The sequence below is a fragment of the Parabacteroides sp. AM17-47 genome (assembly GCF_003434625.1).
GTDB lineage: Bacteria > Bacteroidota > Bacteroidia > Bacteroidales > Tannerellaceae > Parabacteroides > Parabacteroides distasonis.
In genome coordinates this window covers 3,313-117,410 of the sequence record NZ_QTLI01000021.1, presented here as the reverse complement: position 1 = coordinate 117,410, position 114,098 = coordinate 3,313, and the positions used below count along the sequence as shown (strand labels likewise).

Sequence of the window (114,098 nt, the reverse complement as noted above, 5' to 3'; positions counted from 1 at the left end):
TTAGGTGAAAGGAGTCAGTCGAAAGATTGGCTCCTTTTTTTATATTAAATTTGATGTATTAAATCTATTATCTAATATCATGAAGAAAATCTATTTATTTCTATTTAGTCTGTTTATCTGTAATATCCTTGCGGCGCAAGATCAAGACTATAAAATAGTCAGAGATATCTCTTATACCCAATCGAAAAATCCATATGCGGTGGAACGTTGTAAATTGGATCTTTATTATCCCGAGAACGCAAAAGACTTCCCTACGGTAGTCTGGTTTCACGGAGGCGGCTTGTCGGGAGGTAGCAAATTCATCCCGGAGGAATTGAAGAACTGCGGATTAGCCGTTATCGCCGTAAATTACCGTCTGCTACCCAAAGCCACGTTGAGCGATTGTATCGATGACGCCGCCGCCGCTGTCGCTTGGACATTCAGCGAAATTGAGAAGTATGGTGGGGATAGGCGTAAAATCTTTGTCTCAGGTCATTCCGCTGGAGGTTATTTAACAAATATGGTCGGACTGGATAAGAAGTGGTTGACTAAGTACCGGATAGATGCTGATTCCATCGCTGCATTAATCCCTTTCAGCGGTCATGCGATCAGCCATTTCGCTTATCGGCAGGCGAAGGGGATGAAAGATACCCAACCGAGTATCGACGAGTTCGCCCCTTTGTTTTACGTACGTCCTGACGCTCCTCCATTGATTATCGTCTCGGGCGACCGGGAGATGGAGATGCTGGGCCGCTATGAGGAGAACGCCTATTTTTGGCGTATGATGAAAGTGGCCGGACATAAGAATACTTATATCTATGAGTTGGACGGATATGATCATGGATCGATGGCCGCTCCTGCCTTCCACATCTTAAAGAATCACGTGAATGCGATCTTGAAAGGTTCAGAAACCCGGTAATTCGATAAACTATTTAATTTAATACGTATGGTTCTCTTTTCTTTATTAATGGTCTTGATTTGCTTGAACGCATGTTCTGGAGCGAAGACCTCGGACAATGTAACGGTGTATGTCACGACAAACGATCGTGCGAAAGATTTCGTGAGAAGTGAGATCGCCTTGGGGGACAAACAAGCCGCCTCGCCTTCCGTGATAACGATAGACCCTTCGGTGCGCTATCAGACGATGGATGGCTTTGGCGCCGCCGTGACAGGCTCTACCTGCTATAACTTGATGCGGATGGCTCCCGAGGATCGGACAGCTTTCCTGAAAGAGACTTTCTCTGATACGGAGGGGATGGGGTATAGCTATATCCGTATCTCGATTGGCTGCTCGGACTTTTCTTTAAGTGAGTATACTTGTTGTGACACGAAGGGTGTCGAGAATTTCGCCTTGCAGAGCGAGGAGAAGGAGTATGTGATACCGATCTTGAAGGAGATCTTGGCGATCAGCCCTTCTATAAAAATCTTGGGATCGCCTTGGACTTGTCCAAGATGGATGAAGGTGGATAACTTAATGGATTTGCGCCCGTTCGAGTCATGGACTAGCGGACAGCTGAATCCCGCCTATTATCAAGATTACGCTACCTATTTCGTGAAATGGATACAGGCGATGGAGGCCGAGGGGATTCCTATCGAGGCGATAACTCCCCAAAACGAACCTTTGAACCGAGGAAATTCCGCTTCCTTATTTATGGGATGGGAGGAGCAACTCTCTTTCGTGCGTGACGCTCTAGGCCCTAAACTGAAAGAGACTGGCCTCAAGACGAAGATCTACGCTTTCGACCATAATTACAATTACGATAATATGTTGGAGCAGCAAGGCTATCCGATGAAAATCTACGAGGATGAGAATGCCGCTTCTTTCCTGACAGGTGCCGCTTACCATAATTACGGGGGCGACCGGGAGGAGTTGAATAACGTAAACGGCAAGTTCCCCGATAAAGAATTAATATTTACGGAAACTTCTATCGGCATGTGGAATGATGGACGTAACTTAGAGAAACGCTTGATGGAAGATATGGAGGAGACGGCCTTGGGTACGGTGAATAACTGGTGTAAGGCAGTTATCGTATGGAACTTGATGCTGGACAACGAGCGGGGACCGAACCGAGAGGGTGGTTGCCAGACTTGTTATGGTGCCGTGGATATCGATCGCTCGGATTATAAGACGATTACCCGGAATTCTCATTATTATATTATCGGTCATTTATCCTCTGTGGTGAAACCGGGGGCAGTACGGATCGGCTCTAAAGGGTATACGGCTGATGGGATTATGTATTCCGCCTTCGAGAATTTAGATGGAACGGAAGCGCTCGTATTACTAAATAATACGGACGGGACTAAAAATATAACGGTAAACAGTGGCGAACGTTCGTTTACCTACGAGGTTCCCGCTAAAGCAGTCGCTTCTTTTCGTTGGAATCTTTACTAATAAGGAGGGTGTGTTAAAAGTTGGTATTATGGCACGCAGATTTAGCAGATTTACGCAGATAATATATTGATTTTCATATCATAAATCTGCGGTCATCTGCTCAATCAGCGTTATCTGCGTGCCATGTTCACACTTTTGACACACCCCCGAATGTCCAATACTTTATCTATAGTGGCAACAAGCTGGTAGCTTATCATATACGGCTTTATCCGCCTTATCCATATCCGTGTCATGGCCTACTTTAGCGATCGCCTTGCTGATCGCTTTCGGGGAGGTCTTTTGGGGATCGTACTGGAGATGGATCATCTGGGTATCTTTGTCCCAATGAGCGGATAACACACCATTTACCCCTTTTGCCGCTTTCTCGATACGTTCCTTGCACATATCGCAAGAGCCTTTGACACCGAACATGGCATGCTCGGAGGCTACCCCCGTGGCGCTTTGCGCATGCATCATATGCCCCTCATGCCCAATCATAGGCTTGGCGGGCTCGTCGCCGTTATTCATCATGGAAGTTTTTCCCTCCAGCTGTGCGCTGGCGTCTATGGCGAAGACTCCGTTGGTTACGATTTCCTCACCTTCTCGCAAGCCATTCAAGATAACATAAGAGTTACCAAGGGAAGGGCCTAGCTCCACTTCACGCATCAAGAAAGCGGGGGTATTCGTATCCGGTTGCTTTACGTACACGATAGCACGTTTACCCGTCCAGAGCACAGCGGTTTGCGGTACGACGATCTCGTTCTTATAGTTGCGGAGCGGGGCGCTTACGTTTGCCGTGGCGTACATCTCGGGCTTGAGCTCCAAAGAGGCGTTCGGTACCTCTACACGGACCTTGGCGGTACGGGTCGTCGTGTTCAAGATCGGGTCGATGAAAGAGATCTTACCCGAGAACTTCTTGCCGGGTAGCGCTTGCAGGGTAAATTCCACCGGATCACCTTTGCTAAGGAAAGGGAGATCCACCTCGAAAGCGTCGAACAAGGCCCATACCTTCGTGAGGTTCGCCACGTCGAAAAGGATAGCTCCTTGGGATACATAATCACCTTGGCTTACCCGCTTGGACAGGACGATACCGCTCGTGTTCGACTTGATCTCTACAACCGGGGAGATAGAGCCGGACTTCTCGATAGCGGCGATCTGGGCATCTGTCATCTTCCATAAATATAGTTTTTCACGGGCGGCCTGTATCAATTGAGATTGTCCCATGCGGATCGCTTCCAACAATTCTTGCTGGGCGGTGAAAAGCTCTGGGGAGTAGAGGGTAGCGAGGGTCTGTCCGGCACGCACCGTCTCACCCGTGAAATCAACGTTCAAGCTCTCGATGCGTCCGCTTACATGGGCTGTTTGAGATTGCAGGCTACGCTCGTCCGGTACGATCTTGCCGTATAAACGGACTTGCTTGACCGGATTCTGGCGGGATACCTTGGAGGTTTGTACGTCCGCTAAGGCTGCTGCTTCTTCCGAAAGCTGAATGGCGTTGGGATCGATGGCCTTGTCGGAGAAGGAGCTCTTACGTACGGGGATCAAATCCATGGCGCAGATAGGGCATTTACCCGGCTTGTCTTGGCGAATTTGGGGATGCATGGAACAAGTCCACTCGCCGGCCTCGTTCTGTTGGAGGTCGTGGCCATGCGTAGGGTCGTGAACTTCCGTGCCGGTCTCGCTCGCTTGTGACGTATGGCTGTCGGTATCGGAGTTATGGAACAGAAGCCAGCCCAACAAGAGGCCGCCCGCTAGGAACAGGATATATATCAGGTACTTGGATTTTACGGTTTCATTTATATTTTTCATTTTCTTATTCGTTTACAGAGGTGGATATTAATTTCTCGATTCCGGCGATTTGGGTATTATATTCCGCTATCGCTTCGCTTTTCTTCAAGTGATAGTCCAACATTTGTCGCTCCACTTGGATCACGTCGGTCAAGGTCGTACTTCCTGTCGAGAATTCCCGGACGATCAGTTGGTAGGTGGCCAACGATAGATCGTATTGTTTCTGGTACAAATCGATTTTCCGTGCGGCATCTTCCAATTGCTGGGTAATACGGATATACTCGGCTTGCAGTTGGTTCATCGTGTTCTCGTACTTCAACTCGCTGGATTTCCAATAATGCTTGCTTTCCCGTTGCTGTGCGTTATATTTCTTACGGAAGATAGGAAGGCTGATCTTTAGCATGGGCATGAACATATCCTTTCCGTTCATACCGGACATAGAGCCCATAGACATATCTTCCGGTTTCTTCCCGATCAAGGAATACTGGAGGCCGATACCTAGCATGGGGTAACTCATTTTCTTGTCCATCTCCGCCTTGGCCCGGTAAGCGTTTCCTTCCGCCTCCAGCATGGTAAGCATGGGGTTGTTGGAGATGACGCTGTCAAGAGCCATCGACTCACCCCATGAGAGAGGAAGCCGTTCCAACGAGTCGGGGACGGAAATCGGGGTAGCTAGCGACTGATTGAGCAACGTATTAAAAGCAGCCTCGGCCGTTTTCCGTTGCGATAACAAGGAGGCTAGCGTATTCTCCAGTTCTACCTTCTCCATCTGGATTCGCAATACGTCCGACATTCCGCCCATGGAGTTGCCACTTCCCATAGAGCCTCCACCCATAGGGCTACCGCCGGACATTCCGGACATCGTACTACCGGATGCTCCCGTGCTTTGTACCGTAGGGCTTCCCATGCTACTGCCTCCCATACCCGACATACCTCCACCGGATACGGCGGGAGGAGTCGATGGAGCAGAAGATACGGGGGAGGGTAAGACGGAGGAACCGCCCGCCTTCGCCGACGGAGCGGAGAAGCGGTTCAATGCCAACTGTTCCAACTGGTCTAGCAGACGAAGGTTCGCCTGCGTATTTTTATATTGCTCGCTGATATTGCAAAGCTGGTACCATTGACTCTTCACCTCGTAATACAGGTTGTTGCGACTGTTACGGAATTGTTCGTAAGCCATCCGGGCCATCTCGGTCGCCTCGTTGCGGGCCGCCTTCCGGGTACCGAACCAAGGGAACATTTGCATCAAGGTGAAATCCGCTATTTGCTTTCCGGACAAGATCTCCATCGGTTTCAGGAAGAAACCGATCTCCAGTTCCGGGTCCGGATAGGCTCCGGCTTGCGGGACTTTCTCCAAAGATGCCTTATACAGGGAGAAGTCGGCGTTGATCTGCGGATTGTTACGTGCCGCCAGTTCCAGATAATAGCCTAAACTATCGGCCGGCTGGGAGTAAGCGAAAAGGACGTTTAGCATCCCCAGTACACCTGCCATGATGATTGATCTGATTCTTTTATATCTCATAAGTCGTTACCTCCTCTTGAATTTTATTCTTTTGTTCTTTCTTTATAGCGTTCTCCCGCCACCAGCATTGCAGGACGGGAACGACAAACATGGTCATACTCTGGATCAGCATTCCTCCGAACGTAGGGATAGCCATCGGTACCATGATATCCGCCCCCTTACCGGTAGAGGTAAGTACGGGGAGCAAAGCGATCAGGGTAGTGGCTGTAGTCATGGCCGCAGGGCGTACCCGTTTCAGTCCGGCGGCTACTACCGCTTCCCGGATATCGTGCTTGGTGCGGGGGTCTCGCTCGAGGAATACATGATGGATGTAGGTTCCCATCAATACCCCATCATCCGTAGCCACACCGAACAAGGCGATGAAACCGACCCAGACTGCCACGCTCAGATTGATCGTGTGCATCTGGAAAAGATCCCGCATATTCTCTCCGGCGATGGAGAAGTTCATGAACCAATCCTGTCCGTAAAGCCATAGCAAGATAAAACCTCCGGCGAAGGCCACGAACACCCCGGAGAAATGGATCAGTGAGGCAGTGACCGTCTTGAATTGAAAGTATAGAACCAGCAGGACGATCAACAAGGCGAGGGGAACGACGATCATCAGCCGGCTGGTGGCACGCTCCTGCTGCTCGTAATTGCCGGCGAACTTATAGGATACGCCGGGATCAAGGTTCAACCCTCCCTCCTTTATTTGTTGCTCAAGGATGCGGGAAGCCTCTTTCACGACATCCACTTCCGCCTTCCCCGCCAGTTTGTCGAAGATGACGTAGCCTACCAAGAAAGTGTTCTCGCTTTGGATCATCTGCGCTCCACGGGTATAGTTGATATCGGCAAGCTCTTTAAGCGGGACTTGCGCCCCAGTGGCGGTCGGTACGAGGATCATACCTAGCGCCTCTGGATTATCTCGAAGCTCACGAGCGTAGCGTAGGCGCACCGGGAAACGTTCCCTGCCTTCCACGGTGCGGGTCAGTACCATGCCACCGACAGCGGCACTTAATATCTCTTGCAAGTCCTCCACGTTTACGCCGTAACGGGCCATATTCTCACGGTTCAGTTCGATCTCCAGATAAGGGGCGCCTACCGCACGGTCGTAAAATACGGAAGAGGGGATAACGGAGGATACCTCTTTCAATGCCTTCTCGATCGCCTTTCCGGCTTTCTCGATCGTCTCCAGATCCGGGCCATACACCTTGATACCCATCGGGGCACGCATACCGGTGGATAACATGACGAGACGGGCCTCGATAGGCTGCAGCTTCGGGGCGGAAGTCAATCCCGGAAGATGGGTGACGTTCACGATCTGTTGCCAGATATCGTTCGTGTTCTTGATCTCCGGTCGCCATTGGCGGAAGTAATCGCCTTTAGCGTCTGGGATCAGGCTGTCTGAGGGAATCAGCCGGAAACCGTCTTTGGGGTTATATACGCCTCCATCTTTTAGGAGATACTCCCCTTGCCGGTTTACCTTGAAACGTTCCCTTTTCCCGTCCTCATTCAGGATATATTCCGGACGGTAGTTGATCGTATTCTCGAACATCTGTACCGGCGCTGGATCGAGGGCGGAGTTTACACGGCCCCATTTACCGATGGCGGTCTCCACCTCGGGGATAGAGGCCAGCCGTTTGTCGAGCGCCTCTATATAATCAAGGTTTTGCTCGATACCGGAATGCGGCATGCTAGTCGGCATCAGTAGGAAAGAACCTTCGTTCAGGCTAGGCATAAACTCCTGTCCGATGCCTCTCCATATCCAGAAACCGAATACGATGGTAGCTCCCGGAATCAACATGAATTTCCAGCGGTTATCCAAGCACCAGCGCAATATCCTCTCATAATACATAACGAGCAGCCACAGGATGCTTAGGATGATGGCTACGCAACCCGCCACGAACAGGATATTGGCGAGCATCCCTTTTTGCGGCCCCATCGGCAACCATTCCTCGGACAGGTAATAGATCGAGACAAAGAGGGTGATACCGATATTGATATAAGTGCTCATCTGAGGCTTCTTCCAATACCCGGACAATAGATTATTCAACCCGACTGCCGTTAGCCCGATAGCGGGAATACTGCCATAGATAATAAGTAAGGCGATTCCGGCCACGATCAACAGGTAATTCAGTATTTTCCGTATCTGCCTTGAATGGATCTTTATCGAGAACAACCAATACGATAGGGAAGGAAGCAAGATCAATCCCAGCACGAAGGCGGAAGCCAAAGCATACGTCTTGGTGTAGGCCAAGGGCGAGAACATCTTCCCTTCCTGCGCCTCCATGGTGAAGACGGGGAGGAAGCTGACGATCGTCGTGATCATCGCCGTGCTGATCGCCCCGGACACCTCGCTTACCGCCTTATAAATAAGGTTGACAAACGCCTTTCCCCCCTGTATATGCCTGTTCTCGGGCATCTCCCGGTAACGGATGATACTTTCCACGAAGACGACCCCTACATCCACCATCACGCCAATGGCGATCGCTATACCCGATAAAGCCACGATATTCGCCGCTATCCCCGTATAACGCATGATGATGAACGTGGCGAGCACCGCTATCGGTAACATGCTGGCGATAACGATAGAGGCCCTTAGGTTGAGCACCAGCACGATGATAACGATCACGCAGATCAATATCTCGTGGGAGAGGGCGGTCTCCAACGTCCCGATCGTCTCCTTGATAAGCCCCGTACGGTCGTAGAACGGCACGACGGTTACCTTGGAGACCGTCCCGTCCGCCAGTACCTTCTGGGGCAATCCCGGTTCCATCTCCTTGATCTTCGCCTTTACGTTATTGATAACCTCCAAGGGGTTGGAGCCATAGCGGGCTACGACCACTCCGCCCACGGCCTCCACACCCTCCTTGTCCAGCCCTCCCCGTCGGGTTCCGGGGCCGATATTCACGAACGCCACGTCCGATATGCGAACCGGCACGCCTTCCCGAACGGTGACGACGGCATTCTCTATATCTTTTACATTCTTGATATACCCCAAGCCCCGGATCAGGTACTCCACCTTGTTGATCTCCATCGTCTCGGCGCCGATATCGAGGTTGCTCTTCTTGATGGCGCTCATGATATCCATCACGGAGACGTTGAAGGCGTACATGGCATCTGGGTTCAACTCGATCTGGTACTCCTTCACGAAGCCGCCCGCCGAGGCAACCTCGGATACCCCCTCGGCGGAGGATAAGGTGTACTTGACGTAGAAATCCTGTATCGTACGCAACTCCTCGGCGTTCCAGCCTCCGGTAGGTTTACCGGTCTTGGGGTCCCGTCCTTCCAGCGTATACCAATAGATCTGCCCGAGGGCGGTAGCGTCCGGTCCCAAGGTAGGCTGCACGCCTTCCGGCAAGGTTCCCGGAGGCAGGGAGTTCAGCTTCTCCAATATACGGGAACGGCTCCAGTAGAACTCTATATCGTCATCGAAGATAATGTATATGAAGGACATCCCGAACATGGAGGAACTACGGATCGTCTTCACTCCCGGGATACCTAAAAGAGAGGTGGTCAGCGGATAAGTGATCTGGTCCTGTATATCCTTCGGCGAGCGGCCCATCCATTCCGTGGCCACGATCTGCTGGTTATCGCCGATATCGGGGATGGCGTCTACCGGAATCGGATTCCGGGGAATGATCCCCCCGTGCCAATTGAAGGGGGACGTGGAGATGCCCCATACGATAATCAGCACTAGTAAAAGTAAGGTTACCACCCTGTTCTCAAGGAAGTAACGAATGATTCTGTTTAACATTTGAATGAGCTTTTATGATTTGAAAACATATGAGAACGCTTATTTGTTCGTCTTTGAAGGCAAGCGATCACATGAGTACTCGTGATGCTTTACGCCAGTACTCGCAATGGATTACTCCAGTATTTGCAATGGATTACTCCAGTACTTGCGGTGGATTACTCCAGTACTCGCAATAGATTACGCCGGTACTCGTGCGTAAACAGACGTAAATCGCCTTTTAAAAAGGAAGCCTATACGCTAAATCAAAAAAGTACAATGATGGACGAATAACGGGATAGCGCTATTCTCCTTGGGTGGATTAATAAAGGGATTGGAACGTGTTGTCTCGTCTCGCCCGGCGATCTTATAGGAGTCGAGTAGATCGAACAACAAAACTACAGCGACAGGAGCGGACAATTGCACGAGCGTATTCGCCACATCCTGATCGACGGATAACTTAACATATTCCGTCTTGGTAGAGCAGCACTTATGGGACGTGCCCGCCTCACCGCAACTGGGGCAAGTGTCAAGATACTGCAAACTCACCTCCGCCAACTTACCCATACAATAATGGTAATTCAGCGCAAACCCGGAGGAAACCCCGAGGTAAAGAACAGCGAGTATGAACAATAAAAATCTTCTCATCCCAAGTAATATATTCCGCAAATATATGAATATTTTTTGAACGGGCAATAGGGTGGAAAAAGTGCTCGTAGGGTTGTTAAAATCAGAACCTTTTCTTTATAGCCTTGTTCAAGGTAGGTAATTAATCTAAACAAAACACATTTATGAGACTATTTGTACAAGGAGCAGTATTACTGCTAGGTATGGGATTCTTATCGGCTCCCGCTAAGGCTCAAAAGGTGGTCATCGAGGATGACGTGCCAAATTCGATAGTCCTTGTCAGCCAAGACAAGGCAGGTGATGAAATCGTGAGGATAATGAATGAGACGCAGAGCCCTCGTTTCCACGACCCGAAAGCCCCCCGCTTCGTATTGACCGATCGTAAGGGACGTTTCGCCTTGGGTATCGGCGGTTACGTGAAGGCTACGGCGGAGTATGATTTCGGCGGGATCTCGGATGATGTCGATTTCTATCCGTCCATGATCCCGAATGGTGGGCAGAACTACGTCCGTAACCAGTTCCAGATGGACGCTACTACCAGTACGATATTCTTGAAATTAGTGGGTCGTACCAAACACCTCGGGGATTTCGTCGTGTATACGGCGGGTAACTTCCGGGGAGGCAGCAAGGTCTTCGAGCTCCAGAACGCCTATGTGTCTTTCCTTGGTTTCACGATGGGTTACGATTATAGTACCTTCATGGATCTGGCCGCCCTTCCGCCCTCGATCGATTATGCGGGGCCTGCCGGACAGGTTTTCAGCCGTGCCACCCTGTTACGCTATGAGCGTGCTTTCGGTAAGGGATGGAAAGCGGGTGTAGGTATCGAGATGCCTGTGGTGGATGGCATCACGAACCAAAGCGTGAATATCAGTAACCAACGTATGCCGAACTTCCCTGCCTATATCCAATACGCTTGGAATAAGAGCAGCCATATCCGTGTAGCTGGTATCGTACGTAATATGACGTATGAGAACTTGGTGGCGCAACGGGCCGAGTCTAAGGCCGGATGGGGCGTGTTTGCCGCCTCTACGTTCAATGTGACGAGCAAGCTGAACTTCTACGGTCAGGCTACTTACGGCCGGGGGATCAGCCAGTTCTTGAATGATATCAGTAATCTGGACGTGGATCTGGTTCCGGACCCCGAGGCCAAAGGCAAGATGCAAGTGCTTCCGATGATGGGTTGGTACGCTGGCTTGCAGTATAATATCACGCCGAAGGTATTCGTCTCCAGCACCTATAGCCAGACTCGTTTATACAGCGAGAATGATTACCCGGTTACCCCGTCGGATCAATACCGCTACGGTCAATACTTGGTAGCCAACATTTTCTGGAACGTGAACGCTAATCTGCAAGTCGGCGCCGAGTATTTGAGAGGCTGGCGTACCGATTTCAACGATATGACCCGCCACGCCAACCGACTTAATGTTTCCGCTCAATATAACTTCTGATAATGTAGCGTTTTGTTGATGTGCCACACCGGGGGATTCTTGGTGTGGCATTTCTTTTCGAGGCGATTGGCAGGTCTGCGATTAATAGATGTTCGCCATGCTAATCAGCGGCTCATACAGCTTCTCGATATCCTGCGAATCGATCTCGATCTCAACTTGATCACCGGGGATAAGAGTCTGTCCGGCGGGAGCCAAGTCCTTGCGATCCCGGTGAATAGTCTTGATGATACAACGTTGGGGGAGGGTGAGGTGATCTACCTCCTTCCCGTCGAAATAGGCACCTGTCATGATCTCTACGAACAGGCTGGAACGCCCTTCGGTACGGAAGGCTGGAGTCGAGATCATCTCGTCGTAGAGAACCACGTTAAAGGGCTTTATCTGTAGCATTTCCGTGAAGTAATACGTAAGCCCGCCGACAATGATAGAGGGGTAGAATACATCCAGATGCCCGGTTATCTCCGTAATCAAGACGATACCCGTCAGCGGTGTCCGGACTACCGCCACCAAGAAACCTACCATGCTGATTAACATGATATAGCTGATGCTCTCCGTTTCAATGAAACCATACTTCACCAATAATAAGGCGATGATCTGCCCGAACAATCCCCCGGTAACTAGTGTAGGGATGAAATTCCCTCCCGGCAGTCCGGAGGAGAAAGAGAGAGACGTGAATATCAAGTGGATGAGCATCATCGCCGCTATCCATAAAACGGGGTGATATCCATGCATCGCTTGCATGATAAGGAATTGCTCGCCTCCTCCTGTCAAATCGATCTCCGTCAATGAGATCGTATACGCTATGATAAGCAGGTACAACATCTTCATATAAGGAGGATGCTTCAGTCTGGTAAAGAAATCCTTGCACCAAAGGGTAAACATCGAGTAAATTTTCCCGAAGACGGAAATAACCACGGCCAGAAATAAGAACAACTTCAGTTGATCTATAAAAGTAGCCTGCGGGGCAATAGCGCTAATCTGCGAGTAGGGGTTGAAGGGGAAAATCAAGCTCGCTACGCCTCCCGCCACGACCCCTGCCAGCAAGGTGGTAATGGCGGTCTTGGGAGCGTCGAACCGTTCGATGGACTCGATCACCAAAAGTGAGGAAGCGAGGGGAGCGGCGAAAGCGGCGGCCAATCCGGCACCTGCGCCGGCAGCCAAAAGTTGCTTGCGCTCTCCAGCCAATACGTGTCCCCATTTGGAAATGATATTCCCCACGTAAGATCCGATCTGTACGCACGGTCCCTCACGACCAAGGGACAGGCCGGCGCTGATCGCTAATATCCCTCCCGTGAACTTGGCGATTAATTGTGTCAACGGGTTTTTATAAGTGATCCTGCCATTGATAACCGCCCGTGTCTGGGGAATGCCCCCACCGGTAATCAGCGGCATCTTCTTGACCATCCAATTCACGCAAAGCAATATACCCCATAGCGTGAAGAAGAACAAGACATGGAAATACCAAGGGTAATGACCGTCGAAAAAAAGTTTCCGGCTATTGAATAACTGCTGGAGCAGATAGTGATAAGGTACCGCTACCAACCCGGTCAGCAATCCCACGAAAATGCTTACAAAATAAAGTCTGGCGTCAATAAGTTTCAATTTCCAGATCCGCCAGCGCCTCAATTTTGTTATATCTAAGAGATCATTATCCATCGGACTCACCTTGTTTTCGTTTCCTGTTACAACAACCGAGGTAAATAAGAGGTTTAAAATCTCATTCCATTGAACCTTTTTTAAAAAGCCTTGTTATTAAGATATAGTGTTTTTCATGGTATTAGAATTAAGTTAGATTAGGTTATCCGTCTTGTTCGTGAGAATAGGGCGGTTTTCCTGTTTATAGGGGTTTGTACTTTGAGGCGGTTAGGATTTCTTGGGCGTCGTTGTTTTGCATCAACGCCTCCGGGGTAGATCCCGTCTCCTTCATGTACTGGTTGATGATCTGCCAGCCTATCCAAGTCCCGATATTCCCGGGAGCGTCGTTCTCGGGGAAAATGGCCGGGGTATCCTCGAAATACTGGGAAGTTGTCAGTTGATCCGGGGTATAAAGATGCTTGCGCTCGATGATTGCTTTCCAGATTGTTCCTTCGTTGTCCTTGCACCAGTTGTAGGCCTGTTCGGTGTATCCCATTAGCTCGGCGGCATCGGGAACGCCTAGGGCTTGCGAGAGCAGGTATTTGATTTTTCCCTCGTAAATCATCCGGTCCAGCAATACGTTCTCTTTTCCCGCGAAAGGATATTCGGACATGAGCCACCCCGCCAGATAATCCGGGACCACGAGTCCACGTTGCATTTTCAATTTCTGGGAGTCATAGAAGAAATCTTGATACAAGGGATAGTCCTTTCCCATATACTTATCGATGGAAAGGGAAAGCAGGCTATCGCCTACCAATACGTTCTGGTTGAAACCGGATACATGCATATAGATAGCAGGGATCTGCATCGAGGGGAAATTCTCCTTTAGATAGGCGAATCCGTATCCCAAGGATTTCTCGATATCCTCCACGGAATCATATTGGGTGATAGCGTCACGATACAAGCCTTTCAAGGTAGGCTCCGAGTAATAATTCCGCATTTTCTCGAAGAAGCCGGGAGTCTCGATGGTTTGCAGGTTTAATATGCCTTTCCCGATGATATCCAGCATTTCCGGGTATTGTTTGATTAGTTCGGGTTGCAAGGTGGTATCTTCCGTATCGATCAGCCGGAATAAATCCTTGTCAAAACGATTGATATGCAGGGGTTCGACGGTAGCGTAGTTGATCGTATTTGTGTTTTGCCCGTTGCAGCTCAATAGCGTAGCGGACAAAATACAGGCCATGATGAGTTTTGTAACCATATCTCTTCGTATAATAATGTAATATGATAAGAAACGGATCGCATGGGGTAATATTGTGTGACTGGCATCTTATTACTACCTTTGCCTCCCTTTTATTTAAGATTCATCATGCGATATACGAACAAACAAATTCTAAAGATCACGTATCCGGTATTAATCAGCTTGCTCATGGAGCATATGATCGGATTGACGGATACCGCTTATCTGGGACGTGTCGGCGAGGTCGAGCTAGGTGCCTCCGCCTTGGCAGGAGTCTATTATCTTGTGATTTATATGCTGGGCTTTGGTTTCAGTGTAGGCGCTCAGGTGCTGATGGCACGTCGTAACGGTGAGGGGGAGTATGAACGGATCGGCGAGGTTTTCACGCAAGGCGGGCTATTCCTTTTTTTGCTGGCGGCGGTGTTGTTTACGGCCTCTAATCTGCTTACGCCCCATCTGCTCCACCGGATGATCGGTTCGGAAGAGGTGTATCGAGCGACGATGAGCTATCTGGACTGGCGGGTGTACGGGTTCTTCTTCTCTTTTATAGCGGTGATGTTCCGTGCGTTTTACGTGAGTACGACGAATACGAAGATCTTGACGGCCAATTCGGTGGTGATGGTGCTTACCAACGTGGTCTTGAACTATATCTTGATATTCGGTAAGTTCGGGTTCCCCGCTTTGGGGATAGCGGGTGCCGCTATCGCTTCCTCGATCTCGGAAGCTGTTTCCGTATTGTTCTTCGTGATTTATACTTGGAAGAAGATAGATTATAAAAAATATGGTCTGTTCCGTTTTACGAGAGTGGATTTTAGGATGCTGGGACAAATACTTAGTGTCTCTATCTGGGTGATGATCCAGCATGGGATCGCTTTTGGAGGATGGTTTATCTTCTTTATCGCTATGGAGCATCTGGGTGAGCGGCCGTTGGCGATTACGAATGTGGTACGTAGCATCTCCTCGTTCCTGTTTATGTTCGTGAATGCTTTCGCCTCCACGAACAGCTCGCTGGTAAGTAACTTGATCGGTGCCGGGGAGTCGGACCGGGTGCTTCCGCTTTGCCGGAGGATGATCGGGCTATGCTATGCGTTCGTGCTACCGATCGGTATCTTGATCGCTATGTTCCCGTCTACCGTATTGCGTATTTATACGGATAACCCGGACTTGATCGCTAGCTCGATCTCCTCGTTGTGGGTGATGCTGTCTTCTTATCTCTTCGCTGTTCCCGGTTTTATTTATTTCTTTAGCGTATCGGGGACAGGCAATACCCGCCGTGCGCTGGAAATCGATATGGCTAGCATATTCGTGTACGTATTATATATATTGTATGTCGCCGTATGGTTGCGTGCGGACGTGGCGGTTTGCTGGACTACGGAGTATGTATATAATATCATGATCCTTTCTTCTTTCTTCTATCTATGGAAAGGAAATTGGCGTAACAAGAAAATCTGAAGACTTATCTTTTGATTAGTACGGTAATTCGTAAGGATAAATCAAAAAAGACCATCTTGGCATTCACGTTCTGTGTGATATGGCGTTCCGCTTTCGCCAATTCTTCCATCAAATCGATCACGTTTCGCTCGTTGACGAAAGGGGAGAACTTAACGGAGAAGCTAGCCTCGTCCAGATTCATATAATTAAGTTCCGGCGATTGGAACCGGTACATGAAGTTCTCCCGGATCAAATGCTGACAATAGGAGAGGAAGTTTTTCTGTCGTTCCCGTCCGATCCCTGCCATGACGTCCGCCATCGCTTTCATGCCTTTTACGTTTCGTGCCCATGAGTTTCGCATCATGGCCTTGAATTGCTCCAGAAAGAATTTATTTTCCTCGCCCAAGCTAATCGCCTCCATCGCCTTGATAAAACTTCCGGAGGAGAGGTGAGCGACGTGTTTAGCGTCGTCGGGCGAAAGCCCGAAACGGGATACCATGGCATTCATGATCGCATCGGTCTCAATGGGACGGATGTGGATGTGTTGCGCACGGGATTGGATGGTCCCGAGGATAAGGTCCGGTGTCTCGGATACCATAAGAATAACCGTTCTCATAGGAGGCTCCTCTATGATTTTCAGAAGCTTATTGGCACAAGTAGGATGCAGTTTCTCCGGCAACCAAACTATCAAGATACGATATTCCGCCTCATAAATCTTTAGGCTCAGTTTATGGATAATCTCATCGCTTTCCTTGGAATAGATGATGGCTTGTGAGTTTCCGGCCTCGATATAATCCAGCCATTCATCCATATTGAAATAGGGATGTTCTTTGAGGAACCCACGCCATTCACTGAGATAATCATCGCAGACCTCTTTCTTTTTCTCTTTCTTGGCTACGATCGGGAATACAAAATGTAAATCGGGATGTGCCAATTCGTCATATTTGAGGCATGACGGGCAACGTCCACAAGCGTCCGTGTCCGTCCGGTTCGTACAATTCAGATAACGGGCGTAAGCCAAAGCCAGCGGAAACGCCCCGGCTCCCCCTTGCTCTGTGAATAACTGTGCATGGGGTACGATCCCCGTCCGAGCCGATTGTCTCAACCGTTCCTTCACTTCCTCTTGCCCGATGATATCTTTAAAATACATGAGATATTTCCTTTTCTATAGAATAATGAACGAAGTTACGGAAAAGTATTCAGATATCAAAAAGCGCGAGGTTTTGTAAATATCAATTGACATATGTAGAGTAAAACTAAGAACGGATACAATACCAAGTCAAGTCCAATAAAGAATATGTATTTCATTACCTTAGAATTTTAAAAATAACCATACTTAGTACATGATTGTTCAATCGTGTACTTCTATTAGACAACTCAGCGTATAAAAACCCCTATTGTATTTCAATAAATTTCTTTCGCTATTTTGTAAACGCTATCCGAGGCCATCATTGTGTAGAAATGTAAGCTCGGTACACCATGAACGATCAGATCCTTGCACTGCTGTATACACCATTCCACACCCACCTCTTTCGCTTCCGCATCATCTTTACATTTACGTAATTCTGTTGCGAAAGGCTCCGGGATATCCGCACGGAATATCTTCGGAAGAACCGTTAATTGGTTCTTGAAAACGATCGGTTTGATACCGGGGATGATGGGAACCGTGATGCCTTCCGCACGGCAACGGTCCACGAACGCATAATATTTTTTATTATCGAAGAACATTTGGGTTACCAGATATTCAGCGCCATTTTTTACTTTCTCCTTTAAATAATAGATATCAGATTCCATATTGGGCGCTTCCTCGTGCTTCTCCGGATAGCAAGCCATGCCGTACGAGAAGGGAGTCTCTATACCGTCTATCTTGGAACCGTCTAACGCGATACCTTCGTTGAAATGATTTACCTGCTGCTGTAAATCAGTCGCATGATCGTGGTATAACTCCGGGTTTTGCTGGGAGGCCTCTAAAGTCTTTATATCTCCCCTTAATATTAAGAGGTTGTTTACGCCAAGGAAGTTCAAATCGATCAAAGCGTATTCCGTCTCGTCTTTCGTAAAGCCTTTACATATAATATGGGGTACGGCAGGAATACCGTATTTATTCTGGATAGCCGAAGCGATCGCTACGGAGCCCGGACGTTTACGGATGTTTACTTTCTGGAAACTTCCGTCTGGTAAGGTTTTATAGACGAACTCGCTATGGTGGGAGGTGATATTTATGTATTTAGGGTCGAATTCCTTCAACTTGTCAATTACATTATACACCTTCTGGATACTGTTACCTTTCAGCGGCGGTAATATCTCGAAAGAAAAAGCGGTACTCTTACTATCCCTTATCAGATCAATGACTTTCATATTTTAATTATTTTTGACGCGAATGTAGCAAAAATCTTGGTAACATAGATTTTAATCCGCTATTTGTATATATCCATGCCACGGCTCTTTCATTTACCCATCCGTTTCGGCAGGCCGGAATGCATGAATCTCAAGTGAAATTCCGCACAATAAGTTTACGAGAGAAAATTGTGTATAAGAATCTGATAATCAGTAATTAAAAACAGGATAATCTTTCTGCGAAAACACGTACATGTTTTTGGAAAAAGTCGTACGTGTTTTCCGGAAAGGTCGTACGTGTTTTCCGGAATCCTTCCACCGAAAACAAAAGCGCATGTTAAAATTTACAAGAAACCCCACTTTAACGAAATGTTAAATGAAAAAGCCGTGGCCTTCCGTTTGCTTTTTTTAGTTTATAGGCCGAACTATATATAAATTAGCGTATATTTGCGGTACACAAAATCTCCCATAGCGACGGCTATGGGCGTTTTTGCTTTTGAGCGATATTATTAACAGTGTAATTTGTTAATTTTAAACTAATTACAGCAAATTGTATAGATATGGAAAATTTAAATTGGTCTGAGCTGGGATTTGGTTATATCAAGACAGACTACAATGTAAGATGCTACTATCGTGACGGCAAATGGGGTGAGTTGGAAGTTTCTTCATCCGAGATTATCAATATTCACATGGCCGCTACTTGCTTGCATTACGGACAAGAGTCTTTCGAGGGTTTGAAGGCCTTCCGTGGAAAAGACGGTAAGATCCGTGTATTCCGTATGGATGAGAACGCTAAACGTATGCAATCTTCCAGCCGGGGTATCAAGATGGCTGAGTTGCCTGTAGAGATGTTCGAGGAAGCTGTACGTAAGGTCGTGAAATTGAACGAGCGTTTTGTTCCTCCTTATGAGAGCGGTGCCGCTTTATATATTCGTCCGTTGATGATCGGCTTGGGCGCTCAGGTGGGTGTGAAGCCGGCTCCCGAATATATGTTTATGATATTTGTCACTCCGGTAGGTCCGTATTTCAAGGGTGGATTCCAGCCCTCGAAGGTGTGCGTGCTTCGTGAGTATGACCGTGCGGCTCCTAACGGGACAGGTACGATCAAGGTCGGTGGTAACTATGCCGCTAGCTTGGTAGCTGGCGAGATCGCTCATTCCAAGGGATACGCCGCCGTATTGTATCTGGATCCGAAAGAAAAGAAATATCTGGATGAGTGCGGTCCGGCTAACTTCTTCGGAATCCGTGGCAATAGCTATATCACTCCGCAATCCCACTCGATCTTGCCCTCGATCACGAACAAGAGCTTGCAGCAATTGGCCGAGGATATGGGCTTGACGGTAGAGCGTCGTCCGGTTCCTTTCGAGGAGATCGCTACGTTCGACGAGGCTGCCGAGTGTGGTACCGCCGCGGTTATCGCCCCGATCTCACAAATCGACGATTTGGATGAGAACAAATCTTTTGTTATCGCCAAAGACGGCAAACCGGGTCCTGTTTGCGAGAAACTATATCATAAGCTACGTGCCATCCAGTATGGTGACGAGCCGGATACTTACGGATGGATCTCGATCATTGAATAATATCTTTTGTTTCGTAAGGACTGGAGTGCGCTCCGTCTTTACGAGACAGAATACGTTGATAGGCAATTGTTAGTTTGAACTTTACTTTTTGCAATAAAATTGCAATCTCCGCATTGCAAATGAGAAAAGATGTTTATCTTTGCATCGGTAATTCCAAATTTTCAATTACCAATTATGTAGGTGGAAGCATTCTTTAAAACACATAAATATCTGGTAGAGCATCTGTATTCTCCGGTACGAAGGGGATTGATGGATGAGATCAATTGGGAGGATCGGTTGATCGGTGTTAAAGGTTCGCGAGGAGTCGGAAAGACCACTTTCTTGTTAGACTATGCCCGTGAATATTTTGGTGCCGATAATAAGGAATGCTTATACATTAATTTAAATCATTTCTATTTTACGGAGCGTACACTCGTTGATTTCGCCGCCGAGTTTCGGGCTAAAGGCGGAAAGGTGTTGTTGATAGACCAAGTATTTAAGTATTCCAACTGGTCGAGAGAGTTGCGGTATTGCTATGATAATTTCGAGGACTTGAAGATCGTTTTCTCCGGTTCGTCGGTGATGCGTCTGAAAGAGGAGAATCCGGACCTGTCCGGCAAGGTGGTATCGTATAACCTCAGGGGGTTCTCGTTCCGTGAGTTCTTGAACTTGATGTCGGGGAACCAGTTTCCTGCGTACACGTTCGATGAGGTATTAGAGAATCATCAGGAAATCGCCAAACGTATTTGCTCGGTCGTAAGGCCGATGGCTTATTTCCAAGATTATCTACATCATGGTTTTTATCCGTTCTTCTTGGAAAAGCGCAACTTCTCCGAGAACCTGCTGAAGACCATGAACATGATGCTAGAGGTGGACGTGTTATACATAAAACAAATCGAACAAAGCTACCTGCCAAAGCTACGCAAACTACTCTACTTATTGGCTACGAGCGCTCCTTGTACCCCAAACGTGAGTCAGTTGAGCAAGGATATCGAGACATCCCGGGCCACCGTGATGAACTATATCAAGTATTTGACAGATGCCCGTTTGATGAATATGCTGTATCCGGTGGGCGAATCCTTTCCGAAGAAACCCTCCAAGGTATATATGTATAACTCGAACCTGATGTACCCCATCCGTCCGATGGAGGTAAATGCCGGGGCGGTGCGTGAGTCGTTCTTTTATAACCAACTATTGAAAGACAATAAGCTGAATGAAGGAATCAAGAACGCCCACTTTCTGGTGAATACGATGTATAATTTCCGGATCGAGGAAAACATGAAAGTGAAGAACAATCCGGATATGTACTATGCTGTCGATAAGACCGAGATCGGGGAGGGGAACATGATCCCGCTTTGGTTGTTCGGTTTTCTATATTAAGTAAGAATCTTTTTTAATACTAATAGTTTTATAGGTCTATGACAAAACAGAAGAAATTTTTAACCTGTGATGGTAATCAGGCCGCTGCTCATATCTCGTATATGTTCAGCGAGGTAGCCGCGATTTACCCCATCACTCCGTCGTCTACAATGGCTGAATATGTAGATGAATGGGCTGCAGCCGGACGTAAGAATATTTTCGGCGAGACTGTAATGGTACAGGAAATGCAATCAGAGGGTGGTGCCGCAGGTGCTGTTCACGGTTCATTGCAAGCTGGTGCCTTGACAACAACCTACACTGCTTCTCAAGGTTTGTTGCTTATGATCCCTAATATGTACAAGATCGCCGGTGAATTGCTTCCTTGCGTTTTCCACGTATCCGCTCGTACATTGGCTTCTCATGCGTTGTGTATCTTCGGTGACCATCAAGACGTGATGTCTGCCCGTCAGACAGGTTTCGCCATGTTGGCCGAGGGTTCCGTACAGGAGGTTATGGACTTGGCCGGTGTCGCTCACTTGGCTACGATCAAGTCTCGTGTACCGTTCGTGAACTTCTTCGACGGTTTCCGTACCTCTCACGAGATCCAGAAGATCGAGGCTTTGGAGAATGAGGACTTGGCTCCGCTTATCGACCAGAAGGCCTTGGCTGAGTTCCGTGCCCGTGCCTTGAACCCGGAGAGACCGGTCGCTCGCGGTATGGCCGAGAACCCGGATCATTTCTTCCAACACAGAGAATCTTCCAACACGTACTACGAGGCAGTTCCCGCTATCGTAGAAGAATATATGAACGAGGTTTCCAAGATCACAGGCCGTAAATACGGTTTGTTCGATTATTACGGAGCTGAGGACGCTGAGCGTGTGATCATCGCCATGGGTTCTGTTACGGAGGCCGCTCGTGAGGCTATCGATCACTTGATCGCTAAGGGCGAGAAGGTAGGTTTGGTATCCGTTCACTTGTATCGTCCGTTCTCCGCTAAGCATTTCTTGGCTGCCGTGCCTAAGACCGCTAAGCGTATCGCCGTATTGGATCGCACGAAAGAGCCGGGTGCTAACGGTGAGCCGTTGTATCTGGACGTAAAAGACTGCTTCTATGGTCAGGAGGATGCTCCGGTGATCGTAGGTGGCCGTTATGGTCTGGGTTCTAAGGATACGACTCCGGCTCAGATCCTGTCCGTATTCGAGAACTTGGCGTTGCCGATGCCGAAGAACCAGTTCACGATCGGTATCGTGGATGACGTTACTTTCACTTCTCTGCCTCAGAAGGAAGAGATCGCCTTGGGCGGTGAGGGTATGTTCGAGGCTAAGTTCTACGGTTTGGGTGCCGACGGTACGGTAGGCGCTAACAAGAACTCGGTGAAGATTATCGGTGATAACACGGATAAATACTGTCAGGCTTATTTCTCTTACGACTCTAAGAAATCCGGTGGTTTCACTTGTTCTCACCTGCGTTTCGGTGATCATCCGATCCGTTCTACTTATTTGGTGAATACCCCGAACTTCGTGGCTTGCCACGTTCAGGCTTATTTGCGCATGTACGACGTGACTCGTGGTTTGCGTGAGAACGGTACCTTCTTGTTGAATACCGTTTGGGGCGCCGAGGAGTTGGCTAAGCACTTGCCTAATAAGGTAAAACGTTACTTCGCTCAGAAGAATATCACTGTATATTATATCAACGCTACACAGATCGCCTTGGAGATCGGTTTAGGTAACCGTACCAATACGATCCTTCAGTCCGCTTTCTTCCGTATCACAGGTGTTATCCCTGTAGACTTGGCTATCGAGCAGATGAAGAAATTCATCGTTAAGTCTTACGGTAAGAAGGGCGAGGACGTGGTTAACAAGAACTACGCGGCTGTAGACCGTGGTGGCGAGTACAACCAATTGACGGTTGATCCCGCTTGGGCTAACCTTCCGGATGATGAGGCTGTCGTAAACAACGATCCCGCTTTCATCAACGAGGTAGTTCGTCCGATCAACGCTCAGGATGGCGACTTATTGAAGGTTTCCGCATTCAAGGGCATCGAGGATGGTACTTGGGCGCAAGGAACCGCTAAATACGAGAAACGTGGCGTGGCCGCTTTCGTTCCGGTTTGGAATGAGGCGAACTGTATCCAGTGTAACCAATGCGCTTACGTTTGTCCTCACGCTTCTATCCGTCCGTTCGTATTGAACGACGAGGAGCAGAAGGGCGCCAGCTTCGCTATGTTGGACGTGAAGGCTCCGGCCGCTATGAAAGGTATGAAGTTCCGTATGCAGGTAGACGTTCTCGACTGTCTGGGTTGCGGTAACTGCGCCGATATCTGTCCGGGATTCAAGGGCAACAAGGCATTGTCTATGGTTCCGCTGGAAGGCCAGTTGGCTGAGGCCGATAATTGGAACTACTGCGTAGCTAACGTTTCTTCTAAGCAAAACTTGGTAGACGTGAAGTCTAACGTGAAGAACTCACAGTTCGCTACTCCGTTGTTTGAATTCTCAGGCGCTTGCTCCGGTTGTGGCGAGACTCCGTACGTGAAGTTGATCACCCAGTTGTTCGGCGACCGCGAGATGGTGGCTAACGCTACCGGATGTTCTTCTATCTACTCCGGTTCTGTTCCTTCCACTCCTTATACAACGAACGAGAAGGGTCAAGGTCCTGCTTGGGCAAACTCTTTGTTCGAGGACTTCTGCGAGTTCGGCTTGGGTATGGAATTGGCGAACGAGAAGATGCGTAAACGTCTGGAAGGCTTGTTGCAACAGATCACCGTGGGCGAGCATGCTCCGGCTGAGGCCAAGGAAATAGCCGCCGCTTGGATCGCTAACCAGAACGACGCCGAGAAGACGAAGGAATTGGCTCCGCAAATCATGGCATTCGTTGAGCAAGGCATCAAGGAGGGTTGTCCGGTTTGCGCTCAGATCAAGGAATTGTCTCACTTCTTGGTAAAACGTTCTCAATGGATTATCGGTGGTGACGGTGCTTCTTACGATATCGGTTACGGTGGTTTGGATCACGTGATCGCTTCCGGCAAGAACGTAAATATCATGGTATTGGATACCGAGGTTTACTCTAACACGGGTGGTCAGTCCTCGAAGGCTACTCCGGTGGGCGCTATCGCTAAGTTCGCCGCTTCCGGTAAGAGGGTACGTAAGAAAGACCTAGGCTTGATGGCTACTACTTACGGTTACGTATATGTGGCTCAGATCGCTATGGGTGCCGACCAAGCCCAGACATTGAAGGCGATCCGCGAGGCCGAGGCTTACGACGGTCCTTCCTTGATCATCGCTTACGCTCCTTGTATCAACCACGGTTTGAAGAAGGGTATGGGTAAGTCGCAAGCTGAGGAGAAAGAAGCCGTAGCATGCGGTTACTGGCACTTGTGGCGTTACAACCCGGCTTTGGAGGCAGAGGGCAAGAATCCGTTCACCTTGGATAGCAAGGAGCCGGATTGGAGCAAGTTCCAAGACTTCTTGAAGGGTGAGGTTCGTTTCGCTTCCGTAGCTAAACAATATCCGGCTGAGGCCGCTGAGTTGTTTGCCGCCGCCGAGGAGAACGCTAAATGGCGTCTGCGTAGCTACAAACGTATGGCTGCCGAGAATTGGGATGTAGAGGCTTAATATAACAGGTCTTTTATTATAGAATGAGGGCGGTGTCTCCGGAAACGGAAGGCACCGCTTTTTTTATGGGGTGGATGGGGTATGCGCGGTTTGTCAGAAGACCGGGATCGAATAGACCAGCCCCAGCGATATACGGTGTGTATCCGGCTCTATGGCTCCCATTCGCGTGGCGGCTTTCTCTAGGATAACGCCCCGGTAGGTGTATAGGACGAATACGAAAAGGTCGAGTTGCTTGAAGGGGAAGAATTCCACGCTACTCTGCGCGTTCCACGAACGGCGGTACATCCCTTTCCGGAAATCGCCGTTGCCCTTGTACACCCGGGCGGTCTCGTACGCCCCTTTCACGTAAACGTTCCATTGGGGGTGGACACGGTAATCCACGTCGCCGATAATCGATAGGTATTCGGTGTTCATGGCGGTATGAGGCGTTCCGGGCAGACGGCTGACGACCCCATGCTGGTCGATCCCTTGGCGGGTGTACATAACGTCGAGGTACGTTAGCAACGGGCCTTTCTCATAGGTATTGCCACAGGTGAAATAGTAGGAGTAGCGCTTGCGGGTCTGCTGTCCGACGGCGGTGGCATAACGCAGTTGCAAGGTCTTGTCCAGATAATAGCTATTCCAGTTGACCGTGTACATAAAGGGTATCTTGGCCTTGGCGGTGCCCTCGGGAAGTCCGGTAGGGTAGATGTCCTCGTCGTTACCGTTGCGGTTATTCACGATCTGGAAACAAAGCTCGTGGTCCGGGTTGACTTGCCAGTTGCCCGAGATACCGGCTTGGTAGGCGGTCAGTAAATTATTGAACTCGCTAAACTCTCGTACCCGGATGGAATTGACGTAATACTCGTATCCCCCGAAATTAACGAATTGCTTGCCGATCGTGAAATTGAGATTATGCCGTGCCTTTAGGTTCACGTAAGCCAGCTCGAGCGAGGAGGAGAGGTTGTCGAGCGAATAGGGATCGGAGTATTTGTTGAACGACTGCCGGTAATGATACCCCAGCCACTTGCCTACATCCCCCTTGATCTCCAGCCGGACACGGTTCAGCTTGAAGTTCATACCGTCTAGCTCGTTCCCGACAAACTCAGCGTTGGCCGAGGTGAAAAGCTGGAAGTTCATCTCGGCGCTATTGATCTTGATCTCTCCGTTCGATAATCGTTCCACGAGTGTAGGTTCCCCGTTATTCTCCCGAAGGGTCTCTTGGGCCGTCAGGCTGGCGTTCGTGGCTAGACAAAGCAAGAAAAGTAGAAAATGTTTCCTCATACGATAGATTTAGTTGGTAACAGACTACAAAAGTACAAATTGTTTTTGGATATCGATTTGAGTGCGGTTGGATTAATGAGAAAACCCGGCGAACCATGATGTCGGCCGGGTCTCTGCTCTCTGTAAATTTGTCAAGATCTTCAGAGTGTTTGCTCGATAACTTGAGCCGTACGTTCTATTTTTTTGCCAATATCGCGGAGCGCTTGTAATAACGTCTGCTTTTCTTCATACGTGAATTGCACCTCTTTGCCATGGATCATTAAGCCGTTTATACGTTGGCTCAACCATGCCCTGCTTTTGTTGAAATAAGTACGTGCGATATAAGACCAAGAGATCGATTCATATATACCGTCAAGTTTGTTTCTGAGAACGTTGTCGATTAACTTATCGGCTCTGGCGCAGGCATCATTTGCCCCTGCGATAAACGCTTCGTTGACCAACTGTTTTTCTTCGTCACTTTTAGAGTCGATAAACGCTGTTACTTCAGAGCGGAAAGCCTTGCGCTCTTCATCTGTATCCAGAAGCATGAATTTACTTTTTAATGTTTCCAGTTCTTGATTGAGTTGATCGTAATTTGCCATATGTTGTTCTGTTAAAAAGTTCCAGTGAAAAGATCTTTTAGAAAGTACTCCTTTAGGAGTACTTTCTGTTAACCTTTCAACTTGAGTAACAACAATAACCTGTCTAAATGCAGGTCTATTTGCTTTTCAAGTTCCCCTTCTGAGGTTTTTTGCGCTAAAATATCCCAGTAGAGAGAATAGAACAGAAGATTTTTCTTTTCATGTTCTATCAGAGCCTTTAGCTCTTTTTGGTTATCATCCATCTAAAAGATCTTGACCTTACAAAGGTAGGTAAACAAATGTTTATCAACAAGAGGTTGTCGATTTATTTTATGCTCCCGATAGTATGATCATAAATACTTTATGCCTAGGTTCCGCTTTTTTTACCTACTTTTGTACGAAAAGAAGAGTAGTATAAGTATGATTAAGGCAGTATTTTTTGACATTGACGGTACGTTGGTAAGTTTCAAGACGCATAAACTACCGGACTCCACGGTCCGGGCCTTGGACCTGTTGCGAGAAAAGGGAATCAAGGTTTTCATCGCTACCGGCCGCCAGTTGCAATCTATCAATAACCTCGGGACGCAAGAGTTCGATGGTTATGTTACCTTGAACGGAGGATATTGCTTGGCCGGAAAAGATAAGGTTATCTATAAACATAATATCCCGTCGGAGGATATAGAGGCGTTGATCCGCTATCAAGAGAATGAGGAGGCGTTCCCGTGCGCCTTGGTGGAGGAAGATGGGATTTACCAGAACTACGTGGATGATTCTGTGCGACAGCTTTACGACATGCTAGACTTCCCTCATCCTCCCTTGCGTCCTTTGCGTGGCAACGGGGGTAAGGAAGTATACCAGCTGATAGCCTTTTTCTCTCCCGGCCATGAAGAACGTATCATGTCCGTCTTGCCGCATTGCGAGGCTACTCGTTGGAACCCGCTATTTGCGGATGTCGTGCCGCGGGGGAGCAGTAAGGCGGTAGGGATCGATAAGATCATCGAGTATTACGGGATCTCGCTCCACGAGACGATGGCTTTTGGCGATGGAGGCAACGATATGGCCATGCTTCGCCACGCCGGGATCGGGGTAGCCATGGGTAACGCCGGCGACGAGGTGAAAGAGGCGGCGGATTACGTGACCGACTCCGTAGATGACGATGGTGTCATGAACGCTTTAAGACATTTCGATGTTATATAAATAAACAGTTTAATAACGCTAAATCACAAACGCTATGATTGATGAATTGGTAAGCTATAATCGTGAGTTCGTAAAGAACAAGGGGTATGAGAAGTATATCACGAATAAATATCCCGATAAGAAGATCGCCATCGTGTCTTGCATGGATACCCGGCTGACCGAGTTGCTACCCGCCTCCTTGGGCATCAAGAATGGAGACGTGAAAATTATAAAGAACGCGGGGGCGATCATATCCCACCCCTTCGGAAGCGTTATCCGGAGCTTGATGGTGGCGATTTACGAGCTTGGGGTTGTAGAGGTAATGATAATCGGGCATACCGATTGCGGAGCCAAGCACATGAATAGCTCCGAGATGATCGAAAAGATGAAAGAGCGGGGAATTCCGCAGGAACGAATAGATATGATCCGATATTGCGGTATAAACTTCGAGTCGTGGTTGCGGGGATTCGAGACCTCCGAGGCTTCCGTGCACGAGACCGTGGAGCAAATTCGGAATCATCCGCTGGTTCCGTCGGATATAACGGTAAGAGGGTTTGTAATAGACTCTGTTACAGGTGAATTAACGCCGGTGGAGTAATCCCCGGCGTATTTAGACTTATTTGCACAAGTCATAAATAATCGAAAAAATGAAATATTTTATTATGTTTTACAACATTGTTTCGGATAAAATGGTTATCTTTGTAACGAATTAAGAAAGAAAGATCGTTTTAGGATTATTTATTAACTGGCTTTCCAAGCGTGGGAAGCGTAAAACAAAAAGATTATGATGATGAGAGAAAATGAGAAAAGCCTTCGTGCTTTAGCGATGTTGCGTTATCAAGCAGATCGTTACCAGTCAGCTGGCAATGGTGCCATGAGTCAGCGATTAAACGCTGAGATCCGTCGCCTTATGAGCGAAATGAGTGTAGATGCGGATAAGAACTAAAAGACCGCGTCTTTTTTAAGTAAAGAATTAAAGTAAGAAATAAATTAGATGTCATCTCTTACCTCCGTTCAAAACGGAATGGTGAGAGATAGGAAATGAGGATTACCTTTGGCGATACGGCCGGGTGAGCCTTTTTTTTGTGCCCTTTCCTTTCCTTCTCCTTCGCATATCAGGGAAATTACTTATATTTGTGGATGAAAAAGCTAAAACAATAATCATTTGAACACAAAAACGATGAAAAAAGCAGGATTACTCTTAATGTCGCTGGCATTAAGTACGGCTCTTTGGGCGGAAAGTCCGGAGAAGAAAGGTTTGGAGGTGATAAATAGATCGACCGCCGAGGCGCATATCGGTTTCTTGGCCGATGATGATCTGGAGGGCCGTGAGGCCGGTTTCCGTGGAGGCCGTATAGCGGGCGATTATATCGTGGCGAACCTGAAATCATTGGGTATCGACCCTGTAGGAGACTCTTATTACCATCCGTTTGAGGCTTACCATATGGAACGCCAGAAGAGAGGGGCCCGCTGGCAGGTGCAGCCGGATTCCATAGCGGCTATCAAGCAAACCGGTGTTTTCCAGAAACTTTCCTTGAATAATATCTTGGGTAAGATAGAGGGCAAGAACCCGAGTGAGATCGTGATCGTCGGCGCTCACTATGACCATCTGGGTATCGACCCGATGCTGGATGGCGACCAGATCTATAACGGGGCGGACGATAACGCTTCCGGAGTCTCTGCCGTTTTGCAGATAGCGAGGGCTTTCCTTGCCACGGGCCAGCAACCGGAGCGAACCGTTATATTCGCTTTCTGGGACGGCGAGGAGAAAGGGCTTCTCGGATCGAAAGCCTTCGTTCAGTCTTTTCCAGAGATAAAGAACGTGAAAGGATATTTGAATTTCGATATGATCGGCCGTAACAATAACGAGGCGAAGCCTACCCATGTGGTTTATTTCTATACAGAGGCGCACCCTGCTTTCGGCGATTGGCTGAAGAACGATATCAAGAAATACAACTTGAATCTGGCACCGGATTATCGTCCGTGGGATAACCCGGTAGGAGGGAGTGATAACGGTTCCTTCGCAAAGATAGGTATCCCTATTATCTGGTATCATACCGACGGGCATCCGGATTACCATCAACCGAGCGACCATGCCGACCGGATTAATTGGGACAAGGTGGTGAATATCACGAAGGCCTCGTTCCTTAATATGTGGTATATGGCGAATGAGAAAGATTTTTAGAGATTATACGTCTTTTTCAATAGAAGATATCTAATAAAAGTAAGTTAACTTCATCGGCGAAGTAAGTTAACTTACTTTGGCATTTTAATTAACTTACTTTGCCGATGAAGCTGGCTTGCTTTTATATTCTGAAAAAACGCTTGAATTACTGTAATTTCATATCTTACTGCAGATACTTAGTTCTACATGAACTCAAGTCGATTTTAACTTAAAATCGTTTATATTTCTAATTTTATATTGTAAAACATAAAAAATAAGGGAGGATTTATTTAATTATAATAACACAATGTAATGAATATTTCATATCTTTGCCTCCGATATAAAATGTGCTAGGTATTTTGGCGCCAACTAAATAAAACAACTTCTACTTAAGAAAAGTTCATGTAGGACTCCGATAGTTAGCCCATTTTTTATTTGAACTTAATTACGCTAGAACTCAGGAGTGAGTGTATGTATGTGAATAATTTTAAAAGACAAATGTTTCGCCAAGACATTGTCTAATTATTTATTAATAAAACCATCAGTTATGTTGAAAAACTTTAAACCTGTCAGCTTAATTCTATGTGCGGGTGCGTTATGCTTCTCGGGAAGCATGTATGCCAACATCGCACCTGTTGAGCAAGGTACCTCTATCTCCCAGCAAAACGGGAAAGTAACAGGTACAGTGGAAGATGATTTCGGCCCAGTGACCGGAGCGTCAGTTGTCGTGAAAGGAACGTCTAATGGAACGATTACCGATATGGACGGTAATTTCACTTTGGATGGCGTCAAGAATGGTGATGTAATCCAAATCTCATTCATTGGTTACTCCACCATGGAGCTTACGTATACCGGTAAGCCGGTAGGCGTTATCAAATTAGCGGAAGACACCCAGAAATTGGATGAGGTCGTGGTTACGGCCTTGGGCATCAAGCGTGAGAAGAAAGCGTTGGGATATGCTACGCAAGAATTGAAAGGAGACGAACTTGTAAATGCACGGGAAAGTAATATTGCGAATGCGTTATCTGGTAAAGTATCGGGTTTGCAGGTAGTTCGTTCTAGTAGTGGCCCTGGCGGTTCTTCAAAAATTGTATTGCGTGGTAATAATTCATTAACTGGATCTAATCAGCCGTTGATTGTTGTCGATGGTATTCCAATGGATAACTTTACTGGAGGAGTTGATGATGCTTGGGGTAATAGCGGCGTGGATATGGGTAATGGTTTGTCAGATATCAACCCGGAAGATATCGAATCCATGAACGTGTTGAAAGGAGCTTCAGCCGCCGCGTTATATGGTTCTCGTGCAGGTAATGGCGTAATTTTGATTACGACGAAATCGGGTAAAAAGCAAAGTGGATTAGGTATTACTGTAAATGCCGGAGTTACAGTGGAAAGCATGTTTTTGAAACCAGAATTACAGAATACGTATGGTCAGGGTACAAATGGCATATATAATGTGAAAGACCGTTCAAGCTGGGGGCCTGTTGCCGATGGTTCCGTAACAATTGATCGCTGGGATGGGCAGAAAGTCCAGATGTATACTTATGATAATATAGATGCTTATTTCCAGAAAGGAACTTCATTCAATGAAGGTGTATCTTTTCAGCAGAGCTATGATGGGACGGCGGTATTCGCCTCAATTAATCGCTCTGATGATAAGGGCATCGTTCCGGGTGCATCATTAAATAAAACGTCTCTTACTTTGCGTGGAACAAGCGAGTTCGGTCCGGATAAAAGATGGAAATTAGATGCAAAAGCCAACTATTTAAATAATAACGCAAAGAATCGTCCAATCCAAGGTATTAACCAATCGAATGCCTTTAGTACGATCTATAATTTACCACGATCGCTGGATATTAGGGATCTGGAGAACTGTTTGGACGAAAATGGAAATATGATTTGGTGGGATACCGAGAGTACTCCCCAAGAAAATCCGTATTGGATTAAAGATTATAGAACAAATCAAGACTCTCGTAATCGTTTGTTAGGTACAATTTCTCTTTCTTATAAGATAACGGACTGGTGGAACCTCGAGCTAAAAGGCGGTACGGACTATTATACGACTACGACTACAAATAAGGTATATTCTGGTGGTAATGTGAATCCGAAAGGGCGTTACTCTGAGAAGTCGGAGACTTTTTATGAGAACAACTATAGTTTCTTGACTACCTTTAAGAAAGATAACCTTTTTAGCAAGTTTGGTGGTTTTGTGACCGTGGGTGGAAACTTGATGATGCAACGCCGTAAGAAATTAGAGGCTGGTACGGGTGATTTATTGATTCCGAATCTATTTGCGATGTCTAATGCCGCTGACAAGAATAATATGACGCATACATCTGAAGATGTACAGCGCAAGATGAATTCTATTTACGGTTCTTTGCAAATGAACTGGGATGGCTGGCTGTTTATGGATATTACGGCTCGTAATGACTGGTCTTCCACTATGAGTAAAGAAAACCAATCTTATTTTTATCCTTCGGTTAGCTTATCTGGTGTTATTTCAGATATGGTGGAAAAGGTTGGCGGTACAATGCCGGAATGGATGAGTTTCGCTAAGGTTCGTGCTTCTTATGCGGAAGTAGGTAATGACCTTGATCCATATCAATTGTATACTGTATTCAAGGTTGATAAAGATCCAAATGGTAACCCAACTGCAGCTCTAGGAACTACTTTATATGATTCTTCTGTACGTTCAGAGTTGATTAAATCTTGGGAAGCCGGTATTGATTTGAAGTTTTTCAATAATCGATTAGGTATTGATGCGGCTTGGTACAAATCTAATGCTACCCGCCAATTGCTAGATTTGGCAATGGATCCATTTTCTGGTTATTCCAAACGTAAGATCAATGCAGGTAATATTCAAAATTCAGGTGTGGAATTAATGCTTTATGGTACTATTTTGCAGAATCCTAGAGGCTTAAATTGGGAAACAACATTGAATGCTTCCTTCAATAAAAATAAAATCATAGATTTGTATGAAGGAGTAAATGAATATGGCATCAAGACTTTTGATGATTTAAAGATTGTAGCCCGTACGGGTAGTTATTATGGCGATATTTATGGTAAAAAATTCCAACGTGTTGAAAGTGGGGAACATGCTGGTAAAATTATTGTAGATGCTCAAGGTTTACCATTAGTTACTTCAGATGATTATTATCTGGGGAATCAACAGCCTGATTGTATGTTGGGATGGACTAACTCGTTCTCTTATAAAAATATTTCTTTGAGCTTTTTGATTGATGCTCGTATTGGTGGAAATATTTACTCAGCGACCACTGCTAATTTGTACAAGGCAGGTAATGCCGCAGGTACCGTTATAAATGGAACCCGTGAGGAATTTGTAGTTCCGAATTCAGTGACTTCTGATGGAAATGGTGGTTATACGGCAAATTCTAATGCTGTTACTCCTGAATTGTACTGGGGACGTGCTGCCGGAGGTAATATCGGTGTGGGTGAGGCATTTTTATATGATGCTACTAATATTCGTCTACGTAATATTACCGTTGGTTATGATTTTGAGAAAAAATGGTTAGAGAAAACCCCATTACAGAAAGTACGTGTATCATTCGTGGCGAATAACGTTTGGATGATTGTAAATCATTTGGAAGGTATTGATCCGGAATCTATTTCGGCTACAAATTCCAATGCTACTGGTTTTGAGAATGGGGCAGCTCCGACTTCTCGCTCTTTCACATTTAATGTAACAGTTGGTTTCTAATAAGAAAGATGATTTTAAGTATGAAAACATTAAAAAGAACAATAATAGGGTTAGCTTCATTAGCCGTTTTATTTACTGCATGTAACGACTTTGAGGAAATAAATAAAGACCCGAATGCCGTAGATGAAAGTGCGATCAAAGTATCTTATCTACTGAATAAATCAATCATGGGGGCACAGCAGAACCCGCATATCGCAGAGCGTGTGTTCGTGTATCAATGGAAAAGTGCGGCTCGTTTTGAACGTCGTAGTGGTTTAGCTACAGGTGCGAATTATAATGATTATAATACGGACTACTTTGGCGTTGATTATGGAGTGGGATGGCTGAACAATGTTAATATGGCCGTGAAAATTGGTACGGAACGTGCCGCCAATCCGGAGTATCCTTATGAGAACAATTTGCTACAGATGTCTCGTATTTGGCGGGCTTATGTCATCTCTGAATTGGCTGATAACTTTGGTCCTGTGCCTCCGGCAAACGCTTTTGATGGTATCGTAGAATATAAGAGTATAGAAGATATTTATGATTTTATTATTTCTGAATTGAAAGATGCCGCTGGCAAGATAGATGTAAATGCGGATATGAGCGCTATTACATCAGAGAAAACGGATGCTTTCTATGATGGTGATGCCTCTAAATGGATAAAGTATGCGAACTCATTACGCTTGCGCTACGCTATGCGTTTATCTGCTGTAGATCAAGCTAAAGCAAAGGCTGCTTTTGAGGATGCCGCTTCGACGAATAATTTTATTACTACGCAAGATGAAATTGCTCAGGTGCAAGAAAAAGGCGGTTGGACTGATCTTGATGGTGTGATGTCTCGTCCTTGGAATGCCCAACCCATTTCGGTCACCATTAATAATATGATGATTGGCCTAGGAGGAATCGATTTCCAAGTTCCTGCGGCGATAAAAGAGGATGTGGTATTGAAAGATGCTCGTAATTATCTAGGCCTTCGATTAGAAAAACACTTACCGGTTTCTACGAATGATCCGGCTGCAGGCTATTTCTTTGATGCTCTTCCTTCAAAGATTGATCCTCGTGCTACTAAGTTGTTTCATATTCCGGGATATGATGATGGTACTGTTTATTTCTCTAATATCGGTTTGGCTGATAAGGCTCGTTTAGCGGATCCTGCTACTGGAAATGTTGAGGATAACAATAAGACATATTTGGAGTTGAACGTGAAATATACTTGGAATACTTGGGTTGCTGGAAAATGGGATAAATACTCAGCGCTAACCAGCGAATTGACAGGAGCAAGTAAGACTTATCCTTCTTTATCCAAGATATATCGTGAAAGTACGAATAAGCGTGTATGGTTTGGGCCGTGGGAGACGGAGTTCTTATTGGCTGAAGCTGCGTTGTATGGTTGGAACGTGTCTGGTAGTGCGAAATCTCATTATGAGGCTGGTATAGCAGCTAGCTTTGAATATCACGGTGTATCTGAGTTCTTAAATGATTATTTGAGTTCTACGGAATATAACCGTGTAGGTACTTCTGTCGCTTTTGATCATACGGCGGAAGCAAAGTCTTATACGGCTGAATATGTAGATGGTTATACTGGTGAGAAAAAGACTACTACTTATACTTATCCGAAAAATTCTATTTATAAGAATGGTACGGTCAATAATGATAAGCTGACAAAGATAATCTCGCAAAAATACTTGGCACAGGTTCCTTGGTTACCTTTAGAGGCATGGTCTGATCATCGTCGTTTAGGTTTGCCTTTCTTTGAGAATCAAGCTGTTGAGATAGATTATAACGTTTCTAGTAACGAGTTGCCTCTTACTCGTGCTAACTGTAAGGAATGTAAGTGGGAATTCTATCAAGAACGTCTGCGCTATCCAGCGAATATGGAAATCAATAGTAAGGATAGTTATATGAAAGCTGTTGAGCTATTGGGTGGAGCTGATTTAATTTCTACTCCGCTATGGTGGGCTAAACATTGATTTATATGAAAGAGGGTGTGTCAAAAGCCCCTGTTTTTGTGTATTTGTGCCGACCGCTATTATAAGCATCTAACAATGCCCATCGTAAGCCCCTGCCGACTGCGGTCGAAAGGTGCTTATGATGGGCATTCTAATAAACGTAGTATATCTTACTTGACCAACGCAGTATATATTATTGGGGCAACGCAGTATATATATATTGTCCATTCCTAAAATCACTTGTCACTAAACTCACGACCTTCCTGGTTTACTGAGATACCGGAGTGATACTCATCTCTCTCCGGTTACTCTTGTATATGTTAAACTCAAAACATATCTGCCCTTTTTATGTTTATACAGGATAAATGACATTCGTTGACGCAAAAACTAAAACATTGTCTATCAAAATAAACAAAAAACAGTAGTTATGTTGAAAAGATTCAGACCAGTCAGCTTAATCCTGTTGGTAGGGGCGCTTGGGTTCTCGGGAAACTTATACGCCACGCCTATGCCCGGGATTCCGAAGGTTGACATTTCCCAGCAAAACGCAAAGGTGTCGGGAATAGTTGAGGATGCCTTAGGACCCGTTACCGGGGCGTCCGTAATCGTGAAAGGAACTACCAATGGTACTATGACCGACTTGGACGGGCATTTTACTTTGGATAACGTGAAGAAAGGGGATATCATACAGATATCGTTTATCGGTTATACCTCGCAAGACATCCCATATACCGGCCAGTCCGAGATTACGGTTAAACTCGTGGAAGATACCCAGAAACTCGATGAGGTGGTGGTGACTGCCTTGGGTATGAAACGAGATAAGAAAGCCTTGGGCTATGCCATGCAGGAGTTGAAAGGGGACGACCTCTTGGCCTCCCGTGAGCCGAATTTGGCGAACTCCCTTTCCGGTAAGGTTTCCGGTTTGCAGATCGTCCGTTCAAGCAATGGCGTAGGAGGGTCCTCTAAGATCGTACTTCGTGGTAATAACTCATTGACGGGTAGCAACCAGCCCTTGATCGTCGTAGACGGTACCCCGATGGATAACTTCACCGGTGGCGTGGATGATGTATGGGGTAACTCCGGAGCGGACATGGGTAACGGCCTTTCGGATATCAACCCGGAAGATATCGAGTCCATGACGGTATTGAAGGGTGCTTCCGCCGCCGCCCTTTATGGCTCACGTGCCGGTAACGGTGTGATCTTGATCACTACCAAGTCCGGACGTAAGAATGAGGGACTCGGTATTACGATCAACGCCGGTATCACCGCCGAGACGATTTTCCTGAAACCTGATTTACAGAACGACTTCGGACAAGGCTCCGTGGGCGTTTACGATAACCAATCCCGCCTTAGCTGGGGACCGAAAGCCACGGGACAAATGGTAACCGATTGGAGAGGCAATCAAATCCCCCTGCATACTTATGATAATATCGACGCTTTTTTCCGCACCGGAACCTCCTTTAACGAGGGTGTCAGCTTCCAGCAGAACATAAAGGGGACGGCGGTATTCGCCTCCGTAAACCGTTCCGACGATGCTAGCATCACCCCACGCTCAAAACTAAACAAGACGAATATTACCTTGCGTGCCACCACTTTCTTGGATGAGGCGGAAAAGTGGAAAGTAGATGCCAAGGTGAATTATATCAATCAAAACGCACATAACCGCCCGATTCAGGGCGTGAATCCCTCGAACGCTTTCAATACGATCTATAACCTGCCTCGTTCCTTGAATATCCGTGAGTTTGAGGATGACGTGGATGAGCAAGGCAATATGATTTGGTATGACGCCTCCAAGAATCCGCAGGAGAACCCTTATTGGGTGACCCGTTATCGCCAGAACGAGGATACCCGTAACCGTTTGTTAGGAAATATCTCCTTGAAATATGCCCCGACCGATTGGTTCGATATTGAGTTGAGAGGTGGTACGGATTATTATACCACGACGAAGAGCGAGAAAGTATATGCCGGTGGTAATACCAGTCCGAGAGGTCTGTATACCGAGGGATCGGAGACCTTCTATGAGAATAACTTCAGTTTCTTGGCTACGGCCCGGAAGGATAACTTGATCGATCGGCTGGGAGGCTTCGTTACTTTCGGTGGTAACTTGATGCTCCAGCAGCGTAATAAGATGAACGCTTCTGCCGGAGAGTTGTTGGTGCCGAACTTGTTCTCGCTGAATAATGGCGTGAATAAGCCAACAGTCACTTCCGAGTTGATCCGCCGTCGTATGAATTCCTTGTACGGGTCGTTGCAGTTGAACTGGGATGGTTATCTGTTCTTGGATGTTACGGCACGTAACGATTGGTCGTCTACGATGTCGAAAGCCAACCGCTCTTATTTCTATCCGTCTGTCAGCTTCTCCGCGGTGATCTCTGATATGTTGCCGAAGATTGGCGGAAGCATGCCGGATTGGTTCTCTTTCGCTAAGGTACGTGCCTCCTTCGCTGAGGTAGGTAACGACTTGGACCCGTATCAATTATATAACTTCTACTCTGTAGGCAAGGACCCCAACGGGAATACGACGGCGAAACCGGGTAAGGTACTTTACGACTCGGACGTACGTAGTGAGTTGATTAAATCATGGGAGGCCGGTTTCGATATCCGTTTCTTCAATAACCGATTGGGCTTGGATGCCGCTTGGTATAAGTCCAACGCTACCCGCCAGTTACTGGATTTACCGATGGACCCGTTCTCCGGCTATGCTTCCCGTAAGATTAATGCGGGTAACATTCAGAACGAGGGTTTGGAGATCTCCTTGAACGGTACGATTCTAGACAATCCCGCCGGATTGAGCTGGAGCTCTACGGCGCAGTTCTCCTTGAACCGGAATAAGATCAAAGAATTATACGAGGGCGTGAATCTATATGATATAAAGACGTTCGACGCTATCCAGATCGTAGCTCCGGTAGGTGGTTATTATGGTGAGATCTACGGGCAGACCTTTATGCGTGTGACCGATGAGAATAGTCCTCACTATGGAAAGATCGTCGTAGGTGATGACGGTTTGCCTTTGATCTCTACCGAGAAGTCGAAAGTAGGAAACCAGAGTCCGGATTGGATGATGGGTTGGACCAATAATTTCTCTTATAAAGGTTTTAACCTGAGCTTCTTAATAGACTTCCGTATCGGTGGTAGCATCTATTCGGCGACAGCCTCCAACCTGTATACCCGGGGTAACGCCGCCGGAACAGTGGTGAATGGTGATCGTGCCGAATTCGTGGTACCGAATACCGTGGTTCAACAGGGCAGTGGTTATGCGGAGAATACGGTCGCCGTCACTCCCCAGAACTATTGGGAACGTATTGGGTCTACCGGAAATTATGGTTTACCAGAGGTTTATACCTATAGCGCCACCAATGTCCGTTTGCGTAATATCACCTTTGGCTACGAGTTCAATCGACAGATGTTGAAGAAAACGCCTTTCCAGCGTGTACGTCTATCCGCTACTTGTAACAATGTTTGGATGATCCATTATAACTTGCCGGGTATCGACCCCGAGTCCGTTGCCGCCACGAATACCAACGCTACCGGATTCGAGAATGGAGCCGCGCCGACCAGCCGTTCCTATACGTTTAATGTAACCGTGGGATTCTAATGGAATACATGATAATTTGAATTACGATAAAAATGATGAAGATGAAAACAAGAAATATACTTTTTACCGGACTGGTATCGGTGGCCGCTCTTCTTTCTTCCTGTAATGACTTTCAGGAGATCAATGAGGACCCGAATCTTGTGGGAGAGGATAAGGTGAAGCCCCAATGGTTCCTGAATGCCTCTATCATGGGAGACCAGATGAACCCAGAGATAGCCGAGCGTATCTTTATCTTGTACTGGGACCGTGCTTCCCGTTTCAATAGGGGAAGTGGTTTTACGATCGGTACGGATAACAATGATTATAGTACGATCTACTTGAGTAATGATTACGCCGTAGGTTGGCTGAATCAAGTGACCAAAGCGATCCAGCTGGGAGAGCGGATGGTTGCCAATGGGGAGGCGGATACCTATCCCTATTATAAGAACGTAATCCAGATGTCCCGTATCTGGCGTGCTTACTTGAACTCGGAAGTCGCTGACGGTTTCGGGCCGATCCCAGCGTTAGCCGCTTTCTCCGGTGTACCGGCTGAGTACGATAGTGTAGAGGCTATCTATCAATTTATATTGAAAGAGTTACGGGAAGCTGAGTCTGCGTTGGACCCCTCCTTGGATATGTCCGCTATGGCTAACGAGGATGCTTTCTATGCGGGAAATGTTGCGAAATGGAAGAAGTACGCCAACTCCTTGCGTATGCGTTTGGCGATGCGTATCTCGGCTGTCGATCCTGTCTTAGCGAAAGCGGAATTTGAGGATGCCGCCTCTAAGACATTTATTTCCGAGCCAACCGATATCGCTTCCGTGCAGGAGAAAGAGGGTTGGGATGAGCTGACGAGCGTGATGTCTCGTCCTTGGAATGGGCAGGCGATGTCCGTGACGTTTAAGAACTTGGTAGTTGGTTTGGGTGGACAGGAATTTCCGTTGCCGGACTCCTTAAAAAGCCATTTGAAGAATCCGTACGAGTATCAAGGTTTGTATTTGAACCAGCACTTCCCGCTGACAACGAATGATCCGTGCGCCGGTTTTTATTTCGACGGTATACCTCAATACGTAGATCCCCGTGCCCCGAAGTTGTTTAGTGTAGTAGGCTGGGATGATGGCGTGGTTTATTCCGATTATATCGGTGCGGCCAGCGAGGTGAAGCCGGTTCACTTGAAGAATCCGGCGGATAATACCCAGAATATGTTGACGATCGATCCGAAATATACGTGGGGCACTTGGGTCGCCGGAGAATGGGACGTGAAAGCCGGTCTGGTAAGTGAGCTGACAGGTAAGAATTATAATTATCCCTCTATGTCGAAACAATATCGAATGAGCACCAATAAGCGTGTCTTTTTCGGCCCGTGGGAAAGTTACTTCTTATTGGCGGAGGCTGCGGTGAAAGGCTGGAAAGTTCCGGGAACGGCTAAATCCAATTATGAGTCTGGTGTTACGGCTAGTTTTGAGTATCATGGCTTATTGAGCCAAGTCGGCGATTATCTATCGTCTCAGAAATACAACCGTGTAGGTACTTCCGTCGCTTTCGACCATACGACAGAGGCGAAATCGTATACGATCCGTTATACGGACCCATATACGAAGGAGGTAAAAAGCCGTACGTATGAATATCCCCATAACTCGATCTACCGGAATGGCGCTTATAATAATGACGCTCTGACGAAGATTATCACCCAGAAATATATAGCGCAAGTTCCTTGGTTGCCGGAAGAGGTTTGGAGCGATCATCGTCGTTTAGGTCTTCCTTTCTTCGAGAACCAAGCGGTAGAGAAGGATTACAACCCATTGAATCAAGTTCCTTTGACGGTCGCTACCTCTAAGGAATGCCGTTGGGATTTCTACCCGAAACGTTATCGTTATCCGGCGAATATCCAAACGAATAATCAAGTGGGTTATGCGCAAGCTCTCCAGCTTTTGGGCGGCCCGGACTTGACGACTACTCCACTTTGGTGGAACGCTAAATAGCGAACCTGCTTGGTCTGTTTTATATATACTTTTTCGGTGTCACGCATTTACTTGTGTGGCACCGTTTTTTATGGATATATTTCACTATCTTTGGTACGAATATAATGTGAACCTATATCCCCATGAAAAGACGTAACTTCTTTCGATCTATCGCTTTAGGCGGTGTAGGGGCGGCGCTTACTCCCGTGGCGAAAGCGGCCTCTTCTTTGGCTTCGGAGAAAATGAAGCCCCAAACCAATGTGAAACAGGCATTGGCTATTCCTCGTAACGAATATTCCATGCCGGGTAAATATCCCGGAAAAGTAGTCAAGATGAATTCCGCCCATGGTGTCGTGGATGGTAAACCATCTGAGGCCGTAGCCTACGAGATGCTTAAATCCGGAATGTTATATCTGACCGGCGAGAGTGATCTGAAAGCGGCTTGGCTGCGCTTCGTCGGGCCGGAAGATGTCATTGGCTTGAAAGTAAATCCGATAGCGGGAAAGCTCTTGTCTACTTCACATGCGGTCACCCAATCCGTTATCAAGCAATTGGAGGAAGCAGGTATTCCCCGGAAGAATCTTATTATTTGGGACCGTCGTGAGGTCGATTTAAAAGAGTCCGGCTTTACGGAGGAGAATTATCCCGGTATCCGTATACTTGGAACGGAATATCAAGACGAGAACGGTAGTTATATCGATGCCGATGGAAAGTATTACGGAGAGAACCGTATCGACCGCAGTCAATATTTCCGGGCGGCTATAGTGGAGGAATACGATGCCTACACGATGCCCTATATGATTAACTCGGGAGAGGAGTCTTATTTCTCTAAGATCTGTACGGAAATGGTGACTAAGATCATCAATATCCCTGTATTGAAAAACGCCGGAGTCTCGATCACTTCCTGCATGAAGAACCTAGCGTTCGGATCTATCTCGAATACGAGCAGGCTTCATAAAGAATTATGGCATGAGACCTGCGCTTATGCTTGTGCTTTCCCGCCTCTTCGTGATAAGGTGGTATTGAACATCGTGGATGCGCTGAAAGGCTGTTTTGAGGGTGGCCCGGAGGCCAATCCCCAGTTCATTTGCCAATACAATGCGTTGCTGCTCGGCTCGGATGCGGTAGCCGTGGATAGTGTCGGTTTCGATATGGTACTCGCTAAGCGGATCGAGGAGGGGATACAAAAACAGGAAAAGCCCGGTAGCCGGCGTTTCTTGGAATTGGCGGAAGAGATAAAGCTCGGGATTGCCGACCGAAGTAAAGTGGATTTAAAGGAGATTGATTTATGAGAGGTTTGATACGTTGTTGTCTCTTTCTTTGCTTTCCGGTTCTGTTATGGGCACAGGATGGGGTACAGGTAAAGCGGGAGCGTGTATTTACCGGTTCCGGGCTTTATGGTTTCATGAATGGAGGGGCCGAGCAGTTTTTGGAGTATGGCGTTTCCCGGTTAACGGCAAGAGATGTCGTTTACAAAGGAGAGGATTATACCCTAGAGATTTACGAGATGCCTAGCCCCGAGGATGCGTTTGGTATTTACTCTTTGCATATATTTAAATGCGAACGGACTGATGCCTTGGGATGTATTGATTGTTTATCTCCCTATCAGTTACAAGCCGTGGTAGGGAATAAGTATGTATCGGTGGTTTTCTCTTCCGGTTCCTCGGCCGCTAAGGATGCGGTAGACGAATTGATCCGTCTTTATTTACCGATGGATGGTAAGGAGGCTCCTCAAATTCCGGAGATACTTGGGATTCGTTCCCCTTATTCGGGTGCGGTGAAATATTTGCGAGGTCCAATCTCTGTCTCAAGCGCCAGTACGTCTTTGGCTGAATTGCTGGAAGATTGCCCGTTCACGGGAGTCTGGTTCGTCGGAGATAGGAAGGCCGATGATTATCAAGCCTTGATTTACGTGAAAGATCAAGAAGCCTTGAAACGTTTAAGTGAGAAAATACCAGTCTCTTCTTGCATCCGTCAGGGAGATGACTTTATTTATATAAAAGGAACGGAGGAGGAAGCAGCGGACGAGGATCACGGAGACTTCGGGTTTTAACCCGAGTCTCTTATTCAATCGTGCTTAGCCATTTCTCCAGTTCGTCAGTCCATTGACGTTTGTATACGAAGTTGTCCCGGAACCCAAAACTATGGCCGCCCTTTGGGTAAATATGCAAGGAGGCGGACACCTTGTTCTTTAGTAAAGCAAGATAATAAAGCACGCTATTCTCCGGGCTAATCGCCTCGTCATCCGAAGCCAACGCTATAAAAGCGGGAGGTGTCAGTGAGTTTACGTGTAATTCCAGAGAGAAAGCTTCCTCTTCCTCATGCGTGGGATTCGCTCCTAATAGCCGTTCCCTCGATTTAAGGTGCGTTAAATGAGGTAGCATACTGATAACCGGATAAAGGAGTATTTGGAAATCCGGACGTGCGTCGTCTACCCCGAATATTGCGGTATGCCCGGCGATATAACCGCCAATGGAGGCACCCATGACACCGACCTTCGTAATCTTCCACTCTTCCGAGTAATTACGGAGGATGCGGAGACCTTGGCGAACATCGTCCAGAGGGACTTCCCTATGTCCGTTCGGCATCCGGTATTTCAATACGGCATAAGTAATACCTTGCGCGTTAAACCATGCGGCCATATCACGCCCCTCATGTCCGATCGAAATCTTGGAAAGTCCGCCACCCGGACACATCAAGATCGCCTTGCCATTCGGCTTCGTCGCCGGATAAACCAATAAGGAAGGATTCGATATATTGGATATGGCATTCGGGGCATCTTCCAATTCTACGCCGGCCAATCCATTACTAGTGGGCGCTCCATCCGGCCAAAGTAGGATAATCCTATTTTTCTGTTGTACTGTTTCCATTTTCTATATTCTGAATTGTGTTTATAGTATAAAACAACGTTGGCCTTTGATTAGTTTAGCATTCAAGATCTTTTCGAATCATCATCGTATATAAAAAAGTCCGGAAAAGACGAGGGAAATCACCCTCCATCCTTTTCGGACTTTTATCCTATTACATTGAAAGGTAAATTATTGCATACCTTCCGTAGTCATTTCCTTATTAATCTTTTTAACCAATCCCTGAAGAACGGCACCCGGGCCTAACTCGATGAAATGAGTGGCACCGTCGGCAATCATGTTTTGTACGCTTTGGGTCCAACGTACCGGGGCGGTTAACTGTGCGATCAAGTTAGCCTTAATTGTTTCCGGGCAAGTCTCGGCTTTCGTGCTTACGTTCTGGTAAACCGGGCAAGAAGGTTTATTGATCGTCGTAGCCTCGATAGCGGCAGCCAACTCCGTACGAGCCGGTTCCATCAATGGAGAATGGAATGCTCCACCTACTTTCAACTTCAAGGCACGCTTAGCGCCTGCGGCCAATAACTTCTCGCAAGCCTGATCGATACCGGGGATAGAACCGGAGATTACCAATTGGCCCGGGCAATTATAGTTAGCGCAAACCACTACCTCGTCCTTGATGCTTGCGCAAATTTCCTCAACCGTCGCGTCCGGCAAGGCTAATACGGCGGCCATTGTAGAGGGAGTTGCCTCGCAAGCCTTTTGCATAGCCATGGCACGTTTGGAAACTAATACCAAGCCGTCCTCGAAAGACAATGCTCCGGCAGCTACCAAGGCAGAGAATTCTCCTAATGAGTGACCTGCGGTCATATCCGGTTGGAATTGATCACCTAATGTTTTCGCGAGAATAACAGAGTGTAAGAAGATCGCTGGTTGAGTAACCTTGGTTTGTCTCAGATCCTCGTCTGTTCCGGCAAACATTAAATCCGTGATACGGAAACCAAGGATCTCGTTAGCCTTCTCAAACATCTCTTTAGCAAGAGGATTATTATCGTAGAGGTCTTTGCCCATACCTACGAACTGTGCCCCCTGACCGGGAAATACGTACGCTTTCATCTTTCTAATTTTTTTCTAATTTCAGTTTTTTAAGACGGTGCAAAGGTAATAAATTTGGAATAATGAGGCTACTATTCATTACAAATTGTATCTTTGCCCCCATAGAAACAAGAATATTAATGACTAATATTATAATATCATGAATGAATTACTATTTTTAGGAAACTTAGGTACTGGCGAGATCGTGATCATCGCCATTGTTGTGTTGTTACTTTTCGGTGGAAAGAAAATTCCTGAGCTGATGAAAGGTATCGGTAAGGGTGTGAAGAATTTCAAGGACGGTGTAAAAGGTTTGGAAGACGATATCAAATTAGACGATACGGAAAAGAAGTAAAGGAAGATGCAACAAGAAGAAATGTCATTCTGGGATCACCTAGAAGAACTTCGTTGGACTTTATTTCGTTCTGTTTTAGCGCTCTTTGTTTTTGCTATAGCCGGGTTCTCGGTAATGCCGTGGCTGTTCGATAATGTCGTGATGGCCCCGTGTAGCTCCGATTTCATCGTCTATCGGGAAATGTGTAAGATTAGTTCTCATTTTTCTTTTCTCCCGGACTTTTGTAATGATACGTTCCATGTGAACATTGTCAATATCAAACTGGCTTCCCAGTTCTTCACGCATATGACAAGTTCTTTCTGGCTGGCGTTATTATTGACTTTCCCCTATTTGATGTGGGAGATCTGGAAGTTCGTAAGTCCGGCTCTCTACGAGAATGAGAAGAAAAATGTACGTTGGGTATTCTTGTTCGGAACGATAATGTTCTTTATTGGATGCTCAGTGGGTTATTTCTTGGTGTTCCCGATGACACTACGTTTCTTGGCGACTTACGAGTTGAGTGCCGCCATTACGGAACAGGTATCCCTTGATTCTTACATGGATAACTTCTTGATGTTGATATTCGTGATGGGAATCGTATTTGAGATGCCATTGGTATCTTGGCTATTATCTCAGATAGGGTTGCTAAACCGCTCGTTCTTTCATAAATACAGACGGCATGCTGTTGTCGGCTTGTTAGTTGGTGCGGCGTTCATCACTCCAAGTAGTGATCCGTTTACGTTAAGTATCGTATTCTTACCGCTCTACGGTTTGTATGAGTTGAGTGCGTTCTTCGTGAAAAAAGCCCCAAAGGAAGAAGACGAGGAGAATGAGGAAGATAATAATGAGGAATAAATCCCGAAAGTTATAATAATGTAATATAAAAGAGGCGTGATCCATAACGGATTACGCCTCTTTTTGTGTAGGCCTTGTTTATCTGTTTTTCTCTAGGCTCAATATGAACCGTATCAATTCCGGATCATAATGTGAGAAAAACAGGCTTTGGGCTTTGTCTAACTTCGCGATTTCATTCATGTCCTGTTCCGAAAGTTCAAAACTGAATACGTCGAAGTTCTCTGCCATCCGTTCTTTATGCGTGGATTTGGGGATAACGACTATGTTGCGTTGGATGAGGAAGCGCAAGGCGACTTGCGCCACGGATTTATTATATTTCTGTCCGATTCCCGTCAATATCCCGTTCGTGAAAAAGTTATTGCGCCCTTCTGCGAAAGAGGCCCATGACATGATTTGTGTACCATATTCCCGCATGATTTCCTCTGCTTTCACTTGCTGATTGAAGACGTGTGTTTCCACTTGATTCACTGCGGGTTTTATTTTTACATGTTCCGCTAGGTCGATAAAACGGTCCGGGTAAAAGTTACTTACGCCGATGGCCCGGGCTTTTCCTGCACGGTAAGCCTCTTCCATGGCACGATATGTTCCATAATAGTCGCCAAAAGGCTGGTGAATGAGCAGAAGATCAACATATTCGGTCTGTAATTTGCGCAGAGACTCATCGATGGAGGCTTTCGCCTTCTCCTCTCCGGCGTTGGTCACCCATATTTTTGTGGTGATGAACAATTCATCGCGAGGTACGCCACATTTACTTATGGCTTTGCCTACACCTTCCTCGTTATAGTACGCTTGTGCCGTGTCGATGGAGCGATAGCCTACGCTGATAGCATCCAATACGCAACGTTCACATTCCTCGGGGGCTATTTGATATACACCATAACCCAAGATCGGCATTTCTACGCCGTTGTTCAATTTTACTGTTTTGTTCATCGTAATGTTGTTTTAAATTGTGGTCGCAAAGTTATGTCTGATAAGCGGATATGACGATAAATAAAAGTCGGTGCTATTTTCATTTTTTTCGGTTGTTGAGTCTCGATTTTATTTTTATATCGTGTTTTTCTGTATCTTTACTCTGTAAACAAGAGAGCTGATTATGAATACGGATATCCTATTTGCTGACAACCTCGATGATATGATTTCCGGGAGTTTTGACCGGTATTGTACACATGCGCTTTGTCGTGAGGGTGAAGCTTCATTCCTGATGACGGGCGAATGGTTTCGGATGAGGAAAGGGGATTGCGTTATATTTACTCATAATGAACTTATATCTAAGATAGAGATAAGCGACGATTTTCAGGTAACGGTACTTTATATCTCGAACAGTTTTTCATTCAAGAATATCCCTCGAAATGATTATGACGTGATAGGAAAGTTGACACTACTCCGTAACCCGATCATGTCGCTTACAGAGCGAGAACAGCGGATATTTATGGAAGATATTGAACTTATCCGCAGGCGGTTGACGGACCATACGCATCGTTTTCATGACGAACTAATCGGTTGTTTGGCTAAAACTTTCGTGCTCGACCTTTACGATTTCCATGCACGAATTTATGAATCTCCCTCTGTATCGGAACAAAATGCCGTGTTGATGGAGCGATTTATAAATCTGCTAAAAGCGGGGGATTATCGAAACCACAGGGAAGTATCCTATTACGCTTCACGGCTCTGCATTACGCCTAAATACCTTACGGAAGTTTGTAAGAAAGCAAGCGGATTTACAGCAAATTACTGGATAGACCGTTTCACCATCTCCCGGATTACCCACTTGCTTTCAGACAAGAACCTGACATTGAAAGAAATCTCAGACAATATGAATTTCTCTTCTTTGTCTTTTTTCAGCCGTTACGTGCAACGATTGCTGAAAGTCTCACCATCAGAATACCGGAACGGCAATCTGATTGCTTAAGCTTTTAACAGTGGTAATTGACTCAACATATTCCTAAGCTTAATCGCTATCCGTGGCATAGGTTCGGCGACGGTAAGTCCTACTAGATCGTATTCGGACGCAATGTCATTGATGGCACGTACTACCTCGTTTATTTTCATCCCGTTCGGTTCTATGCCGCCCCCGGCTATCATATCCGCTGGATCAATGACATCTATATCGAGATGGATGACAACCTTGGAAGCACCTGTCCCTTTCAACCATTCGAGGATAAGCGAGCTATCAGCCGCCACTTCTTCCGGAGATAAACCTTTTATACCTAATTCTTTCTGCCGTTCCTTCATACCCTCGTCCCACGAGCGTAAACCTACGATTAAACTATTCGAGATCTTGAACTTTCCCGGTAATAATTGAAGAATCTCCTCATCACCCATCCCTAGACAGGCCGTCAGGGCCATCGCATGATATCCCTTATACTCGTCATACGGCAAGTTTATATCCGGATGCGCGTCTATCCAGACAATTGCGATATCATCCGGGTATTTAGCGGCCAGATAGGTGAAGGGTACGACACTCACCGAACATTCGCCCCCTAAAGTGACGATCTTTTCCGGAGTGTTTTCATGTAATAATTCAAGGGCCGCTTTTGTTTGTTTCAGAATAATCTTACGGGCGCTGACCCCTAGATCCGTTTCCCTATCCTTTATATCTAGTGAGATGGGTACTTCCACGGTTTTCTGGGGACTTGGGGGAGCGAGGATATTGAGTAATTGAGCACCAAGGTAATACCCTCTGGAAGCGTCGTCCGCAGGAAGGTCGGGCATCCAATGATTCACGATCCCACCTTGCCATTGGGGATAGATCAAACGAAGTGTCGATGTTTTATCTTCCATGTTATCGTAGTTTTTGTACAAAGTTAAAGGATTCCACCGAATTCTCGTCTTGATGAAAAAAGATTTTCTCCTTGATGAAAAAAGATTCTCATCATAATGAAAAAAGATTTTCACCCCGATGAAAATAGAAAGTTTTCCCCGTAAACTGTTTCTCTTTCGAAATAATTTATGTATGTTTGCTCAAACTCAAAACGAATTGCATAACATGAAGCACATGTCTATATTGGCGGTCTCTTTGCTGGCACTCGTGGCCTGCACGCCTGAAAAGAAACAGGAGGCGGATTACTCGCAGTATGTGAACCCCATGATCGGTACGGATTTTACCGGCAATACCTACCCGGGAGCCCAAGTTCCTTTTGGTATGGTACAATTGAGCCCGGATAACGGTTTGCCGGGTTGGGATCGCATCTCGGGGTATTTCTATCCGGATACGACGATCGCCGGCTTTAGCCATACGCACCTTTCCGGTACGGGGGCAGGCGATTTATACGATATCTCTTTTATGCCCGTGACCCGTCCTTATAAAGAGGCCCCTGCGCCGTTAGGCATTTACTCCACGTTCTCGCATAATGACGAGGCGGCTTCCGCAGGATATTACCGGGTATTGCTGAAGGATTATAACATTAACGTGGAGCTTACGGCTACCGAGCGTTGCGGTATCCAGCGGTATACCTTCCCGGAGGCCGAGGCTTCGGTATTCTTGAACTTGAAGAAGGCGATGAATTGGGACTTTACCTTGGATTCCAAGATCGAGGTGGTAGACTCTACGACGATCCGTGGATACCGCCTATCCCAAGGCTGGTCTCCCTTGCAGCATGTTTATTTCGAGACCCGTTTCTCTAAGCCTTTCGTGGCTTGTCATATGGATACGACTTCTATCGTGACCAAGGAAAAAGGTTGGATCGGTACGGCCTATGTGGCCCGTTTCGATTTCAATACGAAGAAGGATGAGGAAATCCTTGTCACGACCGGAATCTCTGGCGTCAGCATGGAGGGAGCGGGAAAGAATTTGCGTGCGGAAGCCCCGAAGGATGATTTCGATTACTATCAAGCGCAGGCTAGCGCGAATTGGAACCGACAGCTTTCCAAGATTGAGGTGAAAAGCCGGAATACGGACGATATGGTGAAATTCTATACGGCCTTGTATCATTCCATGATCGCCCCGACGATCTATAGCGACGTGGATGGTTCTTATTACGGCCCGGATCAGCAAATCCATAAAGTGGACGGATGGACGAATTACTCTACTTTCTCTTTATGGGATACCTACCGTGCCTCCCATCCGTTGTTTACGTATACGGAGCCGGAACGGGCGAATGATATGATCAAGGGTTTCTTGAAGTTCTATGAGCAGAACGGGGCTTTGCCTTTATGGAACCTTTATGGCTGGGAAACGAATATGATGATCGGTTATCATGCGGTGCCCGTTATCGTAGACGCTTATCTGAAAGGTATCGGTGATTTCAATGCCGAGAAAGCGCTGGAGGCTTGTATAGCGACAGCCAACCGGGATGACTATCGGGGTATCGGCGATTATAAGAAGTTGGGCTACGTACCGGCTTATAGCGATCCGAAAAAATGGGAGAACTGGTCTTTATCGAAGACCTTGGAGTATGCCTACGATGATTATTGCATCGCTAAGATGGCCGAGAAGATGGGTAAGAAAGAGATTGCCGACGAATTCTTTAAACGTTCACAGAATTATCATAATGTGTACAATCCGGCAACTTCCTTTATGCAGCCTCGTGATGAGAAAGGAAACTTTGCCGCTAATTTCAGCCCCGATGATTATACGGAAGATATTTGCGAGAGCAATGGTTGGCAATATTTCTGGTCCGTGCCGCAAGATCTGGACGGTTTGATCGGATTGGTAGGAAGTAAGGAACGTTTCGCCGAGAAATTGGATAGTATGTTTACCTATGTCCCCAAATCGGATGAGGAATTGCCTATCTTTAGTACAGGCATGATCGGTCAATATGCGCATGGAAATGAGCCGAGCCATCATGTGATCTACTTATATAATAAGGTCGGCCAGCCTTGGAAGACTCAGAAATACGTGGCTCAGGTATTACATGATTTGTATCTGAATACCCCGGACGGTATTTGCGGTAATGAGGACTGTGGGCAGATGTCCGCTTGGTTTGTGTTTAGCGCCATGGGATTCTACCCGGTTGATCCGATCAGTGGCCAATATGAGATCGGCTCCCCGTTGTTCCCGGAAGTGAAGATGCATGTAGGTAATGGCAAGACCTTTACGGTTTTGGCTCCCGAGGTCTCTGCGGAGAATATTTATATCCAATCCGTGAAGCTGAACGGACAACCTTATGATAAGAGTTATATCACCCACGAGCAAATCATGAGCGGGGCGACATTGGAGTTCGTCATGGGCAGCCAGCCGGGACCGGTATGGTATACGAACGAATGAAATAGCTCTCTATGATATAATGAAGAGAAGTGCCGTGGTCATATCGCCATGGCACTTTTTTTAATCCGGCTCATGCGAATCTTTCCCATAAGCCTTGACAATATCCTTTACGATGTACCAGAGTACGAACACGACCATTATGCTTCCGATCAATATCTTTCCCACTCTTATGATAGAATCGATGTATTCTTCCATAATGTTATTATTTAAGAGATTACCGTTCGAAGTAAATGTACGGATAAAAATCGGGAAATAAGTCTATGTCTCTAAGATAATTCAGATATTTGTTCTATTTTTGAACATTGTATAAATGATTAAATATAATAGCATGTTAAAACAAATGATAGCCTTGACGGCTTTGATGGTGTCATCCATTGCTTTTGCGCAAGACCGGGAGTATGTAATCGTGGTACATGGTGGTGCGGGGGCGATGGCCGGATTGGAGGAAGATCCGGTTAAGTCGGCTCAATATTACGCCGCATTGGACTCTGCTTTAATGATTGGAGATAAAGTTTTGTCGGCGGGAGGCGAGGGACCGGAGGCGGTTATGGCCGTCATTAATTACTTCGAGGGAAATCCGTTGTTTAACGCCGGAATTGGTGCTACCTGTACGGCGGAGGGAACTTTTGAGTTGGACGCTTCCATCATGGAAGGCAAGGATTTAAGCGCAGGCGCTGTAGCTGGCCTAAAACACGTGAAGCATCCGATCAATGCAGCCTATGCCGTAAAGACAAAATCTCCGCATGTCATGCTGAGCGGAGCCGGTGCCGAGGAGTTCGCCAAGGAACAAGGCTTGGAAATGGTAGAAGACAATATGTATTTCGCTACGCCCAAGACGATGGAGTGGATCGAGAAGTTAAAGCAAGAAAGTAAGAAGAACGGTACGGTAGGCTGTGTCGTTCTGGATAAGCAAGGAAACTTAACGGCCGGGACCAGTACCGGCGGTATGTTCAAGAAACGTTGGGGGCGTATCGGTGATTCGCCCGTGATCGGGGCGGGAACGTATGCGGATAATAACAGTTGCGCTGTCTCCTGTACGGGGCATGGAGAGTATTTTATCCGTCATGCGGTAGCGTTCGATGTGTGTGCCCGCTATAAATACCTTAAGGAAAGCGTAGAGAAAGCGGCGGATTATATCATCCATACGGAATTGAATACGAACGCCGGCAACGGCGGCTTGATCGCCGTGGATAAACTAGGAAATATCGCCATGCCTTATAACAGTGGTGGCATGTTCCGCGGATTCTTGTATAAGGAGAAAGGTAGCCCGGAAATTAAGAAGGGCTGCGGTATCGGAAAGAAGATCGTTGTAGTAGGGGAAAAGTAGTTTTTTGTATCTTTACGCCAAATTCAAGATAGAATGGCGAAAACAAAAACCGTATATGTCTGCTCTAACTGTGGCGCTGATTCCCCGAAATGGCTGGGTAAATGCCCGAATTGTGGGGAGTGGAACACCTATGTAGAGGAGATCGTAACAAAGGAGCCTGCCGTGAAGCGGCCAGTTCCCGGTATTATGGAGGGCAATAAGATCCGTCCGGTGTTATTGCGTGATATAACGACGGAAGAGGAGGCCCGTATCGATTTAAAAGATGATGAATTAAACAGGGTCCTCGGCGGAGGCTTGGTGAAAGGCTCTTTGGTCTTGATCGGGGGAGAGCCGGGAATCGGAAAATCTACCTTGGTCTTGCAAACCGTGTTGGGCTTGACAGGCTTGAAAACCCTATATGTCTCGGGCGAGGAGAGCAGTCGCCAGTTGAAACTCCGGGCGGACCGATTATCGCATGATAATCCGAACTGTTTCATCTTATGCGAGACACATCTGGAACAGATTTTTACGCAAGCGGCCAATATCCAGCCGGACTTGATGATCATAGATTCCATACAAACCATCTTTACGGAAGTCGTGGAATCTTCCCCCGGCAGTGTTTCCCAAGTACGCGAGTGTAGCGCCGCTATCTTGAAATACGCCAAGGAAAGCGGTGTCCCGGTCTTATTGATCGGCCATATCAATAAGGAAGGTAGTATCGCCGGTCCGAAGGTATTGGAGCATATCGTGGATACGGTGTTGCAGTTTGAGGGCGATCAGCATTATATGTATCGTATCTTGCGGAGCATCAAGAACCGTTTCGGCAGTACGGCGGAACTAGGGATTTATGAGATGCGCCAGAACGGGCTTCGTGAGGTCAGCAATCCATCCGAGTTATTATTAACCCAGAATCATGAGGGACTGAGCGGTGTCGCCATCGCCGCCGCTATCGAGGGGGTACGTCCTTTCCTGATCGAGACGCAAGCCTTGGTCAGCTCGGCGGTTTACGGTACGCCGCAACGTAGCGCCACCGGATTCGATTTACGCCGAATGAATATGTTATTGGCGGTATTGGAGAAAAAGGCGGGTTTTAAGTTGATCCAGAAAGATGTTTTCCTGAATATCGCCGGAGGTTTGAAAGTGAATGATCCGGCTATCGATTTGGCGGTAATTAGCTCCATCCTTTCCTCTAGCTTGGATATCAGCATCGAGCCGGGTGTTTGTATGGCCGGAGAGGTAGGCTTGTCCGGAGAGATCCGTCCGGTCAACCGTATTGAGCAACGTATCTTGGAGGCGGAGAAGCTGGGTTTCTCCCGGATTATCATTCCGCATAATAATCTAAAAGGTTTCGATACGGCGAAGAGCAAGATTCAAATCGTACAGGTAAAGAAAGTGGAGGAAGCCTTTCGGCAACTATTCGGTTAATATATAATAAACAATGATAAAAGAATTACAACTCAGGATATTGCCGGAAGAGGCTGTTAATGAGCAATCGCTAAGGCAAGTAGTAGCCCGTGAGACGGGTGAGGCTCCGAAAAATATCCGGGCCGTACGTGTATTGAAACGTTCGATAGACGCACGCCAGCGAACGATATTTGTCAACGTGAAACTGCGTGTTTTCATGAACGAGATGCCTAGCGAGCCGGAATATCAATCGATAGAGTATAAAGATGTCTCGGCAGGGAAACCTGTGATCGTCGTAGGAGCCGGTCCGGGAGGTCTGTTCGCCGCCTTGCGCTTGATAGAGTTAGGTTTGCGCCCCATCATCGTCGAGCGAGGTAAGGACGTGCGGGAACGCAAGAAAGATATCGCCTTGATCAGTCGTGAGCATAAGGTGAACGGAGAATCAAATTATAGTTTTGGTGAGGGCGGTGCCGGCGCTTATTCTGATGGAAAGCTGTATACCCGTAGCAAGAAAAGAGGCTCGGTAGATAAGATACTGAATATCTTTTGCCAGTTTGGGGCAAGTCCCTCTATCTTGGCGGATGCCCATCCGCATATCGGAACCGATAAGCTCCCCCGTGTGATCGAGAATATCCGGGAGCAAATCAAGCGATGCGGAGGTGAGGTACATTTCGAGACCCGTATGGATGCTTTTATCATGAAAGAGAACGAGGTGATCGGCATCGAGACGAATACGGGAAAGAGCTTTTACGGGCCTGTTATCTTAGCTACCGGCCATTCGGCCCGTGATGTCTATAACTATTTATACGAACGCCAGATCCAGATCGAGGCGAAAGGGATCGCGGTCGGTGTTCGTCTGGAACATCCTCAGGAATTGATCGACCAAATCCAGTATCATCGGAAAGAAGGTCGTGGAAAATATCTTCCTGCGGCAGAGTATAGTTTTGTGACGCAAGCGAATAACCGGGGCGTCTATTCCTTCTGTATGTGTCCGGGAGGTTTCGTAGTTCCTGCGGCGAGCGGACCTAAGCAGGTCGTGGTAAATGGAATGTCGCCTTCTAACCGGGGTTCCTGCTGGTCTAACTCAGGGATGGTGGTAGAGATCCGTCCGGAAGATTATTCCGAACTGGTAGGGCAGGAGGAGCTTTATCTTCGGAATGGCGAGAAGGTGGATGCGGACTCCCCATTAGCGTTGATGGCCTTTCAGGAACGTCTGGAAGAGGTCTGTTGGTTGAATGGAGGCATGAAGCAAACGGCTCCCGCCCAGCGCATGGATGATTTCATGCGGAAGAAGAACTCTTTCGATTTACCGGTTTCCTCGTATACGCCGGGTCTGCTGGCCTCTCCGTTGCATTTTTGGATGCCGGAATTCGTGACCAGTCGCCTTCGTGAAGGTTTCCGTTATTTCGGTAAGGTCTCTAGAGGCTTCTTGACCAACGAGGCAACCATGATCGGTGTAGAGACCCGTACATCCGCTCCGGTCCGTATCCTCCGTGATCGGGATACCTATCAACACGTCACGGTAAAAGGTCTTTTCCCTTGCGGTGAGGGAGCGGGGTATGCGGGAGGAATCGTATCCGCTGCCATCGACGGGGAACGTTGTGCGGAAGGAGTGGTGCAAGTCTTAAATTTAATAAAATAGAAAATGAAGTTTATCAAGAGAAGTTGGATGTCTCTTTGTTTGGGCATCTTGGTGTTATTTAATGTTAGTTGTACGGGAAAGAAAGCTGCTTCGGAGGATAAGGATGAGGTATTGTCATACAGTAATCCTTTGTCGGTCCAGTTTGGTGATCCATACGTATTGTTGGCCTCGGACGGACGTTATTATATGTATGGTACCGGTGCCGGCGCTGTAGACGGTTTTTGCGCCTATTCTTCCGATGATTTGATCCATTGGAAACCGGAAGGGCAGGTTTATCGGGGCAATACGCCCGATTCTTGGGTAATCGCTAATTTCTGGGCGCCGGAAGTGTACGAGCGTGACGGGAAGTTCTATATGTTCTTCAGTGCGGATTGGCGGAACAATCCGACCAACGAGGAGGAAAATTTCCGTATCGGCGTAGCTGTGTCGGATAAGCCGACCGGACCATTTAAGGAATTGGCCGATGCTCCTTTGTTCGATCCGGGATATCCTGTAATCGACGGAAACTTGATCGAGGATGAGGATGGCCGTACCTATCTCTATTATTCCCGTTGTTGCTATAAGCATCCGGTAGAAAGCGAGATCGCCGATGAGGCAAAGAAGAAAGGCATGTTCGACTCCGTTGAGGAAAGCTGGATTTACGGGGTGGAGGTCGCTCAGGATCTTACGCACGTAATTGGGGAACCCGTACTTCTGCTGCGTCCACCCGTAAAATTGGATGATGCGCAAAGTGAATGGGAAAGTCGCTCGGTTACCAAAGGGGAGGTCGGACGTCGTTGGACGGAAGGCTCTTTCATGCTACGTCACAACGGCTTGTATTATATGATGTATTCCGCTAATTATTTTGGCGGGGCAAATTATGCGGTGGGATATGCCGTGTCCGAACATCCGTTAGGACCGTTTGAGAAGGCATCTAATAATCCGGTGCTGGAGAAGAACGTGGAAAAAGGCGGTATCGTCACGGGTACCGGACATAATAGCGTTACTTGGTCGAAGGACGGAAAACAAATGTATTGCGTTTATCACGGGCGTACCCAGAAGACAGGGGATGAGCGGGTCGTATTCATCGATAAAATGCGAATCGATGAGAAGGGCCTTCTAGTCGTGGAAGGCCCTACCACCGATCCGCAATCAATTCAATAGTTATTTATCTCTTCCAGCAACGCCACTCGTTCCAATGAGAACGTAGTGTCGTTGCGTTGGATATATTCCAATAGCTCTTTCGCTCTTGCCCGGAGTTTTTTACCTTGCGCCTCCGGCAAAAGGAAACTTTCTTCCAGCAAGGTCTTGGTCGCCAGTTCCATGCGTTGGAGGCCACACGAGTCATCACCGTCCAGATAAGTGCGGATGCCGTCGATAGGCGTGTTCAGCAAGAAATCGTTATCCAGTTTTAAGGATGTGTAGACGGATTGGATTAACTCGGGGTTCTTGCGTGCCCCATCGTTGGAATTACGATTGAAGATGATCTGGGCGATCACTTTGCCCAGTTCCTCGATCTGTACCATGATGAAATCTCTCTTTAACATAGGAGTGGTGAATTATTCGATCGTTATATTTTGGATGCGGATGTCTTTCTTCGGACGGTCATTCTGGTCTTTCGGCTGGGTGGCGATCTGATCCAGAACGTCGAACCCCTCCGTCAGCTCCCCGAAGATCGTATAAGTGCCGTCCAGATGATGGCAACCGCCTACGGTGGTATAAGCCTTCCGTTGCTCGTCCGTAAATAGCAAATGCCCGGGAGTTGCTTGAATAACGGAGTCTATCTGGGCGTTGATCATTCTCAATCGCTTCTGGTATTCCCGTTTGTTACTCATCTTTATCATATTCAACTCGGCACGGACCGGTGCGTAAAACTCCTTCAGGGCCTTTTGCCGGGCCGGATAGTTGGCGGTACGCTCTAACGTATCCAGTTCGGTTTCCCTATAGACCTTCCCCTGCACGATAAAGAATTGCGACATGTCCGATTTCTTTTGCGGGTTGACATCGTCCGGTTGGCGGGGAGCGGCCAAGGCTCCTTTCTTATGGAAATATTTCTCGTTGATCTCGGGCAGGATCTCGGCGGAAGGATCGCCAAAGCCGCATTTGGCACCGGCGGGAGCGTTCTTGGAATCCGGGGCTCCTCCTTGGATCATAAACTCCGGCAGGACACGGGTGAATAAGGTCCCGTTGAAATCCCCCCGTTTCGCCCGTTCGATAAAAGTACGGGTGTGATTAGGCACATCATCGTACAGGATGGCCTTCATAGTACCTACATTGGTTTTAATAACTACCGTTTTTCCAGCTTCTTGCGCCGAGGTGGCTACCACGCAAAGGAACAATGCTGATAAAATGTAATATATCTTTTTCATGAGATTTTAATTTAAAAGGTAAATATAGGTGTTATGTTGTAAAACACAAAGTAAATGCCTAACTTCGCGTCTTTATTAATAGGTAATAAGATTTTTAAAGATTTTAGCATGGATTGGATAAACGATTTATTATGGGGAGAAGGTATCGGGCATTCTATCCTTTTACTATCTTTCGTGATTGCCGCCGGCATTCAGTTGGGAAAGATAAAGGTGTTTGGGATTTCGCTTGGGATTACCTTGGTGTTGTTTGTAGGTATTATTTTAGGGCATTTTGGGTTTACGGTTAACCACAATGTGATTCATTTCTTTAAGGAATTTGGATTGATCTTATTTGTTTATTCGGTAGGTATGCAAGTCGGGCCGGGTTTCTTCTCGTCTTTTAGGCAGGGGGGAATCACGTTGAATATGCTAGCCTGTGGAATTGTCTTCCTTGGCGTGGCTACGGCTTTGGTATTGCATTTCGTGACAGGTATTCCGATGCCTACGATGGTGGGTATTTTATCGGGGGCGGTGACGAATACCCCCGGATTAGGTGCGGCTCAGCAGGCTTATTCCGATATGTACGGGGTTTCTGATAATACGATCGCCTTGGGTTACGCCGTGGCTTATCCGCTGGGCGTGATCGGTATTATTCTTTCGATCATTTTCGTACGTTACGTATTCCGTGTGAATTTCGATAAGGAGAATGACGATTTGAATAAGGAGGATGCCTCGCATACGAATGAGGCGAAACCGATCTCGCTGGTCGTAAAGAACCCTGCGGTTTTCGGTAAGACGGTAGGGGAGTTATCCGGTTTGATGGATCATCTGGATTTCGTGATTTCCCGTGTATGGCGTAATGATAACAAGCAGATCGAGATCGCTTCCGCCGGTACGATCTTGAATGAGGATGATAAGATTTTCGTGATCACGACAGATCAAGATGCCGAGTCCGTAAAGACATTCATCGGCGAGGAGATCGATATGGAGCGCAAGCAATGGATTCGTATGGAGAGCCAGTTTATCAACCGCCGTATCTTGATCACGAAACCAGAGTTGAACGGCAAGAAGCTGGGGCAGTTGAAACTGCGTAAATTATATGGCATCAATATCACCCGTATCAACCGTGCGGGCGTGGACTTGGTCGCTACGCCGGGCCTGACGTTGCAAGTGGGTGACCGTGTGAATGTGGTGGGTACCGAAACCGCTGTCTCGAATGTGGAGAAGGTATTGGGTAACTCCATGAAGCGCTTGAACGAGCCGAATTTGATCACGATCTTTATCGGCATTGCCCTCGGTATTGTTTTGGGTAGTATTCCTATTACGTTCCCGGGCATTCCGCAACCGGTTAAGTTAGGTTTGGCGGGAGGTCCGCTGATCGTGGCGATCTTGATTAGCCGTTTTGGTTACCGTTATAAGCTGGTTACCTATACGACCCAGAGCGCTAACTTGATGTTGCGTGAGATCGGTATCACCCTCTTCCTCGCTTGCGTGGGTATCAGCGCCGGCGATGGTTTTGTGGATACGATCGTGAACAACGGCGGATTCGCTTGGATCGGTTACGGTTTCATTATCACGACGGTTCCTTTACTGATCATCGGTTGTGTAGGCCGCTATTTCTATAAGATCAATTATTTCACCTTAATGGGCTTGATCGCCGGTAGTACGACGGATCCGCCCGCTTTGGCTTACTCGAACGCTACGGCTGGAAACGACGCTCCTTCCGTAGGTTACGCAACGGTATACCCATTGACCATGTTTTTGCGGGTGCTTACGGCGCAATTATTGATCTTGTTCTTCGCTTGATGCGGTAGTTATAATGGTGCCGTCTTACACGTATACCGGCATTGCCTCACACGTATATCGACGTAGGCCTATGCGAACGTAGGCGTGAGGCGATGTCGGTATACGTGCTGGATGGAGTTGACGCCGGGGAAAATAAAAAGCATAGATGTATTAAATTTACCAGTTTAAAAGGCAATGTTATTCGTAGCATTGCCTTTTTTGTTAGCTTTGTGGGAGTATAATCTAATTAATATCGTGAAAAGAATGAGTGTAGTCAAGAAAAACGCTTATATCGGAGTGGATTTAGGGGGGACGAATATGCGTGCCGGCCGTATCGCAGGGGATCGATTAGTGGCTCAGGGGAACGCCCCGACTCCCCAGGACGCCGCGGATTGTGGGGAGACATTGGAGGCTTTGATAGAGGTGATCCGTTCCGTGTGGGACGAGGGCGTGGTAGCTATCGGTATCGGTGTGCCGAGCGTGGTGGATCGTGAGAAGGGGATCGTATATAACGTAGTGAATATCCCGCATTGGGAAGAGGTACATTTGAAGGAGATCTTGGAGGCTCGCTTCTCCGTGCCGGTTTATGTGGATAACGACGCGAATTGCTTCGCTTTGGGTGAGCGTATCTTTGGCGACGGAAAGACGGTTGATAACTTCGTGGGCCTCACCTTGGGTACAGGCTTGGGGGGTGGAATTATCCAGAAAGGCAAGCTGCTGGCCGACGCTAATTGTGGCTCGGGAGAGTTTGGCATGATTCCCTACCAAGGACAGATCTTGGAATATTTCTGTAGCGGTTCCTATTTCATGAACGTATGGGGCGTGGATGGGAAGGAGATGTACACCCGTGCGATGCGGAAGGACGAGCAGGCGCTGGAGGCTTATCGGCAGTTGGGCGTACATGTGGCCGCCGCTATCAAGATCGTGGTATTGACGGTAGATCCGGAGATGATCGTCTTCGGAGGCTCGGTGACCTCCGCCCATGAGTTGTTTGAGGAGAGCATGTATGAGGACTTGAAGGATTTCGCTTATCCGAACTCTATCAAGAACTTGAAGATACGTTTCTCTAAGCTGGAGAATCCGGGGCTATTCGGTGCCGCTTCCCTTTGTTATTAAATAAAGACGGATAATTTATAGTTTACTTAAATCTTATTCATACCATGAGACATGTATTTTGTAGGAAGATCGTTTTCCTTTTGGCCGCTTTACTGGTTGTATGTGGCATGTCGGCCCGTAAGCCGATCAAGACGTTATTAATAACGGGGCAGAATAACCATAATTGGCAGGTGAGCCACGTGGTGCTTAAACAGATATTGGAGAACTCGGGACGCTTCTCCGTGGATTTCGCGGTCTCTCCGGAGGCGGGGAAGGATATGTCCGGCTTTGTCTTGGATTTTAGTCCTTACGAGCTGGTGGTGCTGGATTATAATGGGGATGCTTGGCCGGAAGAGACAAACCTTCGTTTCTTGGAATATGTGCAAGGAGGTGGTGGTGTCGTGATCTATCATGCCGCTGATAACGCCTTCGTGAACTGGCCGGAATACAATAAGATTTGTGCCTTGGGCGGTTGGGAGAACCGGGATGAGAAAGCGGGACCCTATGTATATTGGAGCGATGGTAAGTTGATAAAGGATAGCTCGGCGGGCGTGGGTGGCTCTCATGGCAAGCAACATGAGTATGTGCTGAATGCCCGGAACCATGAGCATCCGATCATGAAGGGGCTGCCGAATAAATGGAAACATGCGCAGGATGAGTTATATGATCGTATGCGTGGCCCGGGAAATATAAAGGATTGCTTGTATACCGCTTATTCGGACAAGGAGACCGGAGGCTCCGGCCGTGAGGAGCCGTTGATCTTTACGGTTGATTATGGGAATGCCCGTATATTCCATACGATGCTAGGGCACGCGGGGGAAACGGTAGAGAATTGTCCGGCTATGCAATGCGCCGGCTTCCAGATCACCTTGTTAAGAGGTGCGGAATGGGCCGCTACCGGCAAGGTAACCCAAAAGGTTCCCGCTGATTTCCCGACGGAAAAACAAGTATCTAATCGGAGTAATTATAAGCGGTGATACTTGGTTTATTAGAATGCCCATTGTAAGCTCCTTATGATGGGCATTCTAGCAAGCTAACAATGGGAATTCTAAGGAGCTTACGATGGGCATCGTGCTATTTTGCTGAATCCTCGTGCGATAGATAGCCGTCGCTTAATGTGAATCGGGGATCTTGATCCGCCAGAAAGCGGATGGCCGTGAGGCTTTTCTCTTGAGGGAAAGGTAATTTCTCAATAAGTTCTTTCACGGGGATAGGGGATTCCCCGGCCAATACCTTTACGAGACTTTCCCGGATAGCGCTGAATTCCCAATTCATAAGCTGTGATTCATGCTTCGATAGGCATATGTCGCAACAGCCACAAGGGGCGGAATCTTCCTCGCCGAAATAGGATAGGAGCATGCGGCTACGGCATACCCGTTCCTCGTTGATATATTCCAGCACCTTCTCGATCCGTTTCCCGAAACGCTCCTTCCGTTCCTCATACGCTGAGCGGGGTATGGAAAGATACCGCTGTTCCTCCCGGGTCTGGGTATAGATAATCAACGGGGTTTTCTTATGCGGGATGTAGTTTACGATCCGGTATCTGGATAAACCTACCAAGGTCTCATACACCTCGTGAGGCGTCACTCTCGCACGGGTAGCGATTACGCTCTCATCTATATAAACATAATCCGCGAATAACCCGGTGTAAGAACGCAAGATCGTCTGAATCACCTCATCCGTTCGCTTGTTCTCACTTAAATACCTGTAAAGCTCGTCACGGGTAGCCGTGAACATCAGGCGAGAAGCGTTGTCCACCTCCTCCGTATACTCGATATAGCCCGATAACCCAAGGATCTTCAAGGCATGATGTGCTTGCAATAAAGAGAACTTATAAGCGGAACAAAAATCCGTTAACGAGAAATCGTGTACCGTATCTAGCCCGTACCCTACGGCGATCTGGTAATAATTACCCAACGCTTCATAGACCCGGTAGATAAACTCCTTGTCCGGAAACTCATCCGCCAGCCGTTTCTTTAGCTTGGCGCTATCCGTGGAGGAACAAAGAGCCACGGCGAAGGCTTTCTTCTCATCACGCCCCCCGCGTCCGGCCTCTTGATAATATTCCTCCAACGATCCCGGCATATCCATATGCACGACCAATCGCACGTCCGGCTTATCGATGCCCATACCAAAAGCGTTGGTCGATACGATTACCCGGCACTCGTTGTTTTTCCAACGGGCCTGACGCAGTTCTTTCTCGTCACGGTTTAACCCGGCATGGAAGAAATCGGCGGAGATACCCGCCTGTTGCAGCATGACGGCGATCTCCTTGGTGCGTTTCCGATTGCGGACATATACGATGGCCGTACCCGGAACTTTTCCTAATATATAAACGAGTGTATTTAACTTATCTTCCGTCTTCCGGACAATATAAGCCAGATTTTTGCGGGCGAAGCTCTTTTGAAATACGTTCTTCTCCTTGAACCGCAGACGCTCTTGTATGTCATTCACCACTTCCGGGGTAGCCGTGGCGGTCAAGGCCAATACCGGAACACCCGGCAATAAGTCCCGGATCTCAGCGATATTGAGGTAAGAAGGACGGAAATCATATCCCCATTGCGAGATACAGTGACTCTCGTCGATCACTAGCAAACAAACTTGCATGGCCTCCATCTTGATCCGGAAAATATCCGTACTAAGCCGCTCCGGGGAGACATACAAAAACTTATACCCTCCGAAGATGCAATTCTCCAGTTGCGTGATAATCTCTTGCCGGCTCATGCCCGAATAAATAGCCGTAGCCTTGATGCCGACCCGGCGTAAGTTCTCCACTTGGTCTTTCATCAAGGCGATCAAGGGAGTGACGACGATGCAAATCCCTTCCATCGCCAAGGCCGGCACCTGAAAGGTGATGGATTTACCACCACCTGTAGGCATCAGCCCAAGCGTATCTTTTCCGGCACAGACGGAATGGATAATATCCTCCTGCAAGGGGCGAAAAGCAGGGTATCCCCAATACTTCTCTAATATCTTATGGTAGACGTCCACCTGTCCTCCTCATATATCGTCGGGTTTGATGTCTTTGATCATCAGCTGGATAGAGGTGTTGCCGTTGTAGGTGTTCTCCTCCACCGTGTAGCAGATGTTGAAAGGCTTCATACCCTTGATATGGTCGTTGTGCCTGTGCATGCCGAAAGCGATGGCGTGCATGGGGGTGCTTGAGTTTCCGTCGATCAATTCCAGCTTGAGATGCTCCAGTTCCTTACCCACGAGCTTACTGGTGCCGTAGTCCTTTACGCCAAGCGAGCAGAATACAGGCTTCTGGTTGTCCGGTCCGAACGGGCTCATCTTCTTTAGGTCGTTCACGAACTTCTGGTTGATCTCTTTCAAATCCAAGATAGCGTCGATATCGATCTGTGGGATCATCTGTTCCGGTATGATCTCCTCGGATGCGATCTTCAAGAAACGCTCGGTGAATGCCTCTAGGTTCTCCTCCCGAAGGGAAAGCCCGGCGGCGTAGGTATGTCCCCCGAAATTCTCCAATAAATCCCGGCAACTCTCTATCGCCTTGTAAATATCGAAACCCGTTACGGAACGTGCCGATCCGGTGATCAACTCGGACGATTTGGTAAGAACGACCGCCGGACGGTAATACTTCTCGGTCAAACGGGACGCTACGATACCGATCACGCCTTTGTGCCATCCCGGGTTATACACCACGATCGCCTTCCGGTCATCCATGTTCTCTACTTCGTCGATGACAGCGTTCGCCTCGTCGGTGATCTTCTTGTCCAATTCCCGGCGTTCCTCATTATATTGGTTGATGCTCTCGCTCTTCTCCCGGGCACTGGCGCTATCTTTGGACAGTAGCAGTTCCACCGCCTCCTTCCCGTTCATCATACGGCCGGAAGCGTTGATACGGGGACCGATCTTGAATACGATATCACTGATCGTGATCTCCTTTCCGGTCAATCCGCAGATATCGATGATCCCTTTCAGCCCGAGGCTGGGGTTGCTGTTCAATTGCTTCAGCCCGTAATAGGCGAGGATGCGGTTCTCTCCCGTAATCGGGACGATATCCGAGGCGATACTGACCGCCGTCAGTTCCAACAACTTCTCCAGATCCGAGAACGGGAAATTATTGCTCTTGGCGAACGCCTGCATGAATTTGAATCCCACTCCGCAACCCGATAAATGCTCATACGGATAGATAGAATCCGAGCGCTTGGCATCCAATACGGCGACAGCGTCCGGCAAAGTGGCGTCCGGCATATGGTGGTCGCAAATAATAAAGTCGATGCCTTTCTCCTTGGCGTACTCGATCTTCTCGATCGCTTTGATACCGCAATCCAGCGAGATAACCAGCGACACGCCGTTCTCGGCGGCATAATCGATACCCTTGTAAGAGATACCGTACCCCTCGTCGTATCGATCTGGGATATAGAAATCCAAGGTAGACGAGTAAGGTCTTAAATACTTGAAGACGAGCGATACCGCTGTCGTTCCATCCACGTCGTAATCGCCGTAGATCAAAATCTTTTCTTTATTCCCCAAGGCTTTGTTCAAGCGCCTCACCGCCTTATCCATATCCGGCATAAGGAACGGGTCGTGCAAATCGTTCAAGCTGGGTTTAAAGAATTTCTTCGCCTCTTCGATCGAAGTGATACCTCGTTGAACGAGCAAGAGACAGATCACCGGGCTGAATCCTAATTCAGCCACCAATTGGTCTCTCTTATGTAACTCTTCTTCTGATGGGGTTTGAAAGTTCCATTTGTTAATCATTATATATTGTTTTTTTCTTTTTTGCTTGCCTGATACTACGGATACCTTGTCATCCTTAATCTACCGTATGACAAAGGCGAGATTTCCGCAATATATTTCAACCTGTAAAGTTAGAAATTAAATATGGTATATCCGGTATGGCTTAAAGAAAATAGTTTTTTTGTTATTATTTTTTTGAAGTAGGAGAATGATTCGTACATTTGCCTAAATATTATAAAATACAATGACGGAAGATATTAAAAAAGCTTGCGAAGTAATGGCCGCAGGCGGCATAATACTTTATCCTACAGACACTATCTGGGGAATTGGTTGCGACGCTACCAATGAAAAAGCCGTACAAAGAGTGTACGAGCTAAAGCGAAGGGCAGACAATAAGGCTATGTTGGTCTTGATGGACAGCGAGGCTAAATTGGATAGGTACGTGTCGGATGTTCCCGATATCGCTTGGGATTTGATTAGCGTGTCTGATAAGCCGTTGACCATCATTTACTCAAGTGCCAAGAACTTGGCGACAAATCTATTGGGAGCCGATGGTAGCGTGGGTATCCGCATCACGAACGAGGAGTTCTCCAAGAAATTGTGCGAGCGCTTCCGCAAACCTTTGGTCTCTACTTCCGCCAACGTAAGCGGCGAGCCTTCTCCCGCTAATTTCAGCGAGGTATCGGAGGTGATCAAGGAGGGTGTGGATTATATCGTGAGTTATCGTCAGGACGATATGAGCAAGGCCGCTCCGTCCGGCATTATCAAGCTAGGAGCCGGTGGGCTTGTGCAGGTAATTAGATAAGGATGAAGAAAAGCGTACAAGCCGGAAAATATATTGTCTCGGATTTTATAGCGTCGTCGGTAGTCTGGTTATTATTTAATCTGATACGTTATGAGGAGGTGGCGGTGTATGAAGGGTTTGATACCGTCGGGGCCTTTTTGCTGCATATCCCCTCGTTGAAGGGGCAGCTATTGATCCCGTTTTTCTGGTTCGTATTATATTGGTTTTCCGGTTATTATAATAAACCGTTCGGTAAGTCGAGGCTTACTGAGTTGTTCTCTACCCTTGGGAGCGTGTCGATCGGTGTCGTGATCTTGTTTTTTGCCTTAGTGCTGAATGACTTGCCCCGTTCCTATCATGTGTATTATGATATGTTTTTCTCTTTATGGGGATTACAGTTTGTCTTGACGTATATTCCCCGGTTATTGATTACGCAGGCCGGGTTACGGAAGATAAAGTGCAGGGAATGGGCGTTGAACGTATTGATGATTGGGGCGGGGAAGAAGGCGGCGTGTATTGCCGACGACCTGTATGGGTTGGGTTATAATATCGTCGGTTTTGTCTCCGATGGTACGGAGAAAAAGGGCGGGGTCGCCGGAGATCGTGTGATCGGTAGGCTGGAATCTTTGCCGGTGATCGTAGAGGAGAAAAAGGTGGATGAGCTGGTTGTCGCCTTGGAGACAGTGGATAATAGCCGTTTGATGGATATTCTGTATTCGTTATATTGCTATAAACGGCCGATCAAGATATTGGCGGATAAATCCAGTTCATTATCGCAAGTAAAGATCAAGGCGATAAAGGGCGTTCCGCTGGTGGACGTGACGGATAACAACTTCTTGCCCATCGAGCAGAATGTAAAGCTCTTTATGGATAAGATGTTATCTCTGATTTTCTTGGTGCTCTTATCTCCCTTGTTCCTGTATATCGCTTGGCGGGTGAAGCGGGATTCCCCCGGCCCGGTGTTTTTCAGTCAGGAACGGATCGGATACATGGGCGAGCCTTTCATGATCTATAAGTTTCGTACGATGTATACGAACGCCGAGGAAGAAGGTCCGTTGCTCTCTTCCGAGGACGATTCCCGTATCACTCCCTTCGGACGGGTGATGCGGAAATACCGCTTGGACGAGTTACCGCAGTTTTGGAACGTGCTGAAAGGGGATATGTCGCTAGTTGGCCCCCGTCCGGAACGTAAATATTTCATCGAGCGGATCGTGAGGAAAGCCCCCTTCTACTATCTGCTGCATAATGTACGTCCGGGAATCACCTCGTTGGGTATGGTGAAATATGGATATGCCGGCAGCGTGGATGAGATGATCGAGCGCTTGGAATATGATATATTATACTATGAGAATATGTCCTTGATTCTGGACATAACGATTCTCATTTATACAGTTAAAACAGTGTTTACAGGTAAAGGTATTTAAAATGGCTAACGAAGGGTTATTCTATAAATTGTTGTTATGGCGGGAAAAGCGCATCAAGGAGAAGCATTTTATCCTTATTATCAGCTTTATCGTGGGAATTTGCACAGCTGCGGCCGCTATCATATTGAAACAATTGATCCATTTCATACAACATGTATTGACGGGTAATTTCAGTGCTGACGGCGTGAACTATCTCTATTTGCTTTATCCGGTGATCGGTATCTTGTTGGCCGGCTTGTTCGTGAAATATATCGTGCGTGACGATATCGGCCATGGGGTGACGAAGATCTTGTATGCCATCTCGCAACGAAAGAGCCGTATCAAGCCGCATAATACATGGACGTCTATCGTAGCCAGTTCCGTGACGATCGGCTTTGGTGGATCGGTCGGGGCGGAGGCTCCTATCGTATTGACAGGGGCGGCTATCGGTTCTAATCTGGGACGGGTGTTCAGGATGGAGCAGAAGACGTTGATGTTGCTCGTGGGATGTGGTGCCGCCGGAGCGATCGCCGGTATTTTCAAGGCGCCTATCGCCGGGTTGGTGTTCGTGATCGAGGTATTGATGCTGGACCTTACGATGACTTCCGTGCTTCCTTTGCTGATCTCGTCGGTGACGGCGGCTACGATGTCTTATATCTTTACCGGTACCGAGGCGATGTTTAAGTTCTCTCAGACCGAGGCATTCGAGATCGAGCGTATTCCTTACGTGCTCTTGCTGGGTGTTTTTTGCGGATTGGTATCCCTTTATTTTACCCGTGTGATGAACAAGGTGGAAGGGATGTACCGGAAGTTGGGTACGTATTGGAAGAAGTTCATGTTGGGCGGCGTGATGCTGAGTATCTTGATATTCTTGTTCCCCCCGCTATATGGTGAGGGCTATGATACGATCGGCTCGTTGCTGAACGGGCAGTTCTCGCATATCATGGACAAGAGTTTGTTTTACGATCTGAACGATACGTATTTCGGGGTCTTGATCTTCTTGACCTTGATCTTGCTTACGAAGGTATTCGCTTCCAGCGCCACGAATGCCGGAGGGGGTTGCGGTGGTATCTTCGCTCCTAGTTTGTATCTGGGCTGTATCGCCGGTTTTATCTTTGCGCATACGTCTAATTATTTCCCGTTCACGATGTATATCTCAGAGAAGAATTTCGCTTTGCTGGGTATGGCGGGCATTATGTCCGGGGTGATGCACGCTCCTTTGACCGGGGTTTTCTTGATTGCCGAGCTGACGGGTGGGTATGATTTGTTCCTCCCCTTGATGATCGTCTCGATCAGTTCCTATATCACGATCCTTATGTTCGAGCCTCATAGCATCTACTCCATGCGTTTGGCGCAGAAAGGCGAGTTGCTGACGCACCATAAGGATAGGGCGGTGCTTACCTTGCTACGGGCGGATAGCGTGATCGAGAAAGATTTCCAGATGGTGTCTCCGGAGATGACGTTGGGCGATATGGTAAAGGTCATTTCCCGAAGCGGACGTAACACCTTTCCTGTCGTGGACGAGCGGGGCGTGTTGCTGGGTATCGTCTTGCTGGATAATATCCGGAATATCATGTTCCGTCCGGAGTTGTATAATCGTTTCCATGTATCGAAGTTCATGGTTTCCGCCCCGGCCAAGATCGTAATCAACACACCGATGGATCAGATCATGCAGACGTTTGATGATACGAAAGCGTGGAATCTTCCGGTGGTCGATGAGAATGGCCATTATATCGGCTTTATGTCGAAATCGAAGATATTTAATTCCTATCGGGAGGTATTGGTCGATAACTTTTCCGGGGACTAACTTGTTAAAAACAGATCCAATTTATTGTATATGAAGAAAGAGGATTTACGAATCGTATATATGGGCACTCCCGATTTCGCCGTGGAGAGCCTGCGTGCCTTGGTAGAAGGTGGATATAATGTGGTAGGTGTCATTACGATGCCGGATAAGCCAATGGGGCGTCATGGTAGCGTGCTTCAGCCGAGCGCTGTGAAGCAATATGCCGTATCGGTGGGTCTTCCGGTCTTGCAGCCAGAGAAATTGAAGGACGAGGCATTTTTAGAGGAACTGCGTGCCTTGCGGGCGGATTTGCAGATCGTGGTGGCGTTTCGTATGCTGCCGGAGGTGGTCTGGAATATGCCCCGTCTGGGAACTTTTAATCTGCATGCCTCCTTGCTTCCGCAATACCGGGGCGCCGCTCCGATCAACTGGGCGGTTATCAATGGTGATACGGAGACCGGCGTGACTACTTTCTTTCTTACGCATGAGATTGATACGGGTAAGATCATCCGTCAGAAACATCTGCCGATCGCTGATACCGACGATGTAGAAACCGTTCACGATGCCTTGATGGCGATGGGGGCGGGGTTGGTTACCGAGACCGTGGACTTACTGTTGGATGGAAAAACAGACGCTATCCCTCAAGAGGAGTTCTATAAGGATGCCGCCGAGTTGCGTCCGGCCCCGAAGATCTTCAAAGATACCTGTCATATCGACTGGAACCAACCGGTGAAGAAGATCTATGATTTCGTCCGTGGGCTTTCTCCTTATCCTGCCGCTTGGACGGAATTGATCTCAGCGGATGGCAAACGTATGGTCTTGAAGGTTTACCAGACGGAGAAGCGTCCGGCAACGCATAACTTCCCGGTAGGTTCTATCCATACAGATCATAAATCGTATATCGATGTGGCCGTGAAGGATGGTTTCCTTCGATTGCATTCCTTGCAACTTGCCGGAAAGAAACGGATGAATATAACGGACTTCTTGAACGGTTTCAAGCAAATCGCAGAATATACGGTTGGCTGATGAACGGGACGAGACGTATCATATACATTACGTTAGGAACGTTTTTTCTTATATTGGGAGCGATCGGCATCTTTGTCCCTTTGCTCCCGACCACTCCTTTTTGGTTACTGACTTGTTGGTTTTATGTCCGTAGCTCGGAGAGACTTTATAACCGGGTGATGAGCAATCGTTATTTCGGGCCGCATATTAAGGGCTTTGTGGAAGATAAGGCTATTCCTTTGCGTTCCAAGATTATCACGATCGCTATCATGTGGCTATCTACGATCATTACTTCCCTTTTGCTAGTCGGCTATTGGTGGGTGAAAGCTTTGTTAGGGCTTATCAGTATCGGAGTCTCATGGCATATCCTCTCTTATCCTACTAAAAAAGAATGAGATAACCTGTTCATCCATAGGATTACTGGGGTTATCCCTCTTTTATCGCTTTCTATCGTAGCCTTACTACTTTATCGGTCTTCTTTCAAGGCCTCTTCCAAGCTGATTCCTAGAGCTTCAGCTACTCCCTTACCGTAAGCAGGGTCTGCCTTGTAGCAATTGCGTACGTGGCGTTGCTTGATGAACAGTTGGGCGTTACCCATCGCACGGGCGGTATTTCCGAATAACAACTGTTGCTCTTCCGGCGGCATCAAACGGAATAAGGCACCCGGTTGGCTGTAATAATCATCATCATACTCACGCTCGTTGTAATTATAAACATCCCCGTGTACTTTCAAAGGCGGTTCCTTCTTCTCGGGAGAGTCTTTCCATTCGCCGAAGCTGTTAGGTTCGTAACCCTTTGCGGCTCCATAGTTTCCGTCTACACGCATCGCTCCGTCACGGTGATAGGCATGGAACGGACAGCGGGGCTTGTTCACCGGGATCTGCTCTAGGTTCACGCCAAGGCGGTAACGCTGGGCGTCGCCATAAGAGAATAGACGACCTTGTAACATCTTGTCTGGGGAGAAGCCGATACCTTCGACAGTATTCATCGGGTTGAATGCGGCTTGCTCCACGTCTTGGAAATAATTCTCCGGATTACGGTTCAACTCGAGGATACCGACATCCATTAACGGGAAGTCCTTATGCGGCCATACTTTCGTGAGGTCGAACGGGTTGATCGGATAGGTCTCGGCCTGCTCCTCAGTCATCAATTGGATCTGGAATTTCCATTTCGGGAAGTCCCCACGCTCGATACTCTCGAACAAATCACGCTGATGGGATTCACGATCCTTGGCGATGATCGCAGCCGCTTCCTCGTCACTCAAGTTCTTGATACCTTGCAGGGTTCTGAGATGGAACTTCACCCAGATACGTTCGTTCTTATTGTTGATAAAACTGTACGTATGGCTACCGAAACCATGCATATGTCGATAAGAGTAAGGAATGCCGCGAGAACTCATCGTAATCGTTACTTGATGCAGGGCCTCGGGAAGCAAAGTCCAGAAATCCCAGTTGTTATCCTCGCTTCGTAGATTCGTTTTCGGGTCACGTTTGACCGCATGATTCAAGTCCGGGAACTTTAGGGGATCACGCAAGAAGAATACGGGGGTGTTGTTGCCTACCAAGTCCCAGTTACCCTCCTCTGTGTAGAATTTCATGGCGAATCCACGGATATCACGCTCTGCGTCGGCTGCTCCACGCTCTCCGGCTACGGTGGAGAAACGGACAAAGCAGTCAGTTTTCTTGCCTATCTCGCTGAAAATAGCCGCTTTCGTATACTTTGTGATATCATGTGTAACGGTAAAGGTACCGAATGCGCCGGAACCTTTGGCGTGCATGCGTCTTTCTGGGATCACTTCACGGTCGAAGTGCGCTAGCTTCTCAATGAACCAAGGGTCTTGTAATACCATCGGGCCACGTGGCCCCACTGTTTGTACGTTCTGATTGTCCGCAACAGGGCGTCCGTTGGCGGCAGTTAGTTTTTTGTCTTCCATAACTTTAGTTTTTATGTCGCAATAAAGAATTTTAGATAAAGTAATCTTTAAATAAAACTGTTTAGAAACAACAATTGTTTTTAACTTCTTGACAAAAATAAGATGTTGTTAGACAGTTGTCAAATAGTTAATATCTATAAATATATAGACGGGTAGTAGAAACTCAGTGGGGATAGGCGCATGAGTTATAAAAGTATCTTAGTTTCATCGCCCCATACACCTAAGATACTTCGCCAATGAACTTAGGATACTTTCTCTATGAAACTAAGATACCTTGTTTAAAAGGTATGGATACAAAAAAGCGGTTGTCTGGCAAGATGCCAAGCAACCGCGGTATGGTTTGAAAAAATCAAATGTTCACCTTCCCGGTAAAATGGGGTGTTACTTATTTATTGTAACCCCATTTTGTTAACTCCGACTGACCGATAGCAGCGAGTGATCTCAAGCAGCTATCCAAAAAATGTCTAATAAAACTTTTCATAGCTCATTTTCTTTTTAATTAATAAATCTGTGCCTTTCGACACGTTCTAAATCTCACATAACTTTTGAAGTCCGAGTAACGAATGAATTGAAAACCTAAACCTTTAACCTTTTAACCTATTACTAACCTAATCCCGGACTTCTGATAACCTTAACCTAAACCTTCCTCTTTTTCATCGTGAGGTTTACCACATGCGGTAAACCCAAATTGTCCAAGGTTGAAACCCTAGCAAATCGATGTAACGTTTAAACAATCTCTTTACCATATTTGCTTTACAATTATGTTTTACGACACAAATATACGGCGTTATTCCATACGTGGTATGTTTTATAGCATGTTTTTTGCGGATTCCTATGTTTTCTTGATCTATGATAAAAAAAGCGGGAATCAGATTCATATAATGATAGTATTTGAACGTTTGGCATGTCTATTGTGTTACCATGCCATTGCGTTTCTATTTCTATTTGCTACATTTGCGGAGCTAAATGTAAGATAATGTAATATATATGAGTAGAAAAGAGGAGTACAAAGAGAAGAATCTATTGTATTTGGACGAGATCGCTTCGGAAGAGGGAATCCGGACATTACCGTGTGGTATATTATATAAGGTAATACAAGCGGGTACAGGCAAAGTCTCTCCTAATCGGGAAAGCGTCGTTTCCGTACATTATAAAGGAACGTTGATTAACGGAAGGGAATTTGATAACTCATGGAAACGGGGTTGCCCGGAAGCCTTTCGCTTGAACCAAGTGATTGAAGGCTGGCAATTGGCTCTTCAAGAAATGCGGGTAGGGGATAGATGGATAATCTATATCCCTTACAATTTTGGTTATGGTAATCGTGCCTCGGGTCCGATCCCTGCTTTCTCCACATTAATATTTGAGGTAGAGTTGTTGGGAATCGCCTAATTCCAATCATAGAATATATAATAATGTATCCGAAGGGAGTAAAAAAGAATAGCCATGGCTAAACCCATGGCTATTCTCTTTTTGCCTCATTAGAGGATTGGAAACTTTCTATTGTTTAGGCGTAACATCCGTCTTCTTTCCTTTATTCAGCCATTTCTCTTGGATGGTCTGCATCAGTTCATAGAAGTTAGGGATGAACATCGTGGCGAATATCGTATTGATAGCCATACCGAATACTACCGCCGCACCTAAGGATATACGGCTGGCCGCTCCTGCTCCGGTAGCGAAAAGCAAAGGCATGACACCCAATACAAAGGCGAACGAGGTCATCAGGATCGGACGTAAACGAACGTGTCCGGCTTCCAAGGCGGAATCCCGTATCGGATTACCTTCCTTTCGGAAATCCCGGGCGAACTCTACGATCAAGATACCATTCTTGGCGGACAAGGCGATCAATAAGATAATACCGATCTGGGTATATACGCTTACTGGAACCCCCATCACCCAGCAGCCGATAATAGCTCCCAACAAGGCGATCGGCAAACCCATGATAGCCGCCAACGGACTTGTCCAGCTCTCATATTGAGCCGAGAGAACCAAGAAAGCGACTAGCAACGCCATGGCGAAAATAATCACCGTCGTAGATCCTGCTTTCGTCTCTTGATAAGCGACCGAGGTCCATTCATATCCAAAATTATCACCTAATTGCTCCTGTATCAGCTCCTCCATCGCTAGGATCGCTTCTCCGGAGCTATATTTCGGGTTGGCGATACAAGTAATAGCCGCCGATGAATACATATTATATAGGTTGATCTGGTCTAATCCCAATTGCTCGTCTAATTCGATAAAAGAGGAGAAGGGTACCATCTCTCCTTTACTATTCGCCAGACTCAAACGGAGTACATCATCGATCACTTTCTGCGCCTCTCCGTTCGCCTCGATCTTAACTTGGTAAATACGTCCGAACTCCACGAAATCGTTCACGTACGCCGCTCCCATATAATAGCTGAGCGTGGAGAATACTTGATTCAACTGAAGACCGAGCATCTGCACCTTATCCCGGTCTATCTTCAGTAGATACTGCGGGGTATTGGCCTGATACATACAAGAAAGGTTCAGCAATTGCGGTTTCGAGCGGTAGCTGGCCAGCAATGTCTCCACGGCATGCTGCATCTCCGTCGGACCTAGGTTCTTACGATCCTCCAATTGCAGTTGCAAGCCGCCCGAAGCGCCCAACCCCGGGATAGCTGGCGGTACCATACCGAATACCTGCGCTTCTTGGATAGCCGATGCCTCCCGGTTGAAACGGTTGGTCACGGCCTCTGCCGTATGCTCCTTACCTTTACGTTCGTTCCAGTTCTTTAGGATCACGAAGAAGGTGGCCGTATTGGATTGCTCCCCTCCACCCATCACGGAGAATCCGCTAACGCTGATGAATGATTTCACCTCGGGGTACGTCTTTAGGATCTCGTCGATCTGCTTGGTGACCGCCTCCGTCCGGTTCAAGCTCGCCGCCGGGGGTAATTGGGATACGACTAGGAAATAGCCGTCATCCTCTTCGGGTATAAAGGTTGTCGGCCAGCGCATAAACAAGATAACCGCTACCGCCGTGATGATACCGTAAACGATCATCGCCGCTCCCGGTCGTTTCAGCATCCGCTCCACGATCGAGTCGTACATCTTCTGAGTCTTTCCGTATACCTTATTGAATCCTTTGAAGAGGAAGAATTTTGGTTCTTCCGTATTCTTCTCCAAGAAAAGGGCGCAAAGCGAGGGCGTAAGCGTAAGCGAGTTAAATCCGCTTAATACGGTAGCGGCGGCGATTGTCAAGGCGAATTGCTTATAGAGCTGCCCGGAGATACCGCTGATAAACGTTGTCGGGATAAATACCGCCAATAATACCAATACCACGCCCACGATAGGCCCTACGATCTCATCCATGGCCTTCGATACCGCCTCGTGGGCCGTATATTTTCCGGTATCGAGGAGCCGGGTGGAGTTCTCTACCACCACGATGGCGTCGTCTACCACCACCGCTATCGCCAGAATCAAGCCGAATAAGGTCAACGTATTAATGGAGAAGCCTAAAGCCGCCATGACCGCCAGCGTACCGATCAATGAGACCGGAATCGTAATGAACGGGATGACTACCGCCCGGAAATTCTGTAAGAATAAGAAGATAACCAAGACCACCAGCAAGGTTGTCTCCAAGAACGTGATAAGCACCTCATGGATGGAGGCGTCGATCACCTCGGTCGTATCCAAGGTCACTTTGTATTCCACGCCTTCGGGTAAGGAACTGCCTAATTCTTTCATCTTGGCCTTTACCACCTTCGATACATCCAATGAGTTGGAACCCGGCAACTGGTAGATCGCTATCGCAGCAGTCGGCTGTCCGCTTAATTTAGAGACCACGTTGTAAGAGGAGCTACCCAACTCTATGCGGGCGATATCCTTCAATCGCAGGATCTTGCCACCTTGCCCGGTCTTAAGGACAATATTGCCGAACTCATCCGGTGTCGTCAACCGTCCTTTCACGGTCAAGGTATATTGATAGGGGTTATCCGCCCGTAGAATCGGTTGGCCTACGTAACCGGCGGATACTTGGGCGTTTTGCGTGGATATGGCTTGATAGACCATGTCCGGCGTCAAGTTACGGATACGCATCGCCTCCGGGTCTAGCCAGATACGCATGCTATAGTTTCCGGCTCCCATTACCTGTACCGAGCCTACACCCGGCAGGCGGGTTAGCTGGTCTATCATATTTAAGGTGGCGTAATTACTTAAATACAACCCGTCGTAAATGGAATCCTTGGAACTTAGGGTAAGCATCATCACAATATTGGAGGATTGCTTGCGGGTGGTGATACCTTGTACGATCACGGGTTCCGGCAAGCTACTTTGGGCGATACTCACCCGGTTTTGCACCATGACGGTCGCCATGTCGATATCCGTTCCCACGGCGAAGGTGATTGTCAGGGAGTAAGCCCCCGAACTGGAGGAGTTTGAACTCATGTAAAGCATACCGTCCACGCCGTTTACCTGTTGCTCGATCGGTAAACCTACGGTCTGCGCTACGGTCTGTGCGTCCGCCCCGGGATAAACGGCGGATACCTGTACGGTAGGCGGCGTGATCTCCGGATACTGGGCGATCGGTAATATATTGAGGGTGACCAAACCCGCTACGACGATGATCAGAGCAAGTACCGTGGCGAATATCGGTCTGTTAATAAAGAACTTTACCATAGCTTGCTTATTTTATAGGTTTGATAGTCATGCCATCCCGTACCTTAAGCAGGGCGGAGGTGACATAGGGATCTTTGGGGCCGATACCGGCGGTCACTTGGCGAAGCGTATCGTCTACCAATTGGCCCACCTCGATAGGACGGTATCGTACGACATTGGAGTCGTTCACGATATAAAGGTACTTCCCTAATTGGTCGGTACCGATCGAGGCGTCGCGAACCAAGACCGCATTCGGCTGCTCGGCATACGGCAGGGTGATGGTGACGTATAAGCCGCTCTTCAATACATGCTTCGGGTTATCCAGATTGGCACGTACGTTCAGGGTACCGGTCGATAGGTCGATATTTGGGGATAGATAATCCAGCCGGCCCGTATACGCATTGCCGCCATTCTTGCCTATGCTGACGAGGATCTCGGTCGGAAGTTTCACGGTGCTATCGTTGCGGGCGGCTTCCAGCATCATCTTCATGAACTGGTTATCCTCGATATTGAAATTGGCGAACATCAAGTCGTCCTTGTATAAGGTGGCCAAGGTAACCGGCTGGACGGCTCCGTTGATGTAATTACCTATATCGTAGCTGGCCCGGGTAACCGCACCGTCGAAAGGCGCACGGATATAGCAATAGCTCAAGTTGGTCCGTGCGGTATTCAACTCCGCCTCGGCATTCTTCACGGCAGCCTCAGACTCCGATACGGTAGCCTCCGCTTGGATCACTTGTATCTGGCTTACGGCGCCGCTCTTAGCCGCCTCCTTCATACGCTCGTAGTTACTGCGTGCATATTCCAGCTGGGCTTTGGAGGTCTTTACGGAAGCCTCGGCTTGGGTGACGTTATCTTGATAGGTGTCCGGTTCGATCACGAAGATAAGATCGCCCTTCTTCACCCGGCTTCCGGCCTTGAGGTAAGAGGTACGCAAGTATCCGTTGACACGGGCTACCAAGTCTACTTTCAGTTGTGAACTAAGGTATCCGGGGTATTCTTTCGTCAAGGTAATGTCCCTCACGATCGGCGTGGATACGCTTATGGAGGGCACGGGCGTTTCCATCGGCTTGCTTTTCCCCTTGCAAGACGCCAGTAATAAGGCGGAGGCTCCGATAATCCCTATGTAAACAAATGTCTTCATATCTTTTGTCTTTAATGATTATTTATATTAATTGTTTGAGTGGGCTTTTGTTCGATCGGATCGAACGGCCTACATAGGATTCCATCCTCCGCCCAATGACTGATAAAGCTGTATCAAGTTCAGTAGGGAGCTACCTTGAGCCTGTGTCAATTGGTTCTGGTAGGTGAGGAGGGAGCGTTGCGCGTCCAGTACGTTTTGGAAAGGCGTAAGGCCCTGCTTATAGAGGTCTAGGGAAAGATCCAAGGTCTGTTTTCCTTGGTTTACCACTTCCCGGAGGGCTACGATCTGCTTGATCGAGTTCTTGTACGAACTCATGGCGTTATCCACTTCCTGTACGGAGGTAAGCACGGTCTGGTTGAATTGCCGGATCGACTCGTCCAACTGGGCTTTCGCCAACCGGGTAGCCTGTATCTTCTGGGTGCCTTGGAAGAAGTTCCACGTAAGGGTAGGGGCGATCTCATAGGTCAAGCTATTATGATTCGCCAGCTTGTCGAAGTCGTGGGAGGCGAAACCGACCGAGCCTTTCACGAATACTTTCGGCCACCAATCGGACTTAGAGGCCCCGAGCGAGGCGGCAAGCGCATTGACCTGCCGTTCTGCCGCACGTACATCCGGACGGCGTAGCAACAGGTTTGCCGGTAGCCCTACACCGACCGGCTCGATATATTCCGGCAAGGAAGCGTCTGTCTCCATGATCTTTTGCAGATCGGAAGGGTACAGGCCTAACAGGATCGCCAAGGAGTTTGCGTATTGGATGATACCGGCCTCCAGCATCGGTAGGGAGGCTTTCGTGCTGTAGTATACGGATTGCGCCTGCGCTACGTCCAGTTTAGAGACTAGCCCGGTCTCATACCGTTTCTGGGTGATCTGTACGACCGTCTGTTGGGAGCGGCAGTTCTGTTGCGCTACCTTTACCTCTTGTTGCAGTTCCCTCATATTGATGTAGGAGGAGGCTACTTGAGCGCAAAGGGAGACCATGGCGGCGTTGTATTCCTCTTTCGAGGCGGCGAAATTCTCTTTCTCCGCTTTCACCCGGTTCCGGATACTCCCGAATACGTCCACCTCCCAGTTCATATCTACGGTAGCGCTGGAATATTGGGTGATCGCCTTGGGTACCTGATTGATATTGCCGCTACTTTGTTGCCGTGTCCATCCGGCGGAAAGCCCTAGGGTGGGCGAGTAGCTTCCTTGTGCCGACCGCAGGTTGGCTTTTGCCATGGCGATCCTGTCCATCGCCATTTGCACGGAATAGTTTTGTTTCACGGCTACTTCTATCAGCGAGTCCAGCAACGGGTCCTTAAAATTCCTCCACCAATTATCTTCTACGGGAAGTGTCTGCTGGAAATCACTTCCTTCCTCAGACCATGACCCGGGTAGGGCACGGTCTAAATACGTATGCTCTGTCTGCGCCATTACCCCGATCGGTACCAGCAAGCACAACAAAGCATAACATGTCAGGCGTAAATGTTTGTGCATAAATATATATGTTTAGATTTAGCTTTTAGCAAAACAGTTAAGGGTGGGAAATGTTTGTATCTTTGTCTATTTATATATCCTAAAAACTGAAACGTATGGAAAATGGCAAGATCGTTATTTATCGGACAGCCGATGGTGAGACTTCAATTGACGTGAAATTGGAGAATGATACAGTATGGCTTACGCAAGCGCAGATGGCGGAGCTTTTTCAAAAGGATCAATCGGTAATAGCTCGGCATATCAGAAATGTTTTTAAAGAAGGTGAACTTGAGGAAATGAGTAATATGCAAATTTTGCATAATACTTTTTCCAAGTACAAGCCTACTGGGGTTTATAGTCTTGATGTCATTATCTCAGTCGGCTATCGTGTCAAGTCTAAGCGTGGTACGCAATTCCGTATCTGGGCAAATAAAATCCTAAAAGAATACCTTGTCAAAGGTTACGCTGTCAATAAACAACTGACCCAACAAAAATACGACGAACTGAAGCTGCTTGTACAAGTCCTCGGTCGTACAGTTAAGAGTCAGGAGGTTCTTTCCTCAGATGAAAGCCGTACGTTACTAGATGTGGTTGTAGACTATACCTATGCCTTAGATACACTGGATAAGTATGACTATCAGCAATTGGATATTCATTCGACGACAAATGAGCAACGGTTTAAGGCTACCTATGAAAATGCGATGTTGGCTATCCAAGGATTGAAAAGTAAATTTGGTGGAAGTAATTTATTCGGAAACGAGAAAGACGGTTCTTTCAAAAGCTCTATCGGACAGATTTAAGCGTATAGCCGCAACGCTTTTCTTGTGGTTTCTCGATAATAATGGAATCTTATATAATCCGGATGGGACGAAACGTATCGCTGATAATACATTGGTCGCTTTAACCTTGATGATAGCGGAAAGCCGGACGGAGGAAAAAGATATGATGGTGAAAGTTGTGGTGAATTTGATTAATAAGGAGAATTGGTGAAATAAAGGATTATTGTAAAGAGTGATTGTATGGATATCTTATTGGTTATACTAGGCGTTATCTGTTTGTTGGTGGGATTGGCGGGGTGTTTTTTGCCGATCTTGCCGGGGCCGCCGGTGGCGTATTTGGCTTTGTGGCTGTTGCATTTTACGGGCTATGCGGAATTTACGGTTACGGAGTTGGTCGTGTGGGGATTGCTGGTCGTGTTGGCACAGGCGATGGACTATGTTACGCCCATGCTGGGGACTAAGTATAGCGGAGGGTCCAAGTGGGGAAATTGGGGATGTGCCGTGGGAACCGTGGCCGGTATGTTCGTGTTTCCGCCTTGGGGGATCTTACTGGGTCCTTTCGTGGGGGCTTTCGTGGGGGAACTTTTGGGAGGCAAGGCGTCCGGGGATGCGTTGAAGGCTGGTTTCGGGGCGTTCGCTGGTTTTTTATTGAGTGTCGTGCTGAAGGTTACCCTTTGCGGCTATTTTATTTATAGCTTTGTGAGAGGGATAATTAATTGAAGATGGTAATTAATAAAGTAAGATATGTTTGAGAAAATTGTAGTGGTAGATTCTACCGGGTTGAATACATGGGGAGTGGAGCGTTTGAAGGAGCTTGGAAAAGAGGTTGTTTTTTATACTGGCATTCCGGAAACGGATGAGGAGATTGTGAACCGGATCGGGGACGCAGATTGTGTGCTCGTCTCTTATAATACACAGATCCGGAGGAACGTGATCGAGGCTTGCCCGAATATCAAATACATCGGGATGTGCTGTACCCTCTATAGCGAGTCTAGCGCGAATGTGGATATAGCCGCCGCACGTGAGCGGGGGATAACGGTCTTGGGTATCCGCGACTATGGCGATGAGGGAGTCGTGGAGTATGTCATTAGCGAGCTGGTCCGTTTGTTGCATGGTTTCGGCGGGAAACAGTGGAGACATAAGGCGTATGAGCTGGGCGGGCAAAAAGTAGGCATCGTGGGATTGGGTCGCACCGGGAGAATGATCGCTGACGCTCTTCGTTTCTTGGGGGCGGAGGTTCATTATTTCAGCCGTACCCGTAAGCTGGATGCCGAGGCCGCCGGTATCGCTTACCTGCCTTTGCGGGAGTTGCTGCCGGAGGTGGATATTTTATGTACTTGCTTACCTCGTAATACGATTCTTCTGGGGGCGGGTGAGTTTCGTTTGTTCGGTAATCTGAAGATATTGATCAATACGTCGGTAGGGCCTACTTTCCGTGTCCCGGATTTACAACGTTGGCTTAGCGCCCATAAGCGGAATTTCTTCTTATGCGATGAGGTAGGTATTGGGAATTATGCGGATACCTTGACGCAATTCGATAATGTCATATATACCCCGAAAGTCTCCGGCCACTCGGAGCAATGTATGGAGCGATTGTCGCAAAAGGTAATAGCGAATATCGAAAGCTATCAGAATTGATATATCCAGTTGTAGAGACGGGGCACGCCCCGTCTCACCACCGTCTGATAGTAATTTAGAATACCATTTTGCCGGGATGAGACGGGGCACGCCCTGTCTCTACAACTGGGGATAGTATTGATAGGGGATAAGCCCTATCAACCTTCTTTCTCGATCTGCTCCTGAACGATAGCGTCTACGACAGCTACGGTAGTCAGGTTCACGATATCACGGGTAGAGCTTTCTACGTCGGTGAAGTGGATCGGTTTGTTCAATCCCATCTGGATCGGGCCGATCGTCTCGGTGATACCCAGCGTATCCAATAGCTTATATGCGCTGTTGGCGGAGCTTAGGTTCGGGAAGATCAAGGTATTCACGTCTTGTCCTTTCAGCTTGTTGAACGGGTACATATCGTCGCGCAGCTTCTTGTCGAGGGCGAAGTTTACTTGCATCTCTCCGTCTACCACCATGTCTGGGTATGTCTTATGCAAGAAGTCGATCGCCTCGTGTACTTTCAGCGGACTGCCCTGCTTGTCGGAACCGAAGTTCGAGTAAGACAACATCGCCATCACCGGCTCGTGAGCGAAGAACTTCACGGCGTCGTGCGTCAGGCGGGCGATATCGATCAATACCTCGGCCGACGGATGACGGTTGATCAACGTATCGGCCATAAAGAACGTACCCTTCTTGCACGTCAGGATGTTCAAGGCGCCGAAATGCTTGTAGCTCGGACGGATACCGATGATCTGCTCCGCCATCTTGGTAACCTCCGAGTAGCGGCTGTATACACCCGTCACGAAAGCGTCGGCGTCGCCGGTAGCCACCATCATCATACCAAAGGCGTTACGGTCTACCATCTTCTCGCAAGCCTCCGAGTAGGTCACGCCCTCGCGCGCCTTCTTGTCGGTAAGGATACGGGCGTAGCGGTGGCGGCGTTCCGTCTCACGGTCGTGGCGGAGGTTGACGATCTCGATACCGTCCAGACTGATATTCTCCTCGGCGGCGATCTTGGCCAGACGCTCCTCGTTACCCAGCAAGATCGGGAAACAGATACCTTCCGCTTTCGCCTCGGCGGCGGCTTTCAGCATATTCACGTGGTTCGCCTCCGCGAATACCACCCGTTTCGGGTTCGCTTTCGCCATATCGGTGAACGAGCGCAAGAGTTTATTATCGTACCCCATCATCTCACGCAAATGGTTGGCGTAGCCCTCCCAGTCGGTGATCGTCTTGCGAGACACGCCCGAGTCGATAGCGGCTTTCGCCACGGCGCAAGATACACGGGTCAGCAAGCGGGGATCGAGCGCTTTCGGAAGGATATAGTCGCGTCCGAAAGTGGTTCGTTTCAGCTTATAGGCGGCGTTCACCACGTCGGGGACAGGCTCCTTGGCAAGGTCGGCGATGGCGTAGACGGCGGCCCGCTTCATCTCCTCGTTGATCGCCTTGGCGTGCGTATCCAAGGCGCCGCGGAAGATATAAGGGAATCCCAGCACGTTGTTGATCTGGTTCGGATAGTCGGAACGTCCGGTAGCGAAGATGATATCGTCCCGCGAGGCCATCGCATCGGCGTAGGAGATCTCCGGGTTCGGGTTCGCCAAGGCGAATACGATCGGGTCGGCGTTCATGCTACGTACCATCTCCTTGGTCAATACGTTCGCCACGGAGAGGCCCAAGAATACGTCGGCTCCCACCACGGCCTCCTGCAAGGTCTTGATCGGACGGTCGGTAGCGAACTCCCGCTTGGCGGCGTTCAAGTCCGGGCGGCTGGTAGAGATGACGCCCTTGCTGTCGCACATGACGATATTCTCCTTGCGCGCTCCCAGCATCACGTACAGTCTCGTACATGAGATAGAGGCGGCTCCGGCGCCGTTCACCACGATCTTCACGTCCTCGATCTTCTTGCCAGCGATCTCCAAGGCGTTGATCAGCCCGGCGCCGGAGATGATAGCCGTACCATGCTGGTCATCGTGCATGACGGGGATATCCAGCTCGTTCTTCAAGCGAGTCTCGATCTCGAAACACTCCGGTGCCTTGATATCCTCCAAGTTGATTCCTCCGAACGTGGGCGAGATCGCCTTCACGGTCTGGATAAACTTCTCCGGATCTTTCTCGTTTACCTCGATATCGAATACGTCGATGCCTGCGAATATCTTGAATAGCAATCCCTTGCCTTCCATCACCGGCTTACCGGCCAAGGGGCCTATATCGCCCAGCCCGAGTACGGCGGTACCGTTGGAGATTACGGCTACCAAATTACCTTTCGCCGTATATTCGTACGCGTCCAGCGGATTCTTCTCGATTTCCAGACACGGCTCGGCTACGCCCGGCGAATAAGCCAGGGATAAATCCGTTTGCGTGCTATGAGGCTTTGTCGGGATAACCTCGATTTTACCCGGTTTGCCCTCGGCATGGTACCGAAGGGCCTCCTCTTTTGTAATCTTTGCCATAGGTATGTTTATTAATTATGTTGTTCCTATTTAAAACCACCGCAAAAGTAACAAATTATTATGAGTTGGCTAGGTTTTGCTTACAAATAGTTTTTGGGAAAGCGTGAATAGTAATCCGATTCCCGCTTGTCGGAGTGAAAGTTTATTGTTACATTTGGGTGTTTAATAACTAGGGTCTCTATCCAAGAGAGGCCCATAATCTGAATGATAGTATGGCAGAACCTAAGAAAAGAAGTATCACCGGTAAGCTGGTGGAGAACAAGTTGACGGCGCGCACGGACGATTTCACGTTCAACGTCACTTACGTACAAAGTCGTTCGATCGGCGACTTATGCAAGCTGGCCGCCGCTCGGCTCGGTACGAAATATTCGGCCTCGGAGATTGAAGGTATTTACAGTGAGATCAAGGGTGTGGCCGAGGAGGAGCTGTACTCGGGCAGTACCGTGGAGTTCGGTTTCACGACGAACAGCTTGGGCGTGGAGGGCTCGTTCATCGGCCCGAAGGCGCAGTTCGACCCGGCGCGCAACAAGGTCGTGCTCCGTTCCACGCCCACGGCGGAGATTCGTTCGAAGCTGACGGACATCAGCGTGATCGTCAGCCACGTGGAGGAGGGGCTGCCTACGATCATCAGCGTGACGGACGTAGCGTCCGGTGCCGTGAATACGAAACTGACCCCGGGCGGAGGATTGACCGGCAGCGGGCAACGTATCAAGATCGCCGGCGAGACGGGAGATGCCGTGGGCTTCTTCTTCGTGAAGGACGGCTCCCAAACGTCGGTAGCCGTGCCGATGACCTCCGTGTTGCGCAACGATCCGTCGGCCTTCTCGCTTATCATCCCCGCCTTGGAGGATGGCACGTATTACTTGGAGGTGGCTACTCGCTCGAGTGGCAACAGTAAAGTCTTTTTGAAGGAAGTACGCCGGAATCGCTTCCCTTATCCATTAACCGTGGGCGGAGGTGATGGAGATAGCGAAAGCCCCGATGAGGTTTAACTTTTATTCCGGGTGTCGGAAGTTCTCGTTTCCGACACCCGGAAGCTTTCGTTTCCGATACCCGGAAGCTCTCGTTTCCGATACATGGAAACGTCCGTTTCCGGCACCCGGAAATGACAACTTGCTTCCTTCCCGCATCCTCTCCTCCTTTCTAAAGGTCTTTCCTGAGATTTTTCCCTACCTTTGGCCTCCATAAAACAAGATTACCATCATGGCATTGAAACTTATCCATACGGTCGACTGGCATCCGGGCCGGGCCTTTTTCGGCTCCGACCGGGAATCTCCGGACGAGATATAAGCCGGGATGGATGGATGATTGCGGGAGAGGTAGGCGCTGTTCTCGCGGGACTACGGTGATAGACGGCTTTATTTCTTCCTCCCGTGTTAACATTATTATTTATTATTAAGACTATCGTTGATTTTCATTGACTGTTTAATAAATATTCATACCTTTGGTCTCATAATTTACCGTAGTCCCGCGAGGACTTATAAATTTGAAGAATGATGAAGCACCTACTTTACATATTCTTGGTTTTGGCGGCTTTGTTCGCAGCGATCTATTTACTGCCCGAGCGCTCCCCCTTATTTGAGTATTACAGGCTGAGGCCTATTTTTGAGATCTCCTCTATCCTGCTGCTAATCGTTGTCTTATACCTGTACCGGCGGGAGAAGAGGCAAGTCAAGATGATCTTCTCCCGTTTGTCTCAAAAGAATTTCTTCTTGGATTTGGCCATACAGTGTGGAGGCATATACATCTGGGAATTCAAGGATGAGGAGTTCTTTTTCAAGTATCCTGTCGGTGACCAGCCGTCGCGAATCGAGTTGGAGGAGATGTGGAAATTGATACATCCCGATGATCTCATCGCTTTCAAGCTGCAGAGGCAATCCTTATGGAAGGCGGACAAGGAGGTATTCCAATGCCGTGCCCGCTTCGCCGGATCTGATTATGAATGGTGGGAATTCCGCTTTAGCGCCATGCCTGCGTTAGATAATGCGGAGGGAGGCAAAGACGTGAGTGGTATACTTATCAATATCAATGACATGAAGAAACGGGAAAAAGAGCTTATCCTCATGAGGGGATATGAGCAAAAGTTCTTGGCGAACATGAGCCATGAGATACGTACGCCGCTGAACTCTATCGTAGGCTTCTCGAACCTGCTGGCCTCGGAGAAGGACTTAGACGAGGCCGACAAGCAGCTGTTTGCCAAGACGATCAATCAGAGCTGCGATCTGCTGTTGGTGCTCATCAATGATATTCTGGAGGTTTCGAGACTTCAATCGGGACAAATGAAATTCGAGAAAGAGAGCTGCTCCGTCAAGGAGTTGGTGGACGACCTTTACCTCGCCCATCAGTTATTGGTCCCCGCCCACCTACGATTCTCGAAAGAGGCGGAGGGGGATTTGTTTATCTATACGGATAAAAAGAGACTTTCTCAAGTTATAACCAATTTCTTGACAAACGCTTGTAAATTCACGAATAGCGGATATATAAAGTTGGGATTTAAGCATCTGAGGGGCACGGATGAGGCGGCGATATTTGTCGAGGACTCCGGGATCGGTCTATCGGAGGAGGAACAAGAGAAGGTGTTCAGCCGTTTTTTCAAGCAAGATGAATTCAGCCAAGGGGCCGGTCTAGGGTTGTCTATCTGCCAAGGAATCGTACAAAACTTGGGGGGACGGATAGCGCTGAGTTCTAAGCAGGGAGAAGGAAGCCGCTTCTCGGTCGTGCTGCCGGTATATAAGGGGGGATAGTGGAGCGGGAAGCGGATGTCTTGCCGACCCCGGACGGGATTCTCATTTTATTCCTCTTTTTGCTCGATTTTTGTGGATTTACCTCTTTGGGTTATAATGACGATAATTCCATTGCTAGCTTTAGGCCCCCATATGGCAGCGTCTGATCCTTTTAGTAAAAATATTTCTTCTATGTCGTTAACAGGGTAATCTAGGATGTCGAAATCGATAAAAGGCGTGTCATCGATCACGACTAGGGGTTTCCCTTCATTTTTTGATCTAAAGGAAGTTATCGCGTCACGGAGTACCGGATAATATTTTTGCTTAACGTCATCGAAGATAAATTTAACCCCGCTAAAGCGAGATAATAACGATTTCATCTCATTTATATGCCACCGTTCTATATCTTGGGAGCTATAAATACGGCTGGAAGCTTGGACGGGCGAATAGAGTCCTTGATTCTGTTTGTCTTTCTTGAATGCCTTGATTTCTACATTCTCCAACTCGATGGTCTTCCATATATCATCATCTGGCCTTTTATCAGGTTCCGATTGTTCCTGGTCGATTGTTAAAGTCTTGGCCAAAGTATCCAATACGAGATTCTTCCGTATGGAGTCGGTTCCCGGATCGTTCATGATAGGAAGTAGCCTTATCTTGAAGTCCGGAGGCAAAGATTGGAGTGATGAGATATTTTCTAGCTTGAAAAACGGTCGCCCGGAAAGTAGATCGCCATTACTATCTACTAAAAGAAAACTAGACAGTCCGGTCTTGATGTTTTTTTTCTCGAATACGATCCATCTCCTTGAGAAATCCCAAATGTCTTTATAAACGATGGAGTCTTCGGATTGTAACAGTATATATAAAGTGTCTTTAAATTGCAAATGCTCTGGTTTTAAGGCGGAGACTAATATTTGGTCTTCCTTGAAATGTACTTTTATCCCTATTGACAGGGTTGCGGCAGGTAATATAAAGCTTTTTTCTATACCTTCTGTGCTTTTACAGTTCAGATAATAGGTCCTTCCTTCATTTGGGTAAATATTGAAATATCCTAATCCGTTATATAAGGATTTTACGTTTTGTACAATATTACCTCTGTCATCCACGATCTCTCCTGAGATATCTAATGTTTTACCATCTCTGCTTTCTGCCTTGAATGCGACTACGCAGGCGGTATTTAATATCAATCGGCCCCCTTCCGGATAGAATGAGACTGTGTAAGCCTCATTTCCCTCCTTGATATCCGGATTTGATGCGGTCGATTTATCCCCGTGAAGCAATGGGAGAAAGAAAACTAGAACGTTTAATATCAGATGGTACATGATTTTTATTTAGTTTTTTTATTGTAAACTATGTCATTGCCTTTAGGAAATCTATGATATCCGTTGCTATGGGAAAAACGGTTGATGATCATTCTTCGCTCTAAATGTAACAAAAGAATTTATAAACTTAGGACTAAAATACATATATTATGATGTATATTGCTGAAATAGACCTGAAAAAGAAGAAACGACAACTTATTCCCTTGACGCGGATATGTCTCTTTGGCTATGTTGACGGCAAAAGAAAGAACCTAGAAAAAAATTGTACCTTTGCTTTTATAAATATGACAATATATGGCATTGAAACTTATCCATACGGCCGACTGGCATCTGGGCCAGACCTTTTTCGGCTACGACCGGGAGGCGGAGCACGACGCTTTCCTCGGTTTTCTGACAAATCTTTTGGTGGAGCGTGAGACGGATGTCCTGTTGATCGCCGGCGACGTGTTCGACGTGACGAACCCTTCCGCCGGGGCGCAACGTCGTTTCTATCGTTTCCTGAAAGAGGCGAATCGCCGGAATCCGGGCTTGCAGATCGTGATCATCGCCGGCAATCATGACTCCGCGATCCGTCTGGAAGCCCCGAATCCCTTGCTGGAGGAATTGAATACCTCGATTGTCGGTATCGTGGGGAGGACGGATTCCGGGGAGATCGACCTCGCCTCGCTCGTCGTCCCTTTAAGGAACCGGGCGGGAGAACGGGAGGCGCTTTGCCTGGCGGTGCCTTTCCTCCGCCAAGGAGATTACCCGGCGGCGCCCGAGGGAGAGCTTGATTCGTATGTGGCGGGCATCGGCCGGATGTACCGGCGGCTCTATGCCTATGCGGATGCCCGGAGGAACCCCGGCGAGGCGATCGTAGCCTTGGGACACCTCCACGCTACCGGAGCCGAGTTGTCGGACGACGACCGGAGCGAGCGCGCCATCATGGGAGGTCTGGAGTCCGTATCCGCGGATACCTTCGACGCCGGGATCGCTTATACGGCGCTGGGGCATATCCATAAGGCGCAACGGATCGGCGGGCGCGAGGCGGTACGTTACGCCGGAAGCCCGCTTCCCATGTCGTTCTCGGAGAAGAATTACCGGCATCAAGTGATAGCCGTAGCGGTCGAGGAGGGGAAGGTCGCTGGTATCGAGGCGATCGAGATCCCAAGAGTCGCGGACTTGCTGCGTATACCGGACAGCCCGTTACCACCGGAGGAGGTCTTGCGATGCCTTGCCGGGCTTCCGGAGCCGGAGGAGGGCAGGGAGGACGAGAGCCGCTGGCCTTACGTGGAGATACGGGTCCTGCTGACGGAGCCGGACCCTACGTTCCGCCATCGGGTAGAGGAGGCGTTGGTTGGGAAGGCGGTCCGCCTCACCTCCATCGTTCCTTCGTATCCCCGGCGGGAAGGGGAGGCGGAGGAGAGGGCCTTATCGTATAATGATTTGCAAAAGATAGCCCCGCTGGATATGCTGAGACATACGTTTGCCGTGAAATACGGAGGCGAGTTGCCCGAGGAGATAGAGACATTGTTTAATGAGGTGATGAGGGAGGTTTCTTTATGAGAGTGCTGGCGATCAGAGGACGCAATCTGGCGTCGCTGGAAGGAGAGTTTTCCATTGATTTTACGGAAGAGCCTTTGGCTTCGGCGGGTATCTTCGCTATATCCGGGCCTACCGGGGCGGGAAAATCCACGTTGCTGGATGCCATGTGCCTCGCCCTTTTCTCCCGTACGCCGCGAACGGAGCTGGCGAAGGAGAATAACGTGCGGCTGAGGGACGTGCAAGAGGAGGTGTTGCCGCAAAGCGACCCCCGCTTCCTCTTGCGCCGCGGGACGGCCTCGGGCTACGCCGAGGTGGATTTCGTGGCGCTGAACGGGTGTCGGTATCGCGCCCGCTGGTCCGTATCCCGGGCCCGGGAGAAGGAGAGCGGACGTTTGCAGGCCGCCCGCCTTACATTATATAATATAGATGCCGGGAAAGAGGAGCCGGGAACCAACAAGGACCTGCAAGCCCGTATCATCGAGCTGATCGGCCTGACTTTCGATCAGTTCACCCGCTCGGTACTCTTGGCCCAGAACGATTTCTCTACCTTCCTAAAAGCGGAGCAGGGCGAGAAGGCCTCCTTGCTGGAAAAACTGACCGGTACGGAGCAATACTCGGAGATCTCCCGCCGGATCTTCGCCAAGAACACCGAGGCGAAGGAGGCCTACGAGCAGCTATACGCCCGCGTACAAGGCATAGAGCTTCTATCGGAGGAGGAGGTGGAAGCCTCCCAAACCCGCCTTTCGGCCTTGGAGGTGGAGCTGGCCCGTCTGGAGAAGGCGAAGGTCGAGCGGCAAAGCCTGCGGGAGGCCGTGAAAGCGGCCGAGGTCCAGATCGCCTCGAAGGAAAAACAGCGGGAGGAGAACGCCCGTTTCTTGGAACGGGCGTTGGCATCGCTGGAAACCTCAAGGAAGGAGTATGAGCAAGGAGAGGTGCGATTGGCGAGGACGGATGAGGAATCAAAGAGTTTGCGACTGGAATTGCAACAGGCCCGGAAACTGGACGTGCAACTGGAATCGGCCTTGAAAGCCCGCTCCGAGGCCGATGAACGGATGAAAGACTTCTCCCGGCGGAAGCAGGAGGCGGAAGAGAAACTCCGGAAGGTGGAAGAGCGGCAGAAGAAAGCCTCGGAGGAATGGGACAAGCAGACGTCGTGGCGTGAACGTTACCGGAGCAAGGAGGGGATCGCCGAGCAACTGTCGGCCTTATTGATCCATCTGAATACCTGCCTCACGGCTCGCCGGGCGGTCGAGCGGTCGGACAAGGCCTTGCTAGCCATCCGGCAGAAAATCCAGCGGTTGGAGGTTCGGAGGCAATCCTTGCGGCGGGAAGCGGAGGCACACGCCAAGGAACAGGTAAAGATCGAGGAAGAGCGGAAGTCCGTATCGCTTGCCCTCAAGGAATTGGAACCGGAGGCTTTGGACTGGTCGATCGAGACCTGCCGTACGGAACGGGAGCGTTTATTGCTGGAGCAAGCCCAGTTCGTGACGACTGGCGATATCAAAAGCCTGCGGGACAAGCTGACCGCCGGAACGCCTTGTCCGGTCTGCGGAAGCCTTGAGCATCCTTTCGCCTCTCACGAGGCGCATGAGCGTCTGTTGGCCTTGGCGGATCGCATCTCGGAAGCTACCCTGCGCCTCAAGCGGCTTCTCGACCGGAAAGAACGGCAGGAGGCCTGCGGGAAACAACTCGCCGCCCTGCAACAGAAAGAACTGGAGCTGCATAAACAACTCGCCGCGGACGAGAACGCACGGACGGAATTAAGGAACCAGCTACAATCCCTGTCCGAGCAAATCGACCGGGAAGAACTGGATAAGCGGGAGCAGCAGGAGAAGCTGTCCCAATCCCTATCCGCCGCCAACGCCCTGTTCGGGAACGACGCATGGCAGACGGGCTGGAACAAGGACCCGGAAAGCTTCCGGGAGACCTTGACGGATTTCGCCCGGCAGTGGCAAGCCAACGGGGAACGCTTGCGGGAATTGGAACGGGAGCGGAGCGCCTATCAAGCGGAACGGGAGTCGTACGAGGCTTTCCTCCCTCCCTTGCGCAAGCAGTACGAAGACGCCGCAAAAGCCTACGACGAGAAGAATCAATCCTATACCCGCTTGCGTTCGGAGCGGAATCTCCTGCTGGGAGGCCAGCCCGCCGACCAGGTGGAACGTACCTTCCACGAACGGGTGGAAGCCTTGAAGAGCCATTTGAAGCAGCTGCAAGAGAGTACGACGAAGCACGCCGGCGAGGTGGAGCAATACCGGGGGATTACGGAACAGATCAAGAAGGATCTGGTGGAGACTTCCGGCCTTCTTTCCGCACGCCGGCAAGAACTGGATAACTGGTTGGCCGCCTACCAAGAGACCTACGAAGGCAAGACGCTGGAGGAATCCCTGTCGGAAATGACGGCCCAAAAGTCTGAATGTAGTTTCCGTCTGCGTACGCACGAGGAGAATAAGCGGAAGATAGCCGGCTTCCAGCAAGAGCTCTCGGAGCGGAGGGCGATGAGCGAGCGTTGGGCGAAGCTGAATGAATTGGCAGGCTCGGCGGATGGCGCCAAGTTCCGTAGGATCGCCCAAGGCTACACCTTGGATGTCTTGTTGAGTTACGCAAATGTGCAATTGCGGCAACTATCTCGGCGTTACCGATTGGAGCGTGTGCCGGATACCTTGGCCTTGCAGGTGATCGACCAGGATATGTGCGATGAGATCCGTACCGTGCATAGCCTTTCCGGAGGGGAGTCTTTCTTGGTCTCGCTGGCCTTGGCGCTAGGCTTGTCCTCGCTCTCCTCGAACCGGATGAAGGTTGAGAGCTTGTTTATCGATGAGGGCTTCGGCTCTTTGGATGCGGAGACATTGCGGGTCGCTATGGATGCCTTGGAGAGCCTGCGTACGCAAGGGCGCAAGATCGGCGTTATCTCGCACGTACAGGAAATGACGGAACGTATTCCCGTGCAGATTCGGGTGAACCGGGCGGGAAACGGACGGAGTTATCTGGAAGTCATATAGCTTTACCAGCCATTGTGATGGATCTGTTGGACGTTGTATTTGTTTTTGGGAGTCTCTTTCTGCATGGGGTATCCAACAGGTATGACGTTCAACGGCATGATATGATCCGGTAGCCGAAGCTCTTTCCGAACGATCTCAATCCGGTCCGGATAGGGGTAAACAGCCGTCCATACGGCTCCCAATCCCATGGATTCGGCGGCAAGTAGCAGGTTTTGCGAGGCGGCGGAACAATCCAGAAACCAAGCGTTGGAGGATTTGATCGTATCGCCGCAAACGACGATCGCTTGCCTTGTCTCTTTCAGCATCCGGGCGAAGGGAAGGCCTTCGGCCATCGTATCCAAGGCTTTCCAGTCGGTTACGATAATGAATTCCCAAGGTCGCCTGTCACGGGAGGAAGGGGCGGCCATTCCGGCTCGTATCAGTTTGTCTATCTTTTCCTTTTCTACCGGGCGATCTTTGTACTTACGTACGCTTTTGCGGTTGAGTATCGTTTCCAAGGTCTGGTTTTCCGGTTCCTGCCGTTGGCTTTCCGTAGAGGAGCAGCCCATGAGGAAAACGGTGATCAAGAAGAAAAGACAGATTCTCATAAAGACGGGTTTATATGGATTTATAACGGATTATTTGCTTAATATCAACGTAGAAGGCATCTTCTGCAAGGCTTCTTTCCGGTGCTCGGAGACATCGTTCCATGTCTTATAACTGATCAGCATGAAGTTGAAGCCGTTGAAAGACTGGGGTGTAAGGTCTTTCTCTCGTAGAAGCGTGGTCTGCTTCACGTCTTCCGTGAATCGCAGGATTCCTTCCTTGATCACCTCGTTCCCCGGGGTCGTACTGCTGGATTTATCAAGTACGCTGGCCGAGCCGTGTGTAGACTTCAATAAGGTCTGGGCGTATCCCAACAGGAATAAATCCTCCTCGGAGTCGATGACCACGATCACGTTCGATGCCTTGACGAAATTCCGGTTCACGAATACACCTACCGGGCAATTGCTTTGCTCGATAAACATCTTCGTCTTGTCTTTCAATAAGGCACCCGGATAAAACCAGGATTCCGGAGCCTTGAAGCGTTTGAAATAACGGTTGTAGAACGAGGCCCGGTAATGGCTTGCCGCTATATCGTCCGGTGTGTTGCTCATCGATATCCCGGAACCGACCAAAAGGAAATCGTACCCCTCATTGTTTACGATGCTACAAATATCCACTCCGGCGTTGTTCGATACCTCGTAGCGGGTCTGTATCTGAATGCCCAGCTTCTTGGCCCCGTAAAGGATCGGGCCGAAGCTGACTTCCTCGAAATTATCCGTGTGTAGCGGGTTTACATCCGAGCCAACCGTCAAATGCAGTGCCGTCAGCTCCAGTTTGTTTTTGCCTTGGGCGAACATCTGGTAGGCTACGTCCAGCATGATCTGTCCATTTCCGGCTCGTCCGAAGGACAACAGTACCTTGAATATCCCCTCCAATGGCATTCTCTCTTTTTGCTCCATCAGCTTGTCATGCGTCCGGTAACAGAATTTGATGAATGAGACCAACGGTGTTGTCATAAAGGTGGTGACCAGCGTCATTAGCACTAAGATCACGAATACAGAAGGTGTCAATATCCCCATCTCGTACCCGATCGTCAATACGACCAGCTCCATCAACCCGCGGGTGTTCATGAGTGCCCCTATGTATAGGCTATCCTTCCAGCTCTCACCCACGAATCGGGCGGAGAACATCGCTCCCCCAAACTTTCCCGCGATGGCCACGACTATGAAGATAAGGCATAGCCACCATAACTCAGGCTTGTTTAGAAGACCTATTTCCGTACGTAATCCGGTGGATACGAAGAATAAGGGAAGAAATAGCGCAAGGGATACATCCTCTACTTTCTCGGTCATGATCTTGCGGAATTTGACATTTCCCGGCATCACCACCCCTGCGATAAAAGCGCCGAACAAGGCATGCAATCCCAATATCTCAGTCAGATAAGCCGAGGTGATCAATAGCAAGAAGATGAAAGCGACCAGCCCCTTGTCGATTACCTCCTTGTTGTGGTAAATATGTCCGATCATCCGCAGGAATGGCCGCACCGCCAAAAACATAAACACTATGTAAAGGACTGAGAATAAAATGTTGTAAACGGCACTTAGCATCGAACCCGCTTGTGCGATCGCTATGACAACCGCTAGCAAGCACCATGCGGTGATATCCCCATTCGCTGCGCTTGCCAACGAGATGGTACCCAAATGTGTCTTGGTAAGTCCTTTCTCTTGGATAATACGTGCCAATACGGGAAAGGCGGTAATACTCATGGCGATACCTATAAACAAGGCGAAAGAGAGGAAAGGCGTACTCTTATCCGCATATTTGTCGTACACGAAATAGGCGGTCAGCATACCGAAAAAGAAGGGGACGATCGTACTGGTATGACTGATTAAGATCGTCTCTTTCAGCTTTTTCCTTACCTCGGAGATATTAAGTTCCATCCCGATAGCGAACATAAAGAGTATAAGTCCGAATTGACTCAGCATATTTATATTCACCAACGATTCCACAGGGAAAAGGAAGGCGGAAGCCTCCGGGAATAAATTGCCTAATACGGACGGCCCTAGCACGATTCCGGCAACGATCTCGCCGATGACGGTGGGTTGCCCGATCTTCTGGAATAACCAACCGAACAAACGGCACGTAAGCAATATCGTGATGATTTGTAAAAGCAGAATTCCTATGGAAGACTCGATATTATGTACTAATAATTGAGTAAATATGGTAAATCCCTCTTCTAAATTACTAGGTGCGTTTTGGATGGACGCAATCGAATTTTCCAGTTGCTGACTTTCTCCTTCTTTGGCGATAAAGTACATCAGCGAACCGAAAATGAGGATCATCATTAGGTAAAAGGCTATACTTTTTGTTCCTTTGCTCATCTTTGTACGGTTTACCGCGAATATAAGAAATATCCTAATATTATCAATGGGTATGTTTTTTTCTTTTATCTTTGCCGAGAACCAAATTATAATAAATCATGGAGTCTCTAAATCTGATAAAAAATGACCCGTGGCTGGCCCCTTATGAGGCGGCTATAGAAGGCCGGTATCAATACGTGATTGATAAAGAAAAGAGCCTGACGAATAATGGTAAACTAACCTTATCCGAGATGGCTTCCGGATATCTTTATTTTGGGTTACACAAAACCACGAAAGGCTGGGTGTTCCGTGAATGGGCGCCGAATGCTACCGCTATTTATTTGATTGGAACATTCAACGGATGGCAGAAAGATAATAAATACAAGCTTAAACGTAAGGCGAATGGCGTATGGGAGATCGCTTTGACCGATGCGCAGATGTATCATGAGGACTTGTTTAAGTTGCTGGTCGAGTGGGACGGCGGTAGCGGAGAACGTATTCCCGCATGGACTCGCCGGGTGGTGCAAGATGAGCAATCTAAGATATTCAGCGCTCAAGTATGGAACCCGGAGAAACCTTATAAATTCAAGAATAAACGGTTCAAACCTAAGAAGTCTCCCCTTTTGATCTACGAGTGCCATATCGGTATGAGCACCAACGAGGAGAAGGTGGGGACGTATAATGAATTCCGTCAAAATATATTGCCTCGTGTAGCGAAGGATGGTTATAACGCCATTCAGATCATGGCTATACAAGAACATCCCTATTATGGATCGTTCGGCTATCACGTAAGTAGCTTCTTCGCCGCCTCTTCCCGTTTCGGTACGCCGGACGAGTTGAAACAACTGATCGATGAGGCGCACGGGATGGGTCTCGCCGTGATCATGGACATCGTACATAGCCACGCCGTAAAGAACGAGGTGGAGGGATTAGGCCGCTTTGACGGTTCGTATGACCAATATTTCCTGAGTGGCGAACGCCGTGAGCATCCGGCATGGGATTCCCTGTGCTTCAATTATGGAAAGAACGAGGTGCTTCATTTCTTATTGTCGAATTGTAAGTTCTGGCTGGAGGAGTATAAGTTCGATGGTTTCCGTTTCGACGGCGTGACCTCCATGCTTTACTACAGCCATGGCTTGGGCGAGGCTTTCTGTAATTACGGCGATTATTTTAATGGCCACCAAGATGGCGACGCTATCGCTTATCTAACCTTGGCCAATAAATTGATCCATGAGGTGAATCCGGGCGCTATAACGATCGCCGAGGAGGTGAGTGGCATGCCGGGTTTGGCGGCTAAGATAGAGGATGGTGGTTATGGCTTTGATTATCGCATGGCTATGAACATCCCGGACTATTGGATCAAGACGATCAAGGAAAAGAAAGATGAGGATTGGCATCCGTCTTCGATCTGGTGGGAGACGACGAACCGTCGTGCCGATGAGAAGACGATCAGTTATGCCGAGAGCCACGATCAAGCCTTGGTGGGTGATAAGACGATCATCTTCCGCTTGATCGACGCCGATATGTATTGGCATATGCAAAAAGATGACCATAATTTCATGGTAGATAGAGGTATCGCCTTGCATAAGATGATCCGTTTGGTTACGGCTTCTACTATTAATGGCGGTTATCTGAACTTTATGGGAAATGAGTTCGGGCATCCGGAATGGATCGACTTCCCGAGGGAGGGCAATGGATGGTCTTATAAATACGCTCGCCGCCAATGGGATTTGGTGGACAACTTGGATTTGAAGTACCATTTCTTGGGCGATTTCGACCGTGAGATGTTGGAATTGATCGGGGATGTGAAGAATTTCCAAGATACCCCTATCCAGAAGGTTTGGGATAATGATGGCGATCAGATATTGGCTTATATGCGTAAAGACTTGGTTTTTGTGTTCAACTTTAGCCCGACGAAATCGTTCACGGATTACGGTTTCTTAGTTCCGAAGGGAGAATATGAGGTCGTATTGAACACCGACGCTATCCGTTTCGGGGGGTTTGGCTTGGCTGATGATACCATAAGGCATTTCACGCAATTTGATCCGTTATATAAGAAAGAAAAGAAAGAATGGCTGAAACTTTATATCCCGGCACGTAGCGCCGTCGTATTAAGGAAAGTGAAGGTCAAAAAGTAAAACTCTATACACAAAACACGTTATGTTATATCCATTTACATTTAAGCCGATCCTCAAGAAGGTGATTTGGGGCGGTTCAGATATCTGCCCGTTTAAGGGTATTACTCCGGTTGAGAATGGTGTAGGCGAGAGCTGGGAGCTTTCTCATGTTGAGGGAAATTATTCAATCGTCGATAATGGCGAGTTGGAAGGTAAGTCTTTGGATGAGTTGATCCGCTCTTATGGCAAGGAATTGCTGGGAGAGAAGGTGATGGAGAGATTCGGGACGACTTTCCCCTTGCTTATCAAGTTTATCGATGCCCGTGATAATTTATCTATTCAAGTTCACCCGGACGATGAGCTGGCGAAAAAGCGCCACAACTCTTTCGGTAAGACGGAGATGTGGTATGTGATCAAGGCAGAGAAAGGCGCTGGCTTGTATTCCGGTTTCTCTGAGCAAATCGACGCAGAGGAATACGTGAAACGGGTGGAGAACAATACGATCATGGATGTGCTTCAACGTTACGACGTAAATGAAGGTGATGTATTTTTCTTGCCGGCGGGACGTGTGCATGCGATCGGAGCGGGTTGTTTTATCGCCGAGATCCAGCAGACCAGTAATATCACGTATCGTATTTACGATTACAACCGTAAAGATGTGAACGGTAATGGCCGTGAGCTGCATACGGAATTGGCGAAAGACGCTATCGATTATACGTTGTATCCGGATTACCGTACTCACTACAAAGGTCATACGAATGCCACGGTAGAGTTGGCGGATTGCAAATATTTCACCACGAATCTTTTGGATCTGGATACGATTATGGTTCGTAATTTCTCGGAACTGGATTCTTTTGTCGTTTACATCTGTATGGCAGGCAAGGCTTCCATCCGTGATAATAAAGGAAACGAGATCTTTGTTCACCAAGGTCAAACTGTCTTGATCCCTGCGGATACGGAGGTAATAACCATCTCTCCGGCTCCGGGCGCTAAGTTCATGGAGACTTATATCGGTCAATAAGATCACTCACTAAAATAATAATGAAGGCGGGAACATGCTGTTTCCGCCTTTTTTATTATCTTTTTCGGCAAACGCAGTCCACCAGATGATCGTTGATAAATCCCGAAGCCTGTAGGTGGGCGTAACAAATTGTGGCTCCGAAGAATTTGAATCCTCGTTTCTTCATATCTTTGCTCATGGCTTCGGATTCGGGAGATGATACCGGAATCTCACTCAATGACTGAAAGGTGTTGATAATCGGTTTTTGGTTAGGAAAGAATGATAGGGTGTAATTATAAAAGCTACCGAACTCTTTCTGTATGGAGAGAAACTGCCTTGCGTTTGTGATTGTCGATTTAATTTTCTGACGGTTTTTCACAATTCCCTCAAACTGCATCAACCGTTCAACATCTTCATCGGTCATTTGCGCCACTCTTTCGATATCAAAATCACAAAATGCCTTGCGATATCCCTCACGCTTCCTAAGGATAGTTATCCAACTTAACCCGGCTTGAGAACTTTCCAGCACAAGAAACTCGAACAGTGTTTTATCGTCGGTCACCAACTTCCCCCACTCTTGATCATGGTATCTCATATACAACTCGTCAGTTCCGCACCAACCACAACGCCCGTTTATTATATTTTGCATAATTATGATATTTCTGTTTTCTTCGGATAGGGATAAAAAGACAATCCGTTATACATAAATCGATAAGTAGGGACATCAACGCCGAGCTTCTCCGCTTGACGAATTACATATCCTGTCAATGTTTCCAACTCTGTTTTTTTCCCGGCGAGAAAATCACTATGCATGGAAGTCGTGGAGCCGGCCGGCATCATCTTTTGCATCTCGATGGAAGTATAGACGATGTCATCGGGTAAACGGACTCCCATAGCCTCCGCTACGCTTTTTAATTCCGTACCCAAAGCGATGAACAGGTCGATATGTTGGGCTAGTACTTCATCAATGGGCTGGTTGAAGAAACTCGTAGCCGTAGCCGCCGTAGAGATCATGAAGAATTTCTTCCAGATGCGTAGGTCTATATCCGCTGGATTAAAAGCGTTTAACCGGGCATACATAAGTAATTTAAGCAACTCGGTTTGCTTATCTTTGTTTGCATCTTTGTTGCCGAAGAAAATACGTTCTTTCAAGGAGAATTTCTCGATAACACCCGGCTCTGTCAAGCGGGAACCGATGTAAACACATCCTTTCCAGACCTCTTGTTCGGGTAGTATATTATGGATTCGTTCTTCGATATCCAATCCGTTTAGCAAGGGGATGATAACGGTCTCAGGTCCGATAACAGGCTTTAGCTGCTGGATGTTTTCTTCTAGATCGTAACTTTTTGTACAACAGAAAAGGTAGTCTACCGGCCCTATCTCGGCGGGATTATCGGTGGCTAGTGCCGGAGCCGTATGGATTGTCCGGATGCCTAGTTGCATTTGTAAACCGTTTTCACGGATAGCCTTTAGATTTTCTCCACGGGCGATAAAAAAGATATCTGCTTTTATTGTTCCTTGATAGCGGGCGGCGACCATACCTCCGTAATAACCACCCACCGCACCGATACCAGAAAACGCTATTCTTAATTTAGCCATACTATTATATTCCTTTTATTTGCAAATATGAGAAAAAAAAGGCTCTCATTTATATCAGTTTCAGTTCTTTTAGTAAATCCGGAATGGATTGTTCGAAGTTCACGCCAAAGCGATAATCCGTTTGCGCCTTGAATGTTCGAAGAATACTTTCTGTCGTGAAGCGAACGGCTATTTCCGCAGATCTCTCCAAGTTGAAATTATTTAACAAACCGGACAGTAAAGCACTTGCGAAAACATCTCCCGTACCATGATAATAACCGGGTATTTTCTCTGTTAAAACATACTCTGTCGCATTTCGTTCCATATCGAAAGTGGCGGCTCCCAGTTCTTTCTCGTCGAAATAGACACCGGTCAAGACAACTTGCTTAGGGCCTAGCTGACTTAGTTTATGTAAAATACCATCGATATAAGCTTTGGTATAGGGACCTGCTTGGTAGGGTTCGCCCAACAATAATGCGGCCTCCGTCAGGTTCGGTACGATAATGTCCGCTTTTTCACAAAGGGATCTCATTCCTTTGGCGAATTTAGGGGTGAATATCTTGTATAGTTCTCCGTTATCGCCCATGACAGGATCGACTAGAATCAGGTTATCTTCCCGCTTGAAAAGGGAGAAGAACTCTTTTACGATATCTAATTGCTCGAAAGATCCAAGAAAGCCGCTGTAGACGGCGTCGAAACGGATATCCAATTCTTTCCAATGCTTCATGAACGGACGCATATCTTCCGTCAAGTCTCTATAAGTATAGCCGAGAATACCTCCTGTGTGTGTAGAAAGTATGGCCGTAGGTAAGGCGCTTGTCTCTATTCCTGCCGCCGAGAGGATCGGGAGGGCAACTGTCAATGAACATTTGCCAAATCCCGATAGGTCATGAATGGCGGCTACTCTTTTTTGTTGTTCCTTATTCATCTTGAATCGATTAAAATGTGATAGGAAAACAAGAGCGGATCGGGAAAGGTTTATTTTACTTTCCTAGAAATAGTTCCATGTCTTCGTCCACGCTACCTATTCCGGCGATCCCGAAATTATCGACCAATACTTTGGCTACATTCGGCGACAAGAACGCTGGCAATGTCGGTCCTAAGTGAATGTTTTTTACGCCTAGGTAGAGTAGGGCGAGTAATACGATTACCGCTTTTTGCTCGTACCATGCGATATTGTATGCGATAGGTAATTCATTGACATCATCCAGCCCGAAGATCTCTTTTAACTTGAGGGCGATCATCACCAATGAGTAACTGTCATTACATTGTCCGGCATCTAATACCCGTGGAATACCTCTGATCTCCCCCACAGGCAGTTTGTTGTAACGATATTTGGCACAACCGGCGGTTAATATGACGGTATCTTTCGGTAATTTCTCGGCGAATTCGGTATAGTAGCTACGGCTCTTCATTCTTCCGTCGCAACCTGCCATGACAAAGAATTTACGTATCGCTCCTGATTTTACGGCATCGATAACCTTGTCGGCTAATTGGAATACCTGCTCATGAGCGAATCCACCGATGATCTCCCCATGTTCGATTTCCGTTGGAGGGGCGCATTTCTTTGCGTGTTCGATTAACGCAGAGAAATCCTTAGAGCCTCCGGGCTTACGATCGGCGATATGTGGGAATCCTTCGAACCCGGTAGAGCCGGTCGTATAGACCCGATCGGCATAAGTGGCGGAAGAACGGGGAGGGACAAGGCAGTTGGTCGTAAACAGGATAACTCCGTTGAATGTCTCGAAATCAGATGTTTGTTTCCACCAGGCGCTACCGTAGTTTCCTACAAAATGCTTATACTTCTTGAAAGCCGGGTAATAATGTGCAGGAAGCATCTCGCTATGTGTATAGACATCTATGCCTGTACCTTCGGTTTGTTCCAGCAAGTCTTGAATGTCTCTCAAGTCGTGCCCACTGATAAGTATACCCGGGTTCTTTCCTACGCCGATATTCACTTTCGTAATTTCCGGGTTGCCATAGGTGGAAGTATTCGCTTTATCTAATAAGGCCATGGCTTTTACTCCGTATTCGCCGCAGGTGAGTACCCATCGGGTTAAATCGGCGACGGTCAGGTCCGATTGAGTCGTTGCGACCAAGGCGTCTTGGATAAAGGCATAGAGGCTGGTATCCTCGAAGCCTAGATTGTAAGCGTGTTCCACGTAGGCAGCCATACCTTTTACCCCATAAGTGAGTAATTCTCGTAGAGAGCGGATATCCTTGTTTTCTGTGGCGAGAATACCTACTTCTTTCGATTTGACCTCCATTTCCTCTACTTTGTCCGATTTCCAAGTCAGACAATCGCAGGTTAAGGATGGATGGATTCCCTGTCGATGTAGCTCGTCGAGAAGGTTCTCCCGTAGCTGATAGGCTTCTTTGATCTTTGATACGAATCTGGATGAATCGAAATTGGCGTTTGTGATGGTCATGAAAAGTCCGTCGACGATAAACTTATTGGCCGTGGATGATTCCACGCCTCGCTTGCGTAAAGTCGTTGTTAGTTTGGAGATTCCCTTCATTAAGTACATCAGTAAATCTTGTAATCCGGCCACTTCGGCGGTCTTACCACATACACCTTTTAATATACAGCCCTTTCCTTGGGCGGTTTCTTGACATTGATAACAGAACATAGCTTTTATTTTATAAGTTTATCGCGAATGTAGGGGATAGAAGATCGTTTAACCTGTAACAGTTGTTACACTCTTTGATTATTTTCTTTATCTTTATCCGCAAAAGGAAGTTTTATGAATCTGAGTTTGTGTCCTATTTGCGGAAAATTGTCTGAGGAAGAGCAAACCGCTCTTTTCAGTTCGTTGGATTATTCGACAAGGTCGTTTAAGAAAGGTGACTGGGTGGCTCGTCAGGGAGATGCCTTATCTTCGCTTTATCTATTGAGTAAAGGACGGGTAAAGACTGAGATGATCACCGAAAGCGGGACAATTCTGGAAGTGGAGACTTTATCGGCGCCTACTCCTTTGGCCTCCGCATTTTTGTTTGCGGAAAATAATCGCTTCCCGGTAGATGTTATCGCCTTGGAGGAATGCGAGATCATTTTAATACCTAAGAATGCGGTGATGCGTTTGCTGGCGACAAACGAGCATTTTCTTCAAAGCTATATGGCTTTTAACGCCAACCGGACACAATTTCTTTCTGAACGTCTTCAATTATTATCGATTAAGACCATTAAAGGTAAACTGGCTTACTATATACTTAAACGTATTCAAGGAGATCATTATAAGCAGGATCGTAATCAAACAGAGCTTTCGGAATATTTTGGAGTGGCCCGTCCTTCATTGGCCCGTAGTTTCTCGGAAATGATAGAGGAAGGGGCTATTTCCCGGGAAGGGAAAATAGTTGATATGAATAAGCTGAAAAGCTACGTGCTTTGAAAATCCATCTACGAATGTACTTGTTCTCGAAACAACTTCCTCTCTATATATGTTACTAGAGTAGATGATTTTTCATTCGACATGGTTATGATGATAAATGAATTAAATACAGGCTTGATTGAAGCTTTAAAAGAAAAACTTCCCCCTAAGACAAATTTGGCGAATCTGTTGATGGATACCCTTTATATTGGCAGAGAAGCCATTTATAGGCGCTTACGTGGCGAGGTTCCTTTCACCTTGGAAGAGGCAGCTCTTATCTCAAGGAAATTGGGTGTGTCATTGGATAAAATAGTAGGGGTTAGTTTTAGTGCCAATGCCGTGTTCGACTTGAATGTGGTAGATCACGATGATCCTTTTAATGCTTATTTTACGATCTTGTCTAGATATGTGAAGATCTTTAGGGCCTTTCAGGATGATCCTACTACGGCTTTGGGTACCTCTTCCAATACTATTCCTCAGATCCTTTATTTGAAGCATGACCTTTTGTCAAAGTTTCGTTTATTTAAGTGGATGTATCAGAATAAGCATATCCAATGCAATCATTTTGAGAATCTGAAGATACCGGAAAAACTGGTTGATACCCAAAGAGAATTTGTATCGTTGACACAGTATATCCATTCTACGGATTATATTTGGGATAATATGATCTTCCATCATTTGGTCAATGACATTAAATATTTCTCCGATATCCATCTTATTTCCTGTGAGGATATACAACGTATCAAAGAGGAGTTATTAGTGTTGGTGGATGAATTGGAAGAACTTGCCATGAGAGGAAAGACCGAGGCTGGCAATAGTGTACGAATTTATGTATCGCATATTAACTTTGAGGCTACGTATAGTTATCTGGAAACAAGTTCTTTGCAGTTAAGTATGATACGGGTTTACTCGATAAATTCTATTACGACACAGGATTCTGAGATGTTTAATAGCTTGAAAGACTGGATTCAATCTTTAAAAAAGTTCTCTACCATGATCTCCGAGAGTGGAGAGATGCAACGTATCCAGTTTTTCAATAGACAAAGGGAGATTATAAATACGCTTTAGGGTTTGAACCTGTTTCGATAAATGAAACAACCTAGATCTTCCGATTGTGCGATTCGAAATTTATAGGTGCTTTTTTAGTTTAATTTCGTTTTCTATCTTTTTCTGTCTGTGTTTGCTTTAATTAGAAAAGGAACAATTCTCATAGGCTTGCTTTATCGTACAAAACTATCGTTTACATGTTTTACATTTGCCAAATGTATCAAGGAATATTAATAGTTGGAAATAAGGTATAAGGCAATGAAAGATAGTATTGTAAATGAATTGATAACCGCAATGAAAGATAGGTTTCCTCCCGGACAAAATCTTGCTAATTTCTTGACGGATACTTTATGTATCGGGAGAGAGGCGGTGTACCGCAGGCTTCGGGGAGAGGTCGCTTTTACGATTGATGAGGTTGCGCAAATTTCCTATAAGTTGGGGATCTCCATAGATCAGATCATAGGAAATCACTTGCATAATAGAGTGACTTTCGATATGAACTTGCTCCGGTCTGCCAATGCGATAGAAAGTTATTATGAGATTATTGATCGTTACTTACGGATATTTGACTATGTGAAAGGAGATAAGAGTACGGAGGTTTGTACGGCATCGAATGTTTTGCCTTTTACGCTTTATTCCTCTTTTGAATATCTGTCTAAGTTCCGTCTTTGCCGCTGGTTATATCATCATGGACAGATAAAGACTCCAAATTCTCTATATGGGATGGTGGTGGAAGAACGAATTATAAATGTACATAAAAAATTAAGTTATAGCGTAAAGAATTGTCCGAAAACCAGTTTTATCTGGGATATGAATATTTTTGTTTCTTTCGTGAAAGAGGTCCAATACTTTGCTTGCCTGAATTTGATATCGAAAGAGGATGTTCTGTGCTTGAAAGAGGAACTTTATCAATTACTTACTCATATGGAGGCTTTATCTATCACAGGAGAGTTCAGTGAGGGCCATAAGGTGTTTTTCTACTTATCAAGCATTGATTTTGAGGCAACCTATACTTATATAGAGAAGCTGGATTTCCAAATTAGTATGCTACGAGTTTATTCAATCAATTCTATGGACTCCCAAAGTCCGCAGATTTGTAAAATGCAACGAGATTGGATTCAGGCATTGAAACGCCATTCTATCCTAATATCCGAAAGTGGAGAGGCACAACGTATCGATTTTATAAAAAGACAGAGATCGGTTATTGATATATTATAATTATAGATAAGACGAAATATAACGGACCTAATTTCTACATAAATGAATATTATAAGGGATGTTTATTGAGCCTTTAAGCGATCTTTCGTTTAAGGGCTTTTTCGTGGATTCTTATTAATGTGATTTGTTTCGATAATCGGAACTGTTTGATAAGAGTCTTGCGTATAATAGAAAAATAGAGCCTTTTGATCTTGTTTTTCTGGAAACTGTAACGGCCTGAAAAATAATTGCATAATTAGATGTAAACTGTGATTCATATTGTCATTATTGGGTGCATATTTAGTTTATTGTGACTTTTTATATCGTGATATTTGCATTATAACATTAGAGCAATTTTTATGATAGTGGAAGAGTGTAAAATATATAAAGGTTTCGTGGCAGTCTTGTTATTGATAATCCTTTTCTCATGTACGGATGAGACAATGATTAGCGGTAATGTGGAAGGAGCCTATATTTCTATTAGGAATATAGATTCTCAAAATACGACTCATTCGGGTAGCGAAGAGGACTACGACGTGAATACGCTTCGTGTTTTGGCTTTCAATAAGACAACGGGAGCATGCATATCTAATATTCACTATAGTAAGAATCAATGGATAGAAAATATCATCCGGCATCCAATCGTAGCTGGGAATTATGATTTCGTATTTTTGGCGAATGAACCGACGGATAACGTTATAGCCAATAAACTGAACACTCTTTCACGTTATGACGATTTGAATCTTATCGCTTATCCCGCAAGCTCTTTTTCTTCGGAGAAATCGATCCCAATGATGCAGGAAATAAATAACGTAGAGGTTTTACCAAAAGGTAAAGGGGCTAAATTGAGTGATGGGACAACGGTTTCTTTATTACAACTGGCCCTTAATCGTCTGGGAGTTCGAGTAGATGTTGTTTTGGAGGCGGCAGATAATTTCGATGATATTTTTAATGGAGTTATATTTAGTGGTATCCCTAATTTGATCCCATTGACAGCTCAATATAGTGGCTCTACTATTGAGAGGAATGTAACACGTAATTTTACATTGAGAGAAGATGGTGATTATTTCTCCTCTGTTACTCCAAATATTCCCGGAATGAATTGGGCTCGGAAGATCACTCGTATTATTTTGCCCTCTAATGAGTTGGAGAGAAAGAACGATCCGGCAAATGCGGTGGTTTTTACGGTAGATATGGAGGATAGCTATAATCCCTCCTGTGAGTTGAAAATAAACTCAGAGCCGGTTGATTATAACTTACCTAAAAATACGAAGCTAGATCTTACCGGGATCATTAAACAACCCTTGGAGATGAATATACAGGCATCGGATTGGGATTCAATAGCAAATGATTGGAATATATCTGGTAATAGAGTGCTAAATGTGTCACATACGGAGGTCGATATTACCGATTTTAACGGGGCACGAATCTCTTTCTCGTCCAATATGCCGGTTGTGAGGATTTTTGATAAAGTAAAAGTGCTAAGTACAAACACTTATAAGGAAACGAATGAGGTGTTTAACGCTTTGTCGAGTCAAGAGTGGCAGCCGAACGCTGATGAGAGGATTTCGTATGATCCGAGTACTGGAGCGGGCTATATGGATATCTTACTTGATTTGCCAAACTATATTATAGGTAAGGAAACCTATGAGATTACATTGATGGCTGCGGAAGATTTCTCGGGGAAGAACGCTATTCGTAGAACGATAACCGTAAAGGTCAGTCAATATGGAAATCGTTATCCGTTTGATATTAATTCAACGAATCATCTATGGTCTAACCCTTATGTAGGGGCTTTCTATAAGGATGATGAAAGTGGAGAAAGGATAATTAGTGGGAACAAGTGGAGTTATTGGTATCAGTGGCGTGTGGAAGTTCCAACCGAATATCAGGATTTTATAGTGATAAGCTCGACACCTAGCTTTGATCCTAACGTTGGAACAGGTTCTCCGGGAGATCCGGAAGACTATCCGGTTATTCCTAATTCACAGAAAGGTGAGACAGGCAGTTTTGTACAAGGAAGAGGACGTGTTTACTTCCGGATAGGATTGAAGAGCAAGAATCCTAGAAAAGGAGTGCCTAGATATGGTGTCGTAAAGCTTTCTTATACGGAAAATGGGACGACTTACGAAACTGATTTATATGTCCGCCAAGGAGAGGCTCCTGATTATATAATGCGGAGGGGTACAAACGAGGGGCCGGATTTAGGTGTAAAATTTAGTGCGTACAATTTGACAGCTCGGTCATTCTTAAATGATGTTGATACAAAGGATGAATGGAGGCAGATAGATAAAAGCACTGATCAAGTTGATTTTGTTAAGTATCCGACTCAAGCCGGCGCTCATTTTCAATGGGGATTACCGGTAGCATATGCTTCTTTAGCACTTCGTGCGTATCACCCTACCAACGTGAATAATAAGAGTGCTACGTGGGAGTTATCGGAATGGCCGATAAGACGTATTGAGACTCCCACTTTTTGGGATGCTACGAGCGGGGATAAACTGAAAGATTATTACGAGATCTGTCCCCCGGGTTATCATCGTCCAAGCGACGGTCCCTTGGATAGGATTGTGTTGAATAGTTATACCTATAATGATGTATATAAATCCGAGATAAGAATGTCGTTATTCCGTAATCCAATGAAAGGGGATGGAAATTGGGTGACGGCTGAAAAACCGATTGATCCACAGAATAAACCGGAGAAATATATCCCTAAGATTCTGGAAGAGATCAAGTACGGATTCTATGCGGATGGTTTTTTCGACAGGCGTCCTATCGTGGAAAGAGATATGATCGATGGCATAGAAAGAGGTTCGGGGAAGGTCAGTAAGTATAAAGGAGTGTCTTTAGATACGACGGAAGCGGCTTATGGGGGTGTCTTGATATTTAATCCGGACAATAACGCCTCTATTTTCTTTCCGGCCGCAGGCCGAAGATGGCATACGGATGGTAGTTTGGAATATGCGAGTGAGACAGGGTATTATTGGTCTTCTTCAGCGGCTCCGGGGTGGACTGATACGTCAAGTGGAGAAGAGAAAGGTTCTGCTCACGGTAATATTTGGGGGATAGAGTATAATTATTTAGCGACAACTCCCAAGTCTTCGAGTCATCAATTTGGTTTTACAATTCGTTGCGTGAAAGAATGAGAATAATTAGTATACATATGATCGGTTTTTGGGCTCTGTTATCCCTATTAATGCTATCTGGCTGTGAGCATGAATTTGCTTTGTCTGAACAGGTAGGAGAGGAAGAAGTCTTTTCTGAAAAAGTACAGCTGGAGATTTTCGCCCGTGCTAATTCGTACCATCTCCCGTCAACAAAAGGACTTATGGATGAGGGTACGGTGGGTAAGAACCCATGGATGTTTGTTTTCAAAGGAGAAGGGCCTAACGCTACTTTTGTGGAAGCCGTGCAAGCCTTTGAATTAGCGGGAAAAAGATATGTGATATTGACTAAACAATCGAATGACAGTAAATATCAGTTATTGATATTGGCTAATTCACCCGATAGATTTTATTATGGGGATGCGGTTACGGAATATGGATTCGATGAAACTGGATTTTCTGCCCAATTGATGCAAGGTTTGACGACATTGGCTGATTTCTGTACGAATATGCTGACGGCTCCATTGGCGGTACCTTCGGTTTCTGTCATTCCTTATAGTGGTAACGGGCAAGTGATCCCGATGAGTTATTTACTGGAAGTAGATAAGATAGATCATACAACAAAGATCGAGAATACGGACGGAACGCCCTTGATGCTTACCCGGGCGATCGCTAAAATGGTAATTGTCAATAAGGCGACGAACTTTGAGCTAAAGGGAGTTGTGGCGGTTATGAATGTACCTAGGCAAGGACCGTTACATACGCTGGATGGTCTCATTAGGGATAATACCTCTAATTTGACTGAATACAGGAATGATGCTGCTTATTCATCCTTATTGGTTCAGGCAGATTTCATAGATGGGGGGGAGAGTACTGAGAATGATCCAGTCTATTTATATGAGTCTGATATGCGGAATAATACACACTTGATTATTCAAGGTGCGTATGGGGGACGGGATTATTTCTATAAAATGGCGATCGTCAATAAGGATGTCCAGTTAATGGATTTACAACGTAATCATTCTTATCAATTCACTATTGTTACGGCAAAAGGTCCCGGCTATGATACGGTAGAAGATGCAAAAGCCTCTAAACCTTCCAACACAGCTCTGGATTATGAGATCTCAGTTGATAATAGAGACTCATACGAAGTTGTAGCGAACAACGATTTCTTTCTGGGAGTCAGTAATTCGGTATTTATCGCCTATACGAGTGAGGGTGCCAATTTTGAGGTTTTTAAATTGATTACGGATTGCCGGACTCGTTTTCCGAATGCCTGCCGGATTAGTGATAATGGAAACGAGGTCGGCATTGGGGTACCCTTGCTGGTAAACCCATCTAATGGAGCGAGAATACCGATCGTGGATGATACGACATCAGATCCGAATATCACGGCTGTGGAAGCTCAAATATCGAATGGCTTGTTAGATCATGCGTATATCACGCTGAAATTGGGGACTCTCGAAAAGACGGTGCGTATTAGGCAAAGATATGCTATACCGGCGGCTGGAGTGACAATTAAATATATGCCGGCTGCGGATAGCAGCGATAGTTTCGATATGAACTACTATTGTCTTTCCGCATATGTGGAAGATGGGGCGGATGATCCTAAGAGCTGGATAAAGCTGCGTCCTTCCGTCGGCGCTGTACGGGAGGACACGGATAAGATCACGGTTGATGATGGGACAATTTATATTGAAGTCTTGGGGAATACAATGTCCAAACAGAGAAGTGGCATTATATACCTGACTACTATAAAAGATCCCGGTGTATCCTCGAATACTAATTCTGTACAACGTATAAAGTTAAATATTAGTCAATTATCCCAAACGGTCGTGACGGATTAAAAGATGACTAAGAGATAAAAAGTGATAAGTGTTTAGTTAGAAACAGTTTAATTGTTGTAAAATGAAAAAGAAAAGACTTTTTATGTTTGCGCTTGCGACGCTAGTGTTTGCTGCGTGTAGTGATGACCATGCTATTTCGGATGGGAATAGCGATGTAGTAACCGATCCTTCGGGCGATGCGTGGGTGGCTTTGAATATTAAGACTCCCGCCGCCGTTACCCGTGGATTGAATACCCCTAATCAAGAGAATGCGATAACAGGCGAATATGAGATTGAGGATGTTAAAGCGATTTTCTTCGATGGCGATCAAGATGCGAGTCTAGTTACAAAAGTGATAGACCTAAGTACCGGCTCCGGTGATTTGACATCTTCCGGCGCAAGCAGTAGCAGTAAGGCTTTTCAGATTCCGGCTACTTCTAAGACAATACTGATTATCGCGAATCCGGGTGCCGGTTTCTCCAGCGTCGGGGAAGGCTCTAGTTTCGTGGATGTGAACAAGGCGGTGAAGGATGAGTCGATAACAACGAGTGTCGCGAAAACAGGAACATTTTTGATGACAAACTCAAAAGGTCATCTGGAACCTTCGGATAACTCGGGAAATACGATAAACTTAACTCTTTATAAGAGCCAAGATGTCGCGGTAAAGAATCCGCTAGCGATTTATATAGATCGTGTTGTCGCTAAAGTACGTGTATATACCAGCGATGGCGCTATGGATAATAGCACGGCATCGATCTATAGCCCGAAATGGATTCTGAACGTTACTAATAAATGGTATTATCCTGTATCGAGGAGGATTAAGACTTGGAATGAAGATCCTGCCAATACTCCGGATGCTCGCGGTACTTGTGTCACTCCATTCGATAGGTATGAGATCGGTTCATACCGGGTAGACCCGAATTACAACAATACGAATATCGGTGAGTGGAACGAGGCGAATCAAGTGGCGTATACGAATAATTACAATTTTGTGTCTGCTTCGACGAACGCATCTGCCATATCTTGGAATGAGATAAGTTCAGCATCTAATCCCGTTACTGAATATTGTCTGGAGAATACACAAGAAAAAGAGTATAACAACCATGCTTATACGACCCAAGTCCTTTTACAAGCGAACTTCGCGCCGAAGAAACTGAAAAAATTAGATGGCGGTACGGTTGATGTGGGAGAGGGTGAGTCTTGGATGATCGTAAATGGCGTAAGCTATACATATGATACCTTGATGGACTGGATAGAAAATGAGTTGACAAAGAAATATAAGGATGGGAACCCTGACGGTTATCCAACCTCTATATCAACAGCCTTCAACCGGTATGTAAAATACGTGGATTCCTCCAAGGAGGTTACTATTCCAACCGGAGATGAATTTAAGCAATCCGGTCAAAGCGCAGAAACGCAGGCTGCGGCACTTAAACAGAAATTTGTAGACGCAAGGCTTGCCGTAGAGAATAAAGGGGCGGGTAGTTATGGTACGGTCTTTTATTATGATGGTGGTGTAAGTTATTACAAGATCATGATTAAACATGATGACTCGGATAAGGCGATGAATGAGTTTGGAGAGTTTGGGGTTGTGCGTAATTCCGTTTATGATATTAATATCAAGGGATTTAATAATCCGGGTTATCCTACTATTCCGGATCCGGACCCAGATACGCCAGATGAGAATGATGAGACATGGTTGTCTATCCAGATTAACGTGAACCCGTGGACTTGGTATAGCCAAGAGGAGATCTTATGATTTTAGGTTATTAGTTAGGTATCGCAGGTTAGAAAAGGGGAGTTTCCAAACAGTGTTTTTTCCTTCTGGGAACTCCCTTTAATTAGAGTAAGGATTAATTAGAAAAATAGAAAAATATGAAACAGAACCGTCTTATACGTTATACAATTTGGGGAATCCTTATTATCTGTCCGTGGATATTGACCTCTTGCGATATGTTTCATGAGGATCTTCCCGAATGTCGTTTATTTGTCAAGTTTAAGTACGACTATAATATGCTTTTTACGGATGCGTTCCATACGCAGGTGGATAAAGTGGAGCTTTATGTATTTGACAAAGACGGAAAGTTTCTGTTCAGTCAAGTAGAGGAAGGTGAAGCGTTGGCGACAGGCAATTACCAAATGGAGGTAAAGCTTCCGATAGGAGAATACCAATTTCTGGCTTGGGCCGGCGCACGTGACTCCTACGATATTTATACGCCTAGGGGAGAGAATACGATTACTGATATGAGGTTAAGGCTGAAACGTGAGGAGTCTCTTATCATCAGTAAAGAACTGGAGCCTCTTTGGTATGGTTATATCAGTGACGTTGATTTTACAGGGACCAGCCATCAGACTGAGACGATTGATCTGATAAAAGATACGAATAAGATACGGTTTGTTTTTCAAGGTTATTCCGATAGTTATATCCGGGCTACCTCCGGAGATAATTGGAATGTGAACATGAATGATTATGAATATGAGATCATCGAGTCGAATGGCCATCTGGCCTATGACAACTCGTTATTGGAGGATGATGTGTTAAGTTTCCGACCTTATTATATGGAACAAAAGTCATCATCGGCGGCAGCTGTCGAGTTGAACACGATGCGGTTGATGGAAGATCGGCCGACACGTTTTGTCGTAACGGAGAAGTCTACCGGCAAAAAGGTATTCAATATTAATTTGACAGATTTTTTAGCCTTGACTAGTATGGAGGGAAATAATATGGATGTACAAGAATATCTGGATCGCCAAGATAGATATAAGATTATCTTTTTCTTTGCTGATAATACATGGAATGCCATACAGGTAAATATAAATGGCTGGACATGGTATCTCCAGTCCGAGGGGATATGAAGAGGCTTTACACGATAAAGGTTAAAGAACTAGCTAACTTCGCCCGGATTCTACTTAAGGATTGAGCCGTGACACCTAGATAAGAAGCTATATATTTTAGGGGGACGGATTGGATGATTTCGGGCTGTTTG

82 protein-coding genes and 2 pseudogenes are annotated in these 114,098 nt (G+C 47.2%); 50 read left to right on the top strand and 34 right to left on the bottom strand.

Annotation, left to right across the window (positions count from 1 at the left end; all coding sequences use genetic code 11):
• Window positions 1-79: 79 nt before the first annotated feature.
• On the top strand, window positions 80-898 hold the full coding sequence (locus DW205_RS17045; protein ID WP_005866104.1) for an alpha/beta hydrolase: 819 nt from the start codon (window positions 80-82) through the stop codon (window positions 896-898).
• Window positions 899-925: 27 nt separating this feature from the next.
• Window positions 926-2,371 carry a glycoside hydrolase family 30 beta sandwich domain-containing protein gene (locus tag DW205_RS17040; protein ID WP_005866106.1) on the top strand — a complete coding sequence of 482 codons (1,446 nt, stop codon included), beginning with the start codon at window positions 926-928 and terminating at the stop codon, window positions 2,369-2,371.
• 162 nt (window positions 2,372-2,533) lie between these two features.
• On the opposite strand, the gene DW205_RS17035 is transcribed toward DW205_RS17040, so the two are convergent.
• The 4 genes from DW205_RS17035 to DW205_RS17020 form a co-directional block, all read right to left on the bottom strand.
• Entirely contained in the window at window positions 2,534-4,159 is a 1,626-nt protein-coding gene (locus DW205_RS17035) for an efflux RND transporter periplasmic adaptor subunit (RefSeq protein ID WP_005866108.1), read from the bottom strand.
• A gap of 4 nt (window positions 4,160-4,163) precedes the next feature.
• On the bottom strand, window positions 4,164-5,630 hold the full coding sequence (locus DW205_RS17030; RefSeq protein ID WP_224202593.1) for a TolC family protein: 1,467 nt from the start codon (window positions 5,628-5,630) through the stop codon (window positions 4,164-4,166).
• A gap of 19 nt (window positions 5,631-5,649) precedes the next feature.
• The gene (locus tag DW205_RS17025) at window positions 5,650-9,396 is read right to left on the bottom strand and encodes an efflux RND transporter permease subunit (protein WP_005866114.1); all 3,747 of its coding nucleotides are present in this window, start codon (window positions 9,394-9,396) and stop codon (window positions 5,650-5,652) included.
• Between the two features lie 237 nt (window positions 9,397-9,633).
• The gene (locus tag DW205_RS17020) at window positions 9,634-10,020 is read right to left on the bottom strand and encodes a hypothetical protein (protein WP_005866116.1); all 387 of its coding nucleotides are present in this window, start codon (window positions 10,018-10,020) and stop codon (window positions 9,634-9,636) included.
• A gap of 143 nt (window positions 10,021-10,163) precedes the next feature.
• Between DW205_RS17020 and DW205_RS17015 the strand changes: the two genes are divergently transcribed.
• On the top strand, window positions 10,164-11,447 hold the full coding sequence (locus tag DW205_RS17015; protein ID WP_005866118.1) for a DcaP family trimeric outer membrane transporter: 1,284 nt from the start codon (window positions 10,164-10,166) through the stop codon (window positions 11,445-11,447).
• Window positions 11,448-11,528: 81 nt separating this feature from the next.
• Here DW205_RS17015 and DW205_RS17010 read toward each other — a convergent pair whose 3' ends face one another.
• The gene (locus DW205_RS17010; protein WP_005866120.1) at window positions 11,529-13,100 is read right to left on the bottom strand and encodes a ClC family H(+)/Cl(-) exchange transporter; all 1,572 of its coding nucleotides are present in this window, start codon (window positions 13,098-13,100) and stop codon (window positions 11,529-11,531) included.
• A gap of 181 nt (window positions 13,101-13,281) precedes the next feature.
• A complete protein-coding gene (locus tag DW205_RS17005) occupies window positions 13,282-14,280 on the bottom strand; it encodes a hypothetical protein (RefSeq protein ID WP_008778107.1) in 999 nt (332 codons plus the stop codon).
• Between the two features lie 108 nt (window positions 14,281-14,388).
• Here DW205_RS17005 and DW205_RS17000 point away from each other — a divergent pair, with 108 nt between their 5' ends.
• The gene (locus tag DW205_RS17000; RefSeq protein WP_005866124.1) at window positions 14,389-15,711 is read left to right on the top strand and encodes an MATE family efflux transporter; all 1,323 of its coding nucleotides are present in this window, start codon (window positions 14,389-14,391) and stop codon (window positions 15,709-15,711) included.
• Window positions 15,712-15,715: 4 nt separating this feature from the next.
• Here DW205_RS17000 and DW205_RS16995 read toward each other — a convergent pair whose 3' ends face one another.
• Entirely contained in the window at window positions 15,716-16,840 is a 1,125-nt protein-coding gene (locus DW205_RS16995) for a DNA polymerase III subunit delta (protein WP_005866126.1), read from the bottom strand.
• Between the two features lie 254 nt (window positions 16,841-17,094).
• Entirely contained in the window at window positions 17,095-18,048 is a 954-nt protein-coding gene (metF, locus tag DW205_RS16990; RefSeq protein WP_005866130.1) for a methylenetetrahydrofolate reductase [NAD(P)H], read from the bottom strand.
• A gap of 539 nt (window positions 18,049-18,587) precedes the next feature.
• On the opposite strand from metF, the gene DW205_RS16985 reads away from it, so the two are divergent.
• The 3 genes from DW205_RS16985 (at window position 18,588) to nifJ (ending at window position 24,556) form a co-directional block, all read left to right on the top strand.
• Window positions 18,588-19,607 carry a branched-chain amino acid aminotransferase gene (locus tag DW205_RS16985; RefSeq protein WP_005858291.1) on the top strand — a complete coding sequence of 340 codons (1,020 nt, stop codon included), beginning with the start codon at window positions 18,588-18,590 and terminating at the stop codon, window positions 19,605-19,607.
• A gap of 180 nt (window positions 19,608-19,787) precedes the next feature.
• Complete coding sequence (locus DW205_RS16980) at window positions 19,788-20,966, top strand: ATP-binding protein (RefSeq protein WP_008774157.1); 1,179 nt, start codon at window positions 19,788-19,790, stop codon at window positions 20,964-20,966.
• A gap of 38 nt (window positions 20,967-21,004) precedes the next feature.
• The gene (nifJ, locus tag DW205_RS16975; protein ID WP_005866134.1) at window positions 21,005-24,556 is read left to right on the top strand and encodes a pyruvate:ferredoxin (flavodoxin) oxidoreductase; all 3,552 of its coding nucleotides are present in this window, start codon (window positions 21,005-21,007) and stop codon (window positions 24,554-24,556) included.
• A gap of 93 nt (window positions 24,557-24,649) precedes the next feature.
• On the opposite strand, the gene DW205_RS16970 is transcribed toward nifJ, so the two are convergent.
• From DW205_RS16970 to DW205_RS22335, 3 genes are all read right to left on the bottom strand, one after another.
• Entirely contained in the window at window positions 24,650-25,819 is a 1,170-nt protein-coding gene (locus DW205_RS16970) for a porin (protein WP_005866136.1), read from the bottom strand.
• Between the two features lie 140 nt (window positions 25,820-25,959).
• Window positions 25,960-26,400, bottom strand: a complete 441-nt coding sequence (locus tag DW205_RS16965) for a DUF5053 domain-containing protein (protein ID WP_005866138.1) — start codon at window positions 26,398-26,400, stop codon at window positions 25,960-25,962.
• 68 nt (window positions 26,401-26,468) lie between these two features.
• On the bottom strand, window positions 26,469-26,642 hold the full coding sequence (locus tag DW205_RS22335) for a hypothetical protein (protein ID WP_008778108.1): 174 nt from the start codon (window positions 26,640-26,642) through the stop codon (window positions 26,469-26,471).
• Between the two features lie 157 nt (window positions 26,643-26,799).
• On the opposite strand from DW205_RS22335, the gene DW205_RS16960 reads away from it, so the two are divergent.
• The 10 genes from DW205_RS16960 (at window position 26,800) to DW205_RS16920 (ending at window position 42,956) form a co-directional block, all read left to right on the top strand.
• Window positions 26,800-27,576: a Cof-type HAD-IIB family hydrolase gene (locus tag DW205_RS16960; RefSeq protein WP_008778109.1), complete on the top strand. Its 777-nt coding sequence runs from the start codon at window positions 26,800-26,802 to the stop codon at window positions 27,574-27,576.
• A 34-nt stretch (window positions 27,577-27,610) separates the two neighbouring features.
• A complete protein-coding gene (locus DW205_RS16955) occupies window positions 27,611-28,153 on the top strand; it encodes a carbonic anhydrase (RefSeq protein ID WP_005866142.1) in 543 nt (180 codons plus the stop codon).
• A gap of 186 nt (window positions 28,154-28,339) precedes the next feature.
• A complete protein-coding gene (locus DW205_RS22330) occupies window positions 28,340-28,501 on the top strand; it encodes a hypothetical protein (RefSeq protein ID WP_005858277.1) in 162 nt (53 codons plus the stop codon).
• Window positions 28,502-28,735: 234 nt separating this feature from the next.
• Window positions 28,736-29,740 (top strand): M28 family metallopeptidase, encoded by a 1,005-nt coding sequence (locus DW205_RS16950; RefSeq protein WP_008778110.1) that lies wholly within the window; start codon window positions 28,736-28,738, stop codon window positions 29,738-29,740.
• A gap of 526 nt (window positions 29,741-30,266) precedes the next feature.
• Window positions 30,267-33,437, top strand: coding sequence for a SusC/RagA family TonB-linked outer membrane protein (locus tag DW205_RS16945; RefSeq protein ID WP_005866145.1), 3,171 nt, complete (start codon window positions 30,267-30,269; stop codon window positions 33,435-33,437).
• 20 nt (window positions 33,438-33,457) lie between these two features.
• Window positions 33,458-35,389, top strand: coding sequence for a SusD/RagB family nutrient-binding outer membrane lipoprotein (locus DW205_RS16940; RefSeq protein ID WP_008774163.1), 1,932 nt, complete (start codon window positions 33,458-33,460; stop codon window positions 35,387-35,389).
• 406 nt (window positions 35,390-35,795) lie between these two features.
• Entirely contained in the window at window positions 35,796-38,963 is a 3,168-nt protein-coding gene (locus tag DW205_RS16935; RefSeq protein ID WP_005866149.1) for a SusC/RagA family TonB-linked outer membrane protein, read from the top strand.
• Between the two features lie 41 nt (window positions 38,964-39,004).
• A complete protein-coding gene (locus DW205_RS16930; protein ID WP_005866151.1) occupies window positions 39,005-40,924 on the top strand; it encodes a SusD/RagB family nutrient-binding outer membrane lipoprotein in 1,920 nt (639 codons plus the stop codon).
• Between the two features lie 122 nt (window positions 40,925-41,046).
• Entirely contained in the window at window positions 41,047-42,195 is a 1,149-nt protein-coding gene (locus DW205_RS16925; protein WP_005866153.1) for a DUF362 domain-containing protein, read from the top strand.
• The gene (locus DW205_RS16920; RefSeq protein ID WP_005866156.1) at window positions 42,192-42,956 is read left to right on the top strand and encodes a DUF6599 family protein; all 765 of its coding nucleotides are present in this window, start codon (window positions 42,192-42,194) and stop codon (window positions 42,954-42,956) included. The genes DW205_RS16925 and DW205_RS16920 overlap by 4 nt, the downstream gene beginning before the upstream one ends.
• Before the next feature lie 10 nt (window positions 42,957-42,966).
• Here the strand turns inward: DW205_RS16920 and DW205_RS16915 are convergent, their stop codons facing one another.
• Entirely contained in the window at window positions 42,967-43,773 is an 807-nt protein-coding gene (locus DW205_RS16915) for an alpha/beta hydrolase (protein WP_005866158.1), read from the bottom strand.
• Window positions 43,774-43,941: 168 nt separating this feature from the next.
• Window positions 43,942-44,823 (bottom strand): ACP S-malonyltransferase, encoded by an 882-nt coding sequence (gene fabD, locus DW205_RS16910; protein WP_005866160.1) that lies wholly within the window; start codon window positions 44,821-44,823, stop codon window positions 43,942-43,944.
• A gap of 139 nt (window positions 44,824-44,962) precedes the next feature.
• Here fabD and DW205_RS16905 point away from each other — a divergent pair, with 139 nt between their 5' ends.
• Both DW205_RS16905 and tatC read left to right on the top strand, forming a co-directional pair.
• Window positions 44,963-45,157 (top strand): twin-arginine translocase TatA/TatE family subunit, encoded by a 195-nt coding sequence (locus DW205_RS16905; RefSeq protein ID WP_005858259.1) that lies wholly within the window; start codon window positions 44,963-44,965, stop codon window positions 45,155-45,157.
• 6 nt (window positions 45,158-45,163) lie between these two features.
• Entirely contained in the window at window positions 45,164-45,991 is an 828-nt protein-coding gene (tatC, locus tag DW205_RS16900) for a twin-arginine translocase subunit TatC (RefSeq protein WP_005866162.1), read from the top strand.
• Between the two features lie 78 nt (window positions 45,992-46,069).
• Here the strand turns inward: tatC and DW205_RS16895 are convergent, their stop codons facing one another.
• Complete coding sequence (locus tag DW205_RS16895; RefSeq protein ID WP_005866164.1) at window positions 46,070-46,921, bottom strand: aldo/keto reductase; 852 nt, start codon at window positions 46,919-46,921, stop codon at window positions 46,070-46,072.
• A 163-nt stretch (window positions 46,922-47,084) separates the two neighbouring features.
• Between DW205_RS16895 and DW205_RS16890 the strand changes: the two genes are divergently transcribed.
• Window positions 47,085-47,900 (top strand): AraC family transcriptional regulator, encoded by an 816-nt coding sequence (locus tag DW205_RS16890; RefSeq protein WP_005866166.1) that lies wholly within the window; start codon window positions 47,085-47,087, stop codon window positions 47,898-47,900.
• On the opposite strand, the gene DW205_RS16885 is transcribed toward DW205_RS16890, so the two are convergent.
• Window positions 47,897-48,772, bottom strand: a complete 876-nt coding sequence (locus DW205_RS16885; protein ID WP_005866168.1) for an arginase family protein — start codon at window positions 48,770-48,772, stop codon at window positions 47,897-47,899. The genes DW205_RS16890 and DW205_RS16885 overlap by 4 nt on opposite strands.
• Window positions 48,773-48,890: 118 nt before the next feature.
• On the opposite strand from DW205_RS16885, the gene DW205_RS16880 reads away from it, so the two are divergent.
• Entirely contained in the window at window positions 48,891-51,197 is a 2,307-nt protein-coding gene (locus tag DW205_RS16880) for a GH92 family glycosyl hydrolase (RefSeq protein WP_005866170.1), read from the top strand.
• A gap of 60 nt (window positions 51,198-51,257) precedes the next feature.
• Here DW205_RS16880 and DW205_RS22750 read toward each other — a convergent pair whose 3' ends face one another.
• On the bottom strand, window positions 51,258-51,392 hold the full coding sequence (locus DW205_RS22750) for a hypothetical protein (protein ID WP_005858250.1): 135 nt from the start codon (window positions 51,390-51,392) through the stop codon (window positions 51,258-51,260).
• Window positions 51,393-51,525: 133 nt separating this feature from the next.
• Between DW205_RS22750 and DW205_RS16875 the strand changes: the two genes are divergently transcribed.
• The 4 genes from DW205_RS16875 to DW205_RS16860 are packed head-to-tail and all read left to right on the top strand — an operon-like array spanning window position 51,526 to window position 56,692.
• Window positions 51,526-52,524, top strand: coding sequence for an isoaspartyl peptidase/L-asparaginase family protein (locus tag DW205_RS16875; protein WP_008778111.1), 999 nt, complete (start codon window positions 51,526-51,528; stop codon window positions 52,522-52,524).
• 33 nt (window positions 52,525-52,557) lie between these two features.
• A complete protein-coding gene (radA, locus tag DW205_RS16870) occupies window positions 52,558-53,928 on the top strand; it encodes a DNA repair protein RadA (protein ID WP_005866174.1) in 1,371 nt (456 codons plus the stop codon).
• A 13-nt stretch (window positions 53,929-53,941) separates the two neighbouring features.
• Window positions 53,942-55,549, top strand: coding sequence for an NAD(P)/FAD-dependent oxidoreductase (locus DW205_RS16865; protein ID WP_005866176.1), 1,608 nt, complete (start codon window positions 53,942-53,944; stop codon window positions 55,547-55,549).
• A gap of 3 nt (window positions 55,550-55,552) precedes the next feature.
• Window positions 55,553-56,692: a glycoside hydrolase family 43 protein gene (locus DW205_RS16860; protein ID WP_121963121.1), complete on the top strand. Its 1,140-nt coding sequence runs from the start codon at window positions 55,553-55,555 to the stop codon at window positions 56,690-56,692.
• Here DW205_RS16860 and DW205_RS16855 read toward each other — a convergent pair.
• Window positions 56,686-57,075: a hypothetical protein gene (locus tag DW205_RS16855; RefSeq protein ID WP_005866180.1), complete on the bottom strand. Its 390-nt coding sequence runs from the start codon at window positions 57,073-57,075 to the stop codon at window positions 56,686-56,688. The genes DW205_RS16860 and DW205_RS16855 overlap by 7 nt on opposite strands.
• Window positions 57,076-57,087: 12 nt before the next feature.
• A complete protein-coding gene (locus tag DW205_RS16850) occupies window positions 57,088-57,897 on the bottom strand; it encodes a peptidylprolyl isomerase (RefSeq protein ID WP_005866181.1) in 810 nt (269 codons plus the stop codon).
• A gap of 108 nt (window positions 57,898-58,005) precedes the next feature.
• Here DW205_RS16850 and DW205_RS16845 point away from each other — a divergent pair, with 108 nt between their 5' ends.
• The 3 genes from DW205_RS16845 to DW205_RS16835 all read left to right on the top strand — a co-directional run bounded on the left by DW205_RS16845 (window position 58,006) and on the right by DW205_RS16835 (window position 61,733).
• Window positions 58,006-59,682 (top strand): putative transporter, encoded by a 1,677-nt coding sequence (locus tag DW205_RS16845; RefSeq protein WP_008778112.1) that lies wholly within the window; start codon window positions 58,006-58,008, stop codon window positions 59,680-59,682.
• 243 nt (window positions 59,683-59,925) lie between these two features.
• Window positions 59,926-60,777 carry an ROK family protein gene (locus DW205_RS16840; RefSeq protein WP_034530414.1) on the top strand — a complete coding sequence of 284 codons (852 nt, stop codon included), beginning with the start codon at window positions 59,926-59,928 and terminating at the stop codon, window positions 60,775-60,777.
• A gap of 44 nt (window positions 60,778-60,821) precedes the next feature.
• Entirely contained in the window at window positions 60,822-61,733 is a 912-nt protein-coding gene (locus DW205_RS16835) for a ThuA domain-containing protein (protein ID WP_005866187.1), read from the top strand.
• 97 nt (window positions 61,734-61,830) lie between these two features.
• On the opposite strand, the gene DW205_RS16830 is transcribed toward DW205_RS16835, so the two are convergent.
• Both DW205_RS16830 and recJ read right to left on the bottom strand, forming a co-directional pair.
• Window positions 61,831-63,747 (bottom strand): ATP-dependent DNA helicase RecQ, encoded by a 1,917-nt coding sequence (locus tag DW205_RS16830; protein WP_008778114.1) that lies wholly within the window; start codon window positions 63,745-63,747, stop codon window positions 61,831-61,833.
• 9 nt (window positions 63,748-63,756) lie between these two features.
• A complete protein-coding gene (gene recJ / locus DW205_RS16825; protein ID WP_005866190.1) occupies window positions 63,757-65,481 on the bottom strand; it encodes a single-stranded-DNA-specific exonuclease RecJ in 1,725 nt (574 codons plus the stop codon).
• A 223-nt stretch (window positions 65,482-65,704) separates the two neighbouring features.
• Between recJ and DW205_RS16820 the strand changes: the two genes are divergently transcribed.
• From DW205_RS16820 to DW205_RS16800, 5 genes are read left to right on the top strand one after another with little or no spacing between them, the layout of a single operon-like run.
• Window positions 65,705-66,265 carry an L-threonylcarbamoyladenylate synthase gene (locus tag DW205_RS16820; RefSeq protein ID WP_008774182.1) on the top strand — a complete coding sequence of 187 codons (561 nt, stop codon included), beginning with the start codon at window positions 65,705-65,707 and terminating at the stop codon, window positions 66,263-66,265.
• A gap of 2 nt (window positions 66,266-66,267) precedes the next feature.
• On the top strand, window positions 66,268-67,668 hold the full coding sequence (locus tag DW205_RS16815; protein WP_005866194.1) for a sugar transferase: 1,401 nt from the start codon (window positions 66,268-66,270) through the stop codon (window positions 67,666-67,668).
• A 1-nt stretch (window position 67,669) separates the two neighbouring features.
• The gene (locus DW205_RS16810) at window positions 67,670-69,454 is read left to right on the top strand and encodes a chloride channel protein (protein WP_005858223.1); all 1,785 of its coding nucleotides are present in this window, start codon (window positions 67,670-67,672) and stop codon (window positions 69,452-69,454) included.
• A 30-nt stretch (window positions 69,455-69,484) separates the two neighbouring features.
• Window positions 69,485-70,459, top strand: coding sequence for a methionyl-tRNA formyltransferase (gene fmt, locus DW205_RS16805; RefSeq protein ID WP_005866196.1), 975 nt, complete (start codon window positions 69,485-69,487; stop codon window positions 70,457-70,459).
• A complete protein-coding gene (locus DW205_RS16800; protein ID WP_005866200.1) occupies window positions 70,459-70,833 on the top strand; it encodes a YbaN family protein in 375 nt (124 codons plus the stop codon). The genes fmt and DW205_RS16800 overlap by 1 nt, the downstream gene beginning before the upstream one ends.
• A 71-nt stretch (window positions 70,834-70,904) precedes the next feature.
• Here DW205_RS16800 and DW205_RS16795 read toward each other — a convergent pair whose 3' ends face one another.
• Window positions 70,905-72,371 (bottom strand): catalase, encoded by a 1,467-nt coding sequence (locus tag DW205_RS16795; RefSeq protein WP_005866202.1) that lies wholly within the window; start codon window positions 72,369-72,371, stop codon window positions 70,905-70,907.
• Window positions 72,372-73,358: 987 nt separating this feature from the next.
• Here DW205_RS16795 and DW205_RS16785 point away from each other — a divergent pair.
• Window positions 73,359-73,760, top strand: a complete 402-nt coding sequence (locus tag DW205_RS16785; protein WP_005866204.1) for an FKBP-type peptidyl-prolyl cis-trans isomerase — start codon at window positions 73,359-73,361, stop codon at window positions 73,758-73,760.
• Between the two features lie 108 nt (window positions 73,761-73,868).
• On the opposite strand, the gene DW205_RS16780 is transcribed toward DW205_RS16785, so the two are convergent.
• The 3 genes from DW205_RS16780 to DW205_RS16770 form a co-directional block, all read right to left on the bottom strand.
• Window positions 73,869-77,006 carry an efflux RND transporter permease subunit gene (locus tag DW205_RS16780; protein ID WP_005866206.1) on the bottom strand — a complete coding sequence of 1,046 codons (3,138 nt, stop codon included), beginning with the start codon at window positions 77,004-77,006 and terminating at the stop codon, window positions 73,869-73,871.
• Between the two features lie 7 nt (window positions 77,007-77,013).
• Window positions 77,014-78,129: an efflux RND transporter periplasmic adaptor subunit gene (locus DW205_RS16775; protein WP_005866208.1), complete on the bottom strand. Its 1,116-nt coding sequence runs from the start codon at window positions 78,127-78,129 to the stop codon at window positions 77,014-77,016.
• A gap of 69 nt (window positions 78,130-78,198) precedes the next feature.
• Window positions 78,199-79,605 carry an efflux transporter outer membrane subunit gene (locus tag DW205_RS16770; protein ID WP_005866210.1) on the bottom strand — a complete coding sequence of 469 codons (1,407 nt, stop codon included), beginning with the start codon at window positions 79,603-79,605 and terminating at the stop codon, window positions 78,199-78,201.
• Window positions 79,606-79,700: 95 nt separating this feature from the next.
• Between DW205_RS16770 and rhuM the strand changes: the two are divergent.
• The 3 genes and pseudogenes from rhuM (at window position 79,701) to DW205_RS16750 (ending at window position 82,001) form a co-directional block, all read left to right on the top strand.
• Window positions 79,701-80,574 (top strand): annotated as a pseudogene (rhuM, locus tag DW205_RS16765) (RhuM family protein).
• 29 nt (window positions 80,575-80,603) lie between these two features.
• A complete protein-coding gene (locus DW205_RS16755; protein ID WP_005866214.1) occupies window positions 80,604-81,083 on the top strand; it encodes a DUF456 domain-containing protein in 480 nt (159 codons plus the stop codon).
• 24 nt (window positions 81,084-81,107) lie between these two features.
• The gene (locus DW205_RS16750) at window positions 81,108-82,001 is read left to right on the top strand and encodes a D-isomer specific 2-hydroxyacid dehydrogenase family protein (RefSeq protein ID WP_005866216.1); all 894 of its coding nucleotides are present in this window, start codon (window positions 81,108-81,110) and stop codon (window positions 81,999-82,001) included.
• Window positions 82,002-82,138: 137 nt separating this feature from the next.
• Here DW205_RS16750 and DW205_RS16745 read toward each other — a convergent pair whose 3' ends face one another.
• A complete protein-coding gene (locus DW205_RS16745; protein ID WP_005866219.1) occupies window positions 82,139-84,424 on the bottom strand; it encodes an NADP-dependent malic enzyme in 2,286 nt (761 codons plus the stop codon).
• A 212-nt stretch (window positions 84,425-84,636) separates the two neighbouring features.
• On the opposite strand from DW205_RS16745, the gene DW205_RS16740 reads away from it, so the two are divergent.
• Complete coding sequence (locus DW205_RS16740; RefSeq protein WP_005866221.1) at window positions 84,637-85,416, top strand: DUF4469 domain-containing protein; 780 nt, start codon at window positions 84,637-84,639, stop codon at window positions 85,414-85,416.
• Window positions 85,417-85,419: 3 nt separating this feature from the next.
• Here DW205_RS16740 and DW205_RS22745 read toward each other — a convergent pair whose 3' ends face one another.
• Complete coding sequence (locus tag DW205_RS22745; protein ID WP_255417773.1) at window positions 85,420-85,554, bottom strand: hypothetical protein; 135 nt, start codon at window positions 85,552-85,554, stop codon at window positions 85,420-85,422.
• 366 nt (window positions 85,555-85,920) lie between these two features.
• On the opposite strand from DW205_RS22745, the gene DW205_RS16735 reads away from it, so the two are divergent.
• Window positions 85,921-87,168 carry a HAMP domain-containing sensor histidine kinase gene (locus tag DW205_RS16735; RefSeq protein ID WP_005866223.1) on the top strand — a complete coding sequence of 416 codons (1,248 nt, stop codon included), beginning with the start codon at window positions 85,921-85,923 and terminating at the stop codon, window positions 87,166-87,168.
• A 47-nt stretch (window positions 87,169-87,215) separates the two neighbouring features.
• On the opposite strand, the gene DW205_RS16730 is transcribed toward DW205_RS16735, so the two are convergent.
• Window positions 87,216-88,466 (bottom strand): TonB-dependent receptor, encoded by a 1,251-nt coding sequence (locus DW205_RS16730; protein ID WP_005866225.1) that lies wholly within the window; start codon window positions 88,464-88,466, stop codon window positions 87,216-87,218.
• Between the two features lie 294 nt (window positions 88,467-88,760).
• On the opposite strand from DW205_RS16730, the gene DW205_RS16725 reads away from it, so the two are divergent.
• Window positions 88,761-90,011, top strand: coding sequence for an exonuclease SbcCD subunit D (locus DW205_RS16725; RefSeq protein ID WP_005866227.1), 1,251 nt, complete (start codon window positions 88,761-88,763; stop codon window positions 90,009-90,011).
• Window positions 90,008-92,989 (top strand): AAA family ATPase, encoded by a 2,982-nt coding sequence (locus tag DW205_RS16720; RefSeq protein ID WP_005866229.1) that lies wholly within the window; start codon window positions 90,008-90,010, stop codon window positions 92,987-92,989. Before DW205_RS16725 ends, DW205_RS16720 begins: the two co-directional genes overlap by 4 nt.
• A gap of 2 nt (window positions 92,990-92,991) precedes the next feature.
• Here the strand turns inward: DW205_RS16720 and DW205_RS16715 are convergent, their stop codons facing one another.
• Window positions 92,992-93,576 carry a nitroreductase family protein gene (locus DW205_RS16715; RefSeq protein ID WP_005866231.1) on the bottom strand — a complete coding sequence of 195 codons (585 nt, stop codon included), beginning with the start codon at window positions 93,574-93,576 and terminating at the stop codon, window positions 92,992-92,994.
• A gap of 30 nt (window positions 93,577-93,606) precedes the next feature.
• The gene (locus tag DW205_RS16710) at window positions 93,607-95,895 is read right to left on the bottom strand and encodes a cation:proton antiporter (protein ID WP_005866233.1); all 2,289 of its coding nucleotides are present in this window, start codon (window positions 95,893-95,895) and stop codon (window positions 93,607-93,609) included.
• A 98-nt stretch (window positions 95,896-95,993) separates the two neighbouring features.
• Here DW205_RS16710 and DW205_RS16705 point away from each other — a divergent pair, with 98 nt between their 5' ends.
• Together DW205_RS16705 and DW205_RS16700 are read left to right on the top strand one after the other, a co-directional pair.
• Window positions 95,994-98,012, top strand: coding sequence for an alpha amylase C-terminal domain-containing protein (locus DW205_RS16705; protein WP_005866235.1), 2,019 nt, complete (start codon window positions 95,994-95,996; stop codon window positions 98,010-98,012).
• 22 nt (window positions 98,013-98,034) lie between these two features.
• Window positions 98,035-99,012 carry a type I phosphomannose isomerase catalytic subunit gene (locus tag DW205_RS16700; RefSeq protein ID WP_005866237.1) on the top strand — a complete coding sequence of 326 codons (978 nt, stop codon included), beginning with the start codon at window positions 98,035-98,037 and terminating at the stop codon, window positions 99,010-99,012.
• Between the two features lie 55 nt (window positions 99,013-99,067).
• Here the strand turns inward: DW205_RS16700 and DW205_RS16695 are convergent, their stop codons facing one another.
• From DW205_RS16695 to hcp, 4 genes are read right to left on the bottom strand one after another with little or no spacing between them, the layout of a single operon-like run.
• Window positions 99,068-99,640, bottom strand: a complete 573-nt coding sequence (locus tag DW205_RS16695) for a DNA-3-methyladenine glycosylase I (protein WP_005866239.1) — start codon at window positions 99,638-99,640, stop codon at window positions 99,068-99,070.
• Window positions 99,641-99,642: 2 nt separating this feature from the next.
• Window positions 99,643-100,590, bottom strand: coding sequence for a ketopantoate reductase family protein (locus DW205_RS16690; RefSeq protein ID WP_005866241.1), 948 nt, complete (start codon window positions 100,588-100,590; stop codon window positions 99,643-99,645).
• 49 nt (window positions 100,591-100,639) lie between these two features.
• Window positions 100,640-101,497 carry a pyridoxamine kinase gene (locus tag DW205_RS16685; RefSeq protein ID WP_005866243.1) on the bottom strand — a complete coding sequence of 286 codons (858 nt, stop codon included), beginning with the start codon at window positions 101,495-101,497 and terminating at the stop codon, window positions 100,640-100,642.
• 55 nt (window positions 101,498-101,552) lie between these two features.
• The gene (gene hcp / locus DW205_RS16680) at window positions 101,553-103,199 is read right to left on the bottom strand and encodes a hydroxylamine reductase (RefSeq protein ID WP_121963120.1); all 1,647 of its coding nucleotides are present in this window, start codon (window positions 103,197-103,199) and stop codon (window positions 101,553-101,555) included.
• A 114-nt stretch (window positions 103,200-103,313) separates the two neighbouring features.
• Here hcp and DW205_RS16675 point away from each other — a divergent pair, with 114 nt between their 5' ends.
• The 7 genes from DW205_RS16675 (at window position 103,314) to DW205_RS16645 (ending at window position 113,967) form a co-directional block, all read left to right on the top strand.
• Window positions 103,314-103,958 (top strand): Crp/Fnr family transcriptional regulator, encoded by a 645-nt coding sequence (locus tag DW205_RS16675; RefSeq protein WP_005866248.1) that lies wholly within the window; start codon window positions 103,314-103,316, stop codon window positions 103,956-103,958.
• An 87-nt stretch (window positions 103,959-104,045) separates the two neighbouring features.
• The gene (locus DW205_RS16670; protein ID WP_005866250.1) at window positions 104,046-105,005 is read left to right on the top strand and encodes a hypothetical protein; all 960 of its coding nucleotides are present in this window, start codon (window positions 104,046-104,048) and stop codon (window positions 105,003-105,005) included.
• A 237-nt stretch (window positions 105,006-105,242) separates the two neighbouring features.
• A complete protein-coding gene (locus DW205_RS16665) occupies window positions 105,243-106,202 on the top strand; it encodes a hypothetical protein (protein WP_005866252.1) in 960 nt (319 codons plus the stop codon).
• Between the two features lie 338 nt (window positions 106,203-106,540).
• A complete protein-coding gene (locus tag DW205_RS16660; protein ID WP_005866256.1) occupies window positions 106,541-109,327 on the top strand; it encodes a fimbrial protein in 2,787 nt (928 codons plus the stop codon).
• Complete coding sequence (locus tag DW205_RS16655) at window positions 109,324-111,132, top strand: hypothetical protein (RefSeq protein ID WP_034530409.1); 1,809 nt, start codon at window positions 109,324-109,326, stop codon at window positions 111,130-111,132. Before DW205_RS16660 ends, DW205_RS16655 begins: the two co-directional genes overlap by 4 nt.
• Before the next feature lie 61 nt (window positions 111,133-111,193).
• On the top strand, window positions 111,194-112,870 hold the full coding sequence (locus tag DW205_RS16650) for an Mfa1 family fimbria major subunit (protein WP_008778117.1): 1,677 nt from the start codon (window positions 111,194-111,196) through the stop codon (window positions 112,868-112,870).
• A 116-nt stretch (window positions 112,871-112,986) separates the two neighbouring features.
• Entirely contained in the window at window positions 112,987-113,967 is a 981-nt protein-coding gene (locus DW205_RS16645; protein WP_005866262.1) for a FimB/Mfa2 family fimbrial subunit, read from the top strand.
• A gap of 7 nt (window positions 113,968-113,974) precedes the next feature.
• On the opposite strand, the pseudogene DW205_RS22875 reads toward DW205_RS16645, so the two are convergent.
• Window positions 113,975-114,098 (bottom strand): annotated as a pseudogene (locus tag DW205_RS22875) (cAMP-binding protein); the annotation flags it as partial.

Bases quoted from the DNA above. Each gene is read 5' to 3' on its own strand.
- DW205_RS16725 (WP_005866227.1), top strand. From the start codon at position 88,761: ATGGCATTGAAACTTATCCATACGGCCGACTGGCATCTGGGCCAGACC.
- DW205_RS22750 (WP_005858250.1), bottom strand. From the start codon at position 51,392: ATGGAAGAATACATCGATTCTATCATAAGAGTGGGAAAGATATTGATC.
- DW205_RS16850 (WP_005866181.1), bottom strand. From the start codon at position 57,897: ATGAAAAAGATATATTACATTTTATCAGCATTGTTCCTTTGCGTGGTA.
- DW205_RS16745 (WP_005866219.1), bottom strand. From the start codon at position 84,424: ATGGCAAAGATTACAAAAGAGGAGGCCCTTCGGTACCATGCCGAGGGC.
- DW205_RS16690 (WP_005866241.1), bottom strand. From the start codon at position 100,590: ATGGCTAAATTAAGAATAGCGTTTTCTGGTATCGGTGCGGTGGGTGGT.
- DW205_RS16675 (WP_005866248.1), top strand. From the start codon at position 103,314: ATGAATCTGAGTTTGTGTCCTATTTGCGGAAAATTGTCTGAGGAAGAG.
- DW205_RS16685 (WP_005866243.1), bottom strand. From the start codon at position 101,497: ATGAATAAGGAACAACAAAAAAGAGTAGCCGCCATTCATGACCTATCG.
- DW205_RS17010 (WP_005866120.1), bottom strand. From the start codon at position 13,100: ATGGATAATGATCTCTTAGATATAACAAAATTGAGGCGCTGGCGGATC.
- DW205_RS16775 (WP_005866208.1), bottom strand. From the start codon at position 78,129: ATGAAGACATTTGTTTACATAGGGATTATCGGAGCCTCCGCCTTATTA.
- DW205_RS17030 (WP_224202593.1), bottom strand. From the start codon at position 5,630: ATGGCAGGTGTACTGGGGATGCTAAACGTCCTTTTCGCTTACTCCCAG.
- DW205_RS16815 (WP_005866194.1), top strand. From the start codon at position 66,268: ATGAAGAAAAGCGTACAAGCCGGAAAATATATTGTCTCGGATTTTATA.
- recJ (WP_005866190.1), bottom strand. From the start codon at position 65,481: ATGATTAACAAATGGAACTTTCAAACCCCATCAGAAGAAGAGTTACAT.
- DW205_RS16915 (WP_005866158.1), bottom strand. From the start codon at position 43,773: ATGGAAACAGTACAACAGAAAAATAGGATTATCCTACTTTGGCCGGAT.
- DW205_RS16705 (WP_005866235.1), top strand. From the start codon at position 95,994: ATGGAGTCTCTAAATCTGATAAAAAATGACCCGTGGCTGGCCCCTTAT.
- DW205_RS16895 (WP_005866164.1), bottom strand. From the start codon at position 46,921: ATGAACAAAACAGTAAAATTGAACAACGGCGTAGAAATGCCGATCTTG.
- DW205_RS16905 (WP_005858259.1), top strand. From the start codon at position 44,963: ATGAATGAATTACTATTTTTAGGAAACTTAGGTACTGGCGAGATCGTG.
- DW205_RS16660 (WP_005866256.1), top strand. From the start codon at position 106,541: ATGATAGTGGAAGAGTGTAAAATATATAAAGGTTTCGTGGCAGTCTTG.
- DW205_RS16840 (WP_034530414.1), top strand. From the start codon at position 59,926: ATGAGTGTAGTCAAGAAAAACGCTTATATCGGAGTGGATTTAGGGGGG.
- DW205_RS16780 (WP_005866206.1), bottom strand. From the start codon at position 77,006: ATGGTAAAGTTCTTTATTAACAGACCGATATTCGCCACGGTACTTGCT.
- DW205_RS16855 (WP_005866180.1), bottom strand. From the start codon at position 57,075: ATGTTAAAGAGAGATTTCATCATGGTACAGATCGAGGAACTGGGCAAA.
- DW205_RS16945 (WP_005866145.1), top strand. From the start codon at position 30,267: ATGTTGAAAAACTTTAAACCTGTCAGCTTAATTCTATGTGCGGGTGCG.
- DW205_RS17025 (WP_005866114.1), bottom strand. From the start codon at position 9,396: ATGTTAAACAGAATCATTCGTTACTTCCTTGAGAACAGGGTGGTAACC.
- DW205_RS16800 (WP_005866200.1), top strand. From the start codon at position 70,459: ATGAACGGGACGAGACGTATCATATACATTACGTTAGGAACGTTTTTT.
- metF (WP_005866130.1), bottom strand. From the start codon at position 18,048: ATGAAAGTCATTGATCTGATAAGGGATAGTAAGAGTACCGCTTTTTCT.
- DW205_RS16715 (WP_005866231.1), bottom strand. From the start codon at position 93,576: ATGAGAATCTGTCTTTTCTTCTTGATCACCGTTTTCCTCATGGGCTGC.
- hcp (WP_121963120.1), bottom strand. From the start codon at position 103,199: ATGTTCTGTTATCAATGTCAAGAAACCGCCCAAGGAAAGGGCTGTATA.
- DW205_RS16735 (WP_005866223.1), top strand. From the start codon at position 85,921: ATGAAGCACCTACTTTACATATTCTTGGTTTTGGCGGCTTTGTTCGCA.
- DW205_RS16865 (WP_005866176.1), top strand. From the start codon at position 53,942: ATGATAAAAGAATTACAACTCAGGATATTGCCGGAAGAGGCTGTTAAT.
- DW205_RS16755 (WP_005866214.1), top strand. From the start codon at position 80,604: ATGGATATCTTATTGGTTATACTAGGCGTTATCTGTTTGTTGGTGGGA.
- DW205_RS16670 (WP_005866250.1), top strand. From the start codon at position 104,046: ATGATGATAAATGAATTAAATACAGGCTTGATTGAAGCTTTAAAAGAA.
- DW205_RS16835 (WP_005866187.1), top strand. From the start codon at position 60,822: ATGAGACATGTATTTTGTAGGAAGATCGTTTTCCTTTTGGCCGCTTTA.
- DW205_RS16875 (WP_008778111.1), top strand. From the start codon at position 51,526: ATGTTAAAACAAATGATAGCCTTGACGGCTTTGATGGTGTCATCCATT.
- DW205_RS16645 (WP_005866262.1), top strand. From the start codon at position 112,987: ATGAAACAGAACCGTCTTATACGTTATACAATTTGGGGAATCCTTATT.
- DW205_RS16925 (WP_005866153.1), top strand. From the start codon at position 41,047: ATGAAAAGACGTAACTTCTTTCGATCTATCGCTTTAGGCGGTGTAGGG.
- DW205_RS16935 (WP_005866149.1), top strand. From the start codon at position 35,796: ATGTTGAAAAGATTCAGACCAGTCAGCTTAATCCTGTTGGTAGGGGCG.
- nifJ (WP_005866134.1), top strand. From the start codon at position 21,005: ATGACAAAACAGAAGAAATTTTTAACCTGTGATGGTAATCAGGCCGCT.
- DW205_RS16655 (WP_034530409.1), top strand. From the start codon at position 109,324: ATGAGAATAATTAGTATACATATGATCGGTTTTTGGGCTCTGTTATCC.
- DW205_RS16785 (WP_005866204.1), top strand. From the start codon at position 73,359: ATGAGTAGAAAAGAGGAGTACAAAGAGAAGAATCTATTGTATTTGGAC.
- DW205_RS17015 (WP_005866118.1), top strand. From the start codon at position 10,164: ATGAGACTATTTGTACAAGGAGCAGTATTACTGCTAGGTATGGGATTC.
- fmt (WP_005866196.1), top strand. From the start codon at position 69,485: ATGAAGAAAGAGGATTTACGAATCGTATATATGGGCACTCCCGATTTC.
- DW205_RS16955 (WP_005866142.1), top strand. From the start codon at position 27,611: ATGATTGATGAATTGGTAAGCTATAATCGTGAGTTCGTAAAGAACAAG.
- tatC (WP_005866162.1), top strand. From the start codon at position 45,164: ATGCAACAAGAAGAAATGTCATTCTGGGATCACCTAGAAGAACTTCGT.
- DW205_RS16770 (WP_005866210.1), bottom strand. From the start codon at position 79,605: ATGCACAAACATTTACGCCTGACATGTTATGCTTTGTTGTGCTTGCTG.
- DW205_RS16920 (WP_005866156.1), top strand. From the start codon at position 42,192: ATGAGAGGTTTGATACGTTGTTGTCTCTTTCTTTGCTTTCCGGTTCTG.
- fabD (WP_005866160.1), bottom strand. From the start codon at position 44,823: ATGAAAGCGTACGTATTTCCCGGTCAGGGGGCACAGTTCGTAGGTATG.
- radA (WP_005866174.1), top strand. From the start codon at position 52,558: ATGGCGAAAACAAAAACCGTATATGTCTGCTCTAACTGTGGCGCTGAT.
- DW205_RS16810 (WP_005858223.1), top strand. From the start codon at position 67,670: ATGGCTAACGAAGGGTTATTCTATAAATTGTTGTTATGGCGGGAAAAG.
- DW205_RS16730 (WP_005866225.1), bottom strand. From the start codon at position 88,466: ATGTACCATCTGATATTAAACGTTCTAGTTTTCTTTCTCCCATTGCTT.
- DW205_RS17020 (WP_005866116.1), bottom strand. From the start codon at position 10,020: ATGAGAAGATTTTTATTGTTCATACTCGCTGTTCTTTACCTCGGGGTT.
- DW205_RS17040 (WP_005866106.1), top strand. From the start codon at position 926: ATGGTTCTCTTTTCTTTATTAATGGTCTTGATTTGCTTGAACGCATGT.
- DW205_RS22745 (WP_255417773.1), bottom strand. From the start codon at position 85,554: ATGCGGGAAGGAAGCAAGTTGTCATTTCCGGGTGCCGGAAACGGACGT.
- DW205_RS17000 (WP_005866124.1), top strand. From the start codon at position 14,389: ATGCGATATACGAACAAACAAATTCTAAAGATCACGTATCCGGTATTA.
- DW205_RS16985 (WP_005858291.1), top strand. From the start codon at position 18,588: ATGGAAAATTTAAATTGGTCTGAGCTGGGATTTGGTTATATCAAGACA.
- DW205_RS16820 (WP_008774182.1), top strand. From the start codon at position 65,705: ATGACGGAAGATATTAAAAAAGCTTGCGAAGTAATGGCCGCAGGCGGC.
- DW205_RS17045 (WP_005866104.1), top strand. From the start codon at position 80: ATGAAGAAAATCTATTTATTTCTATTTAGTCTGTTTATCTGTAATATC.
- DW205_RS16720 (WP_005866229.1), top strand. From the start codon at position 90,008: ATGAGAGTGCTGGCGATCAGAGGACGCAATCTGGCGTCGCTGGAAGGA.
- DW205_RS16995 (WP_005866126.1), bottom strand. From the start codon at position 16,840: ATGTATTTTAAAGATATCATCGGGCAAGAGGAAGTGAAGGAACGGTTG.
- DW205_RS16860 (WP_121963121.1), top strand. From the start codon at position 55,553: ATGAAGTTTATCAAGAGAAGTTGGATGTCTCTTTGTTTGGGCATCTTG.
- DW205_RS16740 (WP_005866221.1), top strand. From the start codon at position 84,637: ATGGCAGAACCTAAGAAAAGAAGTATCACCGGTAAGCTGGTGGAGAAC.
- DW205_RS16970 (WP_005866136.1), bottom strand. From the start codon at position 25,819: ATGAGGAAACATTTTCTACTTTTCTTGCTTTGTCTAGCCACGAACGCC.
- DW205_RS16650 (WP_008778117.1), top strand. From the start codon at position 111,194: ATGAAAAAGAAAAGACTTTTTATGTTTGCGCTTGCGACGCTAGTGTTT.
- DW205_RS16890 (WP_005866166.1), top strand. From the start codon at position 47,085: ATGAATACGGATATCCTATTTGCTGACAACCTCGATGATATGATTTCC.
- DW205_RS16845 (WP_008778112.1), top strand. From the start codon at position 58,006: ATGGATTGGATAAACGATTTATTATGGGGAGAAGGTATCGGGCATTCT.
- DW205_RS16930 (WP_005866151.1), top strand. From the start codon at position 39,005: ATGAAAACAAGAAATATACTTTTTACCGGACTGGTATCGGTGGCCGCT.
- DW205_RS17005 (WP_008778107.1), bottom strand. From the start codon at position 14,280: ATGGTTACAAAACTCATCATGGCCTGTATTTTGTCCGCTACGCTATTG.
- DW205_RS16965 (WP_005866138.1), bottom strand. From the start codon at position 26,400: ATGGCAAATTACGATCAACTCAATCAAGAACTGGAAACATTAAAAAGT.
- DW205_RS16695 (WP_005866239.1), bottom strand. From the start codon at position 99,640: ATGCAAAATATAATAAACGGGCGTTGTGGTTGGTGCGGAACTGACGAG.
- DW205_RS16960 (WP_008778109.1), top strand. From the start codon at position 26,800: ATGATTAAGGCAGTATTTTTTGACATTGACGGTACGTTGGTAAGTTTC.
- DW205_RS16700 (WP_005866237.1), top strand. From the start codon at position 98,035: ATGTTATATCCATTTACATTTAAGCCGATCCTCAAGAAGGTGATTTGG.
- DW205_RS16885 (WP_005866168.1), bottom strand. From the start codon at position 48,772: ATGGAAGATAAAACATCGACACTTCGTTTGATCTATCCCCAATGGCAA.
- DW205_RS16795 (WP_005866202.1), bottom strand. From the start codon at position 72,371: ATGGAAGACAAAAAACTAACTGCCGCCAACGGACGCCCTGTTGCGGAC.
- DW205_RS16665 (WP_005866252.1), top strand. From the start codon at position 105,243: ATGAAAGATAGTATTGTAAATGAATTGATAACCGCAATGAAAGATAGG.
- DW205_RS16880 (WP_005866170.1), top strand. From the start codon at position 48,891: ATGAAAATAGAAAGTTTTCCCCGTAAACTGTTTCTCTTTCGAAATAAT.
- DW205_RS16750 (WP_005866216.1), top strand. From the start codon at position 81,108: ATGTTTGAGAAAATTGTAGTGGTAGATTCTACCGGGTTGAATACATGG.
- DW205_RS16950 (WP_008778110.1), top strand. From the start codon at position 28,736: ATGAAAAAAGCAGGATTACTCTTAATGTCGCTGGCATTAAGTACGGCT.
- DW205_RS16710 (WP_005866233.1), bottom strand. From the start codon at position 95,895: ATGAGCAAAGGAACAAAAAGTATAGCCTTTTACCTAATGATGATCCTC.
- DW205_RS22330 (WP_005858277.1), top strand. From the start codon at position 28,340: ATGATGATGAGAGAAAATGAGAAAAGCCTTCGTGCTTTAGCGATGTTG.
- DW205_RS22335 (WP_008778108.1), bottom strand. From the start codon at position 26,642: ATGGATGATAACCAAAAAGAGCTAAAGGCTCTGATAGAACATGAAAAG.
- DW205_RS17035 (WP_005866108.1), bottom strand. From the start codon at position 4,159: ATGAAAAATATAAATGAAACCGTAAAATCCAAGTACCTGATATATATC.
- DW205_RS16940 (WP_008774163.1), top strand. From the start codon at position 33,458: ATGAAAACATTAAAAAGAACAATAATAGGGTTAGCTTCATTAGCCGTT.